Below are 115,343 nucleotides of genomic sequence, written 5' to 3'. Positions count from 1 at the left end.
TTAAGCATTGCGTGTTTTGTATTGTCGATATCTTGATAACACAGAATACGCGATGTTGTTTGTCATAATTGACATAGCACCTCTCTTGCGGGACGTCAGAAGGTTACTTTATCGCCACCACCACTTTAATAACTGTTAACAATAATTAGAATTTAGCATGGAAACCATTTCCATCTCAAAAGTAACCACAAACCAAGTCGACCAACTACAAAAAATTGGCATTCAAACCTTCTCCGAGACTTTTTCGGCTGCGAACACTGAAGATGACATGAAGGAGTATCTGGCTGATCATCTCTCAATAAATAAGTTAACAGATGAATTGAATGACACCAACTCGGAATTCTATTTCGCTATATCGGAAGACAACGTCATTGGTTATCTGAAACTAAATTACGGTGCATCACAGACAGAGCTAAAAGACGATAAGGCAGTTGAAATCGAAAGAATATATGTCCTCAAAGAATATCAGGGAAAGGATGTTGGACAATTACTTTACCAAAAAGCAATTCAAATTGCAGAAGACAGCAATGCAGAATATGTGTGGCTAGGGGTTTGGGAAAAAAATCCGAGAGCGATCCGCTTTTACAAGAAAAATGGTTTCGTTGAGTTTGACCAGCATATTTTCAAATTGGGGAATGATGAGCAAACTGATATCATGATGAAATTGAGGTTGAAAAACTAAACCCGATATTCATTTCTCTCCTTACCGAAAAAACCGCGGGATCGACCATTGATACTTTACCGCTAAAATCCTCAGAACGATAATAACCAACGCCGAAATAATAAAAGCAAAGTTCCGTTCCACCTCCAGCTCATCTAGTAAGATATATACACAAGCACCTGTCAAACAAGGAGTTGCATAGACTTCTTTTCGATAAATAATCGGGATTTCATTCGTCATCATATCCCTGATCACTCCTCCCATAATAGCTGAAAATACCCCCATAATGACAGCTATTTCAGGACGAACACCCAGATTTAATGCCTTTTCAGTACCGACAATAGTGAACAGCGCAATACCCCAGGTATCGAAGAAAAATAGCGTCCGCCGAAGCCGGATAAGGTACTTGTAAAAGATAAAGGTAAAAACCACTCCCCCCATGATGGCATATATAATGTATATATCCGCAATCCAAACCAAAGGATAGCTGTCGAGCAGTATATCCCTGATTGTCCCGCCGCCAATAGAAGAGATAAATGCAGTAAAAGATGCGCTGAACCAGTCCTGATGCTTTTGATCCCGGACGGCAAGTGCGCCGGAAATTGCAAAAGAAAAGGTTCCGATTATCTCGAGAATATATTGGATATGCATTGTTATGATAAGGAAAACAAAGCTCGCAAATTCCTCAATGTGAAGACCCTGCGAGCTTATTTTTTTTACTTGAAAACTTTACGTGATCTATATTGCCGGATGCAAACCCGGCAAAAGATCGTTTTAAAATCTATACCGCAACGGGCGCCTTGATACCCGGATATGGGTTATAGTTAACCAGTTCAAAATCTTCGAATTGAAAATCAAAAATGCTTTTAACATCCGGATTGATACGCATTTCCGGAAGTGCTCTCGGCTCACGGCTCAACTGCAGATCGACCTGTTCCAAGTGGTTGATATAGATATGGGTATCCCCACCAGTCCAAACAAAATCACCCAGGTCGAGGTCACATTCTTGCGCGATCATCATGGTCAATAGTGCATAACTGGCAATATTAAACGGTACACCCAGAAAAACATCCGCACTACGTTGATATAGCTGACACGAGAGTTTTCCTTTCGTTTCACCCTTTTCCGAATCAGGAGGAGCAACATAGAATTGGAACAACGCATGACAAGGATGCAGCTTCATCAACGGCAGCTCACTAGGATTCCATGCAGAAACGATAATGCGGCGAGAGTCAGGGGTGTTTTTCAATTGTTTCAAAACCTCTTTTAGCTGGTCCACCGACTTTCCGTCAATGCCTTCCCAGCTTCTCCACTGTTTCCCATAAACCGGACCAAGGTTTCCATTTTCGTCAGCCCATTCATCCCATATCGATACCCCGTTGTCTTTGAGGTATTTAATATTGGTATCACCTTTGATAAACCACAAAAGCTCGTGAATAATCGACCGAGTATGTACTTTTTTGGTCGTTACCAACGGAAAACCGTCCTTGAGATTGAACCTCATCTGGTAACCAAAAACGCTGATAGTGCCCGTTCCGGTTCGGTCCGTTTTTCTTACACCGTTGTCCAGAATGTGCCTAAGCAGATCATGATATTGTTGCATTGAATTCTATTTTTTGACATTCAGACCTAAAATCCTGAGATTTCCGTCTGATATTGATATTAATAAAGAAGTCATGTTTTGTCAGGTGACGGCCATTTATCGTCAGACTTATGACTCTCCCACCTGAACAAACTGAGTCCGAGTTGTTCTTACACCGTCGCGATTTCCACGCTGTGCGTGATGGTTGCTAAGGCTTCAAACTGAGCTGTAGCCGAGCAATATTTCTCCATCGAAAGAGATATTGCCCTGTTTATCTTACTCTCATCCAACGCATTACCTGCAAACTTAAACGTCAAATGAACTTTGCGGAATGGTTTGCGCTGGGTACCTTCCTCCTGTTCTCTGTCTCCATCGGCAACGATCCTGAAATCGGTGATATCCTGTTTTTGTTTTTTCAATATCAGTACCACGTCAATCGCGCTGCAGCTTGCAAGGCCCATTAACAATAATTCCATCGGTCTAACCCCCAGGTTTTCACCTCCTATTTCCGGTGATCCATCTGTATGTACTTTAACATCTGACGAACCCGAGCCTTCAAAATGAAAGCCATCACCTACGCGAGCAATTTCAATTTTCATTGGATAGAACTTACTATGGTTATTTCAAAACACCCCGACCATTCGCACTTGATATGATAAGAATGTTCATGATCAATATAAAGTTCAAATATAGCTCATCCCTTCCGTTTCGGCTATTGGCTGATACTAAAAATCAGGTATATACTCGTATCTTCGCTATACCAAAATAAAATTTTGTCGGAAAACGTGGCCCTGGTACTGTTATTGAAGGTATAACCTGAACTTAAAAATTAACAAAACTATGTGGCAGGAAACAGATAACAAACTGACAAACAGCTTTAAATTCAAAGATTTCAAGCTGGCCTTTCAATTCATGACCGAAGTGGCCAAAGTCGCAGACGAAATGGATCATCATCCATGGTGGTCGAATATGTATAACGAAGTTAAATTTGAACTTTCGACTCACGATGCCGGCGATAAGGTGACCAAAAAGGATCACGCCCTCGCAGAGGCGATTGATAAAATATATAGCAAATACTGATACCCGTTCCGGTTATAAAAATTGAAAGCCGGAGCCTAACCATTTGAAATGAAACTTTTTATTGTTCCTACCCCTGTTGGCAATCTGGAAGATATTACGCTGCGGGCTATCAATACCCTCAAAAGCGTTGATGTTGTGCTTGCCGAAGATACACGTACGTCAGGCAATTTGCTGAAACACCTGGGCATATCAAAACCGATGCTCAGCTATCATATTCATAATGAACACGGTACTGTTCAACGGGTGGTAGAAAGGATCAAAAAGGGAGAGACAATGGCACTCGTTTCAGACGCTGGTACACCTGCCATTTCCGATCCCGGTTTTTTATTGGTGAGGGAATGTATAAAAGAAGATATTACAGTCGAATGTTTGCCTGGGCCGACGGCTTTTGTGCCCGCTTTGGTGAATTCAGGATTGCCTAATGATCGATTTGTATTCGAAGGATTTCTCCCTCACAAAAAAGGCAGACAAACACGTTTGCAAAACCTCACAGCGGAGGACCGGACTATGATCTTTTACGAATCACCGCACCGGCTGGTTAAATGTCTCCAGCAGTTTGCCGAGTTTTTCGGAGCTGACCGTCCCGTTTGCGTATCGAGAGAATTGACCAAAATTTACGAGGAAAATATTCGCGGTACTTTGGAGGAAGTGATTGAATTTTATTCCAATAAAACCGTAAAGGGTGAAATTGTGATCATTTTGGGAGGTAAACCGGATCCTAAGAAGACTATCGAAGAATAATTATCTTTAGTTTGTCTATTATTTCACGCAAAGTAGATAAGGAAACAGTCGAAGGACGGAAAGACTATCAGCTCCAAACTTCGTGTTGCTGTAGTTACTCTTGTTTTGCTCGCGTAAAACCTTGATGAAAATTACTTAATCATTATATGAAGAGTTCAATGCCCGCAGATTTCAAAAAAAATTATACTCGCAGCGTTTTCGCTATCCTTTGCTTTTTTCTTTCAATACAATTCCTTTCAGCACAGGCACTTACCCCGCAGGCGAAAGTGAGTTTGGTTACGGTAGGGCCTGGTGTGGAGCTATATAGTGGATTTGGACACAGCATATTATGGATCCAGGACCCGGCGACGGGGCTGGACAGGGCTTATAATTATGGAACGTTTGACGGGTATGCGTCAAACTTTTACGTCAAGTTTTTGAGAGGCACGCTTCCGTATACATTGTCGGTTTCGCCTTTCTACGTGCAGGAAAGATTTTACCGGGAACAGGAGAACCGATCATTGTCCGAGCAGGTTTTGCGCCTTTCATATGCACAGAAGCAACGTCTTTTTGCTTTTTTAGAAAACAATGCGCTACCTGAAAACAAGCGATATCAATACAAATTTTTTTATGACAACTGCTCCACAAGGATGACTGTTGCTTTAAAAGCTGCCTGCGGAGATAGTCTAATTTACACTGGATATACTGCCAAAAAGTTGAGTTTCAGACAGTGGATTGACCTATATGCCTACAAGCAAAATCCATGGGCAGATTTCGGGATGGACCTTGCGATTGGTTCGCCATCTGATGAAGTAGCTACCGCCGAACAGGCTACTTTTCTCCCCGATAACCTGGCCGTTTCGTTCGAAAACGCGAAAATCAAAACACCATCGGGAGTATTGCCATTGGTAGAATCAACTCGTGATATCTACAAGGCTGCCCCTATTTTACATGATCCGATAGTCACACCGAAAACTTTGTTCTGGATACTCGCCGTTTTGACCGTCGCATTAACTTATTGGCAAAGCAAAAAGGGCATTGTCAATTTCGCGTTCGATAAGGTTTTGTTTACCGTTGTCGGGCTTGCAGGCTGGCTGATCCTGCTCCTTTGGTTTGGAACAAATCATGGTGTCACGGCAAAAAACTGGGATATCTTATGGGCGTTCCCACTTTGGGTACCTGTAATTTATACGCTGCACAAAACAAAAAAGCCAAGCTGGTTTCATTACTTCTTGATTTTCTATGGATTTCTCTTACTTTGCGGAACAGGAAACCTCGCAAAACATAATTTGGTTGTCATTCCGATCCTGATCATGTTGGCAACACGGGTTTACTATATTAATAATTCACTATCCAAAATTCCTGAATAAGGATCTTAATTGCATGAATTTTGAGCTTTTGACACAACAAACCGTAGAAATTGTAAGAAAGGCATCCACTTTTATTCAACAGGAAGCTGCTTTATTTTCACGCGATAAAATTGAATATAAGGATCTCAACAACCTCGTTTCTTATGTCGACAAAGAGGCTGAGAAACTGATTGTTGAAGGTTTGACCCAAATATTACCCGAAGCCAGTTTCATAACGGAAGAAGGAACAACCGGCCAGGAGCCCGATCCGGAGGCGTTGAACTGGATTATTGATCCGCTCGATGGAACTACCAACTTCATACATGGCATCCCTGTATACTGCGTGAGTGTGGGCCTGGCCCGCGGAAAGGATCTGCTTTTGGGCGTGATTCACGAGCCAAGTCTGGATGAAATGTTCTATGGCTGGAAAGATGGCGGCGCATATATGAACGGGAAAAAATTGCAGATTTCATCTGTCGGCTCACTTGCCGAGAGTTTGATAGCAACTGGATTCCCATATTATAAATTTGAAAAACAAAAACGCTATATGTACATTCTGGAACTTCTGATGCAAAAAACGCACGGGATACGCAGAATGGGAGCCGCTGCTGTTGACCTTGCATATGTGGCGGCAGGAAGATTTGATGGATTTTACGAGTACAATTTAAACTCGTGGGATATGGCAGCAGGAGTACTTTTAATAAAGGAAGCAGGAGGAACAGTTACTGATTTCAACGGCGGCGATAATTATCTTTTCGGTGGGGATATTATAGCCGGCTCAGGCGGACATGCGGAATTGGTTGCTACGATTAAGAGTAATTTCTGAGTATATATTTATAAACGCAGAGTTAGTGGAGTAGTACGCTGAGTTACGCAGTGAAAAGAAAACTTGGCGAAACTCAGCGTTTAACTCCCTAAACTCTGCGTTTAGATAGCAAGCTAGCATGATTTTTTATAAATTAAAGTTGTAGCATCAACTAAATTATGGAACTTGAACATTTGAAATACCCCATCGGGAAATTTCACTCTCAGCCAGAATATTCACAAGCAGAAGTAAAAAGTAACATACAGATTATCAGCGCATTACCTTCTAAATTCATCAATTTATTAGGCAATTGGGATTCTGAAAAATTGAATACTCCCTATCGTCCTGAGGGCTGGACGGTGCGTCAACTGGTTCACCATGTGGCTGATAGCCATATCAATGCTTATACCAGGTGCCGACTAGCCTTGACGGAAGATAATCCAGTAATTAAGCCTTATGAGGAACAATTATGGGCCGAACTGCCGGATGCCAAAACGGCACCCATCGAGCTGTCATTGCAGTTGCTCAGATATGTGCATTTGCGGTGGGTACTATTATTAAATAGTATGAACGAGGAAGATCTGGCAAGAACTTATACCCATCCCGCATCCCAAAAAACATATAGGCTGGATGACATCATCGCCCAATATGCATGGCATAGCGAGCATCATTACCAACACGCATTTCAGCTGGCAGCAAGGAACAATTGGTAGATTAACATTGTTTGCAAAACATGATGGTTCAGCAAGTAATCGTAATATTCCTTTTTTTGGCCGCCGCAGGTTATATGGGTTGGCGGGTTTGGAAAAGTTTGACAACACAGAATAAAGGCGGTTGCTCTAAAGGTTGTGGCTGTTCTGCCGACAACGCTGCTCGATCAGTGTAGATTGATATATTAACCGTTTTTACGGTTGCATTAAGGCTCAAATTCAATGTTCAAGACTGCTCACAAAAAGCGAAATTGAAAACTGAATTTGAGTTTTTTTTTATTTTTGTTAGTATACAAGGTTACAAATCCTCCACCCGAATTTGCCTTTCTCCGTGCTAATCTCGCGACGGAATGTATGTAAACCTTGTTTTCAATCTTAGAAAGGGCTGTTCCAAAAATTTGTAAGACACCGTCGAGATCAGCACTGTCGCAACAAAAGCAATTACAAATCCCACATTATTGCTCCATTCAGCCAAGCCAATCATTTCACTGAAAATTCTCAGTTCATCCTTAAATACACTGTAAGCGAGAAAAAACATAGTGATATGGAAGATATACAATCCATAAGAAATGCGACCGAGATACACCAGCGGAGCCGGGAGATATCTGGCCGGTGTTCCGTACAATGACAGAAAGAACAACACGACGCCAACTAGTACAAAAAGCCAGCCAATAACAGCCTCAGGAATAGATGACAAGTGAGGTGCATCTGCATTTATTTTACAGATGATTGAGGCGATTAACCAACACACCAATCCGCTGGCAAATACTACAGCACGAATTAAAACATGCCAACTGGGTTGCCACCCTTTCAAATATATGGACAAAAGAATCCCGGCCGCAAAAAACTGAAACTGGACAAAACTATTCGTCCATTCTCCACTAAACCCTGTTGTAGGGTGTTGGGCATAGTAAACAATCGTGCAATAGGCAACGATCAGAGCGATAAAAGAAAACAATTTTAACCCTCTCTTTCCACCATAAAATACTAACAGGGGAAGTATGATATAAAGCTGTTCTTCCACCGAAATACTCCAAAGTGGATTTACAGGATAGGCAGTCCACCCGAAAAAAGTGATATACCAGTTTCCGGAAAAAACACTGAACATTAATTGCGCTGTACCAGGAACTGATCCAAATTTATCTGAAAGATTGGTCAGCAAAACCATTCCGAAAAAGAATGTAAAATATAGAGGCCAAATGCGGAGGATCCGTCTGATATAAAATGCCTTTATGTTAATCTTACCGAATAATTCTTGCTCTTTGATAAGCAATTCCGTTATTAAAAAGGCACTTAAAAAGAAAAAAAGAGGTACTCCGTAAACTCCAACCAGGCTAATATGATGTGCCCAATAAAACTGAGTGGGATCAATCCGAGCAAGGTCCATTCGATGGGTGAAGAACACAAAAAGAAAAGCACAAAGGCGAAGTAAGTCCAGCTCTGGTTTATAGTATCTTTTTGGTGTCATAAGATGTATCGGCTCGATTGAATTGAATAATAATTGACAAAACGATTGGCACTAACACAAAAATAAAGGTCGGCCAGAAAATCCTTCCTTGCGCTAACACGCGTGAAAGGACATTCAAAGCCGAGCCTTATCTTCAATTATATTCAAAAACTATAGCGCTCCTTTAATGATCTCCTCCACTACTGAAGGATCCAAAAGGGTCGAAGTATCGCCCATATTTCCCGTATCGCTCTCTGCGATCTTGCGTAATATCCTCCGCATGATCTTTCCTGAACGGGTCTTTGGCAATCCGCTTACAAACTGTATTTTATCCGGTTTCGCGATCGGCCCGATTACACGTGACACGGTCGCAAGGATATCCTTTCTGAACATTTCAGCATCTGACGGCTTATCATCCGTGATTACGTAGGCATATATACCCTGTCCTTTGATATCGTGCGGATATCCGACAACAGCAGATTCGACCACACCAAGGTGCATGTTGATGGCATTTTCCACTTCCGCAGTTCCGATCCGGTGACCGGAAACGTTCAAGACGTCATCCACACGGCCGGTAATTCGGTAATATCCATCTTCATCTCTCAAACATCCGTCGCCCGTAAAGTACATGCCTTTGTAAGTCGAGAAATAGGTTTGTTTACATCTTTCATGATCTCCCCAGGTGGTACGGATAATTCCTGGCCAAGGGAACTTGATACAAAGATTTCCAGTCTCGTTATTTCCTTCAATAATATCCCCTTTTTCATCTACCAAAACTGGCTGAATTCCGGGCAATGGCAGCGTCGCGAAAGTTGGCTTCTCGGGAGTTATTCCCGCCAGAGGCGAAATCATAATCCCGCCGGTTTCGGTTTGCCACCAGGTATCTACCAACGGACAATGACCTCCACCCACATTCTGCTTGAACCAGTGCCAGGCCTCTTCATTGATCGGTTCGCCAACGGACCCTAGTTTGGTAAGAGAAGACAAATCGTGATCTTTTACAAAATGAAGCCCGAAAGCAATCAGCGAACGAATGGCTGTTGGCGCGGTGTATAGGATATTCACTTTATGCTTCGCAACAATTTGCCAAAAACGTCCCGCATCCGGGAATGTTGGGACTCCTTCAAAAATCACCGAAGTTGCTCCAGCGCAAAGTGGACCGTAAACGATATAGCTATGACCTGTAATCCAACCGATATCGGCGGTACAGAAATGAACCTCGCCCGGCTCATATTGGAACACATTTGTAAAAGTGTAGGTAGCATAAACCATATACCCACCGCAAGTGTGAACCACACCCTTCGGCTTACCTGTTGATCCGGAAGTATATAAGATAAATAACGGATCTTCGGCGTTCATCGGTTCGGCCGGACATATGGAATCCAGATTTTTCACCTCCTCTTCCCACCACAAATCGCGTCCTTTGATCATTGAAACTGGTGTTCTCGTGCGTGTCATTACGATCACATTCTTCACACTTGATGACAATTCCAGTGCATTATCCACAGTCTCCTTCATCGGAATTACTTTCGATCCGCGATAAGCACCGTCGGAAGTAATGACCATCACACACTGCGAATCGTTGATTCGGTCAGCGATGGATTTGGCTGAAAAACCTCCAAAAACAACCGAGTGAATCGCTCCGATCCTGGCGCAAGCCAAAACAGCAACCGTAAGCTCAGGCACCATTGGAAGATAAATACAAACCCGGTCTCCCTTTTTAACTCCATGCTTTTTCAGAACATTTGCAAACCGACAAACGCGGTCATGCAATGCCCGATAAGTAATCGATACTGCCTCATCTTCCGGATTGTTAGGCTCCCAGATTATCGCAACCTGATCTCCTCTTTCTTCCAGATGCCGATCAATCGCGTTTTCAGTGATATTAAGCTCGCCACCCTCGAACCACTTCGTCTCCGCCTCGTTGAAATTCCAGCTCAATACTTTTTTCCAGGGCTTACGCCATTTAAACTGTTGGGCTATTTCCGCCCAAAAACCTTCGGGATCATCTACGCTTTGTTTGTAGGCGACCTGATATTCATCAAAGGTCCTAATTCTCATAATAATTAAAAGGTTAACTTAGGAATACGTATTAGCCCGACAAGTTATAATTTTCATTTGGTTAGTCCTACTCAAAACAGAAGAGAGTGTGTTATTAAATAAAGCAGCCATTCTGCATAAAAGTGCTAAATTTAACTTCCAAGGGTGCAATAAGTTTCAAAAAGTATATTTGCCCCGAATCATCCCTATGTTGAAAGTCGATGTTGGGGAACTTAATAAAATGCAAATACCATGTCATCCTCTCTGTCGGAAATAGAAATTGATTTCATCCAAAAAAACCTTTCCGAGGACGTCAACAAGTTGATTCTGAGTGCCAATAAATTTAAAGAGCTGGATATCAAAAAATTAGCGAGCCAGATCCTGGCACGACAAAAGGCTGCCAAAAAACTACCGCAATGGTGTGCCATTCCAGAACTCCTGTTTCCACCACCGCTATCCATTGAACAAGCTTCGTCAGAGGCGACGGCGATGTATAAATCAAGCCTGATAAAGGGTGAAAGTTTAGTTGATGTCACGGGTGGAACCGGTATCGATATTTTTTATATGAGCCGGAATTTCAGGAAGGCAGTGTATCTGGAAATGAACCCGGATGTGTGGGAAAGCGCGCGCTATAATTTTGATAAGCTCAAAGCCGATCATATCACCGCAATCAACGCCGATTCGCTTGACTATCTCGAAAAAAATCAAATAAAAGCAGATTGGATATATACTGACCCTGCCCGCCGGGGTACGCAACAGGAAAAAGTCGTTCGCCTTTCGGCCTGTACACCAGATATTGTTCAAAACCTTGATTTACTATATCGTACGGCTGATAATATCATGATCAAAACCTCTCCTCTTCTGGATATTGATCTGGCTGTTAAAGAGCTGGGCGGCGTAACGGAAGTTCATATTGTTGGGTTGGGAAATGAATGTAAGGAGCTTCTTTTTATGTTAAATCCAAAAACAAACTCGACAGAAAACTATATCCGAAAGGCACGATTACTGGATTCGAATGGATCTGTCCTTAATGGACTAAGTGCCACACTTTTGGAGGAACAATCCAGTAAAGTCGAATATAGTGCACCACTCGCCTATCTATACGAACCTCATGCCGCGATCCTTAAAGCAGGATTTCTAAAAAAAACCGGATCTCATTTTCAATTGAAAAAGATTGCTCCCAACAGCCACCTATATACTTCTGAAAATCTGATAACCGAATTCCCTGGCCGTACATTTAAGGTGGTGGCCCTTAGTAAACCAGATCAAAAGTCTATCCAGGAGCATATTAAAGGCGACAAGGCTAATGTTACTATACGGAACTTTCCAGGTACCGTTCAGGAATTTCGCAAAAAAATGCGCCTCAAGGATGGAGGCGACTTCTATCTTTTTGCTACCACGCTCGTTGATCAAAAACGTGTGGTTGTTATTACAGAAAAGATATAATCTGGTTAGTAGTTCTTTTTGGCAAGTTTGTAAAAAAATAAGCTGCCCATTAAGACAGCTCATTTTCATTTCTAGATATGAAGCCGGATATTACCGGCCAAAAATCAGATTACAACATTCACGATCCGTTTGGGCACGACGATCACCTTTTTGGCAGGTTTTCCTTCCATCCATTTCACAACTGTTTCGTTGGCCAATACCTCTTTTTCAATTTCCGAAGCAGCAACATCAAGTGCAAATGGGATTGTGATCCTCACTTTTCCGTTGATCTGGATCGGATATTCAAATACTGCATCCACGACATATTTCTGTTCCCAGGCTGGGAAAGTTGCCTTCGAAACCATTCCTTCCGAATTTCCCAGCGCATTCCACAACTCCTCACTTACGTGCGGGGCATATGGCGACAAGATGATCACCAGTTTCTCCAGGATTTCCCTTTTGTGGCATTTCAAACTTCCCAATTCATTTACGCAAACCATAAATGCGCTCACGGCAGTATTGAAAGAGAAATGCTCAATATCCTCTTCAATCTTTTTGATTGTCTTATGTAAAACCTTCAACTCTTCTTCCTTCGCAGGCTCTTCCTTTACAATCCATTGACCATTCTCATTATAAAAAAGTCTCCAGAACTTGCGGATAAAACGATATGTCCCGTCGATTCCGTTGGTATTCCAGGGCTTAGCCTGTTCCAATGGCCCCAGGAACATTTCGTAAAGACGAAGGGTATCTGCGCCATATTTCTCAACGATATCGTCCGGATTTACAACGTTGAACTTTGATTTTGACATTTTCTCGACCTCCACGCCACAAACGTATTTCCCGTCTTCCAGAATAAATTCAGCGTTTTCGGCAGAAATATCTTTCCGGCTGGCTTTAAATTTTGTTAAATCCAGAACATCATTTTCAACAATATTCACGTCAACGTGCAAAGCCGTCACGTCGTATTCTCCTCTCAATCCGGCACTTACAAAAACAGGCTTGCTAAAATCGTCGCTCTTGATCCGGTATACGAAATTGCTTCGTCCCTGAATCATTCCCTGGTTGATCAGCTTTTTGAACGGCTCTTCCTCCTGAACAAAGCCCTTGTCTGTCAGGAATTTATTCCAGAAACGACTATACAATAAGTGGCCCGTTGCATGCTCGGTTCCCCCAACATATAAGTCAACAGCCTTCCAATAATCAATAGCTTCCTTTGACGCAAACTCCTTTTCGTTGGAAGGATCCATATACCGGTACCAATACCAGCTGCTTCCTGCCCAACCCGGCATTGTGCTCATTTCATAGGGCATTCCGCTGGCGTGTTCCCAGTTAGCGGCTCTGCCCAATGGCGGCTCACCTGTTTCAGTTGGCAAATATTTATCAACTTCAGGAAGTGTCAACGGTAATTCGCTTTCTTCCATCAGATAAGGCAACTGATTTCCTTCGCTATCGGTTTTGTAGAAAACAGGTACAGGTTCTCCCCAATATCTCTGGCGACCGAAAACGGCGTCACGCAGACGATAGTTGATTTTCCCTTTACCAATTCCTTTTTCCTCTAGCCAACTGATCAACGTTTTGTTGGCTTCGTTAAAAGTCATCCCGTTGATCATGCCGGAATTGATATACTTGCCTTCCTTCGTCGCGTCAGCCTGTTCTTCAATATTTTTCTGACCGTCCAAAATTGGCACGATCGGCAAATTAAAATGCTTTGCAAAGTTCCAGTCACGCTGATCGCCCGATGGAACTGCCATAACTGCACCGGTACCATATCCAGCCAAAACATAGTCGGCAATATAAACAGGCACCTTTTCGCCATTGAATGGATTGATCACATATGCTCCGGTGAAAGCACCAGAGACGGTTTTGACATCCGACATACGATCTCTTTCAGACCGCTTTTTAGTCATATCAATGTATGCGTCAATATCCCCACGCTGCGCTGCTGTCGTAATAACATCCACCAATTCATGTTCTGGAGCAATCACCATAAAAGTCACACCATAAATGGTATCAACACGAGTGGTAAAAACCTCAATGTGGTGAGCATTGTCTTCTTTTCCATCGGCACCTGCCACTTCAAATTTAACTAACGCTCCAACGGAGCGGCCTATCCAGTTGCGTTGTTGTTCTTTCAGCGATTCTGTCCAGTCGACAGTATCCAAGCCATCCAGCAACCGCTGTGCGTAGGCAGTTATACGCATCATCCACTGACGCATGAGTTTCTGAATCACGGGATATCCTCCCCTTTCAGAGACGCCGTCCTTTACCTCGTCATTGGATAATACAGAACCCAATTGCGGACACCAGTTTACCGTGGCATCAGCAACATAGGTCAGCCTATACTTTAACGTGATTTTATATTGTTCTTCTTCGGTTTTGCTATTCCACTCGTCGGCTGTAAAAAGCGTGATATCTTCGTCGCAGGCCGCATTTACGGTCGAATTCCCCTCTCTTGCAAAAATGCTTGTCAATGTTTCAATCGACTCAGCTTTATCAGAATCCTTATTATACCAGCTGTTGAACAACTCCATAAAGATCCATTGCGTCCACTTGTAATATCCCGGCTCCGAAGTTCTTACCTCCCGACTCCAATCGTAACTTAAACCCAGATTTTTCAATTGCTCGATATAACGGGCTATATTGTCCTGAGTTGTCACCGCGGGATGTTGGCCTGTCTGAATCGCATATTGTTCCGCGGGAAGTCCGAAACTGTCAAAGCCCATCGGGTGCAAGACGTTGAAGCCCTTAAGCCTTTTGTATCTCGAATAAATGTCGGAAGCTATGTAACCGAGTGGGTGGCCCACATGTAACCCTGCGCCCGACGGGTAAGGAAACATATCCAACACATAATATTTAGGAGAATCTGAGTTGTTTTCAACTTTATTTACCTGATTCGTTTCCCAAAACTGTTGCCACTTTTTCTCAATTTCCTTGTGACTATATTCACTCATAGCTTTCAAACTTCCATTTTTATTTAATTATCATTTTATTCTGAGTGCGTATATTCCCAGATAAAATTTCCCGCAAAATTAGTGTTTTTTGCTCGCATTCGGTACTTCTTTCCCAATTCACTCCTGGTTTGTTTCATTGATATGTGACCTATTGTTGAAAATTTTTCACTTCCAACACAAGATATGGCACAAGTTTTTGGTTATGCTTTTCAAATAAGTATAACATTCATCCAAATTGGAAACTTAATATGAAGAAAATCATTTTCACACTTTTTGCATTATCAATCGGTTTCGCAGCTTCTGCGCAATCAACGCCGGGTTTCAGGTTTGGAATAAAAGCGGGCGCGAACCTCTCTAATATTAATGGAAGCAACGATCTCTCGCTAAACAGTGGCGAGTCTTTTAATTTTAAAGACAATTCAAACAGGACGTTGGGATTTGCAGGAGGGGTATTTTTCCGGTTTGGCAAGACAGCATTTATACAACCTGAAATATTGCTTTCGCAAAAAGGCGGAAAATTCAATGTATATGAAGATGGCGTTCAAAACGATAAGGGGCAGGTCGATGTCCGGTTTTCAAATTTGGATGTTCCGGTGCTTTTTGGATTCAGGGTTGCGCGTTTTTTAAGAATAAATGCTGGACCAATGGCATCTATCAGGTTGACGAACAATGGAAAGCTGAGTGATTCTTTTGATGCTTTAACCGGTGACAATTCAAATGCAGAATTTAAAAATAGAGTAGCATATGGCTATCAGGCTGGCGTTGGGTTGGATTTTGGGAGGTTGAGCCTTGATGTCAGATATGAAGGAAACTTTACTGAAATTGCCAAAGTCAATTTCAACAACAGCACAACGGAAGCACAGTTCGGGAGAAAGAGTAACCTATTCCAAGCCACACTCGGATTAGCAATATTCTAACCCTTGGCCAAGTTGCGAAGGAGTCGCCCTAACGACTCCTTTTTTTTGTTTCTCATGTAATCAAAATACTCTTATTTGGCAGCGTATTTCTCCTTGCTCCAATTTTTGACAGTGTTATTAACAACCTTCAGCCAATATCTTTGTCCCTTCACGGTCCAGTGTCCATCCCCCAAATGGTACCACTCCGGATGCACTCTGAGCGTATCCTCAATCGATAGTACCGGAGCCTGAAGTAAAGAATGCTCTTCAATCCTGGCGATTTGATTGTTATATTTATACCGGTCAGTTTCACAAACGGTAACCTTGTTGGGAACCAAACAAAAATAAACTTCTTCGAAGCCAGCGTCTTTGTAGTAATCCCGGATACTATTCATATTATTTACAACAGAATCAATGGAGGTGGCCGGGATATTATAAAACGGTGAAAACTCCGTTCCGGGATCTGCTTCTATGTTATAAAACAAGTGTTTATGATTTTTGGAAATGATAGCACCCGAGTGAGTTCGATTAAACCACGATAACATAATATCTGATTTCCACTCTTTTAAAGCCAAAAATGGCCCGAAATTAAACAGTAAAAATTCGATTCGCTGATTGATCTGATCCCCGAACCTATTCCACCAAAATGAAGCCGTTTGCTCTTCAGTCTTTCTAGGAATATGGCTCGACATCCCTTTTAACTGATATCCTTTATCAATATAAAGTGCCTTATAATCATTCTTCAATCTTTCCTGAATCGTCCGTTCGATAACTTCTATCACTAAAATTGATTTCCTTGAACGATCCAGCTCGACCGTGTCAACGTTGATACCCAACCAGATATGGTGGTTTCTGCGCCCTGCATAATAACTGGTGTCCATTGGGGTAAAACTATCGCCAATGGTATATAGATCAACATCGGCATATTTCCTGGATGGTTCGTCGGAAGACAGCAGGACAGCATTTCGACCAAAATCAACTTCCTTAAACATCCTCAGGTTAGAAGTATTATACAGATCGCCAAATCGATATTGATTGGGAATCCAGCCCTTCGCTGCCATTGCTCGTTGTAAAGTCGGGGACAAACTAATCGTAAAAATGATGCCGGTCACTATTACCATGAAGTACCGGATAAGAGGATTGAGAATACCCATGAACTAAAATTGGAAATAAATAAATTGATTACTGGTAAAAACGCCGAATAAGTAACAGCCCAGCGAGGTGAGAGGAAACAGCACCGTAAACATTCTGGTATCCGGTATGTATCTGGGAAAGAACTTGTCTTTTAACACTAGCAGTAGCAGCAGGGCAAGAGAGAACAGGAATTCTCCGGTACTAGCTGCAATATGCGGCACCCCGTATTCGGAAAGACTGAATATCTTTTGAAGGATATATATAGCTTCAGAGACACTATTTGCCCGAAAAAACACCCAGGCAGTCGCCACGAGAAGGAAAGTCCAGATAATATGAAAGGCCTGCACGAGCGTGGCGACGGTCTTTCCGTTATTACCCGAACGTAGTAATTTGTCGGAACTGAAAATCTGAGCGAGAATCAGGTAAGATCCATGAATACACCCCCAGATTATGAATTTCCAGTCAGCCCCATGCCATAACCCACTCAGCAGAAAAACGATAAATATGTTGACATAAACTCTACTTTTGGCCCGCCGGTTTCCACCCAGCGGAATATAAACATAATCTCTAAACCATGTTGAAAGTGAGATATGCCATCTTTTCCAGAATTCAGATATTGATTCTGCAAAATATGGCGCATTGAAATTCGTCATGAGCTTAAAGCCCATCACCCGCGCCGTGCCAATGGCGATATCCGAGTATCCGGAAAAATCGCAATAGATCTGGAAGCAGTAGAAAAGCGTTGCTATTAACAACGCAGACGAACTTTGGTGAGCTACGTCTCCATAGGCCGCATCGGTAACCAGTGCCAATCGGTCAGCAATTACAACCTTCTTAAACATGCCCCAGGCGATGAATGTCAGACCAATGCGGATATTGTCCCAATTAAAATCGAATTGCTCCCGGAATTGCCAGAGAACATTTTGAGGTCGTTCAATAGGGCCCGCTACCAGTTGGGGGTAAAAAAGTACATATAGCGAATATATTCCAAAATGACGTTCCGCTTTTTGGTTCCCGCGATATACCTCAATGGTATAACTCATCGACTGAAATGTGTGAAATGATAGTCCGATGGGCAAGATCAACGAAGGAAACATTTCTTTTAGAGGAGGAACAACATTTTTCTGTCCGATGAGCTGGAGTGCGTGGGTGAAGTTGTCGTTGAGGAAATCGAAATACTTGAAAAAGGCAAGGAAACCTACGTTTGCAACAATACTTAAGATAAGCAAAAACCGCCTTTTTGATCCGGAAGAGTTCTCAATCCAAATGCCTGCAAAATAATCTACGACAATTACTACCCCTAATATCAGAAGATATACGGGTATGAAAGAGGCGTAAAAATAAGCGCTGGCAATTAATAAAAGCAACCACCTGAGTCTCCCGGGAATTGTGTAATATAAAGTGGTTACAAAGGTAAAGAATAGTAAAAAATGTAATGAGTTAAAAAGCATTATTAAGAGGGTAGTTTTTCAATGGTGGGTATACGTTGAGCATGACAAGGATATCAGGCAAACCTTGGAAGACGGCATTTGGAATGTTCAGCAGACATAATTCTACCTGGCAATCCGCAACGCGTGCTCGTCGGGAAACCTAATGTTTGTTTAATTTTTCTTATTTAGTGGAAAATTGTAAGGCGATGGCTGTCAGATTCGCAGCCCGTAACAATGTGTATTTTCGATTTTGAATTGTAAAGTGTTACCGATCGACTATTTACTTTGTTCCGTCAATAAATTTAAAAATGATATCTCTGTAAGCGACGACATATATGTATGTGTCCAACCGCTTTTTTTGTTTACACCGGTTATAACTGCCGTATTTCATACTTTTGCAGAATCCATTTGATTCTTATCCGGATATATTAAATTACACAGAAGTTCTCTCTATCATAAAAAGTGGCACTAAATACTGACAATGTTCGGCTAATTTTCGGGCTTAAATTGAAGCAACTTCGTCTGGACAAAGGATTATCTCTCAATGAGTTGTCTCAAAAATCAGGAATGTCTCTTTCGTATATCAACGAAATTGAAAAAGGCAAGAAATACCCAAAAGCAGATAAGATTCTGGCATTAGCCAAGGCCATGGATGTGGACTATGACACCATGGTTTCGATGAAACTTACCAAAAGACTTGAGCCGATAGCCGAACTTTTGGACTCGAATATTCTGACGGAACTTCCTTTAGAGCTATTTGGCGTAGATCCTGCGACGCTTTTGGAAATACTTTCCACAGCACCAACTAAAATAAGTGCCTTTGTGGGAACACTCATTGAGATCGCGCGGAACTATAATATGTCCATTGAAAAATTTTACTTTTCAGCTTTGCGGACATATCAGGAAATGCATGATAATTATTTTGAGGATATAGAGCTGGAAGCGGAGCGTTTTCTGAAAGAGCAAGAAATTCCGGATGATGTGTTGCTCAAAGAAGACGATCTGAAAGCAATTCTGGAAAATAATTACGGATACAAAATTGAAGTCATCAACGAAAAGACTACGCCTGAATTGTCCAGTATCAGATCCCTTACCATAACAGGATCTAACGGTCACAAGCTACTGATCAACAACCACTTATCGTCTGTTCAGCGCGCATTTATATATGGCCGGGAAATCGGATATTTATATCTTAATCTCAAAAACAGGCTTCATACCACCGCGCTCGTAGAAGCGGAGTCTTTTGAACAGCTGCTCAATAATTTCAAAGCTTCCTATTTCGCGATTGCCATTATTATCAAAAGAACTTTGCTCGTCAATAGGCTGAACGAGTTTTTTGCATCTAGCGAATGGCAGCCTGAAAAGTTGCTCGGATTCATCACGGAATTTAATACTACTCCTGAATCATTCTGTTACCGGCTGAGCAATGTCATGCCCAAATATTTTGGTCTGAAACAAATATTCTTTTCGAGATTCAACAATTTCGGCGGTCAGAATCTATTCGATATGACCAAGGAGTTGCATATTTCACGAAAACATTACCCACATACAGTTCGGGATGAACACTATTGCCGGCGCTGGGTTGCCCTGACAATATTAAACGATTTGTCCGAGCAAATTGACCAAAAACAATATTCAGGCACGTTGTGCAAAGCACAGTTGTCAACCTATCTGGATTCGCAAGATGAATATCTGGTGGTGAGTCTGGCCCACCCGACTGTGATCACACCAAATCTGAACGTTAGCCTTTCCATGGGTATATACCTCGACGACCAGGCAAGGAAAACCTTGACCTTTCTTCAGGACCCGGCCATTCCCAAACGGGAAGTAAATCAGACATGCGAAAGATGTGCACTTTTCGACTGTCGCGAACGCATTGCTGCTCCAGTTATCTTACAAAAAAGGCACAAGAACGAAGAGTTACGAAAAGCACTTCGAAAAATGATAAACTGATAGGTTTGTATTCGCTTGAAACGTGCCCTAAGAAACTCGGTTCAAGTTAATTATACGACAAAACGCTTTCCGATTAGTTATAAAATATTATATTTAATCGCTCAAAAACCTAACTACCTTGGTGTACATACAGACTGTAGATATATTAGAATTTTCTTAAAAGTATCGAAGTATGATGAGTACGCCGTTTCTTGCAGATTATATTTGTCAAAATTTGATTTTTTGATATGCCTGGCACCTATGAATTTGAAGATCTGATTTTAAAATTATCAACACCCTTCTATATCGTCCTGATTGCTGTTGAAATTTTACTAACCAATCATTCAGATCGTAAAAGTTATAGTTGGAAAGATACGTTTACCAATGCCACCCTCATGCTTATCAATGGCGGTGTAGATCTCCTTTTCCGTGCTGCCTATATCGGAATATTGATATGGTTCTATAATTTCAGGATCGTGGAGCCCATTGCCAATCCTTATATCTATTGGACACTTTTATTCCTTTTGGAAGATCTGGCTTTTTACACTTTGCATTATGTCGATCATCATTGCCGCCTTTTCTGGGCAGTGCATGTAACCCATCATTCCTCCGAACATTTCAATCTGACGACGGGATTTCGCTCTTCCGTTTTTCAGCCCTTATATCGTTTTGTATACTTTATCCCATTGGTACTGATCGGCTTCAATCCGGCCGATATTGTTATAATGTATTCTGTAACTCAGATTTATGGCATCATCGTGCACACTGAATATGTAAAAAAGTTGGGTTGGCTGGAATATATATTCGTTACTCCCTCCCATCACCGCGTTCATCATTCGAGTAATATTGAATATCTGGATAAAAATATGGGTATGTGCCTGATCATCTGGGACCGTATTTTCGGAACCTTTCAGGAAGAAATACCACATGTTACGCCAGTTTATGGCCTCACAAAATCAACGAAGCAAGAAGGGTTGGCTGAAACTGTTTTTCACGAATGGAAGGAGATCGGGAAGGATATGAAAGCTCCAACCAACTGGAAAATCAAGTTAAAATATCTCCTCAAAGCACCAGGATGGTCACACGACGGATCCCGGAAAACGAGCAAGGAGATGCAGAGATAGCTGTTAGCTGTTAGCTGTTAGCTGTTAGCTGTTAGCTGTTAGCTGTTAGCTGTTAGCTGTTAGCTGTTAGCTGTTAGGAAAAAACACTTACTACTTAAAGTTCCCTGCCCTGTCAAACCGTTTGGATTTGATCCTAGTCTACCCCGTCCAAAACTAGAAGGTAACCGGCTATCCGCTAAAAGCTCATTTAAACGCCGTAATACCAGTAATCTCCGCTCCCAGAATTAGCAAATGGATATCGTGGGTACCTTCGTAGGTAATAACCGACTCAAGATTCATCATATGTCTCATGATTGGGAAATCACCTGTTATCCCCATTGCTCCCAAGATCTGACGTGATTCTCGTGCGATATTCAATGCCATTTCTACATTGTTTCTTTTGGCCATTGATATCTGTTGCGTGGTGGCTTTCCCTTCATTCATCAAAACACCAAGACGCCAGGCAAGAAGCTGTGCCTTTGTAATTTCTGTTAAAATTTCCGCTAATTTTCGCTGAACAAGCTGGAAACTGGCAATCGGTTTTCCAAATTGAAGTCGCTCTTTGGAATACTTGACTGCCGTTTCATAACAATCTATCGCCGCCCCGATAGCACCCCAGGAAATCCCGTATCTGGCTTTATCCAGACATTGTAGTGGTGCTTTAAGTCCTTCTGCAAGTGGCAATATATTTTCAGTTGGGATAAAGATATTATCAAATACCAGCTCCCCTGTTGCGCTTGTTCGTAGCGACCATTTCCCATGAATTTCTGGGGTAGAAAATCCTTCCATTCCCCGTTCCACGATAACGCCCCGAACTTTTCCATTATCATCTCGTGCCCAAACAATCGCGACGTCCGCAAACGGCGCGTTGGATATCCACATTTTTGAACCGTTCAATATATACCCGCCTTGCGTTATTGTCAAAGTCGATTTCATTCCCGCCGGATCAGAGCCGTGATCAGGCTCAGTCAAACCGAAGCAACCTAGCAATTCGCCTTTTGCCAATCGTGGGAGGTACTTAATTTTTTGATCTTCCGAGCCATATTCAAGTATTGGCCACATCACCAAGGAACTTTGGACGGATATAGTCGACCGCATACCAGAATCTCCTCTCTCTATTTCTCGACACATGATCCCGTAACTGATATAGTCTGTCCCTCCGCCACCATATTCCTCAGGCACAGTTGCCCCGAAAAGCCCCAAAGCACCAAACTTCGGAATCAAATGCACAGGAAACTCAGCCCGCTGCGCATATTCTTCCATAATTGGTTTGATTTCGGCGTCTGTAAATTCTTTTACTGCATCAGCGATCAGTTGATGTTCGGCAGAAAGCAGGTCGGCGATGTTGAAGAAGTCGGTTGGCATGGCGATTTGAACGTTAAAAGGTTGGTGGATGTGTCGGACAAAAATGGCCAAAAACTTATGGAGGTTATTTAAATATAAAAAGGCGAGTTACCCCGCCTTGGATGTTCTCACAATATCTTTTCCCTTCGTCTAATAAACGCACTGCTCGAATCTGGACAAAACTTCTCGAAATTTGTCCTCTCCAAAACATTATATAGTTCGGAAAGGCAGACAATGAGGAAAGCGACGTCTTTTAGGCAAACATTAGCTTTCCCTTTGGTACCGGTATCGGTCTCCCTAGTTCGATTGCCGTGGCGATCCATTGATCTATCACTATCTGAATATTTGCCAATGCTTCATTTTGCGTTTGGCCGTCTGCCATACAGCCAGATAGCTCAGGAACTTCAACGATATATGCGTTATCCTCGTCACTCCAATACATGATCAATTCATAACGGGTGTTCATAGTTTTGCGAGTTTATATTTTAAAACAATACCTCTCACCTGTTTTACCTGATAGGGCTTTGCCTTACTTCCAATAGGCTGGATGTTAACGAGTTCGGACACGCCATCCTTATAAAAGAGTCTGTGACTGCCGCCTGTCAATCTCTCGCTAAATCCCAAACTTAACAATATTGACCGGAGTTCTTCGAAACTAAAATTATTATCTGAAGCTCCAGCCAGCAATTTTAAGAGCAGTTTTTCAAATTTACTCATTTCCAATTTTAATAAGTGAAAAACTTATGTAGCCTGCAGTATTTCCCAATCACGATATCTTTTCACTTTTCAAATGTTTTGAAACCCAAACCTCTTCAAAGTAACTTTCAAGCTAACAAAATATTTACGATCAGATTTCCGCCGTTCCAACCATCTCAAAGAAGCTCGTGTCATTCCAATTAGTTTCGATAACTATCTCACTTCATTTACAATGAAACTCAATCATCTATACTCGCTAATACTTTGCGTGTTGATAACGATATCATGCAAAAATGATTCTCCAACAGAGACTTTCGAAAACAAAGGTTTAGTTGGAAAATGGAAGTTGGTGGAAGCGCTTTACGATCCAAGAGGTGGCTTACAATACCACAAAGTGATTGAGGAACAATCTGGTATTTTGGAATTCGGGGCAGACGGGAGTTTTAAGGAAACAAAAGGGATTCTCTATTCTTCAATAAATCCCTACAATTCCTACAGGATGGTTGATTCAAACGTCATACTATTAGAAGTAAAGAACACTTCGCAGTCATTTCCTCCTATTCATTGGAGTATTATCAATTTAACATCAAAGACGCTGGAAGTACGCTTTAATTGTTTCGAATCGTGTTCCGAAAGATATATTGCAATAGAATGACGAAATTAGGATAGCCAGGTTTTAAAGATTTGCGAAGCATATGCTATATCCTGCTTATGAGCCGCCACACCATCCATTGTTTTAGGCGACGATTTCTCCAGACATTGCTCTAATACCAAATGCGGTTGTACTTTCATATCGCTTAATGCCTTGACAAGTCGTGGATAGTCAATATCTCCTTCGGTGAAAGTTTCCTGCCAGATCCCTTCTTTCGATTGCCTGATATGTAGCTCCACAATTCGCTTGCCATATAATTTGACTATATCAAATAAAGCAACCTGTGAATTTCCCGATCCGCGATATACCCAGTGAACGTCAAGACAAAGCGAGACATTCGCCGGATCTGTATTTAAAAGCATATGGTGAAATTCTCTGGCCGCAGCTTTCAACTCGACATCGTGCGTGTGGTAAGCGAGTGTAATTCCCCTCTTTTTAAGCTCTGCACCCAGATTGTTCAGGTTCTTAGCCTGCTCGATCAGCTCTGCATCTGACTTGATTTTATCAGAACCCCACGCGATCGGGTTTGGATTCGTGACAATAATCGAAGTACGAGCGGGCTTGAGCGCATCGGCGATTTCCAAAACGGTTTTGATAGAATTCTGAGCCTCATCTGATTTGTGTAAAGATGTATTTACATAGACCGACGGCATATTCAGCTTGAAGTCCTTGAGCAAAGGCAGCAACTCTCCCACCTCAGCAGCATTGTTAAATGCCGGCTCATATGATTTTAAACCGGTAGCAACAAAATCCGTCAGACTTTTCTTTTTATCTGCTCCCCAGTCACGGCCTTCACGGGCGTAAAATGTGATCCAGGAATATTGATTGCATGATATCTGTTTCCCTGGCAAAGCCAGTTTTTCAATATCCAACATGCCTACCCCTGCAGCCAGGCCAATACTATTACGGACAAAATCTCTTCGGTTGATACTCATATACAATAACTTACAATCCCTTTTAACAATACTTCAAATACAAAAGCATATAAGTCCTCAAACCTAATTACCGCCTGCTTTTCCTCTAATTTCAAATATCATTACCTTTGCAGCATTAAAGGTTAAATCCCTTTCCATATGCCACAGCAATTACAACTCGTACTTCCTCCCGAGATCGCCCTCGACGACGCCGCTCTTGAACAACATATTCGTTCGCGGTTGGGAATCAAATCTGCAACCACTGTTTACCTCCGGAAAACCAGACAATCTATCGACGCCCGGAGCCGACAGGTGAAGATTAATCTTTCCGTTGAAGTTTTCACTGATCAAATGCCGCCCTCGCTGGCTGAATTTGCGCTAGCATATCGGGATGTTTCTCAAAAACCTCAAGCCATTATCGTTGGTTGCGGTCCGGCTGGTATGTTCGCTGCATTGCGACTGATTGAGCTAGGTATTAAACCGGTCATTTTTGAAAGAGGGAAAGATGTTCGCAGTCGGAGACGCGATTTGGCGGCGATCAATAAAGACCATATTGTCAATTCCGAATCCAACTATTGTTTTGGAGAAGGTGGCGCAGGAACCTATTCGGATGGAAAACTATATACGCGTTCCAACAAACGCGGGGATATCCGCAGGGTACTTGAAATATTCGTCGGACATGGCGCAAGTGAGCAAATTCTGATCGATACCCATCCACATATTGGTACAAATAAGCTCCCCGTGGTGGTTTCCAATATGCGCGAAAGCATTCTCAAAGCTGGAGGTGAAATTCATTTTGATACCAAAATCACTGACTTTATCGTCAGCAATCAGGTATTAAAAGGAGTTGTAACGGATGCTGGCCGAGAGCATATCGGTATCGGGGTTATATTGGCAACTGGCCACTCGGCTCGAGACATTTATGAGCTTTTGGCTGAAAAAAATATACATATCGAGAGCAAGTCTTTTGCCATGGGTGTTCGGATCGAGCATCCCCAAAATGTGATTGACCGAATCCAGTATCATTGCGCAGTTGATCGCGGACCGTATTTGCCAGCAGCTTCTTACAGCCTGGTTACCCAAACTCGGTTTAAAGGAATCCAAAGAGGCGTTTTTTCTTTTTGCATGTGTCCAGGTGGCTTTATAGTTCCGGCCGCAACGGAGCAAGGTGAGGTGGTTGTAAATGGCATGTCGCCTTCGAGACGGGATTCTGCTTTCGCCAATTCAGGTATTGTTGTCGCAATCGATGATGCAGATCTGGCACCATATGCCGATTATGGCCCATTGGCAGGACTTCAATTCCAAAAAGAGATCGAGCAAAGTGCGTGTCAAGCAGCGGGCAATACCCAAACCGCACCTGCCCAGCGATTATCAGATTTTGTAAATAACCGACTTTCACCTGACCTTAATGAAACCTCCTATCAGCCCGGTTTGAAATCAGTAAATTTATTTGAAACACTACCTGAAAATATCGCCCATCCTCTGCGAGAAGGTTTTATGGATTTTGGAAAGAAAATGAGGGGATATCTGACCAACGAAGCGCAGGTAGTCGGTGTGGAGAGCCGTACATCGTCGCCAGTTCGTATCCCGCGCGATAGAGAAACCTGTGAGCATGCTACCCTGAAAGGCCTTTTCCCATGTGGTGAAGGGGCAGGGTATGCGGGCGGTATTATGTCGGCTGCAATGGATGGAGAGCGATGCGCCGAACAGCTGGCGAAGCTTTACATGAAGTAACCATTTTCTCATTTTGTTTCTATTTAAAAAAATCTAAAATTAGTTGTTCACTGCATTTCAGGAACTTACACCACTTCATGACCCACGCATCGTTCGACGTATTCTGTAATCAGCTGGCTAGAAAACTCGAGTTCCCACTGCCGGGAGAGTCTGCGCATGCTGTGATGCAAGCTACTTCCAAGTTGCGACTGAGTTTCAAACCCAATGCGAGGACGCGGAAAAGTGCGGTGCTTATCCTGTTTTATCCATATAAAGGCGAAATCTATTTCCCGGTCATCCTGCGTCCCGCATATGACGGAGTACATTCCGGACAAATCGCTTTCCCAGGAGGCAGTTTTGAATTGACGGACGAAAATTTGGTCAGAACGGCGCTCAGAGAAGCTCAGGAAGAAATCGGGTTGCGGCTCAACGACGTTCGAATATTGGGTATACTTTCCGAATTGTTTATTCCACCGAGTAATTTCCATGTACTCCCCGTCGTGGCAGCTATGCCCTATCGACCCGATTTTTACCCCGACGCCCGGGAAGTTGAACAGGTTTTTGAGATAAAACTGGACGATATTTCGAATAAAGATATTGTCGGCTCAAGTGAACTTCTGTTGAGAGGCGAGGTCGTGACGGCGCCACATTATGAGATAATGAATTACAAAATCTGGGGTGCCACGGCGATGATGATTAGCGAACTAATCACCGTTATAAACTTCCCTGATAATAGCATTCAGGAGTAGAAATATCTGTTCATTTTGCTATATTAGCAGGATTTTCAAATTAGCTCTTCCCAGAATCATCCTCATTTCTATTTCTTTTGAATAGATCCTAAAGACGGTTGATTCCGCGACGGAGGAAACCTGAAAAAATCATTTACCGGACTTATAAATACTAGTTTCCTCCTTCATTTATGGATGAAAACGATGCTGCCAAAAGTGCAGGCGATAGCGAATTACACGAAAAATTACCCATTTCTGGTCTTTACGAAAGTTGGTTTCTAGAGTACGCTTCTTATGTGATTCTGGAAAGAGCCGTACCTGCGATTGAAGACGGGCTCAAACCAGTGCAACGACGTATCATGCATGCGCTGAACGAAATGGATGACGGCCGCTTCAACAAAGTGGCGAACGTCGTCGGTTCTTCCATGCAATATCACCCCCACGGTGACGCCTCCATCTATGATGCAATCGTTAATCTTGGTCAAAAGGAATTGCTTTTTGATACCCAGGGAAACTGGGGCGATATCCGTACTGGTGATGGTGCAGCGGCGGCTCGTTATATCGAAGTTCGCCTTTCGCGTTTTTCGAAAGAGATCGTTTTCAATGACAATACCACCGAATGGCAGCTTTCATATGATGGCAGGAAGAAAGAGCCGGTAACATTGCCCGTCAAATTTCCGCTGCTACTTACGCTGGGTGTTGAAGGTATTGCTGTTGGATTATCGACCAAAATTTTGCCGCACAACTTCTGCGAGCTGATCGAAGGATCGATTGCCCTTCTTCAGGGAAAAGAAGTGACAATCTACCCTGATTTCCTTACGGGTGGACAAATCGATGTTTCAAATTATAACGACGGAATTCGGGGCGGCAAAATCCGCGTAAGGGCGAGGATTGAGGAAGAAGACAAAAAGATGCTCATTATCAGGGACATCCCTTTCGGAACCACTACTTCATCTATTAGTGACTCTATTGTAAAAGCCAATGACGCCGGGAAAATCAAAATCAAAAAAGTGGTGGATAACACTGCTGCTGATGTCGAGATTCAGGTTCATCTGGCACCGGGTGTTTCTCCTGATATCACCATCGACGCGTTATATGCGTTCACCGAATGTGAGGTTTCTATTTCTCCGAATGCCTGCGTAATTATCGAGGACAAACCGCATTTTGTTGGTGTTTCAACAATTCTTAAATACAATACCGATCAAACGGTTGAACTGCTTCGCCGCGAACTTGAGATCAGGAAGGCTGCCTTGCTGGAGAAAATCCTGTACGGTTCGCTTGAAAAGATTTTCATCGAAAACCGGATATACCGTGATATTGAGGAGTGTGAAACTTTTGAAGACGTTATCAGGACCATCGACAAAGGACTTGAACCTTATAAACCACAGTTTTACAGAGAGATAACTGATGAAGATATTGTCGAGTTAACTGAAATTAAAATCAAAAGAATCTCCAAATACGACGGGTACAAAGCAGACGAGCTGATGCGTAAATGGGAGGAAGAATTGGCTGAAACCGAAGACAACCTTGCCAATATCATCCGCTTTTCGATTGATTACTACAAAGACTTATTGAAAAAATATGGAAAAGGCCGCGAACGCAGAACCGAAATTCGTGCCTTTAACCAGATCGCTGCCAACGTTGTGGCCGCTAACAACCAAAAGCTATATGTAAACCGCGAAGAAGGCTTCATTGGATATGGTTTAAAAAAGGACGAGTACGTGATGGACTGCTCGGATATTGACGACGTGATCATTTTCAGAAGAGACGGCAAATGCCTCGTTACCAAAGTTCAGGACAAAGTTTTTGTTGGAAAGGATATCATCCATTGTGCAGTATTCCTTAAAAACGACGAGCGAAAAGTATACAACCTCGTGTATCTGGATGGAAAAACGGGTATATCATATATCAAACGCTGCCAAATTACGGCAGTTACCCGTGATCGGGAATATGATCTGACACAGGGAACGCCCAAGTCTAAAATTGTATACTTTACACCCAATGACAACGGCGAAGCTGAAATAATCAGCGTCAGCCTCTCTGCCCAAAGTAAGGCCAAAGTAAAGCAGTTCGATTTCAATTTTGCAGATCTGCTGATCAAGAACCGGAGTGCTATGGGGAATATCCTCACAAAATATCCTGTTCGTAAAATTGCCCTCAAATCGGCCGGTCGCTCCACACTCGGTGGGGTTGATATGTGGTTTAATCCATTGCTTGGCAGGTTAAATAGGGACGAGCGCGGGGAATATCTTGGCAATTTCGGCCCATCTGACCAGATTTTGGTAATATATAAAGATGGTTCATATGAGCTTACCAATTTTGACCTGACGAATCACTACGAACAAAACGAAGTGTTGCTCGTTAAGAAGTTTGAAACTGATTTGCCGATCACTGCAGTTTACTATGATGCCGGGCAAAAACTCCATTTTATCAAACGCTTTAATATTGAAACCTCGTCGCTTGACAAGAAATTCCTGTTTATAAGTGATGCCAAAAACAGTAAACTCCTGCTAGCCAGCACAGACCGACGCCCTCGTTTCGAGATTGTTCCTGCTAAAGGAGCACCAGGAGATGCGAAAAGCATGGAATATGTAGTGGAAGATTTGGTAGAAATACGCGGATGGCGCGCTTTAGGCAACAAGCTTCCGATGGATAAATTTAAAGATATTCGCTGGCTCGCGTCTTTGGAGGAAGTGAAGGTGCCGGAAACGGAAGAACCGGACGAGATCGAAACCGATGATACTGAGTCGGAACCAGAGATCTCAAACGAAAGCGAAATTGTCGAGAAAACGGAAACAGACCGCCCCGGTATTGAAATGGAAATCGTAAATCCGGACAAAGTAGCGCATGATAATGAAAGCGAAGACGGCGATTCCGACACATTGGAGAACAAAACGGAAAGCAAAGCTAAAAAGGACTCGAAAAAAGGAAATGATCCGAAAAGTCAGCTCGGGTTGTTCGAGTAATTGAATGGGTGTTATGTTTAATGCAAAATGACGATCAGCCCAAAGAAGATTGATAATCAGTAACTAATTTTAGCTCGTTAGTGACTTTGTTACAAAATTAAGCGTAACCTAATATCAACATTTGAAAAAATTCACTCTCTAACGGCAACGAAACGACCGGATTTTAACGTAGTGTATAGAAAGATGAATACCTATGCCGAAGAAACTGGAAAACCTTTAACGTTGTTGTCAAAGAAAACCAGTACAATCACTGTGAAAAAACTGATAAAAGCATTCTTATTGATTGGCTTTTTAAGCTTGCTTTTTATCTTGCTGTGTAACTTCTGGGTTGTTTACAATACTCGTCAGTACAATTACTTTTCGATTGAAAATCTTCCATCCAACGATGTTGCTCTTGTTTTAGGGACAAGTAGGAACACCGAAAAAGGAAAAGAAAATCTCTTCTTTAAATATAGAATGGAAGCGACGGCCAGGCTTTTTAAGGAAGGAAAAATAAAGTATATCATTTTGAGCGGCAACAATGATTCGCAATATTACAATGAGCCGCTTGATATGAAAAAGGCGTTGCTCAATCTCGGGATTCCGGAAAATGTAATGACGCTGGACTATTCAGGTTATCGCACTTTCGACTCCGTTTTGAGATGTAAAGAGGTTTTTAACCAAGATCATTTTACCATTATTTCGCAAAATTTTCACAATGCAAGGGCGTTATATATCGCTCATAATGAAGGAATTAATGCCATTTCTTTTTCAGCTCAGGACGTCCCTGACGGCTATTCGATGCGAACGCTCATAAGAGAATATCTCGCGCGACCGAAAGCAGTTCTGGACGTTCATTTACTAAGACCAACGGCCGATTTGAAATCAAACATCGAGATAAAGAGGAAATGAATTACTTGCAGGAAGAATATAGCCACACACATATCAAAATATTAGAACTTCTGAAAAATAAACTAGCACTATTTTTTGTTTTTTTAGGAACTGTTTTACCTGCAAGCCTATACGCTCAAGGCACTCACATCATTAAGGGTCGAATTACAGATGCTGCTTCGGGCGACCCTGTCCCGTTTGCCAATATTGGAATTAAAGCTTCATTATCGGGTACCACCACCAATTTTGACGGATTTTATACGCTAAGCTACACACCTCCGGCAGATTCAGTCAGTGTTACCTACGTCGGTTATAATACACGAACTAAGGCCATTGCTCCTGACAAAACCGAGCAAATCATTGACTTTCAGTTAACTCCGGGAGAGTTGCAGTTACGGGAGGTAAAAATATACGCGGGCGAAAATCCGGCTTATGCGATTATGCGCAAAGTCGTGAATAATCGGAAAAAGAATAATATCGAAAGTCTGGCAGCTTACGAATATGAGAGCTATAATAAAATCCAGATTGATATAGACAACATTTCTGATCAGTTCAGAAACAGAAGGTCCGTTAAAAAAATGACGCATATCGTTGAAAGATTTGACGATGTGAAAGGTGATGACGGACAGGCTATTATCCCGATATTCATTTCCGAATCAGTGTCCAATGTATATTTCAGGAACGATCCGAAAAAGAAGAAAGAGATTATTCAAAAAACAAAAGTTTCGGGTGTCGGACTAACAGACGGGAGTTTTGTCTCGCAACTTGTTGGTTCTTCATTTCAACAATACAACTTCTATCACAACTGGCTCAATATTCTGGAAAAGGATTTTGTGTCTCCCATTGCTGAGAGCTGGAGGGTTTACTATGAATATTACCTGGCCGACAGCGTTGCCAATGGCTCATCACACGACTATCTGATTGAATTTGAACCCAGACAAAAGCAGGATCTCGCATTTACAGGGTCGTTTTGGGTCGACGGTACCACCTTCGCGCTTACTCAAATGGAGGCCAATGTGGGAAAAGACGCTAACCTGAACTTTATTGACAAGATAAAAATCCAGCAGGCATATGATCAGCTGGACAGCAACGATGCATGGGTGCCGACAAAAACCCGGGTATTGATCGACGTAGACGAACCGACCAAAAAAACAGCGGGGATGTTGCTGAAATTCTATTCGGCCAATTCGAATTATGTTGTCAACAAGGCTCGTGATACCAAATTTTACGATGCTGCCATCGAGCTGCATGAGGACTACATGGATCATGATTCTACTTTTTGGGCCAAAAACCGACCCGAGTCACTCACGAAACCGGAGATTTTAAGCTTCCAGTTGATTGACTCTTTGAAAATGCTGCCGGCTGTAAAAACCTATACAGAAATCCTCAACATTTTCGTCAACGGATATAAGAAGATTGACAAGTGGAATATAGATCTCGGTCCATATCTGTATCTCTACGCCAACAACGCCGTGGAAGGGAATCGATTCCGGATAGGCTTCCGGACCGATCCTGGCTTCAGTCGTACCTGGATTTTGCACGGATATGGAGCATATGGCACCAAAGATGCTGAGTTTAAATACGGTGCCGGAGTCGACTATATATTTTCCCGAAAGCCCTGGACGATAGGCGGTATATCTTACAGCAAAGACGTGGAAAGACTCGGAGTTTCTGCTGAAACTATTGGAAGCAATACTATATTCGGAGCTTTCACACGCTTCGGGGCTTTCCGTCGCCCTTATTGGCAGGAAGATGTGTCCGCATATCTTAAGAGGGAACTCATTAAAGGGGTTACGGGAAGTGTGCAGCTCCGCCACCGCGACTTCGTGCCTCTTTTCCCTTTTGCATACCGAACTCAGCCTGAAATAGGCGCAGACTCACCCCTGAGTAGCACCTATGATATTACAGAGCTGAACATGGAAGCAAGGTTTGCGAGAAACGAAACTTTCCTGCAAAACGATAATGAGCGTATCAGTATGGGAAACGGGAATCAGCCAGCCTTCACCCTTCGCTATACGATGGGAATGAAGAACTTTCTCGGGGGTGATTTCCGGTATCACAAATTCTCGTTTAACATCAAACAAGATTTTCGTGCGGGCGTCTTAGGCCGGACCTACTACAATGTCACTTTCGGATTTATCCCGTCTACTTTACCTTACACTTTGCTTTACACGCCACTTGGGAATGAGTCGCTGTTCTATGTTGACAACGCGTATAACATGATGAAATATTTTGAGTTTATCAGTGACAAGTATATCGCGCTGCGGTTTGAGCATAATTTTGAAGGGTTGCTGTTTAATCGTATCCCGGCGATTCGCAAGTTGAAGTGGCGGATGTTGGCCACCGGAAAGCTGTTCTACGGGACCGTAAGTGAGGCAAATAAAGCAGTGTCGCCGTCAGTGGACACCAGCGGAAACGAAATAACCCAGTTCAATTATCTGGGCAACACGCCATATATGGAACTGGGCTATGGGATCGACAATATATTTAAAGTGGGCCGCGTAGATTTCGTTCACCGATTGAATTATCTCAACAATCCAAACGTGTCGAAATTTGCAGTCAAAATCTCATTCTGGTTTAAACTCTAGCCGTCAACTGATGGCACGCAAATCCTTTTTAGTATACGTCAGATATATATCCTCTCCTATCGCCAGGTCATTGCGGTTTCTATAGAACGATATTGTCCCCTCTTCATTAATGCACCGAATCTCCCAGTGATTTCCATGAAACCTGACCGCGCTTACCTTTCCCTGCCATTTGCTTTTCTCAACAAATTTGGTCCTTTTTATCTTTTCGGGACGAATGAAATACTGTTTTCCGCCCTCCACACCAAGCCAGTTAATATCCCCCGTGAGTTCTGCCACGTAGCTATTCACAGGAGAGTCATATAGTTCCCGAGGCGTTCCGACCTGAATAATCTTTCCCTTTCTCAATACAGCAATCTTGTCCGACCAGGCCAGTGCGTCTTTGGATTCGTGCGTTACGAATACGCAGGCAGTTTTCTTCTGAATCTGCAAAGCCTCGATCGCATCAGCAAGCACACGCTTGTTATGTAAGTCCAGATGCGCAAACGGTTCGTCCAAAAGCAGCACTGCCGGTTCCTCTGCAAGTGATCGGGCGATGGCCGTTCTTTGTTTTTCCCCGCCGGAAAGCAACTTGGCTTTTTTGCCTTTTACATATCCCAATGCCGTCATTTCAATCAACTCATTAACTTTCTCTGCCTTATATGTCGGGTCGTAAAATCGCAGGGCATAACTGATGTTCTCCTCTACAGTCTGATTTGGAAAAAGCTCGTATTCCTGGTGGATGAGTTTGATCCGCTCATGTCCTGGAATCAGTTCGTTTTTCACCGGCGTAAGCTCTGTTTTCCCAAAATGCACAGATCCTGAATCCTGATCAATGAATCGACCCAATATTCTGAGCAAGGTACTTTTTCCTGATCCGCTTTCACCGAGTATCCCCAGCCACTCACCTTCGTGGAGCTGCAAATCGATATTCTCCAGGACGCTAATGTCCTCGTAGCTTTTGGAAAGACCTGAAGTTGTAAGGACTATTTTTGGTGCCGCCATTATTTTACCCAAACTACTTTGGTGTCAATTGGAGTCCGGCGTGCAGCTACTTCGGGAGCGTTATGATATCCCATGAAAAACAAACCCAAACATTTTTGATTTTCTGGTAAGTTAAGATATTGACCCAATTCCGGTAAAACACCCGGGCTACTCCAATATGAACCGATTTGATGGGCGGTGGCGGTAAGCCACATGTTTTGTACTGCACAAGCCACAGCAGCTGTTTCTTCCCATTCCGGTATTTTGTCTGAATGGGTTTCCATATTGATGATAATCACGCAATTTGACTTCATTACCTTTTCGCCCGCCGCCTCATATCTTGCCTGGGAAAAAGCCTCTGGGGGCGTAGTTGCCTTATAACGATCGGTAAAAAATTTTGCCAATGTCTTTAATCCCTCTCCTTTGAAGACCATAAATCTCCAAGGTTCGGTCAACTTATGGGTTGGGGCAAAATTGGCATTTTCCAATATCTCGCCGATAATTTCATCAGGGATATCCTGGGCGGTGTAACTTGGGGGAAAAATACTTCTTCTTGTCCTTATTATATTGTTAATGACTGTTACCGAATTATCCATTATAATGTACCATTAAGTAAATTGTAGTATAACAAAGCTACTGATTAATGTAAATCCCGAAGAACTTTTGATCTGATTTGATTAATATTGTGACTGGCAAATCGGGAATATCGGGCGATTTCCCACTTCGTTAATCATCCTAGGCGGCCTGTAAAAGTAACTCTGGAACCACTCACCATTTTTTCGTAAATTCAGAACTACACTTAAAATAACTTGCGCACCGCTTTTAAAATCATAAAAAAACACTGAGTCCCTATGCTTGTAACTACTACTCCGAACATTGAAGGTAAGAAAATCGTAAAATATATTGGTCTGGTCAACGGGGAAGCGATAATCGGCGCCAACTTCGTAAAAGATTTCCTTGCCGGTATACGTGATGTGGTCGGAGGCCGATCAGGTGCGTACGAGCAGGGACTCCGCGAGGCAAAAAGCATTGCCATCAGGGAAATGATGGAACAGGCACAACGCCTGGGTGCAAACGCCATAATCGGTGTAGACCTTGATTTTGAAACGATCGGAGGAAACGGTTCGATGTTGATGGTAAGTGCCAACGGTACCGCCGTTTCAATAGAGTAAATTGCTCTCGGCTGTCGGCTGTCGGCTGTCGGCTGTCGGCAAAAAACTTAAACGCTGCGGGATAGTTCCTGATTCCAAAATCCTTCAAAAGGAAAACGACCCGATAATCAAAAGCCGATCGCCGAAAGCCGTACTTAAAATATCTCCCGGGCAATTTGGGCCACGTTATCTGACTTGCCCATCGTATAAAAATGTAGCCCAGGAACTCCGTACGCTATTAATTCCTTGCATTGCTGAATACCCCACTCAATACCGATCTGACGAACCTGCTTGTCGGATTCCTGCTTTTCCACTTCGTTAACTAGTATCTGAGGGAATTCCAGGTTGAAAATTTTCGCTAAGACAGACAGCTGTTTTCTTGTCGACAGCGGTTTCAAACCAGGTATAATTGGCACAGTAATACCTTCTGCCCGACATCTTTCAACAAAATCAAAGTATTTCTGATTGTCGAAAAACATTTGCGTCACAATATAGTCTGCGCCCAGATCAATTTTCTTTTTCAGGAAAGAATAGTCGCTATCGAAACTAACGGCATCTATATGTTTTTCAGGATAACCAGCAATACCAATACAGAAATTGGTAGCACTGCTTTCGGTTTCTGCATTAAGCAAGACGCCATGATTGAGATTCACGACCTGCTCAACCAACTCAGAGGCATAGGTATGCCCCCCTTTTTTGGCTCTGAACACGCCTACAGACTTTTCCGGATCTCCACGAAGGACAAGAACATTATCGATCCCCAGATAGTGTAAATCAAATAAAACGTCCTCGGTTTCTTCCTTGGTAAATCCACCACAAATAACGTGAGGTACAGCATCCACCTTGAAACGCTCCATTAACCGAGCGCATATCCCAACTGTTCCGGGACGTTTCCGGATTGGAATACGCTCGATCTGTCCGTCGACACCGATGCGGTCAATGAGCTCTTCTCTATGATAAGTTACGTCTACAAACGGAGGCTTAAACTCCATTAAAGGTTCTATGGAAGAAAATAATTCATTTATGTTTTGCCCTTTCAAAGGCGGAATAATTTCGATTGAAAATAACGGTTTGCCGTTGGCGTGGTGTATGTATTCTGTAACCTTAGTCATGTAAGCGGATTCAAATCTCTAAAAAGATTACAAATCAACGGTATTTAAGGCAGCAAACAAACGGGAAGAGGCAAAAAAATAGCCTACCGCATAACAGTAGGCCATTCCACGTAAACCCTCCTCTATCAGTGTTCGTCAATTTGCATTGTGGTTCCGACAGGCGTCTTCACCGACAAAACAAGTACTTGACTGAATACTAATAACTAAAATTCTGTGCCAAATTATTAAACTAAATGATACCGAACAAGTAATATTAAAATTAAGTCTATCGACCGTAGGTAAAATTCTACAAAAATTTGAAATAAATTAAAAATTCGGAGCGGGAAAGTCACCGATGGAAAACATCGGTTTATTACATTTATTTTACAAAAACTTAAGTTTGCAAAATAATATTCTGCGAACGTACTATTTACCTACCGCAGCACGCGTCATTTCGATGTGCTCGATCCCATCCTCTAAGTAGACATCGGAGGTCTGAAAAAAATGAAAATTTTCGTAAAATTTTTTCAAATACAGCTGCGCACCAATCCGAATTTCAACTTGCCCGTAGATATTCTCTACACATTGTATCGATTGATGTAGTAATTCGACGCCATAACCTTCACCGCGACCTAGAGGTGCAACGACAACCCTTCCGATGGACGGGAAAGGGTACGATATATCTGCCGGCACAATCCGACTAACAGCCATAAGTCCTTTCGCTGACCATCCCATCAGGTGGCTACACAGCTGATCTTTGTTATCCATATCCTGAAAAAAGCATTGCTGCTCAAGTATAAAGACCTCAGATCTGAGCCTTAGTATTTGATACAGCTCATGATTGGATAAATCATCAAAAGATTTGAGTATCCAGTTAAGCTGCTGGTCTGATCCGTTCAAATTAATTGGGAAAGTTTTCAATTTTTGTCTGATTTGACTTGTCTTTTATAAATTTGCACCGCAGATTCATTCCTGTCGTTGGGCAAGGCGATAAATTAAGGAGCAATTTGTTCGACAGAGGGTAATAAACCAAACCAATAGTAAATAAAATAATTGAATGGGAAGAGCATATGAATACCGAAAGGCCCGGATGTTTAAACGCTGGGACAAAATGGCCAAAACCTTTACCAGAATAGGTAAGGATATTGCACTGGCTGTTAAAAGTGGAACATCCGACCCTACGACGAACCCGCGCCTCAGAGTTCTTTTGCAAAATGCAAAGGCAGCGAATATGCCAAAAGAAACCGTTGAAAGAGCGATCAAAAGAGCAAGCTCGAAGGATCAGGAAGATTACAAGGAAATGGTATATGAAGGGTACGGCCCTCATGGCGTAGCCATTTTGGTAGAAAGTACTACTGACAATCCAACACGCACCGTTGCCAACGTCCGCAGTTATTTTAACAAACTCGGTGGTAGCCTTGGAACTACAGGCATGCTTGATTTTATTTTTGAACGTAAATGCGTTTTCAAAATCAAAAATGATGGCAAAACTGACATCGAAGAACTGGAATTAGAACTGATCGATCTGGGTGGCGAGGAGATTTTTCTGGACGAAGAGACTAACCAAATCAATATCTATGGTGAGTTTACGAGCTTTGGTACTCTTCAGCATTATTTCGAAGATCACGGATTCTCTATCGAAGAAGCTGATTTTGAGCGTATTCCAAACGACAACAAAAAGCTCACCGAAGAAGAGATGGCTGAGGTTGAAAAGTTGATCGAAAAGATCGAAGAAGACGACGACGTTCAGAAGGTATTTCACAATATGGCATAACCTTTGAGGGTTTGTCATTTGTGGTCAGATTTTGTCAGAGAGTGGTCATTTGTTGAAAAATATTGATGATTTGACTTAATGTCTTTTCCTGATAAGGCTTAAGAAATACTAAGGATCCGGTGCTCCTTTCCCATAAATGTAAATGTTTCGCCGGAAGCTTTGCCCAGCATAAGAGCTCCGACGGGAGACGAAGGTGAAATGGCCACGACTGTTTCACCTTCGATGCTTAATTTACCAATACTAACGGCGATCATGAATTTTCCTGCCGTAGTATCCAGTAACGTTCCAACCGCACCTCGGGTCAATATTTCGGTTTCGCTTATTCTTTCCAGAACGAGTCTTTCCTGCCGGGCAGTCTCATATTGTTTGGCATACATATTCCTGTCAAGCTGCCCCATGGATCTGGAAGTCTCATATTTGTCCCCCATCGAACTTTTTCCCTGCTCATTGGCCGATTCTTGCGCAGCTTCCATTGCCGTCCATGCAGCTTTCATTCTTTCGTCCAGCATCGCTTTGAGATGATCTATCAGCAGGCTTTTATTCATATCCATTTCCATTAATTGGTGTGTATCGCGGAATATTCCAACGTACGCTTTGTTGCAAATGTAAAGGAGCCAGCGAAAGTTTCTCATATAACCCGGAGTTAAAAATTCTTTCAGGATAAATTTTGAACACGATTTCGCAAAAATATGATGCTCATCCTGAGTCAAAAAACCAATAACGGTCACCATCCCCAACAAATCAAAAAGCGGAAATCTTTATGTTTCTTTTTTGAATAAAGGGTTCGTTGTTATCTTTGCCAAACTTTCTTGAACATCAGCAATGACAAAACTTTCTGTCCGGCACCTGCTTGGAATTAAAAACCTGAACGAGAACGACATCCAAACTATACTGGAAACTGCAACTCAATTCAAAGAAGTTATTAACAGGCCGATCAAGAAAGTCCCTTCCCTTCGAGACATTACCATTGCCAACGTTTTTTTCGAAAATTCAACCAGAACTCGACTTTCTTTTGAGCTTGCTGAGAAAAGACTTTCTGCCGACGTAGTCAATTTTTCTGCCTCCGGAAGTTCAGTAAAAAAAGGAGAAACGCTTCTTGACACGGTGAACAATATATTGGCTATGAAAGTCGATATGATCGTAATGAGACACAGCAGTCCTGGTGCGCCGCATTATTTATCAGAACGAATCGCGGCCAATGTAGTCAATGCCGGAGACGGAACGCATGAGCACCCAACACAAGCCCTCTTGGATGCATTTTCGATGCGTGAAAAACTGGGAGATCTGGCGGGTAAAAAAATTGCGATTATCGGCGATATCACGCATTCCCGGGTAGCCCTTTCCAATATATTCTGCTTGCAAAAACTTGGTGCCGAAGTGATGGTTTGCGGGCCTTCTACCCTTATCCCGAAGCATTTGGGTCAGTTGGGTGTAAAAATAGGTCACGATGTGAGACAGGCACTCGAATGGTGCGATGTTGCGAATGTGCTTCGTATCCAGCTCGAAAGACAACAAATCAAGTATTTCCCTTCGTTGCGCGAATACTCTCTCTTCTTTGGAATTAACAAGGCGATGCTCGACGAAGTCGGAAAAGATATCATATTGATGCATCCTGGCCCTATCAACAGAGGCGTTGAACTGTCATCGGACGCAGCAGATTCACGTCATTCCATTATTCTCGATCAGGTAGAAAATGGCGTAGCAGTTAGAATGGCCGTTCTATATTTACTTGCTCAGCAGTAGGTTTATTCGGTCAAAAGTGGACGGCTGACGGGCGGCATAGCCGATGATTTTTGACAATTGCTTATTAACGGAGTTGTCTTCTTTCTCACAGTTTATCCATTCTCACTTTCAATTTTTGGCTGTCAAAGGCAGCATACGCCTGAATTTCTGTAGCTATTGATTGTCAGCTTTTGGTTATTTCCTGACGTTTTCTCTAACCGTTTTAGTTTTTATTTAAGTATATTTTTAGATTGATAACTGTGCATGTTTGATAACTTAAGAAATGCATTGATTGTCAGCGTTACGTTAACCATCGACCCTTTCTCCTGCTAACCCTTTATTTCCAAAAATCATGCAAACTACCGGAATGCTTCGCGATGGCGCTCTTCAAGGCAAAACGTTTATTGTTACTGGCGGGGGAACTGGCCTTGGAAAATCCATGACTGCGTATTTTCTGAAATTAGGCGCTAATGTTGTGATATGCAGCCGAAAGAAGGATGTAATTGATTCTACTGCATCCGAACTCGCGAGTGAAACGGGTGGCAATATAATGGCAGTGGAATGCGATGTCCGTAAAAATGAACAGGTCGAAAATGTAATTGCGGTTGCGGTTGAAAAATTCGGTCAGGTAGATGGGCTGATCAATAATTCTGCTGGAAATTTCATCAGTCCAACCGAACGACTTTCTCATAAAGCAGTGGATACCGTGGTAGATATCGTACTTCGCGGCACCTATTATTTCACATTGGCAATCGGAAAATACTGGATCGATCAAGGGATAAAAGGCACAGTGTTAAATATATCAACCACCTATTCCTGGACTGGATCCGGATGGGTTGTACCATCTGCGATGGCGAAGGCAGGTGTATTAGCAATGACCAAATCCCTTGCTTTTGAATGGGCAAAATATGGAATTAGGCTGAATGCCATTGCACCTGGACCATTCCCGACAAAAGGCGCATGGGAAAGACTGTTTCCTGAAGAATTAGCGGCAGGCTTCGCTTTTGAAAAACGGATCCCTCTTGGCAGAACTGGCGACCACCAGGAACTGGCAAACCTGGCGGCATATTTAATGTCTGATTTTTCTGCATATATGACAGGCGAGGTAATCACGCTGGATGGAGGCGAAATACTGAATGCGGGACAGTTCAATTTCCTTAAAGATGTCACTGACGAGCAGTGGGATTTGATTGAAAATCAGATTAAAAACGCCAACAAAAAAGGGAAGTCTGGAGAGTAATAATTTTTTACCGGTTTTATTGGGTAATTTTACGGCTTCGTTCGTTATTTGACAAATGAAGATATTTTGATCTATGAGAAAACATATTGGAATATACCTGTCTGTATTAGCGGCGATTGTTCTTGGAGGATGTAGTTCTTCCAACGGTAATATGAAAAAAATTCCTGAAGCGCAGGTTCGCTCTATGGAAGGGCCTGGAAACGCACCGATACCATCAGAAGAATATAGCATCGTAGCGATTCAAAGCAAATACCTTCTGAAGGATACAACTTCGACCAAGGTCTATTTGTATGCGGATGTTTTTAAGGGTAAAAATTCCATTTCGGTTGAAGATTTTGTCGCGAACTATAATCTCAATTACGTTATCTACTCGGATTATGGCACGCGCGACCGGCTGGGATATGGCAATATCAAACTGACTTCTGATAACGTCAAAAAACTCGGTGATAAAATTGTCATCAATTTTGATCTGAAAAGCCCTAACAAAGATTACGGTGTGTTGCTGAGTGAAATCAGCCAGATCGGAACCCTGAAAAAAGTCTTGAACGATCTGACGATCAGGTTCAAAGACAAAAGTACGAACGATCAGTACGCGATATTCACAGATGCAAGCAGTGAGCCTTTGCAACGCCATTTCATCAATTCGAATCAGCCATTTTATGTGAATAAGATAGACGGAGAAAAGAACAAACTCTTTGTCTACTATTATTCTCACAGTTTTGAGCCGGCGGCTTCTCCAATGAATACCGCGCCAAAGACAGTATCCAAATCTTTGGAGGTTGATAGTACTTTTACGATTAATAGCGGTGAACAGATTCAGTTTACCAGAGAGGGACTGTATAATATTTTTGCAGATACAACTCAGAAAGAGGGACTTGGACTTTTGGTTGTAAATGAGCGCTTTCCAAAGGTTACTCAGCCTCAGCTGCTTTTAGAGCCGTTGCTATATGTTAGCACGAATACTGAAGTCAACGAAATCAAAAAAGCAGAAGACTATAAGAAAGCGCTGGATAAATACTGGCTGACACTGATGAGTGGAAATGCTCCCGTGGCTCAGCAATCCATACGCTCATTCTATAGCAGAATAGAAGAAGCCAACTCACTTTTCACAACTTACAAGGAAGGTTGGAAAACGGATAAAGGAATGATATACGTTGTTTTGGGCCCGCCCGATAAGGTGCAAAGAAGCAAAGACAAAGAGATCTGGACGTATAATCAACGCGGTAACGCACAGAATGTAAATTTTACTTTTAACAAGAGAAACAATCAATTTGTGGATGATCATTACGAGCTTGTTCGGTACGCCGAATATCAGCCTATATGGTATCCTGTAGTAGAAGCATGGAGAAACGGAAGTATACGCTGAGACAGCCCGCCCCTCGCCCACCTCAAGCCGAAATGGTTTTTGGTACGCAATCAGTACTCGAAACCTTACGTTCCGGCAAGGAAATCGAAAGGATATTTATTCAACGAGAATTCGGACTCGCAGAAATCGAAAAATTGGCCAAAGAAATTGGTGCACCTATTCAGCGTGTACCGGTTGAAAAGCTTAATCGAATTACCAGAAAGAACCATCAGGGAATCATATGTTTTGTATCTCCGATTCGATATGTTCCTCTTCACAATGTGTTGACGCAGGTATTCGAAGATGGAAAGACACCGCTTTTCCTCCTTTTAGATAGAATAACAGACGTAAGAAATTTTGGTGCGATTGCGCGTACTGCTGAATGTGCCGGTGTTCAGGCGATTATAGTTCCATTGAAAGGTGCCGCACAAATCAATGCAGACGCGATGAAAACCTCTTCCGGCGCATTGAATTACCTGCCGATCTGTCGCGAATTGAGTCTTGTGGAAACACTACGATATTTGAAAGACAGCGGTCTTCAGATCATTGCGTGTTCGGAAAAAACGACTTCGGTGCCATATGATGTAGATTTTACTGTACCGACGGTAATTATCATGGGTTCTGAGGAAGACGGCATTTCAAAAGAATTGCTTGATTTGGCTGACTCAGGGGTTCGCATTCCTTTATTAGGGCAAGTTGAATCTTTGAATGTGGGCGTTGCCAGCTCGATTGTTTTGTATGAAGCAGTGAGGCAACGTTTGAAATAGAACACATCAATTCATAGTGATATTTGAGAGTTTGTCAATTTGGCAAACTCTTTTTTTGTGAACAGTTCAGCTTGCATCTATTTCTCAAAGGATCAAATTGCACCGAATTTTGACTAATTGTTTGCGGGAGATATCTAAAATTATGAATACATTGTAGGTTAAGGCACCCCGACTCTATATAAGAATATCAATCGACCACACCCATGGCTCCTTCCTTACTGATCTATTTATTTTTGGTGATCATCATTGTATTTCTTGTAATGCTGGCCAATAAATTGAACACCGCATATCCAATTGTATTGGTAGTTGGCGGGTTGTTGATTAGTCTCATTCCCGGAATCCCGACACTTAAACTCAATCCGGAATATATCTTTCTGATCTTCCTGCCTCCTTTGCTTTATGAGGCGGCCTGGTTTACTTCATGGAAGAATTTTTGGCGATGGCGTCGCGTAATTACGAGTTTTGCATTTCTTGTTGTCATATTTACGTCTCTGGTGGTGGCAGTGGTTTCCAGTCATATTATTCCCGGATTCACGATGGCACTAGGTTTTTTGCTCGGGGGCATCATTTCTCCACCGGATGCAGTGTCGGCAACCACGATATTGAAAACGGTGAAAGTTCCAAAAAGAGTTACAGCAATTCTGGAGGGCGAAAGCCTTTTGAATGACGCATCCAGCTTAATTGTTTTCAGGTTCGCGCTCATCGCCGTTGACACTGGAAGATTTATCTTTCAGGATGCGCTGTTTGATTTTGTGGTAGTAATCGTAATGGGAGTAGTTGTTGGGATTGTGATCGCGTTGATTTTTTATGCAATTCACAAGTATTTCCCGACTAATGCCGACATCGACACGATACTTACACTCACCACTCCATACGTCATGTATATTGTAGCAGAACATTTCCATGTATCGGGCGTTTTGGCAGTAGTGAGCGGAGGTTTATTTCTCTCTTCCAGATCGCAGATATTCCTTTCTCACAGAAGTCGATTACGGAGTTTAAACGTCTGGTCCTCATTTAGTTTTGTATTGAACGGTATTGTATTTATGCTGATCGGCTTGGAGCTACCCGAAATTGTCTCGCAGCTTGGTGATGTTAGTTTATTTACTGCTATAGGGTATGGATTATTGATTACGCTTCTACTCGTAATCATCCGCCTTCTAAGTACCCTCGGTTCGTCGTTATTTACAGTTTTCATAAGCCGGTATATCCGGACGGCTGACGCGCGACCGGGCTGGAAAGGACCGGTTATTATTGGCTGGGCAGGCATGCGGGGTGTAGTTTCACTGGCTGCTGCACTTTCCATTCCGCTGACGCTAAGCGATGGCAACCTTTTCCCCCAGAGGAATCTTATTCTTTTTATCACTTTCATGGTCATCCTTCTTACCCTCGTAGGCCAGGGCTTAACGCTTCCCTGGCTTATCAAATGGGTGTCTATGGAGGATCCCGATAATATGCTGCCTTCCCACGATCAGGACATCCAGATACGAAAAACGCTCGCACAAAATAGCCTCAAGTATTTGAAAGAAAACTTCGATCAGGAGATCAACGAAATAAAGGCATTAAAACAAATCGTCGAAAATTTATCTGTAGACCACAAGGCCTCTGATCCGATCAAAAATACGGACAAAGAGACTTTCCGAACGGTATATCTACAGCTCTTAGCTCAACAGCGTAAGTGGCTGCATGATATAAATAAAGTGTACGAGACCAACGAAGATGTAGTTCGCAGACACCACGGACTTATCGATTTGGAAGAAGAACGTTTGTCTTTGAAGTCGGGAGATATTGAGGACGAACATTAAACTTCTTCTCGTATTTTTTCGATTATATATGTCCCTGATTTGTCCGGAAAATGTATCCATCTTCAACTGGCCTCTATTTTGAACCTATGATATTAAGTACTTTTGATCAGGTAAGCTATCAAGGTGAGGCTGATCAAAAAAATTGCTGAGGTGACAAATTTCACCAAAAAGGTTGAATGATAATATTCGCCAGCGTCGAGCATTTTTTTCGTTCTTATATATCGCATATAAGAAAAAAGCGTAGCTAATGAACCTAAAACGACCAGAAATATGCCAATAACCGGAGAATATCCTGTGGGCGGCTGTATGTTCTGCTCACCGAGCGCAGCGCTGATTTGCCTTACAAATATAGAAAACTTGACGACCACAAAGCCCAGGCCAATAATCCCGATGCTGGTTCTTATCCAAGCCAGATAAGTCCTTTCGTTGGCGAGATGATCACCTGCGTTTCGTCTCAACTTTGAAATTTCGGGGTCGGTTTCCATATACAAGTTTTAGAGCTGGATATTTCAGATTATAACCTCGGGAAATTCAAAATCTACTAACAAGGACGTCAATAAACCGCTTAAATACGACGGAGATTTGTCACAAAAAAACAGAATTCCCACACCACGGATCTGGTAGAGGAATTCTGTTTGGGCAGCTCTGATATCGATTTCAATCCTGTCGCTTGCCGTCCTTTTTTGCCTTCTTCTCTGCTCTTTTTTCTTTCAGATTCTTTTCAGGCTTCTTTTTGTCTTCCTTTTGGACTGATTTTTCTTTTGCCATACTCTTTTTTGATTTAAGGTAAGTTAGCCAAATAAAATGAAAATTGCTGCAAGTAATATAGTAAGTCTAAAACGTCCGAGTTCCACCGATCATGTCTATTGGACTAAAATATTTCAGTATTTTATCAGAATGCGTCAATCCGACTTAGATAAAGGAACTGCTTCCCAATGCTTTAACATAGCATTCAGAATGATTAGATCTGCTCAATAAAAGTCATAATCGTCATCTCTCGGAATCTGATACGTTTTTAGAAACATCTTAACACTTGGCGGATCGGCCCAAAACGTCAGCTCGTTTTTGACCGTTTTGACGTGCTTTTTGAGATCATTTACTTGCCTGTTGAACGCAAAAACGACACTTTCGAATGAGTTGATCCTATACGGAGCTATATCCACCATACTGCCAAGCTCCCCCGTGATTTCAAATTTCTGTCCTTCCAGATCTTGTAATTGCTGTTTTAGCACCTTATTATAATACATTAACTGCTCGTCGGCCAGCGTTTCCAGATGTTCCTGATCAATGCGATCCAGTTCCATTTGGAGTTTCAATAGCTTCATCAGATCATTCTCCTGATATGCCTGTGTGACACGCTGCATGATGTCCGTTTTCCGTTCCTTCTCGGCTTCGTCCTTTTCGCGATCAGGGTGAAAAGCTTTAACCAGATCCATGTATACAGACCTCACGGATTTGGTAAGTTTTTGTTCCTCAGCTTTGCGTTTCTCCTCCCGATCCAGCTGCTTTTGCGTCTTTTGCTTTTTGGAATGTTTCTCTGCCCGCATCCTCTCCTCCGCTTCGTAGGATTTCTCTCGTTCCGAAAGCTTTTTTTCCATTTGTTCATGAAACTGTTCAGGAGTAGATATATCGTCATCATCGTCAAACTCTACCCCATAAATCCACGCCATATCCTTCACAGCACCAATAGCCAGCCGATCCACCTCTGCATTTACTGTATCAAAATCATCGTCATTGTATTTGTTAAAAATTTCCTTCAACTCGTCCATCCCGCTTTTTGTAATCAGTTCGAAGCACATGTCAGTAATAAGGTGCTCCAATTTGCGATGGTCGTTTTTCTTGAAAATCTTGTTCGGGTATATCCGATCCATCGTCATGACCAACTCCACTCGTGCAGCATCAAATCTGTCGAAAAGCGGTCGCATTTCTTTTTGAGCACGTTGCTGTAATTGCGTCCTGCCATCCTGCAAGTCCTTAATGAGATTGCCAAGCTCCTCTATCTTCTTTGTCAATTGATTGAACTCCTTTTGCCGTTTGCTTAACGTCTTTCTTTGACTGCCAATATGCAGCAGGTTTGCCTTTTCAAGTTCTTGATTTGCCATCACTGATTTGCTACTTCCACGAAATATGGCACAAATTACCAGAATTTGCGCAAACGGATAGGCAGACGATGGAAGAAATAAACTCCGGAAACTAATTTCGCCAGGAATAATCGATTTCTAATAACAATTGGATTTTTGTCCACAGGGCTTTTAAATTCGCTAAATAAGGGGGGGGCGGTAGCTCCATACGCGCAAATTACAGTCGGCTATTTATTAAAGAGTTGTTCCGGATACGAGAAAGAATTTTAAATGTCGATTGACTTTCCTGATTTTGTGATCTCTTCCCATCGTTGTACCAATTCAAGAAGCCGATCAAAGGATAGACGAATTCCTGGCCATGCTTGTCCATTAGCGGCTGAACCCGATCTCTCCTGTCGAAATGGCATATCAGTGCTGATAATAACGCATCAGAAAGACGCTATGACCTTACCGTATTTCATCCTGGCAATCGTTACCCAATAGCCGGTTAAATTGGTGTAAGGCCGTAGTTACTCATCAGGCTCAGGAAGCGAATGGCTACAAAAGCTCCCGCTTCCCTGCCCTACCGTTTATAAATAGATCCGATACATCAGATTGGGGAAAATACCAAACTGCTTAAAATAACCCACAGAATCAGGTTTACTATCGTCGTAATATTCCGAAATCCTGCTCAGGCGATTGGTAATATTGTCAATATTGAGAAAAAGCTCGTGGGTTGTTTTACGTTTGTTGACTTTGTAACTGGCCGAGAAAGTGACCTGATAAATGTCGTCAATCTTGTTTTCGAAAGCTTTGTCGTAATCCCAAATCGTACCACTTTTCGGGTCGGAAATAACCTGTCCGGCGCTGTTGCGCAGTAGCGGAATATACTTTTTGCCTCCGCCGAAAAACACTTTTGCATTCAGCGAGATGGTCTTGTTATGCTTGCGGCCCAGGTTACTAAACTCCTTGCCAGCCAAGACATTCACAAGGTAATTGTCAGCATAGGCCGTATTTCTTTCTTTGCCGTCAAGCGGCGTGTATTTGGACTGGTACAAAGAGGAATTGATAAGGAAATAGTAATTCTTGTCAAAAAACCTTTCAATCGTCACCTCGATTCCGTAATTCCGGCCCTTTCCTTTATTGACAAGCTCAACGTAGCGAAAGTCCTGGCCTTCATTGATGGTCGCATAAGAGCTGGTATCGGAATTTTCGACCGGCAGATTGTACAAATGCTGGTAGTAACCTTCCGCTTTGATTCTGAGATTCTCCGTTAACCGGTATTCATAGCCTGCCACGAAATGGTGCGCTTTGAGGAGGCCCAGATTCCGGTTAGGTTCTGTGTAGCTTCCATTGGGTTGTTTTACTTTTGCAAAATAATTGTGAACCCGGTCCATCGTGCTGTGCAGACCATATCCAGCATTGACTGTCCCCCGGCTACCCGCATTCCAGCGAATCGCCAGCCGTGGTTCGAGCGTGCTTTTTTGGTTGTAGAGCACATTCATATTGTGGAGTCCGGCTACTAAGGTTACCGTGTTCCCGGCCCGGTATTTCCAGCTTACAAAGTTACGAAGCGTAGCAATCCCCTCGTCGAAGTCAGACAGTACCTGAGGCGCGCCAGTACTATCGTCAAAAAAGCTTTGCGCATAAGAGAAGTTATTATACGCAAACTTGGCCCCGGCCTCAATACGGTTGCGTGCATTCAACTTATTATTGTAGGTGATTGACGCGCGATAGTTGGTATTGTTCAATCGGCTTTTGTAGTTGGCCCTTTTGTTTGTCAACGAGTCCCTGAGCCACTGGTCAGCAGCATCACGGATTTTGATGACATCGGATTGATCAATATCCTCATTGATCCCATTTCCTGAAAAGGAAAGCAGCGTCGTTAATGATCCGTTTTTACTGATTTGCAAGCGATGTGAAAGGCCGGAATTAATAAGAAATGCACGTTTATCATAGTCTTTTCGGATTGTTTCCCGAGCTGACTGATTTCCCGGAATCGGAGCTGTTCCTGGATTGAAGTCGGCAAGATATACCTTGCTTGACCCGCCCAGGCCAAACAAGGAAAATGAACCCACTTTTTTGGTTGGTAAAGACAATTTGAATGCGCCATCCTGAAATGTCGGAGCGCCGCCTTCTATGTCCACCAATCCTATCTCACTTAAAACACCAATAGTGGAATACCGGTAATTGGCCAAAAACGATCCCTGATAATCTTTTCGAAAAGGGCCTTCCAGGGTAACATCGGTACCTAAAATCCCTAATCCCAGAATCGACTGAAATTGCTGATTATTCCCACTCCGAAGCTTCACGTCATACACACCCGAAAGCACATCACCATATTCCGCCGAAAATGCACCTGTATAAAAATCCGACGTAGCGAGCAGGTTGTTGTTCAATGCGCTGACACCGCCACCTACTGAATTCTGGTCCGCGAAATGGTTGGGGTTGGTGATCTCCACACCTTCGAGCCGCCACTGGACATACTTTGGCGAATTACCCCGAACGATCACTTCGTTGCTTCCCGTAGAATTGTTGGTAACCCCCGCAAAGTTCGACAGGATCATAGCCGGGTCATTGAAACCTCCCGCATATCTCTTTGTTTCATCGAGTGAAATGGACCTGCCGCTCACCAGCGCCATATCATTTTGCGCCTCGCCTTTGTTCTCAGTTACAGTTACTACCACTTCATTCAATTGGGTGGTTGCTTCCTGCATCACCAGATCCAAAACCACCTCGCGGCCCGCATCGACAACAATGTTAGAAACCTGACGCAGCTCGTACCCAACAAGGCGAAGTTCCAGTGTGGCGCGGCCCAATGGAATCTGTTCTAATAAAAACTGACCCGACTGGTCCGTTATTGTTCCTTTTACCGGCGCTGATCCGGCAATTAATACCGTCGCTCCGACTAATGGCTGCTTGCTGTCCGCGTCGGACAATGTCCCGCGGATGTTTTGAGTGAGGGTCTGAGCGCTCCCCGCCATGCCTAATAGCGAGAAGAATGTTAAATAGAGGTACTTCATGTTACTTTGCTAATAGTTAGTATTTCACAAAGTTGAACTGAAGTCAACCGGCATCCATTGACTTTGGTTAAGAAATGAAGAGTGAACGTTGTACCATTTTTTACCTAGATGAAGTTTCAAAGCCATAAGGGAAATACTGATTGTTTTAAAATGCACTACAATCTTCGTATATTCATGGGTTGTATAAATTTTAATACCTGGCACAAATAAACAAAAGCCGAAAATGCACGACATTCTATTTGACTTTTTATCAAAATATGTTCCTTTGACAGAAGATGAAAAGAATATCATCATCTCATTTAACACTTTTCGGACAGTCAAAAAAGGTACAATTCTCTTAAGAGAAGGACAAAACTCTAATGATATATACTTTGTATTGAAAGGTTGTATTCGGATTTATTACATCATTGACGGAATTGAAAAAACGACTGCGTTTTATACAGAAATGGAAGGCTTGACACCTCATTGTGTTATCAATAAAGCACCTTCCCAATATTATATATCCTGTATTGAGGACTCGATACTTAATGTTTCGAATCCTGAAATGGACGTCGAGGCTTTTAACAAATTCCCAAAATTTGAATCGCTTTGCAGAATTTTATCGGAAGAACTTCTAGTTAAACAGCAAACCAAATTTGACGAGTTTAAGACCTCTTCCCCCGAACAACGATACCTAAATTTACTAAAATCGCGACCTGACCTTATTCAACGTGTGCCACAGCATCAATTAGCGAGCTATTTAGGTATCACACCCGAATCTTTAAGCAGGTTAAGAGCGAGGATTACAGAGAAAGATAAGGCGCATATCAACTCTTCTCAGCCTGCTTCCTCAGTTGAAAATAACACTTTCCAGCAATTGCTTTGCTGATAACCTGGTTGATTTCACCTTAGGCGAACTGTAATTTTTCACCTCAATAATTGCCGAAATACAGCAGAGTTGTTTAGCAAGAATGCAGTTCCAGCGCGGATCAGATCAATTCTGTTTCGTTTGGCTCTATTTAAATACCAGTAACGGAAAGGTGATTTGCGAAATAAAAATTCATATTGGTCAGGAAATGCGATGGAATCATCTCTTAAAGAAAAAAGATATTAATTGTGATACAGGATCAACATCCAGTTCAGACAGGATCAGATCAGATTAGTCCGCCTTTACTTAAATTCAATTCACCGGCGAGCAGATAGATATTTTCGATTTTAGAAGCTGGTGATTCACGCTTCGCCTGTTTCTTCCTCGTGCGTTTATTGAAACGAAAAAATGTTGTCTCTACAATCCTGCTAAACGTGAGATGTTTGAAATTAGCAACCCCACACTTTACGTATATACAAGGGCAGCATACAATATGTGATCAACACTTAGTTGATGTGGTAGCCTAATGTCTTATATTTACGACTGCCAATTTTCAATGCAATCGCCAATTCTCTTTATTCTGGCAGACCATATCTTGTAATTTATATAAGCCTGAATGGCGACGAGCAAGGCCAAGCCAAAAAGCATCCAGTTTTTCCCAGTGTCAAGCTCTACGGAAGAAACAAAGTAAATTAATAGGCAAATCAATGATACCGTCCGTGTCAGCAAAGAAACTATAGCGTATCCATTAAGCTTTTTGTGATATTTGGCCATCGACTGCAAGATATCTTCTCCTGATACAATGTTTTTTGCGGCCAGGTAGCCCGTCAAGCTATGGAGGATGACCATGAGAAAAGATCCGACAAGTAAGAAATTCGCGTATAACGGTTTTTTGTCCCCATCAAACATCGTATAGTAAACAGCCAGAAATAAGATGTAAGATACTATTTCAATGGCAAGCCGCAGCCTGATAGCATTCAATTGGTTATTGCCTTGTTTTATCATTGGATGCTCTTTCATGCCGATATTGTCTGGCTTAAGATTTCTCCAATCGTTTTTCAGTTCATCGATATTCATTTTGCTGGATTTAATGTTTTTTTTAACTTGGATTTAATTCTTCCCAACTTTACGGCAATATGATTTTCACTCAACCCAGTTATTTCTGCCATCTCACGATAGTCGAAGTCTTCGAAATACAGTGCGAGCAAAGCCCTTTCTGCTTCATTTAGCTTTTTTAGTATTATAAAAAGCTGCTCCTCTCTTTCCCGGTTTTCACAATCAATGTTGCTGTCTTCTTTATCCGGTAACCGCTCGGTAAATGATAACATTATACTCTTCTTTCGATAGCATGCCATTGCAGTGTTAAGGGCGATTCTATATATCCACGTACTTTGCTTGGACTTCCCCTCGAATTTTGGGAACGACTGCCACAACTGTAAAACGATCTCTTGAAAAAGATCCTCGCGATCCTCAGGGCTGTCCCGGTAAAGCCGTGACACCTTATGAATGCTGGCCTTATGCATGGTGATCATCTGCAAAAACTGTTTTTCCATGCTATCTGTTTTTAACAAAACGAATTGATTGTCCCCGTAAGTTGGCCTTGAGGCCTTTAATGGTGTCACCTAAATCTTTTTCAAATTCAATCTGCACTGGTACTTTTTTACCAAAAAACACAGAGCTATCCGAAGGATATAGCTCGAAGAATGGGTTTTGACCCATTTTCGCATAGAGCTGCTCTCCTTTTAAAAAAATCGCTAGTTGGTGACCATTGTCCGCGGTATAGATTCCTTGAAATTTGTCAAGCTGCGATGCCTTCATTACGATATGGGTAGGCACAACCGGCATATCAAACCTGTCTCCGAAAACGATGCTTTCAATACTGGACTGCATTTCCCCGACAGGCAAAGTGGAAATATTACTTAGGATTACTACAGAAATCTTTGCATTGGGATAGTATCCCGAAATAGCGGAACATCCATAAGTCCCCCCACCGGTAAAATTAAAATCCCTTTCTGGGTCTGAGGGTCTCCTAAGGAACCACCCATAACCATAGGATTCGCTGCGTCCGTTAACCGGTTGTGAGTTTTGAATGGTGAACAGTTGGTCAGTGACCATTTTGTCGAAATGACCTCCATTTAAGGCATTGTTCCATTTTAATAGATCGCTCGCAGTAGAATACAGGTTGCCCGACCCCTTCATTAAAGCATAGTCCCGATGTGGTGCCGCGATCAGTCGATCTGCTAATTGATGATATGGGGAAACCATTCCACTGATAATGTCTGTTCCATTGCTTACTCCTGTGTGATCCATACGTAATGGATCTGTAATTTTGTCTCTTAGGATAGCACCATAGCTCTTATGGTAAATCATTTCCAGAATACTTGCCAGAATAAAGTATCCAGGACTGGAATATTGCGTCTTTGTCCCTGGAGCAGACAATAGTTTTAGTTTGAATATCTCGTCTGTGGCCTGCCGGCCCGAGAGTGGAAGAAACGAAATTTTCTCCCAGTAACCTGCTATCCCGTCGTTGTGTGGAAGGCCGGAGGTATGGGTAAGTAATTGTCTGATAGTTATGCTACTCCAATCTGATAGGCCGAGTTGGGGGTAATATTTCTTGAGTTGATCGCCCAGCGTTAACTTGTTCTCTTCGGCAGCCAACACTACCAACATAGCAGTAAACTGCTTAGTAATTGATGCTATCCGAAAAACAGGATCTAAAGGAAACAGAACGTCGAGCTCCAATGATGCTTTTCCTACGGATTGTCGATAGATTATACTATCATTCCTGGCAATCATGACGGTACCGTTAAAGCCAATTGATTTCTGCTGTATGCTCAAATAACGGTCAATCAAGTCAGTCTGTTCTTTATGAATCTGGGCTACGGATCGTGACAGAAAGCCCGGTACACAAATAAAAACGAGTATAAAAAATTTTAGTCTGTTCATCTTTTCCTGTTAATCAGCACCATTAGTAGCGATTTATTGAAAAAGATGACAAGTGATAAGGAAATATTTAATTAAAGAAGTTAACTATTAGTGGGTTGGGCCTACCATTTATCATAGCCAGAACGTGCCTATTTGGTAGTGACCAACTTTAAAATCCATATGAATTCATCCACGGACCTTTACCGGTAGGTTTTGGCCTGTTTTCAGGATACATGTCCGAAGTAGGGACCGATATTAGTCTCTCCACCACCTTCAGATTTCGGGTTCAGGCTCACACTGAAAATCAAGTGGTTAAATTCAGTAGAAACAGAAATAGCGGAGGAAAGACCTCCGCTATAACTAGTTAAATATCAATGATTTATGTGTCCTGCAGAGAGAGAGATCGGGAGCTCTCTGGTAACCAATTGATTAACAGATAGTTAAAATCCCTCATTTTCCAGTTCCATGATTCACGACATGCATTCAACAAAGCCCGATTTCAGCACACAACTAACTGACTATCAACTCATAACAATCGATATTTTTCATGAAATTACGAAATTGTTTTTTAATGGCAAAAACCGCTCGAATTTTAATAATTTGGAAGGTTCGAATCCCTTCTCTCCGAAGGTTCGAAACAGTAACATACTGCCTGCTCCTTATTTAAGTTAATATTAATAAATTCAATTTCTATACTGCCATCACGCAAGCTTTTTACGAATTATTCGCAATCTGAATTGAATCACCTCAATTCGGCATGATGTGCAGTAAAAAATTAATATCGACGAAAGTGATCCGATGATTCATTGGTAACCGATTTGAAAGCATTTAGCAAAAGGACGAGCTGTGATCTTAACCTAATCATTCGATACAAATTTGACCTATTTTATACAAAATTGACACCTTGATATTTTATCAAATACGACCTGATATTTCGTCTCAGTATGACAATATCCTCAATGTCCGTTTTACTGCGAATGTTCACTGATTCCAGATCCCACTTCGATATTTTTGCATGCAAAAGGTGCATTATTGCTAGTGGTACCAAATACAATTTTCGGCTTGATGTCTGAATCTGCGGTGTTTTAATTAGGTCAGCAAGAGATACATTAAATTCTTTGTCATTAGCTGTTAATTTTTCCTTCGCTTTATCAAATAAACACTTGAAATATTCAACGTCGGACATTTGAAAAAACTGAGTTTTGGCTTTCTTTGAAAAGAATCCCGAAATCTCCTTATATATTGCAGAAATGTCTTCTGACGGCCAATGTCCGTTGTCCCCACCTTGGATAGAGTCAATTCCAAATTGTTTCGGATTTTTCAAGGCGCCTGTCATTTGTTTTATTACTGCTGTAATAGCCCGTGGATATTTATGTGTAAATGCAGGCTCTCCTTTAAGCCAGGCACATATTTCAATGCAGTTTTTTCCGCGCAATTCTACCAAACTGTTCAGACTGAATTGTAATGCTGTCAATTCCCTAATATCGAGCCAGGTGCCTTCTAGCGGGGCGGGTCTTTCAGACGGGACGGAATTTTCTATTGGGGCTTCATCGTTTTTTTTTCTCCGGAATATCTAATGGTAACTGCTCATAGCCTTCCAGTTCAAAAACAGAGGCATTTTTCCCATCGCTCCGGCCATCAAGCGTATACTCTTCCTTATATCTCGCTGATAGAGTAAAGCGAACAGCACGATTTCCATTTGTAAGGTGAATTTCCTGCTGCCCCCGCAGCATATCTTTCCAAAGTGCAACGGTATGACTGGCTGGTGCGTCCTAGTTGTCATCTATGTATAAGTCATTCGTCAGCCTTTTGAATCTTTTTACCATACCAAGCGAGGTCAGTGACAAAACGGCAGTTCCAGGATCGTCGGCGAGCACATTGGCGTAACGTGCCGACCACCTACTATTCAATTGAGGACCGTCACTTAGCAAGGCCATCAAAAAAGTTGGCCCTGTTCCCCTGATAATGGCGGATACCGGTTCCAATTGAGCCAAATCTTCACAGATGAGCGCCGTAAGAGCCAGCCAACCTGTCGGTGCCAGGATAGTGAGACGGAGCTGGGCAACTGAGATATGCTCAAACCATCGCCTTTCCGATGGAAGTTTTCCAGCCAGCCAATATTGTACGAGCTGGTTCCGATTCAAATGCCACCGGTGATGCTTTCGCTGAGCAACGTCATACCACTTCCCGGCAAAGAAAGTTGCCATTCTGACTTCATTGTGGGAAGGATGATCAGTGACACCGTTGTAATAGCCATTTTGCGGCTGATTTGACAATTTGGATAGCTTTGAATTTTCGCTTTCCTTCGAAATACCGGCAACTATCAGTGGTAAATGGTAAAGTCTACCGATATTTTCCAAGCTACTACTGGACTTTACCAACCGCTCGTAAAACTTGTTCTTTAAGTGAGTATATTGCTCTTCTGACAAAGATGATTCAGGAAAAACCAGAATGTGAATCTGGTCTAACTTCTCATTTTGACGCCACACAAGATCAACCACCTGATCCAGATATTTGTATGCTTTTTTCTCTTCCTCCCCCATCGTAGCACGGTATAAAAAGTACTGGACGGACTGAAACCGTTCGCTTCTTGGCTCGAAATTATCTTCACTGATATTAAAAGGGAAGGGAACGGCGATCACATTCAGACTTTTCTGATGGTGATTGTACCAGGGTATGGTCCTCCACATCACCTCGACTTCCGACGTGTGAAAAGTTAAATGGTGCGAAAGCGAACGGGTTGTGATGCCGCCCTGCGGGGTCCGCATCTTTGGCAGAACTGCCCCATAAAATTTCGGCAAACTGCTCAATGAACCAGTGGCTGTCAGTAAGAGATTTGCAAGACAATGCACGATTTCTGCGGAAATAGATGGCTCATTGGCGACCTTTTCCAGCAGACCCATACCTGCACAGGTGGAATCTGCAATGGCCAGCAACTGCAGTAATGCCTCGGTTAGCTCCCGATACGATGCCATTTCATCGTCAGCCGTTCCAGATCCATTTTTTCGTAGCAGATCGTTAATGGTTCGGAGCACTTCGAGATCAATTAAGACCTTTCCCGTTTCCGGGTCAACTCCGTTCCAATATTTTGCAATCGTGTTTATGATTTTGCCGAAATTCTCTATGGATTCCTCATAAAAATGACAGCTACTAGGCGAAATTTTGGTTTCTTCCGGTTTAGTATGGTGAAATAATCTGGCGTTAGATCGGAAGTTACATCCCCTCCAACTAGGCTGGTAGTTTTACGAAGCCAGTGCTTCGCTGCAAATTAAATTTGTCTTGCGTATTCTGGTGTACGGAACAACCGGAAATCAATCAGGCAATGGCGGTAGCAACCAGTCCGTTCCATGATTATTGAAATTAACGCAAAAGTGTCGGGTGGCCAGCAAAGCCAATCCTTTTGGAAGTCCCAACCGGGCTTCAGGCTTCCAGCCAATTGAGCGATTGTCAACTGCGGAGATTCGCGCGAATTTGTATTACGTTTCATAGTCTGAATTCATAGGAAAGGTTAACGAACGCGGTTAGCTAGACGTTGCAGTCGTTTACTCTTCCTTTTTTGCCTCAGAGTTCGTCTTTTTGGCAGCAAACGGATTACTTCCGAATCTGAATCCTATGGTAAAAAACAGCTCGGGCACCCATACCTTGGTATGTAAGGCTTCAAAATTGAGGTTGGTCTTAACAATATCACCTTCCTTATATTCACCATTAAGCTTGTACTTCTGCGTCATCACCAACCCGCTGCTTATGATGACATTTTGCCCGATGACCATAGAAAGCCCTGCATGACCTGACACCTCGAATCCCGTACTGAGACCAAACCCTCCCGTAAAACCGCCATCAAAATCTCTCGCATCACCGTGGAAGGGATAGGTAAAATTGATTGTAGCCGAAATATTGTCCCAAGGTTTCGGTCCGTTTTTGTTTTCTTTGCTAATGGTATATTTGTTTGTGGCAGAGGTGTCCGCAAGGGCATAATACTTTGAAAATCGGCTAATGGCTGACGGGGCATAGGTTAAGCCGTAATGAATGAGCCAGCGATCTTTTTCCGGGGTCGTCAATTTATAACTCCATTTCTCAACCTCTTTGCCTCCATTGTCAACCTTTGTAACCATCAATGTTATTATTTCATTGTATCGTATTGGAAAAGGAACCTTCACGGTACACTTGGTACTATCTATGGATTTCATTAAGACCGTTATGCAGGCATCAAATGGTGCATTTGCGTTATCAATTATCTCGCTACTTTGTTTTACAAATGATTTAATTATTCGCTCATCTGCCTCATTTGCTAATCCAACGATAATTGTTTGAACATCAGACTGGCAATTGTTTATATCAAAGCTACCAGAAGAAAGCTCTGCAATCTCGAAAGGCTTAATTTCAGCACGTCTTTTTTTCCATTCCAATACGTACTTAAAATTACTGCTTCTATTGTTGAGCCTAACAAGTTGAGTACCGACGTCAATGTCCATTGAGATGCCCGACTTCTCAGACAAATCAATGTCTTTTATTTGTGAATATGCATTGTCCCAAAAAGTGACAAGCAGAAAACATGAAAGTAAGGTGAAATTTTTCATAGTTGTTATTGTTTATATGAATTTATTGATTTCGAGCTTTTTAGTTGGCATATGGGCAGATCCGGCTATTAGGTCAATCATGGACATCTTACTAAATCTCTCTAGCAATTGCTCTTTCTTATTTATCCCGCCTAACTCATGATATATACATGAAATACACCCCGTTACAATGGCTGCTGCGCTGGACGTTCCATTCGACTTAGCTTGCTGACTGTCACTGAAATACCTTTCCGAAGTCATGGCTGTGGTTATACCTGACCATAAGTTGGAGTTAACATCAAGAAAGCCGTTGGATCTATATCCGGCGACGGATATTACGCTATCATATCCAGCTGGGTAGAACTTTATGCTTCGCTTGAAGTTGTTTCCAGTTGCGCAAACAATTATCATTCCTCTATCTGTTAGTTCATTGATTAAATTCTGCAGGCCTAATCCACCTCTCTGAGGATGAAATTCATCTTTATTGGTGGCGAAGCTCATGTTTATTATACTGACATTTTCATCTTTCATTAATTTCAATGCCTTTATTAAATCGCTGGGCTGAATTCGATCTATTTCAATTGAATAGGACAAAATTTTATCGACCTTTGGAGAAACGCCAAATTTCCCTAATTTTTCATCATATGCCGCTACAATACATGCCATGGTTGTTCCATGCCCGTCGGAATTATCGCCGTTTCGAGTTGGCATATTAAGCTCTTTGACTTTACCTCCAAGTGCTGAATGATTAGCAACACCGCTATCGATTATTCCAACTTTTACGCCTTCCCCCATTGATGTGAGTTTCCATAATTTTGGAATCTGTAATTGCTCGAAGAGAGGACTAGAATCAGTATTGGCTATCAATATATCCTTGCTTCTAAATTCATCAGGTAATACAAATCCTTCCTCACTCAGAAACTCGTTTTCCTCCGAAAGAATCCATCTGCTATTGTGATTGACAGTGTCCCCAATGACGCGTGCTTTAACGGTTACGGTCTTTCCCGGGCTTAGAAAAGCGGGATTTTCGGCGTTAACTGAAGGTCTTCCCAACCTAACGTTTACGAAGTCGTTGGCAGTGAGTATCATCCTATTCTGCGTAGAGGTGAAACCGAATCTGTATTTTCCGTCGAATCCGTTGGTTGTTTCTGCGAGGTACGAAGCTGCATCACCTTATTTAGCAAGTCGAACCAGAACGGCGCACCTAATGAAATGGCGATGGCGGTAATGAAAAAGCCCCAGAAATGATCGATAAGAAGACAGAAAAATGCTATAAGTTTTTCTGTGAGATCAAAGCAGATATAAACACTTTTGGATTTTGGTACCAGATATTTGGATGGAATAAGTTTTTTATCGACGTGCGGATAAAAATTATATGCATGGGTTTTGAAATCATAACCAATCAAAACGCTATCGGGAAGCCAGCTTCCAACGCCAAGAATGTTGTTTGCCTTTTGAATATCCACATCCAGCATTCTTTTTATCGATAATAGCGTATCAATACTCTGCTGCTGTTTTACGTCTGAGTTAAGGATACCGCCGGTATTATTTTTATTTTGTATATAAGCGGAAGCCATGTTGGCCAATTTTTCCCTCGCGTCTTTATCGACCGTGAGTTTTTCAATAATGTTGAAAGTTCCGGCATTGAATATCCAGGCCATAAAGAAACCTACAATGAAAAGTATTACCTGTATTTTTCGCTTGTACCATTCTGTTGATTGTTCCATGGTCCTGTCAAACCAAGCTTCTAGATGAACCCTGAATTTTCTGAGGTCACCTTCGGAATCATAGTAAAGACTCAACACAAAATGTGCGGATTGCCTATCAAGTGTAGCCACGTTCGGCTTTGCAACACCGGGTTTCGGCGCGGACCCATCATTAGGTTGGGTTAACCTATGCAGTTCCGCATGTATTTTTTCGGCAATTAGTGATCCGCTGCCATTTAATTCATATAAAAGAGTTCTGGAAAAGCTAGTCGCTTTGAACGCCGAAGGAGTGCTGAAAATTCCTGTACTCCCTAGATATTTGATTTCTGGATTATTATAGAATTTATTGATGATTTCATTATCTGGGTCTTTCAGGATGTTCAGGGAATCTAGAAATCTCTGCCAGCCCCCCTGTGGTTCACTATCGACCAGCATCCTGTTGACGGCTTCTTTAAGATTCAAGGCGCGAATCCCCAGGTATTTAGAGATTATCTCGCCTAATACAGTCGCCAGTAAGCTGTACAGTAAGTAGATGAATATTAAGCCGATCACCACATTAAGTGCAACATTGTTAGCCATATTTTCTGATGGATTTCGTGTATAAGAGAATTCACTTACTGTTCGCACCGACAGATAATTACAACCGTAGCTAATTGCCGGATGCTCCGTAGGCTTTATTACATTTACTTGCGCTTTCAGATCAGAAGTTCGTCGCTGATCTGGATCGGTTTGGTTGTTAATTTTCTCCCAGCTGATCTTATAATTGTTAACAATCGTTTTTGCTATTTCTTAGCATATGATGACGTTTAACTCAATAGTATGTCATCTGCAAACCTAGTATATCAAGAAGAATGAATAGACCGGAAAAACACCGGTATTGACTGGGAGAATTACGGATTTTATGCCTCTTATTACGATACTATTCTCTCTTATAACCTAGTTAGGAACTTAGTATCAAAAAAATTCGAATGCATTGCATTTGCTTATTGTAGAACAACTAAGATCTTTTCCATCAGTATTAATCAATACTTCCGTCTTCGGATACCTATTTTTGCCAAGCTAGCTTTCGACAAGCATTTTCAGACATGACCTACGTTTTTTGGTTATGCCAGGGGAACAATGAGCGAAACCTTCCAAATGACAGTTTCATTTCGAACCGATTCTGGATTAATTAGCGCAGTGACAATTATAAAAAAAGAAACTTAATTTGCGATACTAACGAGTGTTTTGACGACTAAAGTGAATATGACTCATCCACATTTTTTTACAAAATTAATTCTAGACGCCAATGTCTCGGCGACATCATTTTCTTGATTTGCTCATGATCCTTGCCATACATGGATCTCACAATCACGATACCTTCAAAAGAGATCTTGTAAAGTTTTTAGCGGAAAGGATTAAAAATTAACTATTCAAGTTCTCCGTATACCCAAAATATATCAACAGTAGATTCACGTAAACTATATGGGTATTTTTCACCGGCGTCAATGGATAGCTTAGAGTTAAGTTTGTAAACATCACATTTTTCCTTTTCTACCTGAGTATATGATTCTAATCCTATTAGCGGCTTTTATAGCGGTTACTTACTGTTTTTTTCGAACCCGCCACAGGAAGGGTGTTCAAGAAAAGATATTGTTTGAATGTCAGCTAGCTATGGAAGTATTACAAGCGCAGGTAGAAGTTCAGAACAGTGCCTTACTGTCAATTGGAGATGAGTTGCAAAATGAAATTGGCCAACTATTATCAGTGGCTCACATCAACTTGAATATGCTAGAGGAAACTCTGCATAGACCCGCGAGTCGAAAATCCATTGGTCAGACAAGAGAATTAGTCAGTCAAGCCATTACAGGTGTCCTCAACGTAAGCTCAAAGATAGGAATTGATTTCTTGAAGAATTTCAATTTGACGGATAATTTGTCAGCAGAGTTGATTCGGTTTAGGAAAGCCAGCAAGCTGAAAACCGAATTGGTTATTTCTGGCGAAAAATATGCATTAGGAAACGAAAAAGAAATCGTACTTTTCAGTATTTCGCAGCAAGTTCTTTCCAATATTAAAAGACAATCCAATGCAACTAATATTTTTATTCAGCTCCGCTACACAAGCGACTATTTTGAAATGCACTTAAGCTATAATAGCCTCATTCACGAGCCAAGATTGAATTCAACTGCAAAGGGGCAAGAGAATCTGACCTTAGTTCGGATTGAAAGAAAAGCTAAAATCATTGGTGGTTATGTAATGTTACGATCAGCCCCTGACGCGGGCACAACTGTAGAAATTTTTCTCCCTATTGCTAATACATAAACAATTTTTAATTGGCGATGAAAACAAAGATTGCAATTGTTGATGACCACGAGTTAATGGCTAGGGCACTTTCTGGACTAATTCAGAAATTTGAAAACTACGAGGTGATTTTCGAAGTGTTCAATGGTGCAGATTTAAAAGTGCGTATCGGCTTGGGCTTGATTCCTGAGGTCATATTGCTTGACGTGAGTATGCCGCAAATGGACGGATACGAAGTCGCCGACTGGCTAAAGAATAACCATCCTGGCATCAAAATTCTGGCGTTGTCGATGAATAACAAGGAAGAGGCTATAGTGAAAATGCTTCGCAATGGAGCTAAAGGCTATTTACTGAAAGGCTGCACACCACACGAGCTGAAACAGGGACTTGATTCCCTTGTACAAAAGGGGCACTACTACACCGACTACCTAACTAGCCAACTCATCCGAAATCTCAATCCCGAACATGTCCTGGACCCCATAGCTCAGCTTGGCCTTAACGAGCGTGAATTACAATTTGTGCGCTTTTCATGCAGTGAACTCACCTATGTGGAAATCTCGGATAAGATGTGCGTAAGCCCGAGGACAGTTGACGGTTACCGAGAAGCTGTGTTTCTAAAGATGAATGTCAAAACCCGGGTTGGAATGGTATTAGAAGCTATACGTTATGGGTTGTTTGAGATTTGAAAGTTTTGTACTTTCAGCCAACTTCCTCACTGTATTATGTGGTTCCTAGGTTCTTTGACGTTTTTAAGGAGCACAGTATATCCCGTGCGCTTAACTAGTATATTGTTTGCATTGGTTTCGTGTCTTCTGCCCGCAATCCGGTCTACTGCACGGGTTTCGGACCAAGACAGTCTGGTGACTATCCTAAGACAGTTACCTCCGACAACGGGCAACCTTTCGAATGACACGATTAAAATCAATATATTGTGCCTATTGGGTAGCGGCAAAGATCGCGACGGACTAATTAAAGGAGATTACAAACAATGTATCGCTTGGCTTAACGAAGCCGAAAATCTATCCTCTAAACACCAGTGGACCGAGGGACTGCTAAGGGTAAACTTAAATGCTGGGGTTCTACACGCCTGGAAAGGAAATAACCTTGTCGGTTTGCAAAAAATACATAAGGCCCGGTACTATGCCGAACAACTGAAAAGTCCACTTTGGTTGGCCAGGACTTATCGTTACCTTGCTGATCTTTACTACTTGCTGGGGAACTACGATCAGTCGATTTTTTATCTCAAAAGGGCCGTTAACCCAGCAGAACAGGCCGACAGAGTGACCTACATGATAGTTCTGCAAAACCTTGGAGAGTCCTATCTACGAAAAGAAGATTACCCAAAGGCAATACAGTGGCTCAGCCGGGCATACGTAGAAGCAAAGGCGATTGCAGACGATCAAATGATGAAGTATGCAACGCTAAACTGGGCTGATGCATGTCTTGCCATCGGTGAGAAGAAGAAGGTTCTCTCTCTGCTTACAGAATACCGAGCTATTCGTTTTCAAGATAACGCTTGGGACGTCCATTATTTTTCGTTGAATGCACGACGGTATCTATTAGAAAATTTGCCGAGAAAGGCGTTGCTGGAACTGAATAAAGGCCTAGCTAAGAGTAGCGTTGCAAGCGACGAACACCGCATGGAGCTATACATAACATTTTCAAAGACATACGAGAACCTTAACAAACCAGATTTGGCTCTGCTTTACTATAAAAGATTCACAGAATTGTGGCGAAAAAACATCAAGTCCTTTCAACAGAAGCAAACTGAGTATTTGAAATTCGAGTATCAGAGCTTGAAACAGCGAGACGCAATTGCTTTGCTAAACAATGATATTAATGACCAGATGGCCGCTAGAAAAAGATTGTGGTTAGGAATAGCTGGAACGATTCTGGTTGCTTGCCTTCTTGTTTTTAATAACCGTGTGCTAAGCAAAAAGAATCAATTGATCGAAGAGCAACGGATTCAGATGCTGGTCTTTCAACGCCAACTGACAGACTCCAACGAAAAATTAACAGGGTTCAATGAAGAGTTGGAACACAAAGTTTCATTAAGGACAAAGGAACTTATTGTAGCCAATCAGGAGTTGACAGCCAAAAATAGGCAAATTCAGGAAGCGTTCGCGAATGGAAAGACGCAGGAGCGAAAACGTGTCGCATCCGAACTTCACGATAACCTTGGAAGTACACTTTCAGGTTTAATCTGGCAATTACAAAGTATCATGCCCGAAAGCCTGAGTGACAAGGAACGTAAACTCCATACAGGACTTATCACTCAGATGCATAATGCTTACACTGAAATCAGACACATCTCCCATCACCTGTTACCAAAAGAGTTAGAAAAAGGATTCGGTGCAGCTTTGACTCGACTTATTGGTGATTTAAACGACAATGGGAAAATAAAATTCAACGTAGACGGAGATTACCCTTTGGATATTTTGACCCGTGAACAAGAGACCGAGCTGTACAGTATTTGTCTTGAATTAATTAATAACACTTTAAAGCATTCTGAGTCGAGTGAATGCACGTTACGATTTGCGACTTCAGAAAATATCTTTGAACTCCTTTTGTCGGATAATGGAAAGGGATTTAACCCTTCCGAAGTTACCAAACGCGGAAGAGGCTTAGATAATGTTGCAGAACGAGTTAAATCCCTGAATGGCAGGCTATGGATTGAATCGCAAGTCGGTTTTGGTTCGCAGTTCAGAGTTGCAATTCTACAACACTTATAGGATTGTGCAATCTTAGGCAGGCATAGCCATAAGAGGCGTAACCGAAATACATGTCAGCGCAAAAATGATCGCTCCCATCTAACATATTGCCGACCGGGCGTTCCTTTACAATATAGTTACTGATCATATCCGCAATGAGTTTATACTTGGTTAATGGTCCCGGATCTTTACTTCGGATTGCAGAATGAACCTCCTTTACCATGTCTTTTGCAAAAACTTGCGGCGGTATGTCTATTTTGTCCGACGTAGGCTCGATATCACGCTCTAAAGGAAAATTGTTCCTTTTGACCTCACAATAGCGCGTTGCTCCGTCAAGAACTAGTTGCATCATGGTATCTTTTATTTTCAATTCCTGGAAGGCTTGAAGGAAAGTGATTACACCTGGTAAGCCCGATTGCCCGTCGGTCACTTTTAAGAACCTATAACCGTGCTGTTTAGAGCTAACCATAGTATAGCTTATCCAGTTACATTCACTCTCTGAAACCCATATAGCCTCGCGACACAACAGTTGGGCAATATACCACGCTGCCATCAACCATTGATTGCTGATTGTTCCTCCAAATAAATGCACTCTCTTATCGTCAAAAAGCGAAAAATCACATGCAAACGGAGATTGAGGATTCAGGTAAAACTTCTCCAGCCCTCCCCAAACTCGTTCAAGATGCGTGTGGACCGGGTCTCCTTGATTACGATCTAATAGAAATATGATTGCCTCTGCGATAACCGCAGAACGATAGACTCCGAAGCTGGCTGATTTTTTGTTCGGAGTACTGCCAAACCCAACTCCTGGTAGAACTTCTCTGACGAAATATGGCAATAATCGCTCCTCTAAAAAAGGTTGTAATTCCTGATACAGATAGCAGATTATTGTCGCTGCAATACTAAAATGCCGGCGTTCAAAATATAATACAAAATGATCGCTTCTGCGAAATTCGTCATTGGAAAATGAAAACTTCAGTCGAAAGGGGACGAGTCGCTCGTTAAACACCTCTGATATCCGTGATATTATTAGAGGAATACTGACAGTTAATGTATCAACTTTAAGTCTGAAATAGAATCGAACTATCGAGCCAAGACCCGCATTGTCAAGCGGATATTTTCCGTTAATATATTTATATCCCTTGTTAATCTCAAACTTAGGTAGCCAAATGCTCATATATTGAACTTCCTCAGACACAATAACCCCGTTAAGTGCTACAGTGGAATCAAAAACAATATCATCTTCAACCGATTGTCCCAATCCGGCAATTAGTGTCTCGTAGCCTTTGGTCAATGCCGGATTATCACGTTCCTGATCCCTCTGGTCGTATCGCCAAAACCGGTTGCGCCAATATGCATGTTCTCCCTGCCGAAAAAGCTCGTCAAATGGAAAATGTCGTTCATCGGATCTAGGAAGCGAAGCCGGCTTTCCGCTATTTTGGTAATAATTCGTGTATATCCAATTCGTTAAAAGAATTTTTCGATAATCGAGATGATCTTTGCTAATAGAAACACTGATTTCATACTTCTCATAGAGAAGTAATACTATTTTCCTGCAATCCAGACTCATGTCCACTAAATCCCCGTCAGAGTCCATTTGAATCATCGACACAATGTGTTGGATCTGAGCCACCACCGAAGTCCTGTACTCTCCGTTTTCCATAATTAAGAAAATATTTTGCTATGACAAACCTCGGTGTTTTGAACAAGCGCCAAACCATAGTGCAACAGCAAAGCTTCCTTTCTGACCAAAAACTCCTGCAAAAAATAGATTCCAGACCATCTCAAAATTCTCTTTTGTTCATCAACTGACGTGATACCATATCCCTCCATAAAGTTTTTGACACGGGAGTACACCTGAAACGGAGGCAGTCTAATTGTTCGCAGGGGCACCTGCGGAAGATCGGTTTTCACTAACAAGCTCGCGGTAAATACAGCCACGTCCCAAAACCAGGCGCCAAAAGCAACACCTTCAAAATCGACCATAACGATAGTATTCTCATTCAAAATGAAATTTCTCGCGTCGGCATCACCATGAATTAATCCTTTGGCATGCTGACTCCATTCCTTGCGCCAGTCTTTGATCGTATCGCGTTGATGGTATATAAAACTTGCGAACTGTACAAGATATACGTCACCAGTGAAGCTTAGCTGTTTCACATCAGATTCCGTCAGCCGAAGAATTTTCGGCACAAGCGATCGGAACTGGTCAATCCACTTCCCGCAGGCTACTAGAACAGAGTCGACATTCTCCGTTTTACATACATCATGAAATTGCTCTAGTACTTTGCCTGCTTCATAAAATACACTATAGTTATTACTTTGCATAATGTCAGGCGCTGCTGGGATATAACTTGTGACAATTATACTGTTATAGTCATCAAAATAGATAAGTTGCGGAATATGTTTCGACAATCTTTCCTTCCAAGCCTTTCTTACTAGGCGGTAAAACTCGGCCTCGCTTCTGATATCCTGAATATTGACCTCGGATAAACTCCTTGACTGCTTGAAGAAAAAATTCAAATGCCTTACTGACTCATCTATGCAGAAGTAACATTTGTTTCTGGACAATTCCGTGACTTCGCAAAAAGATAAATAATCGATATGTCCCCAATTGATATCCTTTGATCCTTCCGTTCCAGGAAACGGAACAATATCAACAAGATAATTTGCTAATTTGTAGGCAGAAAGAGCGATCATCGAGTCAATCGGGTAGTATGGAGATGAGTAAGATTAAATACCTGCCCGTCATTATCCATGATGTATTTTTCCAACTCTGTTCCAATTGGCCGAATTGAAATGTTCAGCTCACTCTCATGGTTAACTTGCCATGCATCAAGGTTAATATAGTCACCTGCGACAGTCATAAATTTTCCATCTTCGAATAAATATATATCGCTTTTTATTGTCTCACGAGCATGGGCATGTTCTTGTAATTCCTCAGCAGTAGGCTTCCAAACATTTTGTGTAGGTTCCATCATAAAAATATTCTTTTCAGTATCATGTCTGACATATATATTTCGTTGCGCTGATGTTTTTTTACGGGTGTCGACTTTTTCTCCCTTGTTAAACATCACAAGAGAATATTCAGCGTCAATAGGTGGTTTTTCACCGGCCTGAATCTCACGCGCTCTCAGCATTTTATTTATTTCACCGTCGCATTTGTACAGATAGCCGGTTACAAGTACGAGATTTCTTCCGCTTTCCCGGAAGTTGGAAAGGTTTTGAACAGCTGCCATAATCAGGAGGATTAGTGTTATTTTATATTTAATTTACTTTGTTAAACTAATATATTCAGCAAACCTTCAGGGAGTATTTTCGACTATCTCAGCTAAGGTCTCCTGCCAAAATTACCACGATATTCTGGTTCACTATTTGGTTTTGCTTTAAAACTACGGCTAAAAAAGGTATCATTTTCTTTCAAGGACAATTTAGAGACGCATTTAGAAAAATTTAACTTGGAAAAATAAACAATAATCATTTAACAAAGTCATTTTTTATCAAAACAATCGCATTTCCAAGCAGCCATTAAGTAAACTGAATCTGCCGACTCTATTTAACGGAATTACCTGTTGCTTAAAAGCTTCATTTACTCAATTGGTGACATTCTGAGCGGGTTAGAAGCCAACATCTCAGACCTATCGGCGTCGCCAGAAAATATAAATATATAGATGATCGCATTCAAAATTCTCTTCAAGTTTAGAAGGTCTAAACTTGGGTAATCGACGGAATTAATAAAGGAGCCAGTTGATCAGACTAGCGCAGTAATGAAAGTGCGTGAATTATCTAAATATATAAACAAATTAGAAGTAATGCACAGAGTTAGATAATTAATTATTAAACGGTATCAGGGTAAATGCAGATATCATCCTCTAATGGTGACTTCGGCCGGATTGATCTAATTCATCCTATATCCTTCCACTCTGTATTGTGCAATAAGTAGACTGCCATAAGTTGGTTTGCAAAGGTTGTTTACAAGTTCTCTAATCTTTCTTTTTTTCGCCGGATAATACCGTACAGAAGCACTGAGTGTTTAAATGCTTTTTTTTGCAGTAGTGACCTTTTTTTTCAACGTGTACAAAATAAAAATTCAAAATCCAGGAAGCATTCGCCTCAGGAGCTCGATATCTTATGAGCTGTTAGTCAGTTTCATTATTAACTAGCATGTCAAAATTAAAGGTAGAATTGAATAATTTACATGAGTAGAATCACGTTTTTGTTAGGGATTATGACGGTAATGATCTCCGTTTTTTAACGGTGTTATTTGAAAAAAGGGGAGCTAGCTGAGTTGATTATATGTGCGTTGTCGGTGAATGTATGACAATTTATCTGCCAATTAGTTCAGGTCCCAAGCAACTCAATACTCCATGATTTACGCCGCAACTTAATTTTAACTTTCTACCTGAATGGAACAATCAAAAATCCGATAGACATATTACATCCAGCTGGCTGATTATCAGCAGTAAACAATTCTGAATTTGTAGAGGGAATGCTTTGATTTTGACCTAAAAAAGCATTCCTTAATTCCTTGAAATTCGGGTAAAAAAGGTCAAATAAGACGATATTTAGACCTTCGCAAGCCTTTTTACTCTCGTCTGGTAGGCCTGAAGATAGCTCCTTTTGGAACGATCATTTAAGAAAGAGGCATTGACCAAATTCTCGACTTTTTTCGAATTTGAAAGCATCACGTCAAAGATGGATTTAATCATTTTCACATTTAAGCCTGCCTCCTCGCCAAGAGTCTGGAATTGTGTAGCAACATTGCCCTTTGATATTTGAGGTGGCAATAGTCCATCATCCAGCGCAAAGTCCGAGTCATTCACGTGAAGGCGGCTGTTGAGAAGATCGTATGCTGGGTTGAGTCTGAAATCGCCCATACCGGTTTCAATAATCGAAAAGTTCTTAAAATGGGCGTCCCCATTCGAAAACAAGTAATTAAACATGATCAGCTTAAAAAGTCGAGGCGATTCCAAGCCATAAATAGGTAGATATTTTTTTATGATGTTGAAGAGATCCATATAATTTCCCAGGTACTTATAATGTTCCCCGTGCGTCTGAGGACTTCTGCCTGACAAGGCCGCAAAGTCCTCCACAGCCTTCTTTCTAAACTCCTCATCCACATCAAAGCGCTTGGTAAGGTATGCAGGTTCTTCATTTTTAAAAAAGATGAGTGCATTCTCTGCAGTTTCAATCCCATAAACCTGTCGTGCTATTTGCATCGTCAAATGTTCATTGGCAGGCATTTGATCTGCATTACTGCCGACGGTTGGTATCGGTTTCAGGATATGTGTTCCCCTGTCGCCCTCCCCCACCAATCTCAACTTATTCTTGACCTGTATTATAGAAAACTTTTCCTGAACACCCGAGATTGACATCCGCCTTTGACTCAAAACGAATGCTGCATTAACTTGGCGGGCGGAAGCTGGCGAATCATATGGTAATACATGGGATACTTTCGCTCCACTAAACATTCGCTTAAGGCAAGTCTGGCTGTAAGTATCATAACCTTCTGCTAAGGTGCCCGGACAGTATTTGATAACAGGCATACTCATGCTGATACATTTATACGCTTGACTGTGATAGCTCCATTATCTTTGCTGAGAGGTTGATGATGCTGGTGAAATCAAGATATGGCGTTGTAAACAAGGTCTGCTCAAATAAACGTGCCGCTTCTTTTACCAAGTCTGTAGATGGTTTAATAATCTTACTTGTTCCTTCAAATGATAAGGCGCGATAACGATTTATTTCTCCAAATGGAAGCGTCCAATGATCTGTCTTTAATTTTTTTAGAACTCCTTCGTATATTTGTTGGGCAACGTCCGAGGGTAATATTCTAATTGGATATTTGATTCCATATTGACAATAGAGATGTCCAAAAGGTTGAAGTATATGAAGAAGGCTGAAGCTGTGGATCGTACCAATGAAATCACGGGCATTGGGTATGTAACCATAAATCTGCAATCTTTTTTTTAATTCCCTTACGGTCTCGCGACTATAGCTAATGCAGAGCAATCCAGCTGGGGAATGAATCACAGAGTTTGCCAATGCCACAGCCTTCATACTAAGGACCCGCGTCTTACCACTGGTCCCGCAAGAACTACTGTATTAGACATAGACTCAAATGCGGTTCGCTGGGCATTGTCTTTCCGGATCAAATCAAGATCATGAAAAAATTGTTCATTCATATTCAGTCTTGACTTTTTTAATAACTGCTTTAATTCCCCTTTTAAATAGATGGGTAGCATGTCTACCGTCAAATTCCCGGCCAATCGTTGAGCGAAACGTCCCTTGCTAATGTTACTTTCAATCTTCGATAACGCGTCCCAATATGCCCCGTTATCGATATCTTCTTCAAAATTTTTGCGCATTTCTGCACCGCCAGCTATCAAATCTGCATAAATCTTTTTGAATACCCCGATAGCTTCTTCTCCTTTGTTCATCATATCAACTTCAAGCGTATAGAAACCAACAAAGGCACCGAATTTGTTAAAGAGTGTCTCTTGCTCATTTGCCTCATCAGGAAGATCATCTCTTTTTATATCACCTGATTCAATTAGCAATTTTGCAATAAGATCATGTCCTCGAAAGAACTGTTCTGCCCCCTCAGAGGAGATAATTTGGTAAACGCGCTGGAGTTTATCTTCTCCCTGTTTGTTTTTCACCGTCCTTTTTTCGTAATAATCTCCGTCCGTAAAAAGGATCCAGGGAAGTTTAAGTAAACTCAGTAGTTGGGTATAAGGCTTAAAATTTGTTGAATCAATATTACAAACAATGATTCGATAATCATCCAGGGAGTTGCCCAATTGCTTTGCGGCAGCAGGAACGATGTACTCTTCTGTTATACCTTCCACTAGAATAATTGCCTTCCCAAAATAAAGTTCGCCACGCTTGGCATCGACATACCGTTCAATATCCTGCTGTTCCCGTTCAGCTAGAATAAGATTGGCAGTAGAAAATACTCGACTTGCACTATCTATATGTCTGATATGAACAATTGACTTCAGAGGTGTTACTGATGCAATAAAGGTGGAGTGGGTTGTGAAAATAACAGATGTAGAACTATTCTGGAGAATTTCTCGGTAGAGCATTCTTTGCAAAATGGGATGTAGATGTGCTTCTGGTTCTTCGACCGCAAGTATTGTAAAGGCTTGTGGTTGAAAATTTCTGCTATCCATGAAAGCATATAAATCTTGGATTTGCTCGACAGTCAAATCGGATCGTAAGATGAAGTTTCCTTTCTCGCTTTTCGTATATAGTTCTGGAAGTAATTTTTTCGAGTCAACTTCACTCAGCGCAGCAAACCTGTCCGCTTTAATGACAGGCAATATCGTTCTATCTTTAATAAGAATCAGCATTAACGAGACATAAAGGATATTTGTTAAGCCCAAGCTCAATTCAGATATGGGGCGTGCTTTTATGCCCATGTATATCTGCAAATTGTATAAGAGTCTTTCTGTATCTAAATCAAATGTGCCTAAAGTGATTTCGTTATCTCTTTGAAGTCCGGATAGTGTTGAAAAACGAGATTGAAGCGCATCTTTGATGTGATTAATTTCATCCAATTCCAAAATTTTGTCGGCTGCATCGGAAAGCCCGTTCGAAATTGCCTCCAATTCTTCTTTGGAAATATCATATTTTTTTACCAATCTGTAAAGAGGTGACAGTCGGTTGGCTTTCATTTCTCTTTCCACATCACGAAGCGCCTTGATTACGAAGATATTGATATAGCTTCGATCTTCACTAATGAAACGATACTCAATGTTTTCGCCTTTAAAAATATTGAAATCATAACGTGTAATATTTCCTTCTTGATCCTTTATAGGACTAAAAAGATAGGTAAATCTTAGTGTTGGCGGTTTATCGGATATTATTGCGTCGGAGAATTGGGCTACTAGGTTAGAATTATGCTCATACCCGCGTACCTCGACTGAGACCTCTATCTCTTGACCGTTTTTCATTGGATCTTCCAAACTGTCATGAAAATCACTATCATTGAGCATTCGATCGTTGTCAGAAAAACCAGGATCTAAAATAAGTTGAATTGCTCTTAGAAAATTGGTTTTTCCAACATTGTTCTCACCAATAATAACTTGCTTATGCCCTAAATCAACTTCTGCATTTAGGAAATTCCGAAAATTTCTTATCCTGACTTTGGAAATGTAGAGGTTGCGAATATTTTGCATGTGGTAGGTTTAATTTCAAAAGTAAAAAACAATGGAATTAAATTTATATTTATTAAAATTAAAGCAGGGTCAACTATTTCTTATTACAAGTTCTTGAGCCGGGTCATTCCTATTCTCTGCTTTAGTGATTCGAAAAGGTCTCTAATATTCTGCTTAATCTGGTCATCATTACAAGGTGCCATAAGCGATCCGCCTCACGGATCTCTGGAATAGGCACGTAAGATTGTTCCTCTTTTGTAACCATCTTGATTATTTTGGATTTCTTAATGAAAAGTTTGCAGCATAATTTGCTTGTAGGATCTGGTAAATAAAGAAAGCGTCAGTTGAACGGCCAAGGAAACGACACAAAAAAGGTGAGGCATCTGTTGATACCTCACTAATGATTTGAAGAAAGCAAATCGATACTTTAAATATTGATTGATGCAATTTTAACTTCGTAAACCCTTATTTCTTTTAGGTCTATAAGATTTTTGTTCAGCCTGTTTAGTTTGATTCAAACCGTGTATTTCTTTGAAACCTTTAATAGTAGCGGTGTTATAAACAACCACGGCATCCGGAGTTCCTTTGAATTTATCTTTGACCAGATCAAGGTTTTTAGGGCAATCTTCGAAGGTCTTTCATTCTTTTTCTTTTATCCTCAAACCATCATAACCCAGGTTTTTGGTAACATACTCATATGGGTTCCCTGTAAATCCTTTTGCCTATCTGACTGGAGAATTCGGAGCCACAGATCACCACAATTCAGAAACTAAAGGCATGTCGTTTCGGTTAAAACCGCCCATCCTAAATTATTGATCTATATTTCTTGAATTACTGATTAACAATAGTTTGTTGTTGATCACTCTGCGACGGAATCACCTGGTCAAGCCATCCGAATTCTCCAATTAGTACATTCAAATAAAAACGACATTCGTACGGGCTGTCGTTTTGTCAATTCGATTTGTACAGAGAGAAGAACATTCCCTGTAAACCAAAGAAAACTATCCTCTTCATTCTGCCAATTATTATTCTTGCCGTTAAAGCACTCACGGAAATCCATTGATACGGCGTGTTTTTATTTTTCCCTCTAAATGGTCCGAAAGCTCTGTGCTTAATTCAAGTTGATCAACTTGAAGCTGTATTGAAGCACTGCCACCAAAGCTGTACTCGAACCGTCAGCACTGAATTCTTTTGAGTTCTTAATGGGGAACGCTAATCTAAATTGACTGGTAGGGGATATGGCGATATCAATAAAGACCGATTTGACATCAGTCCATTTTAGTTTGTCTTCTGCATATATAGATTCTTCTCCCTTGTAGTTTTGTCTTTCATAACTTATCCCAAGATAGATCGAAGGGATGAACAGGCTAGCTTTATAAAAATCTTTCTCCTTTAAGGCTTCTTCGGAAATCAGACGTTTTACCCTTACTGACATGCCTACGGAAAAACCATCATATCTCCTTCTTTGCTGTGTGGAATCTGCAGACTTTCTCTTATTGAAATAGTTATAGCTACCATTTACATTGAAGCTTCCGTTTTTGAAACTGTAACTTACACTGGCAATTAGATTATGACCCTTAAATGCATGGTAATTCAAACTGTCGTAATTGCCGTCAGCAGATTTGCTTTTGAGCACGGAGAAAAACTGGGCATTGTAGCCGACGCTCCACTTAAAAACATGTCTTAGTCTCTTGGCATCGAAGCCGTCCATCAACGAGTCTTGCCAGCTTTTGGCCTTCGACGTCCTATAATACTCTGTGTACTCTGCCATTGACTCATTCGCGCCACGCGGGCGGACTTCGACCTGCTCATTTGATGGAATATCATAGGATTCCTTAAATATTCTGTTGACCCTACCTGTACCATAAGCGGAGTTGTCGTTTCCGATACTAACGCCGGTTGTCAGTGCCCCGGAACTATTGGTGATATTTAATCTTAAGTTGGATAGGACCGGAATGTAATATTTTGCAAGCCTTACCGGAGAAAAACCAATTTTCTGGACCTGGTCTTTATCGGAAAAGGATGCATTGGCTGAGAGAAGGTCGTACCCAGAGGGCTCTACATCTTTGAATAAATAGCTATTGGCGTTTGCCGAACTGCTATTGTCATTCGTGTAACGCTGGGTATTTGAACCAATCTTTGAAAGTATGGAATCTCGGTCAGAAGAATTCAACGATAGTGTGCTATTGTCCTGCCCAGACTGTCCCAAGCAGATGTTGCCGGCCATCAGAGAAAGTATTAAAAGTAGGAGTCTTTTCATGGTATGTTCTTTAGAATAGTTCGAAATCTTTTATTTCATCAAGCCAGTCCTCCGCCCTCTCCATCTTCTTGACTGGGTCCTTGGTGATTTTCCTTATTTCTTTGGTCGCATCGTTTACGATGTATAGAGCAATGGCCGAAATTTTGCTCACCGCCCTGACAATCCAGGTAATATCAATTTTATCTCCGGAAGAAAAATAGCCGAGCTCTATAATGACCTGCCCGTTCTCACTTGGTCTGTTTGAAGAAATGATTGTAAATGGAAGTGTTTTGTCGACCCGCCTTTGCATGGATACCGAATTGAAAAGTTCTGCCGCAGGAGCCGCGATGGCAATAAGATATTTCGTGTAAACGAGTGTTTCGGAGTCAAGTTTGTTGACATTTGCTTTGGTAAGCGCTTTTTGGAAAATCTGATAATAAGCCATGATCGTATATTTAATGTTGAACAAAGCTGTGACTAATAATCAATATTTGTTAGGGGGAAATTACGGTATCTGACCCCGTATTTTTGCCCGTTTTATTTAGCAGAAGACAAAATGATCAAGTAGAAATTTACTGATGAAATTATGAGCGAATATAAAAAAAATTATATCGGTGACAATAGTTATTGAATCAAAACTCATCCGAGCGAGATCGGTAGTTGTTGTTAATCAGGAAATTTGAAGAACTGAGGTTCAAACACCCACATAAGTTAACTTTTGAATTGGCAACTCGAAATTATTGTTTTGCTCAATTTCGATATTTTTATAGAAAACCTCAAAACCATGGACTTTAAAAAAAGCGCACTGACATTTGCTGAGCTAAATCATTTCAATGCCTTTCTGCTTCAAATGAAATTGATGCATGACAGGAAAATACAGCCCATATATCGAGGAGATAACCTAAAAGCACTTCGTGCTAAGCTTGGCTTATCCTCTTTTCAGGATGATTCCTATTTGAGTATGTTATTAGAGAGGTTGTTTATGGTTGGAGAAAAAGCAAGACGTTTCTGTTCATCTGAGTTCTTTGGATTATCAAAGGACAACATAATAAAAATTGATGACTGCGATGAAAATGTATTCAACTTTATATTCGATCAAATTCGAAATTCGACCAAAAACAAGAATTTGCCAACTAAAACTTTTTTTGATAAGAATCCTTTCTTCCGGGATTATCTCTTAGGCAAGGAGAATAAAAAGTTCTATTCCCAAATAATGATGTCCTTAGCGCCCAGCCAACGAATGCCATTACGAAATTATTACCTGACCTTATTGCATCAATTGGGAGCGATTAATTATAGGGACAACTCATTATTATTATCTACCACGATCGAACAGGATGCCGCTGATCAATTTACGTCTTCCTTTGAAAAAAACACGATTATTCCTTTACTCTTTCAGAAGCCTCCACTTCCCAAAATAAAAGTATTAAACTTCACTGTTGGCAACCTGTTGCACATGGCAAACGAAATTTAAAAAAAATCGGTCTGCCGCAATATAAGGGAGTACCATATTCAAACCAAAAAGAAGTTTCTTTGCTTGCGGGAATTTTGCCTCACTATATAACTGGTTTGGAGATCGTCGAAGACGCAAAGTTCCACATAAATCCCAGTCTTTTTAATGGTTCCATTAATGAAGCTTGTTTCTGGATGGCTTTAATCTTGATCAAACTAATTTCGATAAAGTCCTTGATCAGACAAACTATGAATCTGGCTACGAGACGGACGGAAATAATACTTGGGAAAAATAAATACTATACAGTCACCCGGCATATACCCTATCCAAATGTGAAGCTGTAACAATTCCCCATTAATCCACAATATCTTCGTGTCCCATTACTGAATTGTGGACTTGGAAATTTTGTGGTATGGATTTCAGAAACAGCTAGCTACGCATTGAAGAAGTCAAAAGCATCGACATGGTAAAATTGCCTGTCATTACATACCCAAAAGCCTGTCAAAATAAATGGACGTGACTACCGGTATCTTTCTCCATTCAGAGATGAGCAAACTCCATCCTTCAAAATCAACCACGTGCTGAATAAGTGGTATGATTTTGAAGTAGGCAAAGGCGGAAGCATTATTGATTTCTTGATCCTCAATTTCAATAAATCTATTCCTGAAATAACACAAAAATCTTTCAATTTTTTTTATTCACCGTTCATTGGCTTGGTGGCCAGCAATTTTCCCATTATAAATATACTCTTAAGAAGAAAGAAGGCTTGCCAGCTTCTTCAAATCTTGAAGTAAAAAGTTCGAGATTTGTACCAGCGGGATCACTTGAAGAAATAACGAAAAGCACTAAAAGCCTGCAAATCAAACGATTGCAGGCTTTTTTGTTTTCCGGATTACCCCAAATTTTTCAATTTTTCGCAGAAAAATCGTGAGTGATTCGGTGAGTAAATCTGCTAGCAATCTCAACTCACCAGAAACCACTTAACTAATTGTATATCAAGGTGTTTAATAGATAAACATCTTGTTTGGCTGGACTTGCAAGACTAATTTTGTTTCACCTTTTAACTCAAAAGTTATGAAGACGAACCTGAGTCTGCTTTTCTATCTCAAAAAGCCAAAGAATTACCAAAAAGGTCCGGTGCCGATTTATTTACGACTTACAGTCAACTCCAAAAGAGCTGAAATAGCAACAGGAAGGGTATGTGAACCTCTGCGTTGGAATGGAGGATCGAGAAAAGTTCTTGGAACCAACGAAGCCGCTAAATCGATCAATACCTATTTGTCTCAACTCGAACATAAAGTCTTGATAATTACAGGTGAATTTGAACGTATTGGATCAGCAATTTCAGCTGAATCGATCAAGGAGGCTTTGATAGGAAAAAAGCAAAAAGCACCCATGCTGATGACCGTAATTGGGGAACACAATAAACGAATGGAATCGCTAGTGGGTCAGGAGTATGCTGCTGGTACTTTGAAACGATACAAAGTGCTACACAGCCACACACTGGCATTTTTGAAGGCGCATTTCAAATCGACAGATATTGATGTGCAAAAGATCGATTTCGCCTTCGTGACCGATTATGAATTTTACCTGAGATCGGATCGCGGAATGAACAATAACTCGGTTGTCAAGCATCTTAAAATGTTCCGAAAGATCTTGACCTTTTGTAAGAACAACGGATGGTTGGATACCGATCCATTTGCCAATTTCAAGGGCAGATATAAAAAAGTAGACAAGGCCATACTTACGGAGTCAGAACTGGAGAGTCTAAAAGCAAAAGACTTTGCCTCCGAGCGTTTGGATCAAGTCAGGGACACTTTCCTGTTCTGCTGCTATACCGGCCTTGCCTATTCGGATGTGCTAAAGCTCCGAAGAGACCAGATAACCGAAGGGATCGACGGGGAAAAATGGGTTTTTACCAAGCGTCAAAAAACGAATGTTGCATCCAATATCCCGCTCTTGCCCGAAGCATACAGAATTATCGAAAAATATGATAAGTATCAACACTGTCTAGTAAAACAGGTGATACTGCCTGTACCCAGCAACCAGAAAATGAACGAATATCTCAAAGAAATTGCAGTTCTCTGCGGAATCAACAAAACATTAACTTCGCACGTTGCAAGGCACACGTTTGCGACCACCGTCACACTCCAAAACGGCGTACCCATCGAAAGCGTCTCAAAAATGCTAGGACATACCAAGATATGTTGAAATTGCGGGACCGCATGGAAAAAGCTCGCGCTTTGGGCGATTAAATGTAATTCCAAGTGCCCAAAAATTAACCCAAGAATAGAAAAAACTAGTCAATAGTTTTGCCCGTTTTGGGGGATTCTTTTTCAGTAAAATAGACTATTTCATCGGGAAAATGCTGAATAGTGGATAGCGTAAGGTTTTTAAGAGCCCTTTTTCTTAAAACTCAGAGAGGAACTTGAAATATGTCTATATCTATCTAAAAATCAATATCTTACAACGACATTAAAAGTCTGCTCACCGAATTGCTCACCTGGATTTTTTGGGCTGCAACCAAGCATAAATTTAGTCCGGAAATTTGTTTAAAACAACCTTAATAACAGCGAAAGAATTCGTATCCGTAGGGCCATTGATGGGTTTCTGCCAATCATTCCACGAGAGTCAAGCTCGATAAGATCAGAAAATGAATTAAAAGGATCGTTGTGACCTACTAGTTGAATCCGGCTGATCCAGCAAATGGATTTCACATTTCCGTTCAGTTCTCATATTAGAGTACAGTAGCTTGAAAACTTGGAAAAAAAAGTAAAATTCAAATTGCGATTTGTTACAGAATCCGGCGCATTCAAGAACGGGGACTATGTCAAACTCTCGGTAAGTTGATAAGGAATTTTTTCTTAATTTGAAGGTCAATATTCGCTAGGAGCGACACAATACCTTGGCTAGATGCTATGAAGGTAATGTAATCTCACCCTTTTGCTTAATTCGTGTTTTAAATTGTTAGCTGGTAGGCATTAAACCGAACGAGTCCAGTACATTAAATGGTGTTTATTAGTAAAGCATAATAGCTCGTAGTAAATCAGTATTGATCTTGTCAGAATACACAAGTCAATGGTTCTGGACAAAGCGCTATTGACAGATTATCTTTCCGACAATATCACATTACTAATTAGTTCATACGTGTCTGATTTCCAAATATAACCGTCGTCAGTTAAAATCCAATCATCGAATTGATGAGCAGCAGGTCTTTCCAGTCCTCTACTTGTCATTATCCAAATTATTGGTTTCTTATTTAGCCTTGCGGATTTGACATAACTACGTAAAAGCGGTGAATCGATATTACCATCTAAAATGATCAACAGACAATTACTATTTTGTACGCCCTCTTCTAACGACCTTACGGACTTGTCGCCAACCTTTATCTGTTCAGACTCCATCCAGTAACTAATCCCCTCATTACGCAGCCTTATTTTTAATTCAAAAAGCAGTCTATCATTAACGCCCTTTTCCTTGTAATCTATAAAGACATCCCATTTATTTACACTTGGATCAAAAAAGTATTCTTTCATAGGCTCTCCCCAACCTGGATCCAAGACCGAATCAATATCTTCCTTCGCCTGTTGCATAACAGATCTTGTAAACGTTTTGAGTTCCATCTCACTTAGTTCCAAATCTTGACCATCAGGCAATATTTCTTTGACAATTCCACCATAAATTTCTGGCGAACTCAGCGCATTTGAAAGATTGTTAAATGCAGCTGCGAAAAGATCAGTCATTTTAGTATCCATTCTGTCAAAATAATAGCCGTGAAAGCACCAAAGAGCAGATTGTAGCAACGGAAATTCTTGTATTTCAATAAGTAGAACTTTGAGTTGACTTATGAAAGTGGTATACTTAATAAAACCACGAACACTGCGAGCTGCCTCAGAAGCGTCGTTTGAGGTAAAAACTTCATGCAAGGCATCATAGGATGACAATATCGCGTTAACTTCGTTTATTGTATTATTGTCATAATGAACAAAGTCAAGCATTCCCATAAACCGCTCAACATCCCTATCCTTTTTTAGAAATCTATACAAGTAAATAAATTCTGTAAAAGCACCGATTGTATCCAAGTTGGATTCCCAAATCTCATCTTCATCTTTTTTAACATACTGAAGTACATTTGCAACCATTAAATATGGATAATTTATAAGGTAGTACTTTTTAACAGCAGGATTTTCTAATACAAGTAGAATCTCATCTCTTAATTTGGGGTTAAGCGTTCTCGGGACATAACCGGAAAAAATTGCAATAAGTAAAAGGCAATAGAAATCTAAGAGAGAATCTATTTCAAATCGGTGCACAAGCTCAATTCCTTCTACAGGGATTGGATTATGAAAGCGCAACAAATGTTCGAGGCCAGCTTGGTCTCCTTTCTCAATATAATTTTCAAGTAGGTTCTTTAGCCCTCTGGCGGCTTTGCCCTTATCATGAAATTCTGCTTTCAATGATCGGAGGTTTATCTCTTGGCTATCCATTTCTATTTTATTATAGACCTAAGGTAATTAAGTGGCACAGAATAACTTTGATTAGGCTTGCATACCTTGGAGTGGCTTGAACTTGCGATAATTATTGGGGCGGCATCCAATAAGAATGAACCATTTTTTACAACCTTATCACCCATTGCATGGACGACCAATTTTGCTTTAGAAAATTCACCAACGCCTTTGTCTTGCAGTTCTTTGGTGTAGTCTTTGATATATTTCAAAATTCCTACATCCGTGGGGATAAGGTCATTGAGAATTGGGTATTGGAATTTGGCAAAAATACCTAAGAGGCTTAGCAGCCCAGGGAGAGCCTGCATTGCTAATGGGACAATTTCTGCCCCATTGTGCGCGGGTGCAAATAGTGCGAGAGAGGATTTGTTAACCCATGACTGCTTTTCATTGAATGCTAGTAACTGAGCTTGACGGGCTAGCACAGCTCCAAGTGAATGGGCAACCAGTGTTACTGTTTCATATTCCCTTTCCGGTAGATTTTGACCAGAAGGCAGTATATCATTTTCCAGAGGTTTTTGAAGCAAATTTAGAAACCTATATAGGTTAGTGGAATGATCGTGCGCCTGCCCTTCAAAAGTATCATAGCCATAAAAAATAATATCCGTCGTCTTAAAGTGTTGATCAAAAAGGATCATGGAGAGAAAGTTGTTCCAAGTGTTTGTAGCATTTCCCCCAAAACCATGGACAAATACTATCAAGTTTTTAGGCATTTCATAGCTAAAAAAACCTTGTGTATTAAGTCCGTGCCTAATAGCGCATGGAACAGTATGGTTAGCTTCCATTTGAATTTGAATTTGAGAATGGCGAGCTGAATTTACTTAATTATATTATCTATTTACGTTGTGTATCATTATGAATATAACCGGTAACATTATCAGTGGTCAGGTATCGGGTGATACTGCCAAACAACTTTCCGAGCGGTTTGGAAAAATAATGCAGGATCGTACCAGCTATTCCATTAACAGGACTGATACCTCTATCAGCCGCTCAAAACAGCTGGATTCAGCCATACCACCTTCCAAAATATCTTCGCTCAGCTCCGTTGAATTTGTCGGAATGGTTGCTGATAATCCGGATCAGAAAATTGAGCTGAAAGCTTTTCAATGTGAAATATTAAATGACCATGATGCTTTAAAAAAGGAAGAGATTAGTTATCAGAACATTCCGGTGATCCGTAAACTAGACAACATGATCGTTCAAAGGAATTATGAACAGATCAGAGAGGATGTGCAGGATGTTATTAAGGCCGAAATGGAACGATTACTGCAAGATCCGGAGTTGGCGCATTTGGTCTTAACGAAATGATAATCAGCTATACTGACCAACTCCACTATTCGTCTAAACCGGTACTACAGTTTTAAAAAGTAGCTCACCTGTTTACCTCATACTTTACTTGTACGTTCTTAACGACTATTTAAATCCACCCTACTCAGAGGTTTTATGGAAGTTCCCGGGGGGCTGTTGAAAGGGAGCACCTCTTCCAAGTATTGTGGCTTACCCAACGTAAAAAAGCACCAGTCGAATTTTTCAAAACAAATTAATTGACAATACATCCATAATGGTATTCTTGAAATTACGAACACGCTTCAAAACAGCAAATCCATTACTTGATCCATCAGAATTAGTGTTTCCTTCAATCGTCTCAAATATGGTCTGTTCAACCTTGGTGATGATTCCAGTATGTATCCAGTCAAATTCACTTTTCTGAATTAAGAAGATATCTCCTGGTTTTGCTAAAACATTACCGCCCCTTAAAACAGCATTTCTCAAAAGTGCGTTTTTTACTAATCCCCACATACCCATTGTGTCGCAGCTGTAAGTGTGTGGTAATAGGTCTGTAAAACTCCTTCCGATCGAAGAATAAGCTTGATCCAATACTGTTTGTACAAAGTCCATACACCATAACCAATCTGAACGTATCCGGCCAACGAACTACACCTTGATTAATTCCTGGTTTCCCGCGTAATTTTGCGGATACAGGCTAGTGATGCTTTTATGGTTGATTGTGGCGATGTTTTGCAAGGTGTTTTTTAGCCAATTGTAGGGATTGACATTGTGTTTTTTGCAGATAGCAAAAAAGGAGTAAATCATAGCAGCGCGCTGCGCTGCTTCGTGTGAGCCAGCGAATAAATAATTTTTTGGGCCCAGCGCCAACGGTCTTATAGAATTTTCGATTTGATTGTTATCGATCAACAGATTTCCGTCATATAGATAGGCACTGAGTGCGTCCCAGCGGCCATAACTGTACTGCATCGCCTTTCCAATCTGGCTTTTTCGGAGCGTACTTTTTATTTGTTCAAAGATCCATTTGCCCAACTCGTTGATAACTGGAAGGGATTCTGTCAGCCGCAGCTCTTTGATTTCAGCAGCATCCAGCATCAGTTGGCTGGCCTTCCGCTCCACAGCGTACAGTTGCTGGATCATCGATAGTGCTTTTTGCGCCCTGGTTTTGTCATTATCCAGTGCCCGTTCAAAGCGGTCCGCCGCCGCGGTCCCGACGCGCATGCGCCCAGCAAGCCAGATGGATAACATCTTTCCGTTTTCCGTGCTTTTCGTAAACTGCGTACCCATCCGTCTGCAGATAGCCTTTGAAGCTTTCCAACATCGTTTTCGCTGCTGCGGATCCTCTTGTGGGTTGGTAATCAACGAGAACCACGCCATCCAAAGGGCTGTGGTAGACCCAATAGTATACCTGATGACAAGCGCCTTTCTTGTCACTTTCCAGTACTTTAATCGGGCTTTCGTCGACCTGAAGATAACCTTTCGATTTGATATCAAAGACCAGTTGGTCGTAAAGTGGCTCGAGCTTGATCAGGGCTTCCTTAGTCCATCCTTCCAGGGTTGAAGATGCAATTTGGATATCTTCCCGGGCAAAGCGCTGTTTTTGGCGGTAAAGCGGAAGATGTTCCTGGTATTTATCGGTCAAAATGCTGGCCAGCAGCCCGGCAGAAGGTATTCCTTTATCAATAACCCGCTCTGGGAGTTGGCCAATCTTTACACCCTCTACGTTTTTGGCAGCGTATTTATAGCGGATATATCTTTTGATCAGAAACTTGGCAGGCTGATAGTCAAGCTCTTCCGTAACTTCTTTGCCGATACAGGTCATTTCCGAAAGATCACCAGCAGGATAAATTTCGATCTCTTCAACAGGCAAATGTGATGGAAGTGGCGCACCGCCTTTGTGATTGGGCCTGCTGCGGACGTAGCTGATCTTTTCTTTCAGAATTTCCTCTTGTGTAGCAACTTGCTCGGCGGGGGGGGCAAAGGGGAGTACAATTTGGGCAGGATCACCCTCGAAGCGCTCCCGCTTTTGACCGAACTGCATCCGCTTGTACATCGCAAGCTGAGATTTGAGGTAAGCGTTTTCTTCTTCCAACTCTGCTATTCGCTCTTCACCGTAAGACTTACTTCCCTTACTTATAAGGGCTATCAGTTCTTCTTTTGAAAGCGATTCCAGAGACAATTCCATGCACTAAAGATATAGATCCACAAGCATTTCAGCTAATAAAATGTGGCCTTTTTTCATGCCTAAAGGCAGAATCTTGTCTTCTGTGTACTCTTTTGTACCTGGATGCCCTCTACCATTAGAACCAGCTCGGCCCAACTCAAAGATGCCCGCCCGTCCATTGCCTTAGGTAAAGGAAACGTTCCTTTTTCAAGGCGTTTATAATACAAAACAAAGCCCCCGTTTTCCCAATGAAGCAATTTGATATGGGTCCGGGGCCGATTCAGAAAAACGAATACTTCACCACTTGTGGGATTGCGACCAAGCTCTGTGCTTACCAAGCCACAAAGCCCGTCAAATGCTTTACGCATATCACAACGACCCTGGCAAAGAAAATAGCGGTGCGATGAACTCAGGCTGAACATCAGTAAAGCTTGATCAACTGGGAGATTGTAGCCAGGTCATTCCCTTGATAATTTAATTTCACGCCATTTGGGTAGACAACCTGGTAAGAATCACTTGATGTTGCCAGCTGGCTGGATATCTGAACAAAGCCGCCTACTTCTTTAACGATCCGCCGAGCGGCTGATTTTTCTTTCCCAGCCCAGTAGCCGAATTTTGCTACCGTAATGCCATGCGGCTTGCAAAATTTACTTTGACTTAGGCCACTTTTACGCCACTCCCTTACTAATTTGAACATTTCTTCTGACTGATCCATTTTGATTGGTTTTTCAGTCAAAAGTAAAAACCACATTCTTGCTAAGAAATATGTGGTTCATAGGCTGCTTACGGCAATCGGGAAGTCGTTTCTGAATATAAAAATATTAATATAAACAGCTACGGTACCTTATACTACATATAAGGTACCGTAGCTGTCAAGCAATTTATCCTAGAATAGTTATATTTCCGTAAAACCAATTTTAAACTTCGGGCTCCAAAGTTTTGTCAGCAAAATCCTCTTCAATATTATCGAATGCCTCTTCCAATTCGATTCTAAATAAGTTTTCGGAAAGGCAAACCATTGACACAAATGTATGTACCACCCCCTTAAGGGTTTCACTTTCAAAAACTGCGTCTTTTTTTAGGTAATCCCTATCCTTGCAGTTTTCAAACCAGTCGTTGAATTTGCGATTCCTAACATGTCCCTGATCTTTTCCATTGTCACAAATCCAGATCAATGCCGAGTTTGGTTGTACAACAAAATGACTATAAACTATGAAAATAATTGTTGCCCTTAGCTTAAGATCCGTTTTTGGTCTAGATGACGTAGCTACTCCAAATTGATATACGCTACCATGCAAACGCGGATATTTAGGGAAGAGATAACTTCCATCGAAAAAATAAACATCAACTTCGATGTTATCGATGGTAGTAAATTTGTATGATCCTGAGGCAGTACTGCCAGTAAAACTATATAGTCCTGACAAACTTAACCCCTTTTTCGTTCAACTCATTGACAGATATCGCTCCTTTAAAATAAGAGTCAATTACTTGCTTTTGAGACTGCATTCTTTGAATGAAATCTCTACCCGACTGGGTCGTTACTTTTATTACTTTTTCTTTCTTTTCCATGGTACTACATGATTTATCGTTAAAATAACCCACATAGTGTGTGTGCTATGCGTCTTATTGAGCTATCTACGTTTTTACAACACAACTAGATCATAAGACGAGCCAGCATTCGAAAAGTAACTATTCATATCTAATACACGCGAACATGGTACTAGCAAATAGAATTCGACTACTGTTATACAAAAGTACTAGATAAATAACGGTATGTCAAAAATTTGACATACTAAAATCTGGTATACTAAATTTTGATGTACTAAAATTTGATATGCTATAACTCACAATGCCGTTAAAAGGGAAAAGAAATAGGATGTCTACTCCCTGCAAATATTTATAACACGGAAAAAGCAACCCGGATAACGAGCGGCTCTATGACAAATAGATAAACGCCTATCAAACAGCGGTCATCTGACTATTTAAAAACTTGTTTACAAAATACGTTTGCCCTTTGCCCGTCACTTTCACGGTCTTCCCAATCTGGATACCAGTCGATCTCACAATCGAGGTTTCCTTGATTTCAAACAGCCCCAAATCCATAGATCTCTGAGTCGGCATATTGTGATCAGTCGCTCCGCGTCTGATCAGATACCCATTTCTACGCATCCATTCGAAAAGTCTATTCTGGCCAATATCAACACCGTGTTGCTTCAATATTTTGGCAAGCTCATTAACCAAAATGGTTGTTTCAGATGCAGAAACCGCATCAGCAAAGATGATCTTCGGTCTATTTGCCTGAATTTCGCTGTTGGCTTCGGTTATAAGGGCTTGCCCTCGCTCCTTTTCTTCTTCTTCTTCTTCTTCTTCTTCTTCTTCTTCTTCTTCTTCTTCTTCTTCTTCTTCTTCTTCTTCTTCTGCTGCTGCTGCTTGAACGATCATCATGGCAAGATCCTTACTGGAAAGCGCTGCCGGCGTGGCAGCAACTTCTCTAAGTTTCTTTTCGCATTCAATGAAGAAGCGTCGCGGATGTTTTCCTTTTTCATTTCCTTCAAGCATCGCAAGTTCTTTCGCCATGTCGAGCGTGAGGGTGTATTCCTTATGGGTTGAAGCCCCTGAGGAGTTATTCATAATTTTATGAAAAACCTCAAAGTCTTGATTTTCAATAAAACCGTACTTGGTTATCCGATTTTTCATCCAATCAAAAAATCTTGCATTTGTTTCGAATATTTATTTCTTTTCTAACAAAAAATGAAAAAGTTAGAAATAGGCGACCTGCTACTTTATTCGCCAGATAATACACCAGTTATTTTAAGAGATGAACTAGATATAAGTTCTCCAACACGTCTAATTTATGTTGAGCCCGAAAAATCTTATATATTCTGGTCAAGAAAAGTTGCGTCAGGTACTTTAGCTCCAATCCCTCTCTCCTCGCCTTTGGCAGAGAATTTACCAATTACTTGTAAAATAGCAGGCTTGATAAGAATTGAAAAGCTAACACTACATGGCGAGGATTATATGATAAGTGGGTATGGCAGAATTGGAAAAATAAAATGGCCATTGCCAAAGGTTGTCCGTTTTGTCCATGAGGTTCAGCATTTTCTACGATCAGAAAAGGACGATTTCAGTGAAATGATTTACAATCTTGGAGATTTCAACAAAGCTGAACTTCATGACAAATCGTTGTCAAAGCCTAAGTGTTAGATAGTTTGAAATAAATATTTGGATCTTGAGAATCTCCAAAGGCTGCCATATAAATTATAGGCGGAGTGTTGTCTCCAAGTATAAATTCAAGAAGCCATTTATCTTCCCCATGCACACTGAATTGATGGAGTAAGCTTTTTACCAGACAACTATCATCTAGTTCAATAGATGTGAACATTGACCTCCTTTCAATAAGCGAGGGATAATCCTCCGATGTGCTTGATAAAATGAAAAGGTTATGGTTGCCGACAAAATGCACTAAATATTCACGTCAATAATCGATTTCCAATAAATTCCCATTTGACCTCTTCCCGTTAAGATTCGTTTTTTGACTTCCAAAATAGCAGATTCGTAGTCAAATCGGATACTTAGAAGTCTTTCCATATGTTCAAAATCGTTAATGCGTTCAAATGCAAACTCCCAATCAACGTAATAGCTACTCATTGCTTTTAATTCGGTATCCATTTCGTTGTGTTCTATCTAATCAAATAATAGATCGTTGATATATCTCGCAGCTTCTAAGTCAATATCATTTAATACCACTTACGAAGGGAGCTGTAACCAATCCTTACCATTGAAGAAATAGGTCTCGTTTTAGGGCCTCGTTTTAAGGCCTCGTTGTGATTTTTAGCAAGGCGAGAATATAGAGTATGTACTTGCTTGTATGCTTCGAATACCCCTGCTGTGGACAACTGTTCAAGCTTTTAGTCGATTTCAAATGGACAGACATAAGGATTAATGACCACTTCTAAACATCCACAATCTAAGACTTCAATCGATTCCAAAAAAATGATAACTATTAATTGTATCCATTAAATTGATTATCACGATATTGTAACCTTGTTGACCTAAACCTCTATTAATAAATGATCGGAAACAAACCTGCACGGAACAAGATTTTCATTTCGTACAGAAGAATGGACTCCGAGGACACTTCGGGACGCCTCTACGAAAAAATTAAAACCATATATGGATCGCAGAAAATTTTTAAGGATGTAGATTCCATTCGATATGGTGACGATTTTAAGGAAAAAATTATCTCTACAATCTCCGAAACTCAGATAATGCTGGTTATCATTGGCAGACAATGGCAGAACGCAGTAGACGAGAATGGAAATAGTAGACTGCATAACCCAAAAGACTATGTTCGCATTGAAATTGAATTAGGTCTGTCAAATCCCGAAATTATTGTGGTTCCAGTCCTAGTGGGTCGAGCCAATAGGCCAGACGCCGCCAAATTGCCACATTCACTTCGACGACTTGTAGAGCTTCAAGAGTTGAATCTGCGTCCGGATCCTGACTTTGAAAATGATTTTAAGCGGCTAAAAGATACTGTTGACATCATCGGTTTATCCAATAAACGCAGAAAAATTGCAAGTTTTTTTGTTGCAGCATGCCTCCTTCTTACTGTGATCGTCCTAACAGGACTTTATTTGCGACGAAATTATTGGGGCACTGTAAAGGGCAATGCAGCTCTAGAACAGAAGAAAGAAGAAAAACTGAAAGATTCAACTAGTATTTCACCGAACATTGCCGTACAAAAAAGCACAAACCCTTTCAAGTCAGAAGCGTCAAAACGAACTAATGAACTCCCTACCGAAAAGCCCAAAGAAGATCTCTCGAGTAGTAATCGCACCGAAACAGTAGAAAGAAAACGAGAATTCGATGCTGATTCCGCTGCGTTATCGTTTGTTGATGCCGCTAGGTTTTATTCAGACAAAGATTTTAAAAATGCAGCTATTAAATACAAAGACGCAATAACGTTTGACCCGGACCGTGCAACGACGACGGAATACTTTTATTGGGGATTGGCAAATTATCAATATGGAATGTCAATGAAAAGCGCCGGAGTATCGCAAGCTATCATCAGAAAGACTTTTAATGAAGCAGCAACAATTTTTCAATCTGTAATCGAAAAGAACAGAGAATGGCCATACGCTTATTATTGGAAAGGCAAATGTATCGTTGAAGCAGGTGGAATATTCCCAGCGTCCCCGAATACCTCATTTGCAGGTGCTTACGAAAAATTTATTAATCTCACTAAAAATGCTGAACCCGGCAAATATAACTCCTATTTGAAAACTATTTACCAGGATTATACAAAATTCTACGTTAACAATAACAACAAAACTGAGGCCAAAAATTATGCCACAAAGTTACGTGAACTAGATCCGGGAAATGAATTGGCCGGAGAAGTCCTAGGCAAGAATTGAAACTACGACCTACTCAAACGCATATATAACGCAAAGATATCCTAAGAATGGAGAATTCGGATTGCTTGACCACCTAATTCCGTGGCAGATTGACCACCAACAAACTATTACTCATCAATATTTAAATAATTATAAATCAATTATTTAGCATGGTCAACTTCAACCGAAACGATATATCCGGAATCTATAAAGGCTTTCCCTGACTAAGAGATGGGTAGCTCAGAGTACGATCATTCGGACTGACTTCTTCCAGAGAATTGTCAAAGATCACAATTATACCGTTTCTTCTTCTGTCGCATGACTACTTTTGGCAAACAGTCAACTGTTATTGCAAAGAATTTCATCTGCATCCAAAACATAATTCCCAAAATACGTTACAAGAATCGGGACTCTTAGGAGATGAGCAAAAACTTGTCAAAAGTCCTCACACGTAAGTGTTCAGAAACAGACACTAGTCAAAAGAAGAGTTGCAGATTGATAAATTTACCATGTGAACAAATGCTCCGCTTTCCTTCTGGTGAGCATGTAAGTTTGTCATGAAAATGCTCACCGAATTGCTCACCAAGACGAGCCACTTTTTCAGATTTATAGATTAAAACAATGCTGATAATCAAGTCGTTAACCCCTTAGAAACAAAAATAGCGGAGGGAACACCTCCGCTATAACTAGCTAAATATCAATGACTTATGTTCCATGCAGAGAGATAGCGACATGAAACATGCCTATATCTTCTTGAAAATCAATATTTTACAAACAACAAGAAAAGTCTGCTCACCGAATTGCTCACCTCGATTTTATCGGCTGCAAATATAAAATAGAACTAGCCTTTTTATTCTGATTTTGCAATGGTCACTTAGATTCTATTGCGCATAATTGCGATCCAGAACCTATCAATTCAAACCAGCAAAAACATTTAGTGATGTATTCTTGTCAAGAGCCAAGGCCAGATTAGTCATATCCATTTTTATCTTTTTGTCCGATAGAGCATGCAGATCAACTTCGCTTTTTGTAATCTTTAAAGCGTGAAACGAATCTCGGACACCCCCATCCATTCTTATCACATCGTAAAACCACCTTTTCTCAGGGGGCTTTGCTTCGTTCGGCTCCCACTTGTTTTATATTCGCCTGACTTTTTTGGTCATATCGCTGATCCGGAAAAGCCTGTCTTTTACGGTTGAAACGTAGCTGTTCTTGCTTTCCGTTGACAAGCCTGACTTTTTGATCATCTCTACTGTCTTTTCCTGGGCGTTAGCGTAACTTTCACGTATGGTTGAAGCCCTTTTCTCTGTAACTGCCAGGCGCTTCGCAAATTCAATAAAATCCGGCCTTCCGTAGTAACCGTAGGCCGAATAAAATGGCGCGTCCAGGCAGTCTTCGTATAGCTCTAAGGCGATATCGTTCTCATAGGGTGTGTGCAATTTCGTGCTCATCAGATCGTAAGCAGGCGTGAGTCGATATTCTCCCGTTTGAAGCTGAATCAGCGAGAAATTATTGAGATGAGCATCACCGTTGCCTAATACATAATTAAAGACTATCAGCCTGAAGAGTTCTTCAAGCGCCGGGCGGCACTCATGGAGATCATAGAAGACAGGCACGGAAAAACGTCCCTAATCATCACTTCTCAATTGCCTGTCAACAAATGGCATGAAGTAATAGGAGAAAAAACCATTGCCGATGCAATTTTAGACCGTATCGTGCATGACGCACACCGTGTCGAATTAAAGGGGGAATCAATGAGAAGAAAAAAGGAGCTCGAAAACAGCTACGAATAATTATAACTTTTATTTACTATTTTTGAATCGCTTCTACTAGCATTTTCTGCTACCGGCCGCCAGCTAATCAGGTGGTCAATTTGCCGCGGAATCAGGTGGTCAACTTCTCCGAAATACTCACTTAGACCACCAAATAATATTTTGTCGTATAAACAGGCGTTATGTTGAGTGAAGTATATTCTGCTCAAATAACCTTTACACTAAATGGGAGAAAGTGGGAGAGGAGTTTAGTTTAGGAGCAGATTTGGATCTTCGATGTAGTATTTGCAATAACCTATTATAGTAGCATACGACATTTAGAAACTAAATTTCCCTTGACTGTCATATGCCGGGCATGCGTATGTACTATTTTTGGTGATTGTTCCATCTTCATAGACCATGATGTAATTGAAGGAAATGATTGACCCAATACCACTTCCGAAGAAAGCGTAACCGATAATTCTTTTATCAATTACCCCACCGCCATCATCGGTGCAATCTTGATAGGTAGCAGCTGATGAGTGTCCATGGTTTAGAGTGAATCCCCCTTTCGACACAAAGTCTCCAAATCGTAACTCACATGTGTTATCAAAATTTAGAGTAAGAGTGCCGTTTGACAAGCCATAGTGCTCTATATCCGCCTTCAAACTTTTACCCATCAAAGACCGATATATCTGGTTATTCAAGGTCAAGTCAACAGGAAATTTAATTACGCGATTATTGCTTCTGTCGGCAATTGTTATGAAATATTCTCCAACATGATAGTCATCTTTTGTAACAGGGTAATTAGCAATACTAAAATAGTGGCTTGCGGCGTCAAGTTTGTACTCTCCCAATTTGACATACTTTCCTTTGTATCTCAATCTATAATACTCAGAGAGTTTGTTTGGCACTACGATTTTATCCCCGGCCCGAAGCGTTTTTACTGGCGACATTTGTGCATAGTCACTTCTGTAATTACAAATTTCAAGCGTGTAATCTTGGATTTGATATTCAATATTATGTTTAGAAAAGACGACGGGGCTGCCGAAAATATGATGTCCTTCTTTATCAAGAATTTCTGCAACCAGCTTATAGGGTTCATTTTTTGGAGGGGCCATCTGTGGGAGTTTCCAAGTAGCATCTGCTGTCCACTCTTCCTCCAAATTACCATTAACGCCTTCATCTACCAGTATAGAATTTTTAACGGATACAATCTGACCGGCTCCATTTTCCAATTTCCAATTAACCCTTATTTCACGCCTTTGAATTTGGTCAAACCTTTCAGATAGTTCTCGCAATCTAATGGAAACATATTGCACATCTGAGGCTACGAACACGCTGTCAGTGAGCCTTGTTTTTGTTAATTTTAATTGTCCAGGTATCAGCCTGCCGTCAAAAATTTGCAGTTTATCCGTCAAATTAACTGGCGAAATGAACGCATCAACCAGATGCTTCAGTTGGTACAAATCGGAAGCAATCCACGTAGCGTCAAAAAGTGCGAGAAAAAAACCTACTTTTTGTGCGGCGAAAGCAGTTAATGTTCTTACCGACACAGCATATAACCAACAGCCAGGATCTACTAAAAAGGTTTTGACATGACCGACAACCATTTTTAGTAAGTCAATTTGAACTTCTGAGGCCGTTTTTTTAGAGAGCCTTGCCTCGGCTAGTGCGGCTGCCGCTTCAATTCCGACGTTTGCTAACATTTTCCTGTAGCACTCACTTCCTCTAACCGTAGGAGCGCTTTTAATAACCAAGCCGAGTGTCATTGCAGCCAATTTAACCGCAACGGCATTTGTATTCAAGTTAGCCGCTTCTTTTCCAGAATGACTTATTTGAATCGTGTAATAATCGTCCGATAAGGATTCCAAGCCCTGTATATGATCACTGCCAAAAATAAATGGTTCAGGTGATAAGACAAAGCTTTGACTATTGGAAGAAGATGAAGCAGCGGTGAGGGTTACTTGAATGTTACTATGGACACGATTTTCAATCTGAGTATTGGATTGTGAAACCCACGATGCGATTAAGGTTGGATCGAGATCTTCCTGAGTTCGTCCGCCCTTTAAATCATCCCCAAAAAATTTGGAAATTATATGCCGATTTATGCTCTTTAACGAATTAAAATATGCGGGATCCTGCGAAAAAATGGATTTCTTTTCCTTTAAATGTTGGGTAGCAATTACGGCCAGGTCCTTAAAAACTTGATGAGAAATGATTTGTTTTTCAAGCTCCAATTGTTGTTCCAGTTGAAGTTCGTGGTAAGCTGGTAACAGTTCAAGTAATCCAACCGCCGCAGTGGTACCGTCTAGGGTTAATTCTGCGCTTGTCGAATCGGTTCTGATAAGTGCCAGAAAATGATCGTCTCCGTCTACCAGAAAGACAGTTGATTGTTTTTGGGATGGAACCAGAACATTATTTTTGTTCGTGGCTATTACAGCAGTATCAACAACTGAAATTAAAGTTGTCCCATTCAATTCGAATTCAGGAGAAATAGTAATGTTAACGGTGTGGTTACCAACAGGCGTGGATTCTCCTCCTGATGGAATTGGTGTTACATCAGTGTCTCCGGGTTTTGAGCAAGCAACTAATGTTAGGAATAACGCCCAAATTATTGTCTGTAAATTTTTTTTCATAAAAGAGTTGTAGGCCTTATCAAGGATTGTAACAGTAATAACCGAAGGAATTGCCCGGTAAGGGACGGCCAGATTGCCTTGCTAATCCTTGATACATCTCACCGACAAGGCTCGACCGGGGCTTTCGGATCCAAGGCCGGTATACTCACCCTTTTTATAGCTTCCAAAATACAGTTCATATCCATTCGACGTACGAATGTCATTATTGATACCTGCCATATAATATTCTCCTTCCAGAGTCGAAGTCCACCAATGACCAGTACTGTAATATTCACCAAAAACGTTTAATGTTGTTAGATCACTGGAATATTCATTGCTCCAGGCCTTCATGCCCGGCAAAAAATTTAAACCGGAGGTATTTGTACCATTACCACCAGTGTAGTCATTGTATTTTTTATCAGGAATATTCCGGCCGGTTGTAGCCCTGATTTTTTTACCAACCTCGTTCTTACCACCCAAGAATTCAATTATTGTCTCAAATTCGCCTTTACTTGGGACATCCCAGCCAATAGGTGCGAATCCCCTTGGGTCAATCACAGCATAAAAATTGTAAAGCTTGCCGAATTTTGCGCCGTTTTTTGGGTCAAAATTAAGATAGACGAAACCAGGTTTGTGGGCTACACAGAAGGCCTGCCATTCGATTGCGTTTTAGGCCTCCGGAATTGCATCCCCATTTCTAAATGTCGCTACATCGAGTTTCCTTTTGCTCCATACCTGATTGCCAACCACAACCGGTCCTTCAATTTCTCCTGAGGCATTATACAATTCCTTTTACGGGCCGGTATTAGATGAATTACAACTCCAGACAAAATTAGTAGGCACAATTCCATTTCTGCGTTTCAGGCATTGCTTGGTAGCTATCTGGTCTGCATCTTCTTTACTCGTACTTAAACCTCATCCATAAGCAGTGCCAACTTTCCCCTCAATGGTTCGGTAAGCAGCACATGCCGAGCCACTATATGACAATACTATTGTGCAGTTTCCACCTTTGCTCTTGCATTCATCCAACGCTTTTTTCTCTGCCTCAGATAGGGTTGGAAAATCCGCTGACCAGCCAAAATAGTATCCGTTAACGCGGTCAATAGCTAACGCACCGAACTTGGGAGTAACAGCCTTCGTAACCAAAAGTTTTGTAACTGGTTTTTGGATTGTCCTGAAGCGACAGCCGTTACAAGTATCAATAGAAGAGATACGCTAATTTTCATGTTGGATCATTGTTTGAATAAACTGATAAGAGAATGGGCTTTAAATAGTTCTGGTGAAACTATGGTGCAAAATATACTGTCCAGTATTAATTAGCAATGCCGATTTTTAGGTATATTGACATACCAAAAATATGAAAGCTCAACGTTCTTTACAATATTATCAATAAGTGTTTACATTGGAGGTTTAATACCAATGATTTCTTTTATTTTATTTTTTGGTAATTATATCTTTACTCACTCAGTTAAAGGAACCACTCCCTATAAACACTAACTCTCACAGCCATGGATATCGATTTAAAAAACGAACTTATCAATCGTTTCATTAGTCAGGACAAATTTAGAAAGGACCTAAACCAGCCGTTGTCAGTATTCTGGCGAGGGGAAGACTGGGCATGTGGTACAGATGGTATTTGTTTGATATTAATAAAGGAAGAGCAGTTAAGAAATTCCGGGCTAAGGGCACCGAATGTTAATGTTATTATTCGAGAGTTCAACATTTCACAGGTTATCTCCCTCCTGCCATTTGAAAATGCGCTTGATGGGGTGGACACTACTTTAACTTTAATGATTGGTACCGACTATCCGTCAAAAAATATAATCCATGGAAGTATGGTCTGGTTGGACGAGGTGAATTGATACTAAATTTTATTATTTAACAAATAGCGCGTATCATACAAAGTCTACTCAAGTCAGTGCTTGAGGGTGAAAATCCTTAAAAAATGGGTTAGACTAAAAGATAGTTCATAAACGACCACAAGCGTTTTTTGAAAGCTATAGGGTACATAAATGAGCATCCCATATAGTTGAAAGCTTCCTGGCAGCTAGTTCCGACGAGCATATTTTAAGAACAGATAAATTAAAACCCTTCAATATTCAAAGGATGGCCGTGAGGTTTGCACGTAGCAAACGTCTCACTAGAAAAAGAGCTCTACAGAACCCGCGGTACTTTTCGCGGCGGCCGCTGCCGTTCAATCTTTTAATTTAACCCATTGCTGCAATAAATGAAAGAAACAAGGCTATTGTTACCTATTCATTAGAACTGAAAGGAGCCAGAAAACTATTGGAGCAGGTATGATAGTAGATGAATCACAAAAGCCTTATCAATTAGATTTGATCAGGTTCTTAACCTGATATGGGAAAGAAAAGGGACCCCGGAAAGCTTTATTATTAATTCAGATTCACTAATAAAGAAAATTAGTAGTAAACCTGACACCGGTTTGAAATTATAAGCGTTAACGATTAAGTAGTGGATCAGTGCCGCGCACGATCAGCGAGCGTGTGATTCTGTTAACAGAAAGTTCAATCTTAAATCCGTGTTCAAAAATATCTATCTGGAATTATGAAATTAGTTATTTATTATACGCTTAGTAAAATCTGTCAAAGGTGCTTGGTTACATCCTTTTTTTTGTCACTACCCTTCTCTAATGAAGTAATTGGACAGGAATGATCGACGAATGTGAAAATGCCACCGGAGCAAGTAACGATAGAGAAACCTAAAATAGAAAAACCATTTCTGGATAGGGAGCCAAGTTCTAAGAAGCCACCGGGGGGGGACGGTGGTGGCCCTGAAGAGCCTGGCAGTAGTACCGGTAGCAGCATTGGTCACCTTGTTATCGAAAAAAACACTCGGCTGGGTAAATTGTCGGCCGAAGATATTGATATATTAAAAAAAATTTGGTCTAAGGCTCTAAGAACGACAAGGAAAAACTTTACTACGAGGATTGAATGGAGCCGCGGTGGCATGCAAGAGGCCTTGCGTGATTTTAGAAAATTTAAATTACTTCAAGAGAATTACCGAGAAGGGGTATACCGGGCAACTTTAGAAGATGGAAGCAAAATATCATTATACCCCAAAAGTAGTGAAGGATTCCCGACGATTCAACTTAACATAAAGGATGGTGCAAGGGTAAAGATGAGATACACAACTCAAGAAATTCAAGTAATCAACAACGACCATTGGTACGCTGACCAAACTATTAAAAAGCTTTTACCAAATATTATTTCATCAGACAAAAAAACGGGGCCCACAAAATTAGTCGGCCAGTTTGCCGGATTAGCATTTGCGGACTCCTATTCATCCCAAAAATCTCAATATGGAATCAGGGTCTTCCCCGTATTTGAATATGTAAACGGTATGGATGAAACCTTCATTATTAAGACTAGGTTCTTCTTACGAGATGAGAGAGGGGTTTCTCCTGAGGTCAAAGAAGGAATTAGGAATCTTATATATCGACGTGCATATATAAGTGAGGTTAATTGCGCACAAGTAAACCAGATTGACTTGGATATAGGAGCAAAACACTCGCCTTTTTATGAAGGTTTCTCCGTATTTATACCATACTCCGAAATAGCTCCATATCGACATTTAGAACTATATATGGATCTAGAATTATGGACAGAGGAGGAACCAAAAATGGCCAAAAGCACAGTTATGTATGTTCCACACCACTTTGGGAAATTTTAGATGTGAATCGTCCTAAAATTGGAAAATTCGGAGCTGTTGACCACCGTAATTCGGTTTAGACTGACCATGCTATTTCGGACTGGATTGACCATAACATCATCCTTGCTCACAGAAAGTTAAAGAAAAGTTCAGGAGGTAAGATAAGTGGCCATTTAGCCACGGAATTGGGTGGTCTAATGTCCCGTATTCTCCAAACACGGACTGATGTAGCATGTTTTCAACACAACCGCCCCGGTAACATTCATTGCAAAGCATTTAAGATATCCGAGCAGTTACCATAAGATTTATATAAATTGCTTTTTTTAAATCAAACACCCTTTCCAAATGGTACATACTACCTCCAATCCAAAGATCCAAGAAGGCCGTAACTTTAAGAGATTCACAGAGATGATGACCGTGAAGCAAGACACACTCCTGTTTGAACTCGGCGCAGACTGGAACCAGCAAAAAATTTCTCTTCTAGAACAAAAGGAAAAGATTGATTCCGACATTTTTAAGCAATGTGCGGCAATTCTCACAATAACTTAGTATTTGAACTCCGGAGGCTTAATTCATAAGACTAGCTCTCTTGATTATTAAATCAAGAACAAATTCAATCCGAGCTCCAATATCGATCATAAGAATATTAAATGAAGAGGTTAGATTACATTTGGGTAGAAAGTTACAAAGGTTTTGAAAATCAAGGATTCAACTTTTCAACACAGTTTGAATATACTTTTGAGTCTTCCACCAATCTTATAAGAAGAAGAGAGAATGAAAAGTATATTGAGAACCTATTTGGCACTGACGTTATTGAGATTACCGGCATAATCGGAAAGAATGCTTCCGGCAAAACCAATATTTTAGAGCTAATACAATATGTAATAAATGGCGGAAACACTATTATAAATAAGCCATTTTTAGTCGTTTTTACCAATTTCGGAGTGTCAGAGATTTACGCATACAGAATTTCGAAAGTTCGCTCAGACTTTGAAACTACATCACATCAATATAAAAATGGAATCGGCGATATAAATTCGATATTTTTCAGTAATGTATTTGATGGAAGACAATACAATTTCGACAAGAAAACTATAAATATCTCTTCGAACACACTCTTACAAGCAAATTTCGGAGAAAATGTATCCAAAGTTTATCAACGATCTATTCAAACGCAGATTAAATTTATCAACAGCCATTACTTCGAAGTCCTCGAGTCAGCTGAACAGAAGCTTACTAATAGTCAAAATTCCCGAATCCGGCCTTCGGATGTCATTTTAATTACTCCATTATGGTCAAACATTTTAAACCGAATTAAAATATTTGAAAAAAGATTCAAGGAAGAGAGTGGTTATGGTATTGAGTTATTAAAATTTGCTCAAAGTTTTAGATCCAAAATCACCAAGAGCGAGTCTCAATCCTCATTTAAGTATTTTACGGCATTTTTAATAGTTATTGACTTTATTCTGAATAGAAACGGCAATAAAGTCTTAAACGAAAGTCGTAATAGCAATGCGGAGGTTGCTCATCTCATAAAAAATCTTACGGGTTTGGAGAAAAATGAGGCAAGAATAGATGAGATATTTGATTATATTACAAGCGACTTTGCTGATCAAATAGACCAATTACGGCCCTTATTTGAAACTTCAAAATTTCTCCATGAGCTGAGAATTTTTGATTTAAACATCCCTAGATCTCAGGATTTCAAGGAAAACTTAGGATCTTACTCAAACCGTCGGATTCAATTTAAATTGCCCTATACTACTGATTTAGGGTATTTTCTGTCTTCATATTTCGAGGCGATCACAAATCAAAGTCTGTCATATAGCTTTGAATGGTCTGGTCTTAGTAGTGGCCATAAAGCTTACATTAATCTTTTTGCGAGCTTTTTTGCAGCTATTTCGCAAATTAATAATGAAGCAGTCCTGATTTGTATAGATGAAGGCGATCTATATTTTCATCCAAAGTGGCAGACGGAATTCTTAACCAAATTGATAAATATATTGCCATCTCTCCTGGGAAAACGCTGTCAGATATTTCTTACGACACACTCTCCATTTCTTGTGTCAGACTTACCCAAGTCGAATTTGATTTTCCTTGAAAGGAGTAACGACAATTTACGAGTAATCCCCAACAACTTAATAGACGGCGAAACGTTTGGTGGGAATATTGGTGAATTATATTTAGATGCATTTTTTATGGACGGTAATTTAATAAGTAATTTTGCAGCATCTAAGATTCAACAATTAGTTGACAAGTTGCGAATCGGATCTAGAATCACAGAACAGGATCGAATTTTAGTCTCAAACATTGGCGAGGAATTAATCAGAACTCAGTTAAATAATCTAATAGATGATATTAATTGATGATCACACTACGGCTGACTTGGACGTTATTGCACAAGCTCACTACAACAGCCTCGTCGGTAATCCACTAGTAGATGGAGTGAATTATCATGCTACTAATTCGCTAATTCAGAGAATCAGAAATAAACGCGATTTTGACTTTCGGTTGGGACATTCGACGAAGGTGAATTTTTGGAATTATCTGCTTGAAAATAACTTCCTGAATTTGCATAGATTAATCACAGGAAGGCCACAAGTTCTGAAAGCAATTATAGGAGAGATAGAGGTTATTACTGGGCCACATTTTTTTTGCATTAATGGCGATTATCATAGTGCTTCGTTGACTGTATTTGGTAATGAGGTGAAAACAATTTTCAATTACAATAATTATAGGACAAAAGATGAGTGCAGAGATACTTACAACGAACTTCGCTTGTCTCTTTGCCCATATTGCAACGAACAAGTAACACAAGTAATCGAAAACGTACACCCACTATCAGGTGAGAGGCGGCGCCAGGCTCTATTGCAGCTGGATCACTTTTATCCTCAAGCTAGACATCCATACTTTGCTGTGTCTTTTTTTAATATGATTCCTGGATGTTCAGTTTGCAATGCTCAGCTCAAACTAGAAAAGAAATTTGATATAGATAGTCATTTTAATCCATTTCACAGGAGGCTAGACGATTACTTTGCGTTTGAGCTGAATAGTCTCCAGTGTATTTCTGAAAATGATGTGGTGTTATCTTATAGAAATAAATACCCATATCCAGATAATGCTCTTACAGATTTCAATATAATGGAGCGATACAAAAACCAGGTTCATAGAAGAGCAATTTATAAGCTTTTTGTTTCCCTCAAGAATCATAGCCCCAAGATTAATAAATCTATTAGTAGGCAAATAGTAAATTTATTTACTGCAGGGGAATCTCAGAGAAAAATACTGTTGAGTATCAGTAATATTCCTGAAAATCAAAAAGATATTGGCCAGGTATTTTTAGGAAAAGTTAAAAGGGATGTTGCTATCCAAATGGGTGTTTTGTAGCCAATTCTCGGCGATCTCGGTATTACTGGCAACTATATTCGCCGGCAATGTAAAGGTTAGTATTTCGAGCTCAATAATTATTATCCACGCTTGTACCTAAGACATTAATCAGGTGAAACTAGAAGCTAGGATAGTTAAACCTAGCACGTCTTTCATGGCGAGTCGTGATCATTCGCTTCAATATGTAATCTTCGGATCGTTTAATGATCGGGGAAGGGAATTCATTAAGGTTCTCCCCGGTTTTCAGACGGTTGAAAGTAGAGTTTCCGGTGTTCCGTGATGTAAATTAACAAATTCTTTCGGTGTAAAATCATTCAATGCACAGTGTGGTCTGAAGTGATTATATTCCCATCTAAAATCTTCGATTTTTTCTCGTGTATCATCCAAGGATAAGAACCAGTTAACGGATAGACAGTAGCCCGAATACTAAAAAAACACGCTATAAAACCTATTCGTCGCTATAGGAAAAACAATCCGCCAATTAGATATGCAAAGCTGATCCCAGGTGAACGCGTTCAATTAGACGTTTGCAAGATCAAGGCTGGGTTGTATCAATACACTGCTATTGATGACTGTACGCGGCTTTTATCGCTGATTTCGATTGCGATTTTTGTTTATGGCCTTTAATGAAAGTCGTGAATAACTTCCATTCGATTGCGACCATCCAAATAATTACTAGATCATCTAGCAGGGACTCGATCCTAGGATTCTGACAAAATTGTGGAGTGAACATTGGGGGCGAATCCTCTGGAAGTCTCATTGAGTAAATCTGTGATAAAAATCTTGATAGTCGTTTAATCATTATTAATTAACCCGTCGTTACCTTAGAACTCAGCTCAAAACAGTTACGATCTGATCAATAGTTAGATTCCATTTTGCTATTTCAGCGAGGGATTCGAACCAGTGACTTAATAGGCTGGAAATAAACAAGATATCTATTCTCCGAAAATCCCTTCCATGATGTTCGAACAATCAAAATTCCGATAGACGTATTCCATACAGCTGGCTGATTGTCAGCAGCAAACAATTCTGAATTTGTAAAGGGAATGCTTTGATTTTGTCATAAAAAAGCATTATTTGATTCCTTAAAATTCGGGTAAAAAAGGTCAGATAAGACGATCTTTAAACCTTCGTAAGCCTTTTTAATCTCGTCTGGTAGGCCTGAAGATAGCTCCTTTTGGAACGATCATTTAAGAAAGAGGCATTGACCAAATTCTCGACTTTTTTCGAATTTGAAAGCATCACGTCGAAGATGGATTTAATCATTTTCATATTTAAGCCTGCCTCCTCCCCTAGAGTCTGAAATTGTGAAGCAATATTGCCCTTTGATATTTGAGGCGGCAATAGTCCATCATCCAGCGCAAAGTCCGAGTCATTCACATGAAGGCGGCTGTTAAGGAGATCGTATGCTGGACTGAGTCTGAAATCGCCCATACCGGTTTCGATAATCGAAAAGTTCTTAAAATGGGCGTCCCCATTCGAAAACAAGTAATTGAACATGATCAGCTTAAAAAGTCGAGGCGATTCCAAACCATAAATAGGTAAATATTTTTTTATGACGTTAAAGAGATCCATATAATTTCCCAGGTACTTATAATGTTCCCCGTGCGTCTGAGGACTTCTGCCCGACAAGGCCGCAAAGTCCTCCACAGCCTTCTTTCTACACTCCTCATCCACATCAAAGCGCTTGGTAAGGTATGCAGGTTCTTCATTTTTAAAAAAGATGAGTGCATTCTCTGCAGTTTCAATCCCATAAACCTGTCGTGCTATTTGCATCGTCAAATGTTCATTGGCAGGCATTTGATCTGCGTTACTGCCGACGGTTGGTATCGGTTTCAGGATATGTGTTCCCCTGTCGCCCTCCCCCACCAATCTCAACTTGTTCTTGACCTGTATTATAGAAAACTTTTCCTGAACACCCGAGATTGATATCCGCCTTTGACTCAAAACGAATGCTGCATCAACTTGGCCGGCGGAAGCTGGCGAATCATATGGTAAAACATGGGATACTTTCGCTCCACTAAACATTCGCTTAAGGCAAGTCCTGCTATAAGTATCATAACCTTCTGCTAAGGTGCCTGGACAGTATTTGATAACAGGCATACTCATGCTGATTCATTTGAACGCTTGACTGTGATAGCTCCTATGGCGTCAAATTCAGCAACGTTTAATAAAAGACCAAAATAATCATCCTCATCAATTTTCAAAGACTTGCAGATAACATGTTTATTAAAACCCTCCGGCAACATATTAGTGAAGAATGGAAAAAGCGTCTTGGAGCTATACTCCTTTATGGTTTTTGGCAACGTGAGACTCACCGAAGGTTTCTGGCTGTTTATCATCCACGCATCTTTATAAATAAAATTAAACGTGCCGTCGTTATGCTGTGTTAGCATACCAGCAACTTCCCCCTTGTATAGAATTTCTGCCTGTCTCATAATTATTTATCCATCGATTTGATTTGCAGAATGAGTTCCATTCCCAATACATCGGCAACTTTCTCAAAAGTCTCAATGGTGGGATTTCCCTTTCCACTTTCCAGCTGTTTCAACGTTCTTAGTCCAACTCCAGACATCCCGGCGAGGGTCTCTTGGGTTATGCCAAGAAGTTTTCTTCGTTCCTTTATAATATCATTGATATGCATTATACAGCACTTTTTTAATGTAAATATAAAGAAATTTAATCAATACTCATAAAATAGGCAATATAATACACTTTTCGATTAAAAATTAACGTCTGATGTTCAATTTGCCACTTTAAGTGCAATTTAGTGCACTTTTTCGTCATGTCGTCTGTCAGCTGTGGAGAGTTCGGAGTTCCTGATCACGCCAATTCGGAAAATTAGGACATATCCTGTCCGACTGAATTGACCACTTTAAATAAATGATTTAGACTCTTTGATCTCATGCATAGCGATAGTCTGTTGGGGGTTAATCCGCCACGGAATCAGATGGTCAAGGCATGCAAATTCTCTACCTAGGGCAAGTCTGGAATAAAATATGATGAATTTGCTCAAAATCAGTAAGGGCTTACCGGGATTTCCAGCAAACCCTTAAAACCTTTCATTTCAAAAATCAGCAAAAACATGTCCCTCGATTTCGCTGTAACCGTCCAGAAACAAATCTTTGGCATAGGCTTCGTAATCAAAATACCTTTCCAAAGTCTCAGGTACGTTGGAAAGCATACCGGTGTCTTCAATGTACTGATAGGCATATTCAACCCTGGCATCTTTCATCGAGCCTCCAAAGAATCCTCGATAGCTTTCATCAAATTGTTGCAGAGCTTCGTCAAAGTCATCAATGGCACCTGACAAAATATTTTTGATGTAAATCTCAAAGGCTTCACATCTTTCCGTATTCATATCTGAGGTAATTTCGAAATAGCGGAAAGCGTCCTGATGCAAACTGCATTCCGAAATCAGAAAGTCAGGAATATTTTCCCAATCCTGAAACATCAGCTCACATCCGTTACTAATAGACTCGTCCTTATGATAATCATAACATGCCTGAAAGAACTCCTCGGAGCTTGCAAAGTCAGTGAGGTCGAACCATTCGCCAAAGAGACTGCCGTTGTTGTATTGACCATATGTTCCAACATAGATTCTTGGGGCGTTATCAAATGATCTCATGATTGAAAGTTTTTTAAGTAGCTGACCCTGGTGGGCCGCCCCGGCTTTGTGCTCAGGGCAATCGCTACCGACCCTCAAAGAAAAAATGACGGGGTTTTCCCCTTGACTGCGAGCCCATCCGGCGGTTTAAGGTGCGCGGAATGTGCAGAGATAAATAGCCGGATGACAACGTGCAGGCTTGCAGTCGTCATTTTTTACTTTGTAACTTTCGTTTGCACTGATCGCAATGCTTTTACTTCCTTCATCTTAGAAGCTCACACTGAAAAACCTTCAAGAGATATCGAGACCGTCATTATATGAATTGATTTTAGTATTCTTATGAAGTAATTCCACAAGTTTTGTTAGGCGGGTATAAATAGCCAGCGTGTCGATCCATTCAACCCACAGATGTGCCGCCTGATTGCTTAAACTAAAATTGCATATCTCGGAAAGGTCCTGTTTCCATTGCTCTAGCGATTTGTATTCAAAAAAGCCAACTAAAAACTGGGTCAGATCGTTGCTACGACTCTCTTCCAGCGAATTAGGCACATCTAAATCACAAGTAGCGTCAGACATCCTATATATTAAATAAGAAGCATTAATGATCGATTCCAGATTTTCAAAAAAATGCAATACATCCGCAGGACTTGCTTTTTGATAAAAATGGTTCTCTGAGCAGGCTTCAAGAATGCCTAAAAGATAGTTATTGAATTCCTCGGCAGAATACCCATCAATGAAGCTAGATACAACCTGATACGGATCGTTTATCTTTTCTCTAAACCAGATGGAATTACGGCGAACTCTTTTGGAAATTTTCTTCATTTTTTTCTCGGCCAGAGCATTTGGACTGTTCCTTGATACTTTTACATCCGTTTCGGCAATTAGCTGTTGACTAAAATCCTGGGAAATGTTAATCCAAGAATTTATTGATTCACCACCAGCTTCACTTGTTGAGGGCGGCTGTGTTTTCACCAGTAGATACATGGCCTCAATAGCGGGAGTCAGATTTTCGAAAAAGTAAATCAGCTCTCCATTTCCTGCTTGACTATTTTTATTCTCAGTCGCAACTGAAGCTGACAACATCTGCCAAAGAAAGAACCGGCAATCAGACAGACTATAATCCTGAAAGAACTGCTTTAACAGGTTATCAGGAACTTCGATCTCATTTTGCGACATCCATACGGGCCGCATATCAGCTGGGTTTTCAGAAATGAATCTCATCGCGTGGCTTGTTCATGTTAAGCATGACAGAATTTGGGATGAGATCCAGTTCTAAAAAATTCAATTATTGGGAATTTTAGCCTAAAACGGCTATTTTAGAATTTTGATAGCCATCTATTTCAATTTATCTTGAGACCATGAGCACTTCCAGCGACAATAGCAAGACGATTCATCAGGGCAGAAATATTAAAAGATTCAGGGAAATGGTCGGTCTGAAACAGGATGCACTCGCGTATGAGCTGGGAGAAGAATGGACGCAAAAGCGCGTCTCTCTGTTAGAACAGAAAGAGGTAATTGAGCAGGGAATACTTGATCAAGTGGCTAAAATTTTGAAAGTAAACTCCGAAGCTATTAAGAGCTTCGACGAAGAATCGGTTATCAATAATATCAATACATTCTACGATCATAGTGCTTTTAATTTTCAGTGCACGTTCAATCCAATCGACAAATGGGTTGAAGCTTTGGAAGAAAACAAAAAGCTGTATGAACGTCTGCTTCAATCCGAACAGGAAAAAGTTGAACTTTTGAAACAGCTTTTAGGCCAAAAGTCTTAGTCACCGTTATCGAACTGTAGAATTAGTTATCCCTATTTTTAGAGACACATTTTTTGTCGTAACCCCTCCGTCGCCGGTGAGAGGGGATTTCGAAAAAAATGTTTTTATTAATGTATTGTTTTTGGTGTCTGAAAAGATTTCAATTTTAACATTCCCGTTCTCAAATTCGCAGGCCCTTCCATTTCCGCTGAGTTTGTTTTTCACTGACTTCGGGTTTTAATTCAACTTTCACTGCATTTCCAATTCTGGATTCTATCGCAGCAAGGGAGTAATCTCTTCCAATCTGGGAACCTTTCACTTTCAATTTGCTTTTTGGATCGAAAAACGCGATACCTCTGCCGGTATAGGTTTTTATTCCTTTCATTTCCAGATTCTGTTTTAGCTCAGTTACAGAGCTGACCTTCTGCAAAAGTCCGTCAATGATTTCTTTGAGCGCTAAAATATACTTATCCTGTGAAGCGGCCTGTTTTACTTTGCTGTTCAGCTTCATATCGGGTGTAATGGTGAGTCCCAGTTCGACTTCCATTCGCCTGCAAAAACTGCCTGTCCTTGCGTAATTATTAAAATGATCCGCCGTGTTTTTGCCGTTGTAGTTGATCCGGTTGGCTACAATATGAAAATGCGAATGAGCCGTATCCTTGTGTTTAAAAACAAGTATCTGGTTCTGTTCAAATCCAAACTCTTTTGCAAATGCCTGTGATATGGCCGTGATCTTATCGTTTGAAACATCCTCTCCCTGCTGAAAGCTGAACGACTGGTGCCAGATGAACTTGGTCAGGTTTCTGTTTTTGTCCATATTCTCTAAAAACTGTTTAGCCAGATAGTCGATATCCAGCCTGCCATCGGCCGTAGTCTTTAGTCCAAGGTGCTGAATATAAACCAGCTCACCACGCACGTCCACTGTTGTCAGCTCTTTTCTGGATTTTGCCGTCAGCTCCTTCTCATAATAACAGTACTCAAGTATGCCCTTGGCATACTTTCCAAGTCCGGCTTTACCAATCATATTTTATTCGTTTGATGATTTTTGAGAGCGCGTCTTCAACCGCTTTGTGTACGACCGCTGGATTTTCGGCCTGCCAGCTTACCCAATCTCTGGTTGACCGCTGGAATTCTCCGCTTTGATAGTAAGCCTGGTGGCTCGTCAGTAGCTTTTTGCAGTTTATGATCACTTGTGCCACCCTTCCAAGTATCTGATTTTTACTTTCTGAACTGTCGAGCATTTGACCTAAGTATACATTTAGCTGCTGCATTAGGTCAATGATTTCGGTCATCGTCTTTTGGAATTTTCTGATCTCAAATTCTTCAAAAAGCCAAAGTGAAATCAGATTTGCTATCAGTCGGACCCGCTGACTACTTTGCTCCCACTGCTGGCTTTGCATCTGATGATCTTTGGTTTTGAGTACTGCCAGCGAAAGAATCCCCGAGAGCTGCTCCAATATCCGGATGGTCTCTCCGGTCTTCGTAGGGAGCTCTCTTCGCTTCGGTCGTTTCCAGGGGCTGTCCAGCGCCAGTGTCACAAAAAACTGACTGGCCGAAAGTCCGGACTTTTCAATGATCCCGCTGATTTTTTGCTTTTCCTCTTTGGTCACCCACACCGAAAAGTGGTCTCGTCTTACAACCCTCTCGCTTTTCGCAGGTCTCCCTTTCTGTTTTTTATTTTCCATGATTCTTTTATCATTTGGCTATGAGCCTTGGGGCGAATAGCGGGGGTCCGGGGGTTTCCCATGGCCAGCTCCTGCCGGTAGGAGCATTTTTGCGACGTACCGGCGATAGCTGGCTGTGGAGAAAACCACCGCTTGGCTTACAAAAGTTAACTAATGGCAGCGTTTGGCAGCAAAAGTTTGCAAAAGTTCAAAAAAGTCAACTTGACTTTTTCAGCCATCTATTTCCTTCCCAAAGGCACCAAAACCTGTTTGTTTTTTTGATCAAATACGTATTCTTCTCCAATAATTATATCCCCATCGGAAGGGACCGGACGAAGTACCAGGTATTTTGCTCCGCCCCTCTCTATGATTCTTCCATTCTGCATTAGAAGCGCATAATCAATCACATTCTCATAGGTGTCAATGATCGCCTTTCGCTTTTCAAAACCCTCAGCTGTATACGCATACCAGAAAATAAGTATTCCGACAATGATTGCCGCGATGCACGCAGGACCAGATACACCCAGTCCAAAATACAAAGCTTCCTTATTTGAGCCGAGTTGAACAATTCTCTGGCTGGTTTTGATCTTTTCTTTGGCACTGGCAATCTCATCTTTGCAAGCACTGAGTTCACGTGTAAGTTGGGCGAAGTTCTCATGGATTTCCTCAAGAACCATCGCTGTCCAGTCATCGATCAAATGACCATATTTCTGTCCATACTTACCGTTCAACCGGTTGAGAAGTTCTCTGATCTGGCTATTCATAATCGAAATGCTCCCTTAATTCCTTACTCAGCCTTATTCTTGCTCCTGGGCGATATTGATCCCGACTATAGCCATTTCGAATGCCATCCAGGATTTGAGTACCCAGCAGGCTATTTGAGTCAAAGTCGCCAAAACTCGCATATTCAATTCCCATCTCAATACAATGGTCTTTAAGCTCCTGTGAAAGCTTGGGGTACTGTTTAAAGGTGTGAATGTTCTCGCAGGCGATAATACGAAACTGCCCTTCAAGCGCATCGTGGATTTTTGACAGGTACTCGCCACACGCAAGATAGGCCCCACCGGCTGCCATCACAATATGGAAAGTCACATCATAACCCAGCTCATCGCACCACGCTTTAAAATCCAGGTCTCGTGAGATGAGCGCGGGAAACTGCTCGCTTTCCGGTGCGCCAAAGTCCATATAAATTTGCTCAAAGGGGCAGTCGACCAGGCTTTCCATATAGCCGACAAATATATCCCTGACCAGTACCTCGCGCTTATCGATTAGTGACACCCGTTCGAGTCTTTGGTTGCCCAAAAACAGCAATTGTCTGCTTGAGGTTTGAGTTGAGCTGTCCACATCAACAAACAGGGTATTGTTTTCTGCTTCTGACAATGCTTTCAGATAAGTATACAAACTCTTGCCTACACCGCCTTTGGCTTGCAGGACAAAATGAAATTTTCGCTTCATGGTTTCTTAGTAAATTTGGATTGAACAATTAGGTTTTCTTGCAGATCGATGCTGTCGGGATCAGTCCATGTACCGACCTGTTTTTCAATGCGTTTTTGGCCGGATTTATCAGGTCTGTTACCAGGTAGCGGTGAAACGGCTGCATGATTGTCCAGCTTTTTAAGCGGCCGGTTTTTGAACTGGTAACGGCAGAATTTAACGTCCGCACTGGTGACCAGGCCTTCACGGTCCAGCTTCTTGTTAATGATCTCAGCGGTGTACACAGCTGTCAGATCAGACTGGATTATGTCCCGGAAGAGCCTGAAAAGCAGACGCCTTCGTTTCTTGTCTTTTCTTTCAAAAAGCTCAATTAACGTCTGATTATCCATCTGACTTCTCATTTCCGGTAGGATCAGGGTGACTGCCAGGTGAAAGCTCTACTGTGGTTAGTAAACCAGACATAGCATTAGCATCCGCAGTCCATTTCACTGCGTTTGCCCTGATATACTTGATATCATAAAAGACAATGACACTCTTTCCCAGATCCTGATTAATTATTTCGATCAGAAAGCGGATGGAGCAGAGCTGATCGAAAAGACCACGGTAGTACTCAAAAAGTATCCGGCGACGTTTGGGATCCTTGCGCTCATAGAGCCGAAGGACCAATTCTTTGTTGATTTGCATAGGACTCAATTTTAAATTGTGTTTTTTCTTCTTACCTCTGCAAAATTCGAAAGCGTGCAATGCCCATTCATTCCGCAGGTTCGGGAAGGAATAAAAAGAATAAAATAGTTTCGAGCTTAAAGAAAAACGTCACAGTTCCCGGATCATCAGAAGACAATCCTGAATATAAACAGACCGGTTTTCATTGGCTGCGGCATTGAAGGTTTGTTGCTGGGCAGCTTGAAAGATTTTGACAAAGGATGTCGGCGCGATCTCATGCTCGATCCAGGAATTGAATAATGCCGCAATTTGCTGGGCGTTTAGTTTCTGGCTGATATGTCCGTTTTTGTCCAGGGCAAAGTACAAGGCTGCAAGTTGAAGCCTGCCGCCCCTGCTTGCATTCCTAAATGTATATTTCCCATTGTTATCGGTACTGCTGATCCACTGTTCTTTGACAAGAATGTCAATCAAATTTTGAAATTTGAGCTTTCTTTCGCTTTCATCCTTTCCGGTGAGGATTTCGTGAAATTGTGAGAACACGACTTTGGGAGCTCTTTTATTCTCTGAATCTGACATATGACCGGATTTGTCCAGCAAGTGACCCAATTGATTTTCGATATCACATATCCATTGATTGATATCCAAATCTTTTCTTGGCTGGTCGCTCTGAATACTTTTTAGCCACAAATAAATCAGATTGATAGCAGCTGATTTCGATTTAGGTGAACTGTAATCTTTCCTGCTCAACAGCTGCTCTAAAATCTCGCGGTTGTTAGTGAGCAGGAATGCTGTTCTCGCCCGGACCAGATCAATTCTGTCTCGTTTGGCTTTTTCTAAATACCAGTAGCTGAAAGGTGATTTGCGAAATGAAAATTCATATTGATCAAGAAATGAGATGGAATCATCTGTCAAAGAGAAAAGGTAGCGGTTATGATACAAAATCAACATCCTGTTCAGACAGGTCAGATCATTCTCATAAAAACTCCCACAGAATTCCTCAATTAGAAATTTTACAAGAGGATACCGAAGACTACCTTCTAGATTCATAGTGATCACCGTTTTGTTTTACTGTTTTACCCATTCGATCATGGACTGGAGTGTTTTGATGACTGCCTCCTTGTCGCTTTCTTCAACGTTATAAGCTTTCGAACGCATACTTTCCCATGAAATATCCTGCACTCTGGGTGTTGAAAGAAAGGGGGCTATACTTTTGAAAACCAGGCTCATCGATCTGGCTTTGATGATCCTGAGTGAATCCAGTGCCCGGAGAATAATGGCGATCTGATCGGCTGAAAGAAAGCAGATCAGCTTGAATGGTTCTGACTTGACCGTTTGGACGTCCTGCGTCTGAATGCTTGAGGGTTCTTTAAATTCCCATTGCTGCTTCTTTTCCAGGTGGGTCAGCTCATGACGGAACCAGCTGATAATGATTTCCTTTAGCGGTGGGTAATTCGGGTTAAGGCCCAAGCCTGTTTTTGAGTAAAGAAGGTTAAACTGTTTGGAGCAGCTGAGAAGTTCGGAAATTTGATCCGTGAGCTGCTCGCAACTATTGACCTGGACCAAAATGTGGTCAGTTAAATAGTTTACAAAAGCACGGCTATTGAAGTTTAGATAAACCAGCTGTTTAATCAGGTCATCCTGCATTTTAACTTTATCGGTCTTGAAGGCAGTTTTCTCTAAAGCTTTAATCAGTTCTTTTTTGTAAGCAGCCTCCTTAAATGTGATTGCCCGGCCGTGATTGCCATTGACAAAACTTTCCAGTGGGTGGAAAACAATTTCAATCAGACGTTTGTCTTGCAAACATACCGAGATCGATTCTTTGCATGGATGCATCCGGGATTCAATCTGCTGCTGCATCCGTGTCAGATACATTTCCGGGACTGGATCGTCACCAGTGATAAACTCCTGAAAACAATCTTCCATAAACGTCAGCAGTTCACAGATGCATTCAATCACTGAAAGGTAGGCTACCTGAACATGCTCAGCGGCTTCTGTAAGAAAAGGAGCATACTCGTGAGCTGTATTAAGAAGTCTGGAAAGCGCCAGATAATACCGCCTGACAATTCGTTTGCTTTTTGTGTTACTATGAACGGCCAGGAAGTGGCCTTTCAAAAGGTACTGGATTTTCTCAGTTTGAATTTTCGCCTCGCTGGTGAGAATTTCCGCTTGCTGCCTACTTAGAAGGCCCACCTGGGCCTTGAGGGGGTTAAAAGTAACCGTAATGATCAAATCCAGCCATTGGAGTGAGTAATCTTTTTGTCCCATAACGTCGTCATCGTTTTATAATCCGATTGTTTCTGGTGCGGCTAGAAACAGACAAAATTTGAGTATGTGATTGGCAGCAACCTAATTTCAGGGATCAAAAAGGGAAAATTAGGGACGAAAAGGTGTTAGAGTCTTACACTGATTTCTAACGATTTGAATTGGATAGGTCCGTATGATGGTCATTTTGGTATCAGTGGAAGTAAGTTGGCTCCTACCTCAGACTATTGATTCTGATTTTTCAGTTTTCCATCCGCCGATTTTTTTGAGGTTCCATAACAGATTATTTGTCTACTCTCCGCTAGCGACCCTTATTCTGAATTTCGTCACTTAACATAACGTATTGTTATACAACAAAATATTGTTTGGTGAACAAGCCATAAAATAGAAATTTCCGGACTACTCGGCAGTTTTCAATAAGCTCTCTAAGATTTTGAAAGCGTTGCTAAAAGCAGAAAGCTCTGTCTTAAATCTTTGATAGCCGAAAAGTGCGACATCTACTGGCATTGTAGTACCATTTCCTTTCCGAATTCTAAATTCAAACGAAGGACAATTATCGTCAATGGAAGATGGTGTTATTGTAATCTCGATGTATAAACCTTGATCATCAAAAAAATCATAGAGATCTCTGTTACTGAACCTATCGCTCAGGTCAGTATATTGTTCAAGTAACTTATATGCCTTGGGATAGTTTTCCTGAGCTATTTCAAGTATTGGTAACATCCTGGTATTCTACATTAGAACAGTGAAAAAATCCGCAAAATGCAAATTATAGGTCAATGTGATGGCATGGGAAGGGTAAAGTACCGCAATTCTAGCTGCTAATTGCCTTGGATGACTAGCTCGGAAGCAATGCTTGTAAGCAATGCTTGTAAGATATCTAGACTTTGTTTCATGTTGTTGACAACCTCGGCGGGAGGCATGGAGTTTCCACCACCCCCGTGAAACACCCGTTCACTACCCTCTCCTACAATTTTCGATCGATGATCGTTTTTGGTCATAGGAAATCTATGTGTAAACGCGTTCCTAATGTTGGACGTCAACTTTGCATCTTCCTCAAATTTTTTCAAAGCATTCGCGACTTCAATATTCCCGATCTTAGCTAAAACTGACGACATGCGCACCTGATGCTCGTTCAAGGGTAAATCGAAGTACAGATTAGTAATCTGTAAGATTGTTTCTCGAGCTGAAAAGTAGTGATAGTAAAACCCTTCACAGTAGTATTCAAAAAGGATCCTGCTCAACTCTATATTGCTTGAAAAGTTGCCCGGGTCTCGAAAAATGCCGCGTTTGTGATTCGTCATCGCGACAATATAAGATAAACGAAGTTTTCCGAGTTTATTACCAAGATGGTTATCCCACCAAAATAGGTCACCAGACTTTTTTACTGCTTCGAAAGACAATTCTTCTTCGATAAGCAATCGCATTTCGTTAATAGGCTGGAACCCAAAATTTGGAAGCTTCGGCACATCAGGAACGATTTCCGCAACTTCTGACTCCGTCGGATATTCTAATTTGGTAAAAAAGTCAAAAACGAGACGATTTGATATCATATTTAGACACTGGATAACTGAAGAAAGACAAACTCTGCTGATGGTCAATCTGGTATCAGGTGGTCACACTGTCAGAATT

General features: G+C 41.2%; 105 protein-coding genes and 2 pseudogenes. 40 read left to right on the top strand and 67 right to left on the bottom strand.

All coding sequences use genetic code 11. The features are described 5' to 3' along the window. Positions 1 to 157 precede the first annotated feature (157 nt). On the top strand, positions 158 to 682 hold the full coding sequence (locus tag AC1XUD_RS16245; protein ID WP_483362080.1) for a GNAT family N-acetyltransferase: 525 nt from the start codon (positions 158 to 160) through the stop codon (positions 680 to 682). Between the two features lie 21 nt (positions 683 to 703). On the opposite strand, the gene AC1XUD_RS16240 is transcribed toward AC1XUD_RS16245, so the two are convergent. The 3 genes from AC1XUD_RS16240 to AC1XUD_RS16230 all read right to left on the bottom strand — a co-directional run bounded on the left by AC1XUD_RS16240 (position 704) and on the right by AC1XUD_RS16230 (position 2,842). After that, positions 704 to 1,312: a trimeric intracellular cation channel family protein gene (locus AC1XUD_RS16240; RefSeq protein WP_483362079.1), complete on the bottom strand. Its 609-nt coding sequence runs from the start codon at positions 1,310 to 1,312 to the stop codon at positions 704 to 706. Positions 1,313 to 1,442: 130 nt separating this feature from the next. Next, on the bottom strand, positions 1,443 to 2,264 hold the full coding sequence (locus AC1XUD_RS16235; RefSeq protein ID WP_483362078.1) for a thymidylate synthase: 822 nt from the start codon (positions 2,262 to 2,264) through the stop codon (positions 1,443 to 1,445). 149 nt (positions 2,265 to 2,413) lie between these two features. Beyond that, positions 2,414 to 2,842, bottom strand: a complete 429-nt coding sequence (locus AC1XUD_RS16230; RefSeq protein ID WP_483362077.1) for an OsmC family protein — start codon at positions 2,840 to 2,842, stop codon at positions 2,414 to 2,416. A 241-nt stretch (positions 2,843 to 3,083) separates the two neighbouring features. Between AC1XUD_RS16230 and AC1XUD_RS16225 the strand changes: the two genes are divergently transcribed. From AC1XUD_RS16225 to AC1XUD_RS16200, 6 genes are all read left to right on the top strand, one after another. After that, positions 3,084 to 3,323: a 4a-hydroxytetrahydrobiopterin dehydratase gene (locus AC1XUD_RS16225; RefSeq protein WP_483362076.1), complete on the top strand. Its 240-nt coding sequence runs from the start codon at positions 3,084 to 3,086 to the stop codon at positions 3,321 to 3,323. A gap of 48 nt (positions 3,324 to 3,371) precedes the next feature. After that, entirely contained in the window at positions 3,372 to 4,064 is a 693-nt protein-coding gene (rsmI, locus tag AC1XUD_RS16220) for a 16S rRNA (cytidine(1402)-2'-O)-methyltransferase (protein WP_483362075.1), read from the top strand. 146 nt (positions 4,065 to 4,210) lie between these two features. Further along, positions 4,211 to 5,413 carry a lipoprotein N-acyltransferase Lnb domain-containing protein gene (locus AC1XUD_RS16215; RefSeq protein ID WP_483362074.1) on the top strand — a complete coding sequence of 401 codons (1,203 nt, stop codon included), beginning with the start codon at positions 4,211 to 4,213 and terminating at the stop codon, positions 5,411 to 5,413. Between the two features lie 13 nt (positions 5,414 to 5,426). Continuing rightward, the gene (locus AC1XUD_RS16210) at positions 5,427 to 6,218 is read left to right on the top strand and encodes an inositol monophosphatase family protein (RefSeq protein ID WP_483362073.1); all 792 of its coding nucleotides are present in this window, start codon (positions 5,427 to 5,429) and stop codon (positions 6,216 to 6,218) included. 158 nt (positions 6,219 to 6,376) lie between these two features. Further along, entirely contained in the window at positions 6,377 to 6,910 is a 534-nt protein-coding gene (locus tag AC1XUD_RS16205) for a YfiT family bacillithiol transferase (RefSeq protein WP_483362072.1), read from the top strand. A gap of 20 nt (positions 6,911 to 6,930) precedes the next feature. Continuing rightward, entirely contained in the window at positions 6,931 to 7,083 is a 153-nt protein-coding gene (locus AC1XUD_RS16200) for a FeoB-associated Cys-rich membrane protein (protein WP_483362071.1), read from the top strand. Between the two features lie 158 nt (positions 7,084 to 7,241). Here the strand turns inward: AC1XUD_RS16200 and AC1XUD_RS16195 are convergent, their stop codons facing one another. Next, a complete protein-coding gene (locus AC1XUD_RS16195) occupies positions 7,242 to 8,375 on the bottom strand; it encodes an acyltransferase family protein (RefSeq protein WP_483362070.1) in 1,134 nt (377 codons plus the stop codon). A gap of 150 nt (positions 8,376 to 8,525) precedes the next feature. Further along, entirely contained in the window at positions 8,526 to 10,415 is a 1,890-nt protein-coding gene (gene acs, locus AC1XUD_RS16190) for an acetate--CoA ligase (protein ID WP_483362069.1), read from the bottom strand. 231 nt (positions 10,416 to 10,646) lie between these two features. On the opposite strand from acs, the gene AC1XUD_RS16185 reads away from it, so the two are divergent. Further along, positions 10,647 to 11,840, top strand: a complete 1,194-nt coding sequence (locus AC1XUD_RS16185; RefSeq protein WP_483362068.1) for a THUMP-like domain-containing protein — start codon at positions 10,647 to 10,649, stop codon at positions 11,838 to 11,840. Between the two features lie 104 nt (positions 11,841 to 11,944). On the opposite strand, the gene leuS is transcribed toward AC1XUD_RS16185, so the two are convergent. Continuing rightward, positions 11,945 to 14,770, bottom strand: coding sequence for a leucine--tRNA ligase (leuS, locus tag AC1XUD_RS16180; RefSeq protein ID WP_483362067.1), 2,826 nt, complete (start codon positions 14,768 to 14,770; stop codon positions 11,945 to 11,947). A 248-nt stretch (positions 14,771 to 15,018) separates the two neighbouring features. On the opposite strand from leuS, the gene AC1XUD_RS16175 reads away from it, so the two are divergent. After that, a complete protein-coding gene (locus AC1XUD_RS16175; protein WP_483362066.1) occupies positions 15,019 to 15,687 on the top strand; it encodes a porin family protein in 669 nt (222 codons plus the stop codon). A gap of 71 nt (positions 15,688 to 15,758) precedes the next feature. On the opposite strand, the gene AC1XUD_RS16170 is transcribed toward AC1XUD_RS16175, so the two are convergent. Together AC1XUD_RS16170 and AC1XUD_RS16165 are read right to left on the bottom strand one after the other, a co-directional pair. After that, complete coding sequence (locus AC1XUD_RS16170; RefSeq protein ID WP_483362065.1) at positions 15,759 to 16,787, bottom strand: hypothetical protein; 1,029 nt, start codon at positions 16,785 to 16,787, stop codon at positions 15,759 to 15,761. Positions 16,788 to 16,823: 36 nt separating this feature from the next. Next, positions 16,824 to 18,251 (bottom strand): MBOAT family O-acyltransferase, encoded by a 1,428-nt coding sequence (locus tag AC1XUD_RS16165; protein ID WP_483362064.1) that lies wholly within the window; start codon positions 18,249 to 18,251, stop codon positions 16,824 to 16,826. Positions 18,252 to 18,692: 441 nt separating this feature from the next. On the opposite strand from AC1XUD_RS16165, the gene AC1XUD_RS16160 reads away from it, so the two are divergent. Both AC1XUD_RS16160 and AC1XUD_RS16155 read left to right on the top strand, forming a co-directional pair. Beyond that, positions 18,693 to 20,183: a helix-turn-helix domain-containing protein gene (locus AC1XUD_RS16160; RefSeq protein WP_483362063.1), complete on the top strand. Its 1,491-nt coding sequence runs from the start codon at positions 18,693 to 18,695 to the stop codon at positions 20,181 to 20,183. 227 nt (positions 20,184 to 20,410) lie between these two features. Further along, a complete protein-coding gene (locus AC1XUD_RS16155; protein WP_483362062.1) occupies positions 20,411 to 21,286 on the top strand; it encodes a sterol desaturase family protein in 876 nt (291 codons plus the stop codon). A gap of 183 nt (positions 21,287 to 21,469) precedes the next feature. On the opposite strand, the gene AC1XUD_RS16150 is transcribed toward AC1XUD_RS16155, so the two are convergent. From AC1XUD_RS16150 to AC1XUD_RS16140, 3 genes are all read right to left on the bottom strand, one after another. Continuing rightward, positions 21,470 to 22,630, bottom strand: coding sequence for an acyl-CoA dehydrogenase family protein (locus AC1XUD_RS16150; protein WP_483362061.1), 1,161 nt, complete (start codon positions 22,628 to 22,630; stop codon positions 21,470 to 21,472). A gap of 232 nt (positions 22,631 to 22,862) precedes the next feature. Beyond that, positions 22,863 to 23,075 (bottom strand): type II toxin-antitoxin system HicB family antitoxin, encoded by a 213-nt coding sequence (locus AC1XUD_RS16145; RefSeq protein ID WP_483362060.1) that lies wholly within the window; start codon positions 23,073 to 23,075, stop codon positions 22,863 to 22,865. Next, positions 23,072 to 23,326: a type II toxin-antitoxin system HicA family toxin gene (locus AC1XUD_RS16140; RefSeq protein ID WP_483362059.1), complete on the bottom strand. Its 255-nt coding sequence runs from the start codon at positions 23,324 to 23,326 to the stop codon at positions 23,072 to 23,074. The genes AC1XUD_RS16145 and AC1XUD_RS16140 overlap by 4 nt, the downstream gene beginning before the upstream one ends. Before the next feature lie 211 nt (positions 23,327 to 23,537). Here AC1XUD_RS16140 and AC1XUD_RS16135 point away from each other — a divergent pair, with 211 nt between their 5' ends. Next, positions 23,538 to 23,960 (top strand): hypothetical protein, encoded by a 423-nt coding sequence (locus tag AC1XUD_RS16135; RefSeq protein ID WP_483362058.1) that lies wholly within the window; start codon positions 23,538 to 23,540, stop codon positions 23,958 to 23,960. Between the two features lie 5 nt (positions 23,961 to 23,965). Here the strand turns inward: AC1XUD_RS16135 and AC1XUD_RS16130 are convergent, their stop codons facing one another. Then, entirely contained in the window at positions 23,966 to 24,892 is a 927-nt protein-coding gene (locus AC1XUD_RS16130) for a sugar phosphate isomerase/epimerase family protein (RefSeq protein ID WP_483362057.1), read from the bottom strand. Positions 24,893 to 25,030: 138 nt separating this feature from the next. Here AC1XUD_RS16130 and AC1XUD_RS16125 point away from each other — a divergent pair, with 138 nt between their 5' ends. From AC1XUD_RS16125 to AC1XUD_RS16105, 5 genes are all read left to right on the top strand, one after another. Then, positions 25,031 to 26,605 carry an NAD(P)/FAD-dependent oxidoreductase gene (locus tag AC1XUD_RS16125; protein WP_483362056.1) on the top strand — a complete coding sequence of 525 codons (1,575 nt, stop codon included), beginning with the start codon at positions 25,031 to 25,033 and terminating at the stop codon, positions 26,603 to 26,605. A 77-nt stretch (positions 26,606 to 26,682) separates the two neighbouring features. Further along, positions 26,683 to 27,333: an NUDIX hydrolase gene (locus AC1XUD_RS16120; protein WP_483362055.1), complete on the top strand. Its 651-nt coding sequence runs from the start codon at positions 26,683 to 26,685 to the stop codon at positions 27,331 to 27,333. 170 nt (positions 27,334 to 27,503) lie between these two features. Beyond that, positions 27,504 to 30,278: a DNA gyrase/topoisomerase IV subunit A gene (locus AC1XUD_RS16115; RefSeq protein ID WP_483362054.1), complete on the top strand. Its 2,775-nt coding sequence runs from the start codon at positions 27,504 to 27,506 to the stop codon at positions 30,276 to 30,278. A 252-nt stretch (positions 30,279 to 30,530) separates the two neighbouring features. Further along, complete coding sequence (locus AC1XUD_RS16110; protein WP_483362053.1) at positions 30,531 to 31,169, top strand: SanA/YdcF family protein; 639 nt, start codon at positions 30,531 to 30,533, stop codon at positions 31,167 to 31,169. Further along, a complete protein-coding gene (locus AC1XUD_RS16105) occupies positions 31,166 to 33,736 on the top strand; it encodes a DUF5686 and carboxypeptidase-like regulatory domain-containing protein (protein WP_483362052.1) in 2,571 nt (856 codons plus the stop codon). The genes AC1XUD_RS16110 and AC1XUD_RS16105 overlap by 4 nt, the downstream gene beginning before the upstream one ends. A gap of 3 nt (positions 33,737 to 33,739) precedes the next feature. On the opposite strand, the gene AC1XUD_RS16100 is transcribed toward AC1XUD_RS16105, so the two are convergent. After that, positions 33,740 to 34,717: an ABC transporter ATP-binding protein gene (locus tag AC1XUD_RS16100; protein ID WP_483362051.1), complete on the bottom strand. Its 978-nt coding sequence runs from the start codon at positions 34,715 to 34,717 to the stop codon at positions 33,740 to 33,742. Then, a complete protein-coding gene (locus AC1XUD_RS16095; protein ID WP_483362050.1) occupies positions 34,717 to 35,292 on the bottom strand; it encodes a nitroreductase family protein in 576 nt (191 codons plus the stop codon). The genes AC1XUD_RS16100 and AC1XUD_RS16095 overlap by 1 nt, the downstream gene beginning before the upstream one ends. Before the next feature lie 255 nt (positions 35,293 to 35,547). Here AC1XUD_RS16095 and AC1XUD_RS16090 point away from each other — a divergent pair, with 255 nt between their 5' ends. Beyond that, complete coding sequence (locus tag AC1XUD_RS16090) at positions 35,548 to 35,868, top strand: heavy metal-binding domain-containing protein (RefSeq protein WP_483362049.1); 321 nt, start codon at positions 35,548 to 35,550, stop codon at positions 35,866 to 35,868. 134 nt (positions 35,869 to 36,002) lie between these two features. Here the strand turns inward: AC1XUD_RS16090 and metF are convergent, their stop codons facing one another. Both metF and AC1XUD_RS16080 read right to left on the bottom strand, forming a co-directional pair. Beyond that, positions 36,003 to 36,959 carry a methylenetetrahydrofolate reductase [NAD(P)H] gene (gene metF, locus AC1XUD_RS16085; RefSeq protein ID WP_483362048.1) on the bottom strand — a complete coding sequence of 319 codons (957 nt, stop codon included), beginning with the start codon at positions 36,957 to 36,959 and terminating at the stop codon, positions 36,003 to 36,005. A gap of 405 nt (positions 36,960 to 37,364) precedes the next feature. Continuing rightward, the gene (locus AC1XUD_RS16080) at positions 37,365 to 37,859 is read right to left on the bottom strand and encodes a GNAT family N-acetyltransferase (protein WP_483362047.1); all 495 of its coding nucleotides are present in this window, start codon (positions 37,857 to 37,859) and stop codon (positions 37,365 to 37,367) included. 136 nt (positions 37,860 to 37,995) lie between these two features. Between AC1XUD_RS16080 and AC1XUD_RS16075 the strand changes: the two genes are divergently transcribed. Then, on the top strand, positions 37,996 to 38,712 hold the full coding sequence (locus tag AC1XUD_RS16075) for a YebC/PmpR family DNA-binding transcriptional regulator (protein WP_483362046.1): 717 nt from the start codon (positions 37,996 to 37,998) through the stop codon (positions 38,710 to 38,712). 98 nt (positions 38,713 to 38,810) lie between these two features. Here the strand turns inward: AC1XUD_RS16075 and AC1XUD_RS16070 are convergent, their stop codons facing one another. After that, on the bottom strand, positions 38,811 to 39,344 hold the full coding sequence (locus AC1XUD_RS16070) for a transcription elongation factor (protein ID WP_483362045.1): 534 nt from the start codon (positions 39,342 to 39,344) through the stop codon (positions 38,811 to 38,813). 190 nt (positions 39,345 to 39,534) lie between these two features. On the opposite strand from AC1XUD_RS16070, the gene AC1XUD_RS16065 reads away from it, so the two are divergent. From AC1XUD_RS16065 to AC1XUD_RS16045, 5 genes are all read left to right on the top strand, one after another. Beyond that, the gene (locus tag AC1XUD_RS16065; RefSeq protein ID WP_483362044.1) at positions 39,535 to 40,455 is read left to right on the top strand and encodes an aspartate carbamoyltransferase catalytic subunit; all 921 of its coding nucleotides are present in this window, start codon (positions 39,535 to 39,537) and stop codon (positions 40,453 to 40,455) included. A gap of 331 nt (positions 40,456 to 40,786) precedes the next feature. Beyond that, positions 40,787 to 41,674 carry an SDR family oxidoreductase gene (locus AC1XUD_RS16060; protein ID WP_483362043.1) on the top strand — a complete coding sequence of 296 codons (888 nt, stop codon included), beginning with the start codon at positions 40,787 to 40,789 and terminating at the stop codon, positions 41,672 to 41,674. A 73-nt stretch (positions 41,675 to 41,747) separates the two neighbouring features. Then, the gene (locus AC1XUD_RS16055; RefSeq protein ID WP_483362042.1) at positions 41,748 to 43,040 is read left to right on the top strand and encodes a GWxTD domain-containing protein; all 1,293 of its coding nucleotides are present in this window, start codon (positions 41,748 to 41,750) and stop codon (positions 43,038 to 43,040) included. Then, positions 43,016 to 43,786, top strand: a complete 771-nt coding sequence (rlmB, locus tag AC1XUD_RS16050) for a 23S rRNA (guanosine(2251)-2'-O)-methyltransferase RlmB (RefSeq protein WP_483362041.1) — start codon at positions 43,016 to 43,018, stop codon at positions 43,784 to 43,786. Before AC1XUD_RS16055 ends, rlmB begins: the two co-directional genes overlap by 25 nt. Before the next feature lie 203 nt (positions 43,787 to 43,989). Beyond that, positions 43,990 to 45,588: a Na+/H+ antiporter gene (locus AC1XUD_RS16045; RefSeq protein WP_483362040.1), complete on the top strand. Its 1,599-nt coding sequence runs from the start codon at positions 43,990 to 43,992 to the stop codon at positions 45,586 to 45,588. 92 nt (positions 45,589 to 45,680) lie between these two features. Here the strand turns inward: AC1XUD_RS16045 and AC1XUD_RS16040 are convergent, their stop codons facing one another. From AC1XUD_RS16040 to AC1XUD_RS16030, 3 genes are all read right to left on the bottom strand, one after another. Next, the gene (locus AC1XUD_RS16040; RefSeq protein WP_483362039.1) at positions 45,681 to 46,073 is read right to left on the bottom strand and encodes a YidH family protein; all 393 of its coding nucleotides are present in this window, start codon (positions 46,071 to 46,073) and stop codon (positions 45,681 to 45,683) included. 486 nt (positions 46,074 to 46,559) lie between these two features. Beyond that, a complete protein-coding gene (locus tag AC1XUD_RS16035) occupies positions 46,560 to 47,690 on the bottom strand; it encodes a hypothetical protein (RefSeq protein ID WP_483362038.1) in 1,131 nt (376 codons plus the stop codon). Positions 47,691 to 48,238: 548 nt separating this feature from the next. After that, positions 48,239 to 50,671 (bottom strand): TonB-dependent receptor, encoded by a 2,433-nt coding sequence (locus tag AC1XUD_RS16030; protein WP_483362037.1) that lies wholly within the window; start codon positions 50,669 to 50,671, stop codon positions 48,239 to 48,241. A gap of 223 nt (positions 50,672 to 50,894) precedes the next feature. Here AC1XUD_RS16030 and AC1XUD_RS16025 point away from each other — a divergent pair, with 223 nt between their 5' ends. Then, a complete protein-coding gene (locus AC1XUD_RS16025; protein ID WP_483362036.1) occupies positions 50,895 to 51,539 on the top strand; it encodes a Crp/Fnr family transcriptional regulator in 645 nt (214 codons plus the stop codon). Between the two features lie 516 nt (positions 51,540 to 52,055). On the opposite strand, the gene AC1XUD_RS16020 is transcribed toward AC1XUD_RS16025, so the two are convergent. The 9 genes from AC1XUD_RS16020 to AC1XUD_RS15980 all read right to left on the bottom strand — a co-directional run bounded on the left by AC1XUD_RS16020 (position 52,056) and on the right by AC1XUD_RS15980 (position 61,284). After that, positions 52,056 to 52,595, bottom strand: coding sequence for a hypothetical protein (locus tag AC1XUD_RS16020; protein WP_483362035.1), 540 nt, complete (start codon positions 52,593 to 52,595; stop codon positions 52,056 to 52,058). Then, positions 52,592 to 53,071 (bottom strand): RNA polymerase sigma factor, encoded by a 480-nt coding sequence (locus tag AC1XUD_RS16015; protein ID WP_483362034.1) that lies wholly within the window; start codon positions 53,069 to 53,071, stop codon positions 52,592 to 52,594. Before AC1XUD_RS16015 ends, AC1XUD_RS16020 begins: the two co-directional genes overlap by 4 nt. Before the next feature lies 1 nt (position 53,072). Next, positions 53,073 to 54,464, bottom strand: coding sequence for a serine hydrolase domain-containing protein (locus AC1XUD_RS16010; protein WP_483362033.1), 1,392 nt, complete (start codon positions 54,462 to 54,464; stop codon positions 53,073 to 53,075). Between the two features lie 1,526 nt (positions 54,465 to 55,990). Beyond that, positions 55,991 to 56,176, bottom strand: coding sequence for a hypothetical protein (locus tag AC1XUD_RS16005; RefSeq protein ID WP_483362032.1), 186 nt, complete (start codon positions 56,174 to 56,176; stop codon positions 55,991 to 55,993). A gap of 39 nt (positions 56,177 to 56,215) precedes the next feature. Next, complete coding sequence (locus AC1XUD_RS16000) at positions 56,216 to 57,478, bottom strand: hypothetical protein (protein ID WP_483362031.1); 1,263 nt, start codon at positions 57,476 to 57,478, stop codon at positions 56,216 to 56,218. Between the two features lie 233 nt (positions 57,479 to 57,711). Then, positions 57,712 to 57,930 (bottom strand): hypothetical protein, encoded by a 219-nt coding sequence (locus AC1XUD_RS15995; RefSeq protein ID WP_483362030.1) that lies wholly within the window; start codon positions 57,928 to 57,930, stop codon positions 57,712 to 57,714. A gap of 55 nt (positions 57,931 to 57,985) precedes the next feature. After that, positions 57,986 to 59,020 carry a hypothetical protein gene (locus tag AC1XUD_RS15990; RefSeq protein WP_483362029.1) on the bottom strand — a complete coding sequence of 345 codons (1,035 nt, stop codon included), beginning with the start codon at positions 59,018 to 59,020 and terminating at the stop codon, positions 57,986 to 57,988. Positions 59,021 to 59,032: 12 nt separating this feature from the next. Then, positions 59,033 to 60,088 carry a S8 family peptidase gene (locus AC1XUD_RS15985; RefSeq protein WP_483362028.1) on the bottom strand — a complete coding sequence of 352 codons (1,056 nt, stop codon included), beginning with the start codon at positions 60,086 to 60,088 and terminating at the stop codon, positions 59,033 to 59,035. Continuing rightward, positions 60,085 to 61,284 carry a hypothetical protein gene (locus AC1XUD_RS15980; protein ID WP_483362027.1) on the bottom strand — a complete coding sequence of 400 codons (1,200 nt, stop codon included), beginning with the start codon at positions 61,282 to 61,284 and terminating at the stop codon, positions 60,085 to 60,087. Before AC1XUD_RS15980 ends, AC1XUD_RS15985 begins: the two co-directional genes overlap by 4 nt. Positions 61,285 to 62,358: 1,074 nt before the next feature. Between AC1XUD_RS15980 and AC1XUD_RS15975 the strand changes: the two genes are divergently transcribed. The 3 genes from AC1XUD_RS15975 to AC1XUD_RS15965 are packed head-to-tail and all read left to right on the top strand — an operon-like array spanning position 62,359 to position 65,717. After that, complete coding sequence (locus AC1XUD_RS15975) at positions 62,359 to 63,006, top strand: sensor histidine kinase (protein WP_483362026.1); 648 nt, start codon at positions 62,359 to 62,361, stop codon at positions 63,004 to 63,006. 17 nt (positions 63,007 to 63,023) lie between these two features. After that, a complete protein-coding gene (locus AC1XUD_RS15970) occupies positions 63,024 to 63,671 on the top strand; it encodes a response regulator (RefSeq protein ID WP_483362025.1) in 648 nt (215 codons plus the stop codon). Between the two features lie 36 nt (positions 63,672 to 63,707). After that, positions 63,708 to 65,717 (top strand): tetratricopeptide repeat-containing sensor histidine kinase, encoded by a 2,010-nt coding sequence (locus AC1XUD_RS15965; RefSeq protein ID WP_483362024.1) that lies wholly within the window; start codon positions 63,708 to 63,710, stop codon positions 65,715 to 65,717. On the opposite strand, the gene AC1XUD_RS15960 is transcribed toward AC1XUD_RS15965, so the two are convergent. The 8 genes from AC1XUD_RS15960 to AC1XUD_RS15925 all read right to left on the bottom strand — a co-directional run bounded on the left by AC1XUD_RS15960 (position 65,689) and on the right by AC1XUD_RS15925 (position 76,542). After that, positions 65,689 to 67,359, bottom strand: a complete 1,671-nt coding sequence (locus tag AC1XUD_RS15960) for a T3SS effector HopA1 family protein (protein WP_483362023.1) — start codon at positions 67,357 to 67,359, stop codon at positions 65,689 to 65,691. The genes AC1XUD_RS15965 and AC1XUD_RS15960 overlap by 29 nt on opposite strands. Before the next feature lie 2 nt (positions 67,360 to 67,361). Then, entirely contained in the window at positions 67,362 to 68,396 is a 1,035-nt protein-coding gene (locus tag AC1XUD_RS15955; RefSeq protein ID WP_483362022.1) for a phosphotransferase, read from the bottom strand. Continuing rightward, positions 68,393 to 68,935, bottom strand: coding sequence for a hypothetical protein (locus tag AC1XUD_RS15950; protein ID WP_483362021.1), 543 nt, complete (start codon positions 68,933 to 68,935; stop codon positions 68,393 to 68,395). The genes AC1XUD_RS15955 and AC1XUD_RS15950 overlap by 4 nt, the downstream gene beginning before the upstream one ends. 1,326 nt (positions 68,936 to 70,261) lie before the next feature. Beyond that, positions 70,262 to 71,248 carry a HipA domain-containing protein gene (locus tag AC1XUD_RS15945; RefSeq protein ID WP_483362020.1) on the bottom strand — a complete coding sequence of 329 codons (987 nt, stop codon included), beginning with the start codon at positions 71,246 to 71,248 and terminating at the stop codon, positions 70,262 to 70,264. A gap of 10 nt (positions 71,249 to 71,258) precedes the next feature. Next, a complete protein-coding gene (locus tag AC1XUD_RS15940) occupies positions 71,259 to 71,756 on the bottom strand; it encodes a hypothetical protein (protein WP_483362019.1) in 498 nt (165 codons plus the stop codon). Further along, positions 71,753 to 73,879: an ATP-dependent nuclease gene (locus AC1XUD_RS15935; protein ID WP_483362018.1), complete on the bottom strand. Its 2,127-nt coding sequence runs from the start codon at positions 73,877 to 73,879 to the stop codon at positions 71,753 to 71,755. The genes AC1XUD_RS15940 and AC1XUD_RS15935 overlap by 4 nt, the downstream gene beginning before the upstream one ends. A 1,090-nt stretch (positions 73,880 to 74,969) precedes the next feature. Further along, positions 74,970 to 76,118: a hypothetical protein gene (locus AC1XUD_RS15930; protein ID WP_483362017.1), complete on the bottom strand. Its 1,149-nt coding sequence runs from the start codon at positions 76,116 to 76,118 to the stop codon at positions 74,970 to 74,972. Between the two features lie 10 nt (positions 76,119 to 76,128). After that, positions 76,129 to 76,542 (bottom strand): hypothetical protein, encoded by a 414-nt coding sequence (locus AC1XUD_RS15925; protein WP_483362016.1) that lies wholly within the window; start codon positions 76,540 to 76,542, stop codon positions 76,129 to 76,131. A 273-nt stretch (positions 76,543 to 76,815) separates the two neighbouring features. Between AC1XUD_RS15925 and AC1XUD_RS15920 the strand changes: the two genes are divergently transcribed. The 3 genes from AC1XUD_RS15920 (at position 76,816) to AC1XUD_RS15910 (ending at position 79,761) form a co-directional block, all read left to right on the top strand. Continuing rightward, complete coding sequence (locus AC1XUD_RS15920; RefSeq protein ID WP_483362015.1) at positions 76,816 to 77,571, top strand: hypothetical protein; 756 nt, start codon at positions 76,816 to 76,818, stop codon at positions 77,569 to 77,571. A 455-nt stretch (positions 77,572 to 78,026) separates the two neighbouring features. Next, positions 78,027 to 78,344 carry a CHC2 zinc finger domain-containing protein gene (locus AC1XUD_RS15915; RefSeq protein WP_483362198.1) on the top strand — a complete coding sequence of 106 codons (318 nt, stop codon included), beginning with the start codon at positions 78,027 to 78,029 and terminating at the stop codon, positions 78,342 to 78,344. A 280-nt stretch (positions 78,345 to 78,624) separates the two neighbouring features. Further along, positions 78,625 to 79,761, top strand: coding sequence for a site-specific integrase (locus AC1XUD_RS15910; protein WP_483362014.1), 1,137 nt, complete (start codon positions 78,625 to 78,627; stop codon positions 79,759 to 79,761). A gap of 896 nt (positions 79,762 to 80,657) precedes the next feature. Here AC1XUD_RS15910 and AC1XUD_RS15905 read toward each other — a convergent pair. Beyond that, positions 80,658 to 82,007 (bottom strand): TIR domain-containing protein, encoded by a 1,350-nt coding sequence (locus tag AC1XUD_RS15905; protein ID WP_483362013.1) that lies wholly within the window; start codon positions 82,005 to 82,007, stop codon positions 80,658 to 80,660. Positions 82,008 to 82,039: 32 nt separating this feature from the next. After that, the gene (locus AC1XUD_RS15900) at positions 82,040 to 82,840 is read right to left on the bottom strand and encodes an esterase/lipase family protein (protein WP_483362012.1); all 801 of its coding nucleotides are present in this window, start codon (positions 82,838 to 82,840) and stop codon (positions 82,040 to 82,042) included. A 70-nt stretch (positions 82,841 to 82,910) separates the two neighbouring features. Here AC1XUD_RS15900 and AC1XUD_RS15895 point away from each other — a divergent pair, with 70 nt between their 5' ends. Beyond that, positions 82,911 to 83,363, top strand: coding sequence for a hypothetical protein (locus AC1XUD_RS15895; RefSeq protein WP_483362011.1), 453 nt, complete (start codon positions 82,911 to 82,913; stop codon positions 83,361 to 83,363). A gap of 222 nt (positions 83,364 to 83,585) precedes the next feature. Here the strand turns inward: AC1XUD_RS15895 and AC1XUD_RS15890 are convergent, their stop codons facing one another. From AC1XUD_RS15890 to AC1XUD_RS15860, 7 genes and pseudogenes are all read right to left on the bottom strand, one after another. Beyond that, positions 83,586 to 83,954: a CHAP domain-containing protein gene (locus tag AC1XUD_RS15890; protein ID WP_483362010.1), complete on the bottom strand. Its 369-nt coding sequence runs from the start codon at positions 83,952 to 83,954 to the stop codon at positions 83,586 to 83,588. 36 nt (positions 83,955 to 83,990) lie between these two features. Next, positions 83,991 to 85,527, bottom strand: a pseudogene (tnpC, locus tag AC1XUD_RS15885) (IS66 family transposase). A gap of 59 nt (positions 85,528 to 85,586) precedes the next feature. Next, entirely contained in the window at positions 85,587 to 85,928 is a 342-nt protein-coding gene (tnpB, locus tag AC1XUD_RS15880) for an IS66 family insertion sequence element accessory protein TnpB (protein ID WP_483362009.1), read from the bottom strand. Further along, positions 85,928 to 86,221: an IS66 family insertion sequence element accessory protein TnpA gene (gene tnpA / locus AC1XUD_RS15875; RefSeq protein ID WP_483362008.1), complete on the bottom strand. Its 294-nt coding sequence runs from the start codon at positions 86,219 to 86,221 to the stop codon at positions 85,928 to 85,930. Before tnpA ends, tnpB begins: the two co-directional genes overlap by 1 nt. A 202-nt stretch (positions 86,222 to 86,423) precedes the next feature. Then, entirely contained in the window at positions 86,424 to 86,930 is a 507-nt protein-coding gene (locus AC1XUD_RS15870) for a DUF6169 family protein (RefSeq protein ID WP_483362007.1), read from the bottom strand. After that, positions 86,914 to 87,075 (bottom strand): hypothetical protein, encoded by a 162-nt coding sequence (locus AC1XUD_RS15865; protein ID WP_483362006.1) that lies wholly within the window; start codon positions 87,073 to 87,075, stop codon positions 86,914 to 86,916. Before AC1XUD_RS15865 ends, AC1XUD_RS15870 begins: the two co-directional genes overlap by 17 nt. A gap of 390 nt (positions 87,076 to 87,465) precedes the next feature. After that, positions 87,466 to 88,236, bottom strand: coding sequence for a phage antirepressor KilAC domain-containing protein (locus AC1XUD_RS15860; RefSeq protein WP_483362197.1), 771 nt, complete (start codon positions 88,234 to 88,236; stop codon positions 87,466 to 87,468). 21 nt (positions 88,237 to 88,257) lie between these two features. On the opposite strand from AC1XUD_RS15860, the gene AC1XUD_RS15855 reads away from it, so the two are divergent. Beyond that, positions 88,258 to 88,710 carry a hypothetical protein gene (locus AC1XUD_RS15855; protein ID WP_483362005.1) on the top strand — a complete coding sequence of 151 codons (453 nt, stop codon included), beginning with the start codon at positions 88,258 to 88,260 and terminating at the stop codon, positions 88,708 to 88,710. A 258-nt stretch (positions 88,711 to 88,968) separates the two neighbouring features. Here AC1XUD_RS15855 and AC1XUD_RS15850 read toward each other — a convergent pair whose 3' ends face one another. Continuing rightward, the gene (locus AC1XUD_RS15850) at positions 88,969 to 89,175 is read right to left on the bottom strand and encodes a hypothetical protein (protein WP_483362004.1); all 207 of its coding nucleotides are present in this window, start codon (positions 89,173 to 89,175) and stop codon (positions 88,969 to 88,971) included. A 401-nt stretch (positions 89,176 to 89,576) separates the two neighbouring features. Between AC1XUD_RS15850 and AC1XUD_RS15845 the strand changes: the two genes are divergently transcribed. Further along, the gene (locus AC1XUD_RS15845; protein ID WP_483362003.1) at positions 89,577 to 90,923 is read left to right on the top strand and encodes a TIR domain-containing protein; all 1,347 of its coding nucleotides are present in this window, start codon (positions 89,577 to 89,579) and stop codon (positions 90,921 to 90,923) included. A 1,115-nt stretch (positions 90,924 to 92,038) separates the two neighbouring features. Here AC1XUD_RS15845 and AC1XUD_RS15840 read toward each other — a convergent pair. Then, on the bottom strand, positions 92,039 to 92,518 hold the full coding sequence (locus AC1XUD_RS15840; RefSeq protein WP_483362002.1) for a HipA domain-containing protein: 480 nt from the start codon (positions 92,516 to 92,518) through the stop codon (positions 92,039 to 92,041). Here AC1XUD_RS15840 and AC1XUD_RS15835 point away from each other — a divergent pair. Further along, a pseudogene (locus tag AC1XUD_RS15835) lies at positions 92,504 to 92,695 on the top strand (ATP-binding protein); the annotation flags it as partial. The gene AC1XUD_RS15840 and the pseudogene AC1XUD_RS15835 sit on opposite strands and share 15 nt — an antisense overlap. A 296-nt stretch (positions 92,696 to 92,991) precedes the next feature. On the opposite strand, the gene AC1XUD_RS15830 reads toward AC1XUD_RS15835, so the two are convergent. The 3 genes from AC1XUD_RS15830 to AC1XUD_RS15820 form a co-directional block, all read right to left on the bottom strand. Next, positions 92,992 to 95,292, bottom strand: a complete 2,301-nt coding sequence (locus tag AC1XUD_RS15830; RefSeq protein ID WP_483362001.1) for a hypothetical protein — start codon at positions 95,290 to 95,292, stop codon at positions 92,992 to 92,994. An 81-nt stretch (positions 95,293 to 95,373) separates the two neighbouring features. Further along, the gene (locus AC1XUD_RS15825) at positions 95,374 to 95,934 is read right to left on the bottom strand and encodes an FISUMP domain-containing protein (protein WP_483362196.1); all 561 of its coding nucleotides are present in this window, start codon (positions 95,932 to 95,934) and stop codon (positions 95,374 to 95,376) included. Between the two features lie 252 nt (positions 95,935 to 96,186). After that, on the bottom strand, positions 96,187 to 96,417 hold the full coding sequence (locus AC1XUD_RS15820; RefSeq protein WP_483362000.1) for a DUF4189 domain-containing protein: 231 nt from the start codon (positions 96,415 to 96,417) through the stop codon (positions 96,187 to 96,189). 362 nt (positions 96,418 to 96,779) lie between these two features. Between AC1XUD_RS15820 and AC1XUD_RS15815 the strand changes: the two genes are divergently transcribed. From AC1XUD_RS15815 to AC1XUD_RS15800, 4 genes are all read left to right on the top strand, one after another. Beyond that, complete coding sequence (locus tag AC1XUD_RS15815; RefSeq protein WP_483361999.1) at positions 96,780 to 97,133, top strand: hypothetical protein; 354 nt, start codon at positions 96,780 to 96,782, stop codon at positions 97,131 to 97,133. Positions 97,134 to 97,959: 826 nt separating this feature from the next. Then, positions 97,960 to 98,961 carry a hypothetical protein gene (locus tag AC1XUD_RS15810; RefSeq protein ID WP_483361998.1) on the top strand — a complete coding sequence of 334 codons (1,002 nt, stop codon included), beginning with the start codon at positions 97,960 to 97,962 and terminating at the stop codon, positions 98,959 to 98,961. Between the two features lie 629 nt (positions 98,962 to 99,590). After that, on the top strand, positions 99,591 to 101,306 hold the full coding sequence (locus AC1XUD_RS15805; protein ID WP_483361997.1) for an AAA family ATPase: 1,716 nt from the start codon (positions 99,591 to 99,593) through the stop codon (positions 101,304 to 101,306). Beyond that, positions 101,293 to 102,327, top strand: a complete 1,035-nt coding sequence (locus AC1XUD_RS15800) for a hypothetical protein (RefSeq protein ID WP_483361996.1) — start codon at positions 101,293 to 101,295, stop codon at positions 102,325 to 102,327. Before AC1XUD_RS15805 ends, AC1XUD_RS15800 begins: the two co-directional genes overlap by 14 nt. A 243-nt stretch (positions 102,328 to 102,570) precedes the next feature. Here AC1XUD_RS15800 and AC1XUD_RS15795 read toward each other — a convergent pair whose 3' ends face one another. From AC1XUD_RS15795 to AC1XUD_RS15770, 6 genes are all read right to left on the bottom strand, one after another. Further along, positions 102,571 to 102,714: an integrase core domain-containing protein gene (locus AC1XUD_RS15795; protein ID WP_483361995.1), complete on the bottom strand. Its 144-nt coding sequence runs from the start codon at positions 102,712 to 102,714 to the stop codon at positions 102,571 to 102,573. 735 nt (positions 102,715 to 103,449) lie between these two features. Beyond that, positions 103,450 to 104,436, bottom strand: a complete 987-nt coding sequence (locus AC1XUD_RS15790) for a HipA domain-containing protein (protein WP_483361994.1) — start codon at positions 104,434 to 104,436, stop codon at positions 103,450 to 103,452. Next, positions 104,433 to 104,765 carry a HipA N-terminal domain-containing protein gene (locus AC1XUD_RS15785; protein ID WP_483361993.1) on the bottom strand — a complete coding sequence of 111 codons (333 nt, stop codon included), beginning with the start codon at positions 104,763 to 104,765 and terminating at the stop codon, positions 104,433 to 104,435. The genes AC1XUD_RS15790 and AC1XUD_RS15785 overlap by 4 nt, the downstream gene beginning before the upstream one ends. A gap of 2 nt (positions 104,766 to 104,767) precedes the next feature. Next, positions 104,768 to 104,971 carry a helix-turn-helix domain-containing protein gene (locus AC1XUD_RS15780; protein ID WP_483361992.1) on the bottom strand — a complete coding sequence of 68 codons (204 nt, stop codon included), beginning with the start codon at positions 104,969 to 104,971 and terminating at the stop codon, positions 104,768 to 104,770. A 423-nt stretch (positions 104,972 to 105,394) separates the two neighbouring features. Beyond that, positions 105,395 to 105,955 carry an antirestriction protein ArdA gene (locus tag AC1XUD_RS15775; RefSeq protein ID WP_483361991.1) on the bottom strand — a complete coding sequence of 187 codons (561 nt, stop codon included), beginning with the start codon at positions 105,953 to 105,955 and terminating at the stop codon, positions 105,395 to 105,397. A 270-nt stretch (positions 105,956 to 106,225) separates the two neighbouring features. Next, a complete protein-coding gene (locus AC1XUD_RS15770) occupies positions 106,226 to 107,110 on the bottom strand; it encodes a hypothetical protein (RefSeq protein WP_483361990.1) in 885 nt (294 codons plus the stop codon). A 182-nt stretch (positions 107,111 to 107,292) separates the two neighbouring features. On the opposite strand from AC1XUD_RS15770, the gene AC1XUD_RS15765 reads away from it, so the two are divergent. After that, positions 107,293 to 107,709, top strand: coding sequence for an XRE family transcriptional regulator (locus AC1XUD_RS15765; RefSeq protein ID WP_483361989.1), 417 nt, complete (start codon positions 107,293 to 107,295; stop codon positions 107,707 to 107,709). A gap of 160 nt (positions 107,710 to 107,869) precedes the next feature. Here AC1XUD_RS15765 and AC1XUD_RS15760 read toward each other — a convergent pair whose 3' ends face one another. The 10 genes from AC1XUD_RS15760 to AC1XUD_RS15715 form a co-directional block, all read right to left on the bottom strand. After that, positions 107,870 to 108,712, bottom strand: a complete 843-nt coding sequence (locus AC1XUD_RS15760) for a relaxase/mobilization nuclease domain-containing protein (RefSeq protein ID WP_483361988.1) — start codon at positions 108,710 to 108,712, stop codon at positions 107,870 to 107,872. After that, on the bottom strand, positions 108,702 to 109,373 hold the full coding sequence (locus AC1XUD_RS15755; RefSeq protein WP_483361987.1) for a plasmid mobilization protein: 672 nt from the start codon (positions 109,371 to 109,373) through the stop codon (positions 108,702 to 108,704). Before AC1XUD_RS15755 ends, AC1XUD_RS15760 begins: the two co-directional genes overlap by 11 nt. Before the next feature lie 218 nt (positions 109,374 to 109,591). Then, complete coding sequence (locus AC1XUD_RS15750) at positions 109,592 to 110,116, bottom strand: hypothetical protein (RefSeq protein WP_483361986.1); 525 nt, start codon at positions 110,114 to 110,116, stop codon at positions 109,592 to 109,594. Beyond that, a complete protein-coding gene (locus AC1XUD_RS15745) occupies positions 110,109 to 110,807 on the bottom strand; it encodes a P-loop NTPase family protein (RefSeq protein ID WP_483361985.1) in 699 nt (232 codons plus the stop codon). The genes AC1XUD_RS15750 and AC1XUD_RS15745 overlap by 8 nt, the downstream gene beginning before the upstream one ends. Further along, positions 110,804 to 111,187, bottom strand: a complete 384-nt coding sequence (locus AC1XUD_RS15740; RefSeq protein ID WP_483361984.1) for a hypothetical protein — start codon at positions 111,185 to 111,187, stop codon at positions 110,804 to 110,806. The genes AC1XUD_RS15745 and AC1XUD_RS15740 overlap by 4 nt, the downstream gene beginning before the upstream one ends. After that, on the bottom strand, positions 111,168 to 111,470 hold the full coding sequence (locus tag AC1XUD_RS15735; RefSeq protein WP_483361983.1) for a hypothetical protein: 303 nt from the start codon (positions 111,468 to 111,470) through the stop codon (positions 111,168 to 111,170). Before AC1XUD_RS15735 ends, AC1XUD_RS15740 begins: the two co-directional genes overlap by 20 nt. A 129-nt stretch (positions 111,471 to 111,599) precedes the next feature. Further along, positions 111,600 to 112,496, bottom strand: a complete 897-nt coding sequence (locus AC1XUD_RS15730) for a hypothetical protein (RefSeq protein ID WP_483361982.1) — start codon at positions 112,494 to 112,496, stop codon at positions 111,600 to 111,602. Between the two features lie 18 nt (positions 112,497 to 112,514). Continuing rightward, on the bottom strand, positions 112,515 to 113,714 hold the full coding sequence (locus AC1XUD_RS15725; protein WP_483361981.1) for a hypothetical protein: 1,200 nt from the start codon (positions 113,712 to 113,714) through the stop codon (positions 112,515 to 112,517). A 396-nt stretch (positions 113,715 to 114,110) separates the two neighbouring features. Continuing rightward, positions 114,111 to 114,434 carry a hypothetical protein gene (locus tag AC1XUD_RS15720; RefSeq protein ID WP_483361980.1) on the bottom strand — a complete coding sequence of 108 codons (324 nt, stop codon included), beginning with the start codon at positions 114,432 to 114,434 and terminating at the stop codon, positions 114,111 to 114,113. 98 nt (positions 114,435 to 114,532) lie between these two features. Next, positions 114,533 to 115,264, bottom strand: a complete 732-nt coding sequence (locus AC1XUD_RS15715) for a Cthe_2314 family HEPN domain-containing protein (RefSeq protein ID WP_483361979.1) — start codon at positions 115,262 to 115,264, stop codon at positions 114,533 to 114,535. Between the last annotated feature and the right edge of the window lie 79 nt (positions 115,265 to 115,343).

The organism is Dyadobacter sp. HNCC25DJ184 (genome assembly GCF_056895215.1).
This window is presented reverse-complemented; position numbering and strand designations above follow the sequence as displayed.

Excerpts from the sequence above, each read along its gene's own strand:
- AC1XUD_RS16245 (WP_483362080.1), top strand. The coding sequence starts at position 158 with ATGGAAACCATTTCCATCTCAAAAGTAACCACAAACCAAGTCGACCAA.
- AC1XUD_RS16240 (WP_483362079.1), bottom strand. The coding sequence starts at position 1,312 with ATGCATATCCAATATATTCTCGAGATAATCGGAACCTTTTCTTTTGCA.
- AC1XUD_RS16235 (WP_483362078.1), bottom strand. The coding sequence starts at position 2,264 with ATGCAACAATATCATGATCTGCTTAGGCACATTCTGGACAACGGTGTA.
- AC1XUD_RS16230 (WP_483362077.1), bottom strand. The coding sequence starts at position 2,842 with ATGAAAATTGAAATTGCTCGCGTAGGTGATGGCTTTCATTTTGAAGGC.
- AC1XUD_RS16225 (WP_483362076.1), top strand. The coding sequence starts at position 3,084 with ATGTGGCAGGAAACAGATAACAAACTGACAAACAGCTTTAAATTCAAA.
- rsmI (WP_483362075.1), top strand. The coding sequence starts at position 3,372 with ATGAAACTTTTTATTGTTCCTACCCCTGTTGGCAATCTGGAAGATATT.
- AC1XUD_RS16215 (WP_483362074.1), top strand. The coding sequence starts at position 4,211 with ATGAAGAGTTCAATGCCCGCAGATTTCAAAAAAAATTATACTCGCAGC.
- AC1XUD_RS16210 (WP_483362073.1), top strand. The coding sequence starts at position 5,427 with ATGAATTTTGAGCTTTTGACACAACAAACCGTAGAAATTGTAAGAAAG.
- AC1XUD_RS16205 (WP_483362072.1), top strand. The coding sequence starts at position 6,377 with ATGGAACTTGAACATTTGAAATACCCCATCGGGAAATTTCACTCTCAG.
- AC1XUD_RS16200 (WP_483362071.1), top strand. The coding sequence starts at position 6,931 with ATGATGGTTCAGCAAGTAATCGTAATATTCCTTTTTTTGGCCGCCGCA.
- AC1XUD_RS16195 (WP_483362070.1), bottom strand. The coding sequence starts at position 8,375 with ATGACACCAAAAAGATACTATAAACCAGAGCTGGACTTACTTCGCCTT.
- acs (WP_483362069.1), bottom strand. The coding sequence starts at position 10,415 with ATGAGAATTAGGACCTTTGATGAATATCAGGTCGCCTACAAACAAAGC.
- AC1XUD_RS16185 (WP_483362068.1), top strand. The coding sequence starts at position 10,647 with ATGTCATCCTCTCTGTCGGAAATAGAAATTGATTTCATCCAAAAAAAC.
- leuS (WP_483362067.1), bottom strand. The coding sequence starts at position 14,770 with ATGAGTGAATATAGTCACAAGGAAATTGAGAAAAAGTGGCAACAGTTT.
- AC1XUD_RS16175 (WP_483362066.1), top strand. The coding sequence starts at position 15,019 with ATGAAGAAAATCATTTTCACACTTTTTGCATTATCAATCGGTTTCGCA.
- AC1XUD_RS16170 (WP_483362065.1), bottom strand. The coding sequence starts at position 16,787 with ATGGTAATAGTGACCGGCATCATTTTTACGATTAGTTTGTCCCCGACT.
- AC1XUD_RS16165 (WP_483362064.1), bottom strand. The coding sequence starts at position 18,251 with ATGCTTTTTAACTCATTACATTTTTTACTATTCTTTACCTTTGTAACC.
- AC1XUD_RS16155 (WP_483362062.1), top strand. The coding sequence starts at position 20,411 with ATGCCTGGCACCTATGAATTTGAAGATCTGATTTTAAAATTATCAACA.
- AC1XUD_RS16150 (WP_483362061.1), bottom strand. The coding sequence starts at position 22,630 with ATGCCAACCGACTTCTTCAACATCGCCGACCTGCTTTCTGCCGAACAT.
- AC1XUD_RS16145 (WP_483362060.1), bottom strand. The coding sequence starts at position 23,075 with ATGAACACCCGTTATGAATTGATCATGTATTGGAGTGACGAGGATAAC.
- AC1XUD_RS16140 (WP_483362059.1), bottom strand. The coding sequence starts at position 23,326 with ATGAGTAAATTTGAAAAACTGCTCTTAAAATTGCTGGCTGGAGCTTCA.
- AC1XUD_RS16135 (WP_483362058.1), top strand. The coding sequence starts at position 23,538 with ATGAAACTCAATCATCTATACTCGCTAATACTTTGCGTGTTGATAACG.
- AC1XUD_RS16130 (WP_483362057.1), bottom strand. The coding sequence starts at position 24,892 with ATGAGTATCAACCGAAGAGATTTTGTCCGTAATAGTATTGGCCTGGCT.
- AC1XUD_RS16125 (WP_483362056.1), top strand. The coding sequence starts at position 25,031 with ATGCCACAGCAATTACAACTCGTACTTCCTCCCGAGATCGCCCTCGAC.
- AC1XUD_RS16120 (WP_483362055.1), top strand. The coding sequence starts at position 26,683 with ATGACCCACGCATCGTTCGACGTATTCTGTAATCAGCTGGCTAGAAAA.
- AC1XUD_RS16115 (WP_483362054.1), top strand. The coding sequence starts at position 27,504 with ATGGATGAAAACGATGCTGCCAAAAGTGCAGGCGATAGCGAATTACAC.
- AC1XUD_RS16105 (WP_483362052.1), top strand. The coding sequence starts at position 31,166 with ATGAATTACTTGCAGGAAGAATATAGCCACACACATATCAAAATATTA.
- AC1XUD_RS16100 (WP_483362051.1), bottom strand. The coding sequence starts at position 34,717 with ATGGCGGCACCAAAAATAGTCCTTACAACTTCAGGTCTTTCCAAAAGC.
- AC1XUD_RS16095 (WP_483362050.1), bottom strand. The coding sequence starts at position 35,292 with ATGGATAATTCGGTAACAGTCATTAACAATATAATAAGGACAAGAAGA.
- AC1XUD_RS16090 (WP_483362049.1), top strand. The coding sequence starts at position 35,548 with ATGCTTGTAACTACTACTCCGAACATTGAAGGTAAGAAAATCGTAAAA.
- metF (WP_483362048.1), bottom strand. The coding sequence starts at position 36,959 with ATGACTAAGGTTACAGAATACATACACCACGCCAACGGCAAACCGTTA.
- AC1XUD_RS16075 (WP_483362046.1), top strand. The coding sequence starts at position 37,996 with ATGGGAAGAGCATATGAATACCGAAAGGCCCGGATGTTTAAACGCTGG.
- AC1XUD_RS16070 (WP_483362045.1), bottom strand. The coding sequence starts at position 39,344 with ATGAGAAACTTTCGCTGGCTCCTTTACATTTGCAACAAAGCGTACGTT.
- AC1XUD_RS16065 (WP_483362044.1), top strand. The coding sequence starts at position 39,535 with ATGACAAAACTTTCTGTCCGGCACCTGCTTGGAATTAAAAACCTGAAC.
- AC1XUD_RS16060 (WP_483362043.1), top strand. The coding sequence starts at position 40,787 with ATGCAAACTACCGGAATGCTTCGCGATGGCGCTCTTCAAGGCAAAACG.
- AC1XUD_RS16055 (WP_483362042.1), top strand. The coding sequence starts at position 41,748 with ATGAGAAAACATATTGGAATATACCTGTCTGTATTAGCGGCGATTGTT.
- rlmB (WP_483362041.1), top strand. The coding sequence starts at position 43,016 with ATGGAGAAACGGAAGTATACGCTGAGACAGCCCGCCCCTCGCCCACCT.
- AC1XUD_RS16045 (WP_483362040.1), top strand. The coding sequence starts at position 43,990 with ATGGCTCCTTCCTTACTGATCTATTTATTTTTGGTGATCATCATTGTA.
- AC1XUD_RS16040 (WP_483362039.1), bottom strand. The coding sequence starts at position 46,073 with ATGGAAACCGACCCCGAAATTTCAAAGTTGAGACGAAACGCAGGTGAT.
- AC1XUD_RS16035 (WP_483362038.1), bottom strand. The coding sequence starts at position 47,690 with ATGGCAAATCAAGAACTTGAAAAGGCAAACCTGCTGCATATTGGCAGT.
- AC1XUD_RS16030 (WP_483362037.1), bottom strand. The coding sequence starts at position 50,671 with ATGAAGTACCTCTATTTAACATTCTTCTCGCTATTAGGCATGGCGGGG.
- AC1XUD_RS16025 (WP_483362036.1), top strand. The coding sequence starts at position 50,895 with ATGCACGACATTCTATTTGACTTTTTATCAAAATATGTTCCTTTGACA.
- AC1XUD_RS16020 (WP_483362035.1), bottom strand. The coding sequence starts at position 52,595 with ATGAATATCGATGAACTGAAAAACGATTGGAGAAATCTTAAGCCAGAC.
- AC1XUD_RS16015 (WP_483362034.1), bottom strand. The coding sequence starts at position 53,071 with ATGGAAAAACAGTTTTTGCAGATGATCACCATGCATAAGGCCAGCATT.
- AC1XUD_RS16010 (WP_483362033.1), bottom strand. The coding sequence starts at position 54,464 with ATGAACAGACTAAAATTTTTTATACTCGTTTTTATTTGTGTACCGGGC.
- AC1XUD_RS16005 (WP_483362032.1), bottom strand. The coding sequence starts at position 56,176 with ATGCTGCGGGGGCAGCAGGAAATTCACCTTACAAATGGAAATCGTGCT.
- AC1XUD_RS15995 (WP_483362030.1), bottom strand. The coding sequence starts at position 57,930 with ATGAAACGTAATACAAATTCGCGCGAATCTCCGCAGTTGACAATCGCT.
- AC1XUD_RS15990 (WP_483362029.1), bottom strand. The coding sequence starts at position 59,020 with ATGAAAAATTTCACCTTACTTTCATGTTTTCTGCTTGTCACTTTTTGG.
- AC1XUD_RS15985 (WP_483362028.1), bottom strand. The coding sequence starts at position 60,088 with ATGATACTCACTGCCAACGACTTCGTAAACGTTAGGTTGGGAAGACCT.
- AC1XUD_RS15980 (WP_483362027.1), bottom strand. The coding sequence starts at position 61,284 with ATGGCTAACAATGTTGCACTTAATGTGGTGATCGGCTTAATATTCATC.
- AC1XUD_RS15975 (WP_483362026.1), top strand. The coding sequence starts at position 62,359 with ATGGAAGTATTACAAGCGCAGGTAGAAGTTCAGAACAGTGCCTTACTG.
- AC1XUD_RS15970 (WP_483362025.1), top strand. The coding sequence starts at position 63,024 with ATGAAAACAAAGATTGCAATTGTTGATGACCACGAGTTAATGGCTAGG.
- AC1XUD_RS15965 (WP_483362024.1), top strand. The coding sequence starts at position 63,708 with ATGTGGTTCCTAGGTTCTTTGACGTTTTTAAGGAGCACAGTATATCCC.
- AC1XUD_RS15960 (WP_483362023.1), bottom strand. The coding sequence starts at position 67,359 with ATGGAAAACGGAGAGTACAGGACTTCGGTGGTGGCTCAGATCCAACAC.
- AC1XUD_RS15955 (WP_483362022.1), bottom strand. The coding sequence starts at position 68,396 with ATGATCGCTCTTTCTGCCTACAAATTAGCAAATTATCTTGTTGATATT.
- AC1XUD_RS15950 (WP_483362021.1), bottom strand. The coding sequence starts at position 68,935 with ATGGCAGCTGTTCAAAACCTTTCCAACTTCCGGGAAAGCGGAAGAAAT.
- AC1XUD_RS15945 (WP_483362020.1), bottom strand. The coding sequence starts at position 71,248 with ATGAGTATGCCTGTTATCAAATACTGTCCGGGCACCTTAGCAGAAGGT.
- AC1XUD_RS15940 (WP_483362019.1), bottom strand. The coding sequence starts at position 71,756 with ATGAAGGCTGTGGCATTGGCAAACTCTGTGATTCATTCCCCAGCTGGA.
- AC1XUD_RS15935 (WP_483362018.1), bottom strand. The coding sequence starts at position 73,879 with ATGCAAAATATTCGCAACCTCTACATTTCCAAAGTCAGGATAAGAAAT.
- AC1XUD_RS15930 (WP_483362017.1), bottom strand. The coding sequence starts at position 76,118 with ATGAAAAGACTCCTACTTTTAATACTTTCTCTGATGGCCGGCAACATC.
- AC1XUD_RS15925 (WP_483362016.1), bottom strand. The coding sequence starts at position 76,542 with ATGGCTTATTATCAGATTTTCCAAAAAGCGCTTACCAAAGCAAATGTC.
- AC1XUD_RS15910 (WP_483362014.1), top strand. The coding sequence starts at position 78,625 with ATGAAGACGAACCTGAGTCTGCTTTTCTATCTCAAAAAGCCAAAGAAT.
- AC1XUD_RS15900 (WP_483362012.1), bottom strand. The coding sequence starts at position 82,840 with ATGGAAGCTAACCATACTGTTCCATGCGCTATTAGGCACGGACTTAAT.
- AC1XUD_RS15895 (WP_483362011.1), top strand. The coding sequence starts at position 82,911 with ATGAATATAACCGGTAACATTATCAGTGGTCAGGTATCGGGTGATACT.
- AC1XUD_RS15890 (WP_483362010.1), bottom strand. The coding sequence starts at position 83,954 with ATGGACTTTGTACAAACAGTATTGGATCAAGCTTATTCTTCGATCGGA.
- tnpB (WP_483362009.1), bottom strand. The coding sequence starts at position 85,928 with ATGTTCAGCCTGAGTTCATCGCACCGCTATTTTCTTTGCCAGGGTCGT.
- tnpA (WP_483362008.1), bottom strand. The coding sequence starts at position 86,221 with ATGGATCAGTCAGAAGAAATGTTCAAATTAGTAAGGGAGTGGCGTAAA.
- AC1XUD_RS15865 (WP_483362006.1), bottom strand. The coding sequence starts at position 87,075 with ATGGAAAAGAAAGAAAAAGTAATAAAAGTAACGACCCAGTCGGGTAGA.
- AC1XUD_RS15855 (WP_483362005.1), top strand. The coding sequence starts at position 88,258 with ATGAAAAAGTTAGAAATAGGCGACCTGCTACTTTATTCGCCAGATAAT.
- AC1XUD_RS15850 (WP_483362004.1), bottom strand. The coding sequence starts at position 89,175 with ATGGATACCGAATTAAAAGCAATGAGTAGCTATTACGTTGATTGGGAG.
- AC1XUD_RS15845 (WP_483362003.1), top strand. The coding sequence starts at position 89,577 with ATGATCGGAAACAAACCTGCACGGAACAAGATTTTCATTTCGTACAGA.
- AC1XUD_RS15830 (WP_483362001.1), bottom strand. The coding sequence starts at position 95,292 with ATGAAAAAAAATTTACAGACAATAATTTGGGCGTTATTCCTAACATTA.
- AC1XUD_RS15815 (WP_483361999.1), top strand. The coding sequence starts at position 96,780 with ATGGATATCGATTTAAAAAACGAACTTATCAATCGTTTCATTAGTCAG.
- AC1XUD_RS15810 (WP_483361998.1), top strand. The coding sequence starts at position 97,960 with ATGCCACCGGAGCAAGTAACGATAGAGAAACCTAAAATAGAAAAACCA.
- AC1XUD_RS15805 (WP_483361997.1), top strand. The coding sequence starts at position 99,591 with ATGAAGAGGTTAGATTACATTTGGGTAGAAAGTTACAAAGGTTTTGAA.
- AC1XUD_RS15800 (WP_483361996.1), top strand. The coding sequence starts at position 101,293 with ATGATATTAATTGATGATCACACTACGGCTGACTTGGACGTTATTGCA.
- AC1XUD_RS15790 (WP_483361994.1), bottom strand. The coding sequence starts at position 104,436 with ATGAGTATGCCTGTTATCAAATACTGTCCAGGCACCTTAGCAGAAGGT.
- AC1XUD_RS15785 (WP_483361993.1), bottom strand. The coding sequence starts at position 104,765 with ATGAGACAGGCAGAAATTCTATACAAGGGGGAAGTTGCTGGTATGCTA.
- AC1XUD_RS15780 (WP_483361992.1), bottom strand. The coding sequence starts at position 104,971 with ATGCATATCAATGATATTATAAAGGAACGAAGAAAACTTCTTGGCATA.
- AC1XUD_RS15775 (WP_483361991.1), bottom strand. The coding sequence starts at position 105,955 with ATGAGATCATTTGATAACGCCCCAAGAATCTATGTTGGAACATATGGT.
- AC1XUD_RS15770 (WP_483361990.1), bottom strand. The coding sequence starts at position 107,110 with ATGTCGCAAAATGAGATCGAAGTTCCTGATAACCTGTTAAAGCAGTTC.
- AC1XUD_RS15765 (WP_483361989.1), top strand. The coding sequence starts at position 107,293 with ATGAGCACTTCCAGCGACAATAGCAAGACGATTCATCAGGGCAGAAAT.
- AC1XUD_RS15760 (WP_483361988.1), bottom strand. The coding sequence starts at position 108,712 with ATGATTGGTAAAGCCGGACTTGGAAAGTATGCCAAGGGCATACTTGAG.
- AC1XUD_RS15755 (WP_483361987.1), bottom strand. The coding sequence starts at position 109,373 with ATGGAAAATAAAAAACAGAAAGGGAGACCTGCGAAAAGCGAGAGGGTT.
- AC1XUD_RS15750 (WP_483361986.1), bottom strand. The coding sequence starts at position 110,116 with ATGAATAGCCAGATCAGAGAACTTCTCAACCGGTTGAACGGTAAGTAT.
- AC1XUD_RS15745 (WP_483361985.1), bottom strand. The coding sequence starts at position 110,807 with ATGAAGCGAAAATTTCATTTTGTCCTGCAAGCCAAAGGCGGTGTAGGC.
- AC1XUD_RS15740 (WP_483361984.1), bottom strand. The coding sequence starts at position 111,187 with ATGAGAAGTCAGATGGATAATCAGACGTTAATTGAGCTTTTTGAAAGA.
- AC1XUD_RS15735 (WP_483361983.1), bottom strand. The coding sequence starts at position 111,470 with ATGCAAATCAACAAAGAATTGGTCCTTCGGCTCTATGAGCGCAAGGAT.
- AC1XUD_RS15730 (WP_483361982.1), bottom strand. The coding sequence starts at position 112,496 with ATGAATCTAGAAGGTAGTCTTCGGTATCCTCTTGTAAAATTTCTAATT.
- AC1XUD_RS15725 (WP_483361981.1), bottom strand. The coding sequence starts at position 113,714 with ATGGGACAAAAAGATTACTCACTCCAATGGCTGGATTTGATCATTACG.
- AC1XUD_RS15720 (WP_483361980.1), bottom strand. The coding sequence starts at position 114,434 with ATGTTACCAATACTTGAAATAGCTCAGGAAAACTATCCCAAGGCATAT.
- AC1XUD_RS15715 (WP_483361979.1), bottom strand. The coding sequence starts at position 115,264 with ATGATATCAAATCGTCTCGTTTTTGACTTTTTTACCAAATTAGAATAT.